Annotated in this window: 92 protein-coding genes, 6 tRNA genes, 6 rRNA genes and 1 pseudogene (1 of these 105 cut by a window edge); 61 read left to right on the top strand and 44 right to left on the bottom strand. The window is 62.1% G+C overall.

Going from position 1 to position 115,343, the window contains the following annotated elements:
- Nucleotides 1-235, top strand: the 3' portion of a protein-coding gene (gene rplQ, locus AC26AR_RS15975) for a 50S ribosomal protein L17 (RefSeq protein ID WP_065392559.1). It extends 152 nt beyond the left edge of the window; 235 of the gene's 387 nt are visible here — the last part of the coding sequence; the start codon falls outside the window, past its left edge; it ends in the stop codon at nucleotides 233-235.
- Nucleotides 236-423: 188 nt separating this feature from the next.
- Here the strand turns inward: rplQ and uvrA are convergent, their stop codons facing one another.
- Entirely contained in the window at nucleotides 424-3,354 is a 2,931-nt protein-coding gene (uvrA, locus tag AC26AR_RS15970; protein WP_136939721.1) for an excinuclease ABC subunit UvrA, read from the bottom strand.
- A gap of 205 nt (nucleotides 3,355-3,559) precedes the next feature.
- Here uvrA and AC26AR_RS15965 point away from each other — a divergent pair, with 205 nt between their 5' ends.
- The 5 genes from AC26AR_RS15965 (at nucleotide 3,560) to AC26AR_RS15945 (ending at nucleotide 10,298) form a co-directional block, all read left to right on the top strand.
- Complete coding sequence (locus tag AC26AR_RS15965; RefSeq protein ID WP_084207746.1) at nucleotides 3,560-4,975, top strand: MFS transporter; 1,416 nt, start codon at nucleotides 3,560-3,562, stop codon at nucleotides 4,973-4,975.
- 87 nt (nucleotides 4,976-5,062) lie between these two features.
- A complete protein-coding gene (locus AC26AR_RS15960; protein WP_077373360.1) occupies nucleotides 5,063-5,704 on the top strand; it encodes a single-stranded DNA-binding protein in 642 nt (213 codons plus the stop codon).
- Nucleotides 5,705-6,066: 362 nt separating this feature from the next.
- Nucleotides 6,067-8,571: an EAL domain-containing protein gene (locus AC26AR_RS15955; RefSeq protein ID WP_488107325.1), complete on the top strand. Its 2,505-nt coding sequence runs from the start codon at nucleotides 6,067-6,069 to the stop codon at nucleotides 8,569-8,571.
- Nucleotides 8,572-8,633: 62 nt separating this feature from the next.
- Nucleotides 8,634-9,518, top strand: coding sequence for a sugar nucleotide-binding protein (locus tag AC26AR_RS15950; protein ID WP_077373366.1), 885 nt, complete (start codon nucleotides 8,634-8,636; stop codon nucleotides 9,516-9,518).
- 18 nt (nucleotides 9,519-9,536) lie between these two features.
- A complete protein-coding gene (locus AC26AR_RS15945) occupies nucleotides 9,537-10,298 on the top strand; it encodes a lysophospholipid acyltransferase family protein (RefSeq protein WP_240499633.1) in 762 nt (253 codons plus the stop codon).
- 129 nt (nucleotides 10,299-10,427) lie between these two features.
- Here the strand turns inward: AC26AR_RS15945 and fabB are convergent, their stop codons facing one another.
- Together fabB and fabA are read right to left on the bottom strand one after the other, a co-directional pair.
- On the bottom strand, nucleotides 10,428-11,645 hold the full coding sequence (gene fabB / locus AC26AR_RS15940) for a beta-ketoacyl-ACP synthase I (protein WP_077373369.1): 1,218 nt from the start codon (nucleotides 11,643-11,645) through the stop codon (nucleotides 10,428-10,430).
- A gap of 13 nt (nucleotides 11,646-11,658) precedes the next feature.
- The gene (fabA, locus tag AC26AR_RS15935; protein ID WP_077373372.1) at nucleotides 11,659-12,174 is read right to left on the bottom strand and encodes a 3-hydroxyacyl-[acyl-carrier-protein] dehydratase FabA; all 516 of its coding nucleotides are present in this window, start codon (nucleotides 12,172-12,174) and stop codon (nucleotides 11,659-11,661) included.
- Nucleotides 12,175-12,479: 305 nt separating this feature from the next.
- Between fabA and AC26AR_RS15930 the strand changes: the two genes are divergently transcribed.
- Nucleotides 12,480-14,318, top strand: coding sequence for a putative bifunctional diguanylate cyclase/phosphodiesterase (locus AC26AR_RS15930; RefSeq protein ID WP_488107324.1), 1,839 nt, complete (start codon nucleotides 12,480-12,482; stop codon nucleotides 14,316-14,318).
- A gap of 21 nt (nucleotides 14,319-14,339) precedes the next feature.
- On the opposite strand, the gene AC26AR_RS15925 is transcribed toward AC26AR_RS15930, so the two are convergent.
- The 10 genes from AC26AR_RS15925 to AC26AR_RS15880 form a co-directional block, all read right to left on the bottom strand.
- Nucleotides 14,340-14,864 carry a DUF2878 domain-containing protein gene (locus AC26AR_RS15925; RefSeq protein ID WP_488107323.1) on the bottom strand — a complete coding sequence of 175 codons (525 nt, stop codon included), beginning with the start codon at nucleotides 14,862-14,864 and terminating at the stop codon, nucleotides 14,340-14,342.
- Between the two features lie 2 nt (nucleotides 14,865-14,866).
- Complete coding sequence (locus tag AC26AR_RS15920; protein ID WP_488107322.1) at nucleotides 14,867-16,150, bottom strand: class I SAM-dependent methyltransferase; 1,284 nt, start codon at nucleotides 16,148-16,150, stop codon at nucleotides 14,867-14,869.
- A 10-nt stretch (nucleotides 16,151-16,160) separates the two neighbouring features.
- Nucleotides 16,161-16,991: a DUF1365 domain-containing protein gene (locus AC26AR_RS15915; protein WP_077373383.1), complete on the bottom strand. Its 831-nt coding sequence runs from the start codon at nucleotides 16,989-16,991 to the stop codon at nucleotides 16,161-16,163.
- Nucleotides 16,988-18,334 (bottom strand): NAD(P)/FAD-dependent oxidoreductase, encoded by a 1,347-nt coding sequence (locus AC26AR_RS15910; protein WP_488107321.1) that lies wholly within the window; start codon nucleotides 18,332-18,334, stop codon nucleotides 16,988-16,990. Before AC26AR_RS15910 ends, AC26AR_RS15915 begins: the two co-directional genes overlap by 4 nt.
- Nucleotides 18,335-18,408: 74 nt before the next feature.
- The gene (locus AC26AR_RS15905) at nucleotides 18,409-19,209 is read right to left on the bottom strand and encodes an SDR family NAD(P)-dependent oxidoreductase (RefSeq protein ID WP_488107320.1); all 801 of its coding nucleotides are present in this window, start codon (nucleotides 19,207-19,209) and stop codon (nucleotides 18,409-18,411) included.
- A gap of 86 nt (nucleotides 19,210-19,295) precedes the next feature.
- Nucleotides 19,296-19,871, bottom strand: a complete 576-nt coding sequence (locus tag AC26AR_RS15900; protein WP_488107319.1) for a nuclear transport factor 2 family protein — start codon at nucleotides 19,869-19,871, stop codon at nucleotides 19,296-19,298.
- Nucleotides 19,868-21,418: a deoxyribodipyrimidine photo-lyase gene (gene phrB, locus AC26AR_RS15895; protein WP_488107318.1), complete on the bottom strand. Its 1,551-nt coding sequence runs from the start codon at nucleotides 21,416-21,418 to the stop codon at nucleotides 19,868-19,870. The genes AC26AR_RS15900 and phrB overlap by 4 nt, the downstream gene beginning before the upstream one ends.
- 51 nt (nucleotides 21,419-21,469) lie before the next feature.
- Nucleotides 21,470-22,381: a MerR family transcriptional regulator gene (locus tag AC26AR_RS15890; RefSeq protein WP_077373395.1), complete on the bottom strand. Its 912-nt coding sequence runs from the start codon at nucleotides 22,379-22,381 to the stop codon at nucleotides 21,470-21,472.
- 272 nt (nucleotides 22,382-22,653) lie between these two features.
- Complete coding sequence (locus AC26AR_RS15885) at nucleotides 22,654-23,040, bottom strand: sirohydrochlorin chelatase (protein WP_488107317.1); 387 nt, start codon at nucleotides 23,038-23,040, stop codon at nucleotides 22,654-22,656.
- A 52-nt stretch (nucleotides 23,041-23,092) separates the two neighbouring features.
- Nucleotides 23,093-24,244: an NAD(P)/FAD-dependent oxidoreductase gene (locus AC26AR_RS15880; protein WP_176503966.1), complete on the bottom strand. Its 1,152-nt coding sequence runs from the start codon at nucleotides 24,242-24,244 to the stop codon at nucleotides 23,093-23,095.
- A 159-nt stretch (nucleotides 24,245-24,403) separates the two neighbouring features.
- Here AC26AR_RS15880 and AC26AR_RS15875 point away from each other — a divergent pair, with 159 nt between their 5' ends.
- The gene (locus AC26AR_RS15875) at nucleotides 24,404-25,336 is read left to right on the top strand and encodes a TIGR01777 family oxidoreductase (protein ID WP_077373400.1); all 933 of its coding nucleotides are present in this window, start codon (nucleotides 24,404-24,406) and stop codon (nucleotides 25,334-25,336) included.
- Nucleotides 25,337-25,415: 79 nt separating this feature from the next.
- Here the strand turns inward: AC26AR_RS15875 and AC26AR_RS15870 are convergent, their stop codons facing one another.
- The 3 genes from AC26AR_RS15870 to AC26AR_RS15860 all read right to left on the bottom strand — a co-directional run bounded on the left by AC26AR_RS15870 (nucleotide 25,416) and on the right by AC26AR_RS15860 (nucleotide 30,330).
- Nucleotides 25,416-26,180, bottom strand: coding sequence for a pseudouridine synthase (locus AC26AR_RS15870; protein WP_488107316.1), 765 nt, complete (start codon nucleotides 26,178-26,180; stop codon nucleotides 25,416-25,418).
- A gap of 166 nt (nucleotides 26,181-26,346) precedes the next feature.
- On the bottom strand, nucleotides 26,347-29,289 hold the full coding sequence (rapA, locus tag AC26AR_RS15865; RefSeq protein WP_077373406.1) for an RNA polymerase-associated protein RapA: 2,943 nt from the start codon (nucleotides 29,287-29,289) through the stop codon (nucleotides 26,347-26,349).
- Between the two features lie 183 nt (nucleotides 29,290-29,472).
- Nucleotides 29,473-30,330: a prolipoprotein diacylglyceryl transferase family protein gene (locus AC26AR_RS15860; RefSeq protein ID WP_488107315.1), complete on the bottom strand. Its 858-nt coding sequence runs from the start codon at nucleotides 30,328-30,330 to the stop codon at nucleotides 29,473-29,475.
- Nucleotides 30,331-30,507: 177 nt separating this feature from the next.
- Here AC26AR_RS15860 and AC26AR_RS15855 point away from each other — a divergent pair, with 177 nt between their 5' ends.
- Entirely contained in the window at nucleotides 30,508-30,768 is a 261-nt protein-coding gene (locus tag AC26AR_RS15855) for a hypothetical protein (protein WP_077373412.1), read from the top strand.
- 14 nt (nucleotides 30,769-30,782) lie between these two features.
- Here the strand turns inward: AC26AR_RS15855 and AC26AR_RS15850 are convergent, their stop codons facing one another.
- The 3 genes from AC26AR_RS15850 to ispB form a co-directional block, all read right to left on the bottom strand.
- Nucleotides 30,783-31,013: a hypothetical protein gene (locus tag AC26AR_RS15850; protein ID WP_077373415.1), complete on the bottom strand. Its 231-nt coding sequence runs from the start codon at nucleotides 31,011-31,013 to the stop codon at nucleotides 30,783-30,785.
- A 122-nt stretch (nucleotides 31,014-31,135) separates the two neighbouring features.
- Nucleotides 31,136-31,212: transfer RNA gene (locus AC26AR_RS15845), tRNA-Pro, on the bottom strand.
- Nucleotides 31,213-31,413: 201 nt separating this feature from the next.
- Nucleotides 31,414-32,403 (bottom strand): octaprenyl diphosphate synthase, encoded by a 990-nt coding sequence (ispB, locus tag AC26AR_RS15840; RefSeq protein WP_084209569.1) that lies wholly within the window; start codon nucleotides 32,401-32,403, stop codon nucleotides 31,414-31,416.
- Nucleotides 32,404-32,686: 283 nt separating this feature from the next.
- On the opposite strand from ispB, the gene rplU reads away from it, so the two are divergent.
- The 26 genes from rplU to thiO all read left to right on the top strand — a co-directional run bounded on the left by rplU (nucleotide 32,687) and on the right by thiO (nucleotide 60,512).
- Nucleotides 32,687-32,998, top strand: coding sequence for a 50S ribosomal protein L21 (rplU, locus tag AC26AR_RS15835; RefSeq protein WP_065392479.1), 312 nt, complete (start codon nucleotides 32,687-32,689; stop codon nucleotides 32,996-32,998).
- Nucleotides 32,999-33,031: 33 nt separating this feature from the next.
- Nucleotides 33,032-33,289 carry a 50S ribosomal protein L27 gene (gene rpmA, locus AC26AR_RS15830; RefSeq protein WP_043335969.1) on the top strand — a complete coding sequence of 86 codons (258 nt, stop codon included), beginning with the start codon at nucleotides 33,032-33,034 and terminating at the stop codon, nucleotides 33,287-33,289.
- 125 nt (nucleotides 33,290-33,414) lie between these two features.
- A complete protein-coding gene (cgtA, locus tag AC26AR_RS15825; RefSeq protein WP_271303371.1) occupies nucleotides 33,415-34,611 on the top strand; it encodes an Obg family GTPase CgtA in 1,197 nt (398 codons plus the stop codon).
- Nucleotides 34,612-34,872: 261 nt separating this feature from the next.
- A complete protein-coding gene (gene proB / locus AC26AR_RS15820) occupies nucleotides 34,873-36,003 on the top strand; it encodes a glutamate 5-kinase (RefSeq protein ID WP_077373512.1) in 1,131 nt (376 codons plus the stop codon).
- Between the two features lie 264 nt (nucleotides 36,004-36,267).
- Nucleotides 36,268-36,534 (top strand): 30S ribosomal protein S20, encoded by a 267-nt coding sequence (rpsT, locus tag AC26AR_RS15815; RefSeq protein WP_077373420.1) that lies wholly within the window; start codon nucleotides 36,268-36,270, stop codon nucleotides 36,532-36,534.
- A 226-nt stretch (nucleotides 36,535-36,760) separates the two neighbouring features.
- Nucleotides 36,761-38,305 carry a murein biosynthesis integral membrane protein MurJ gene (gene murJ / locus AC26AR_RS15810; protein ID WP_371861107.1) on the top strand — a complete coding sequence of 515 codons (1,545 nt, stop codon included), beginning with the start codon at nucleotides 36,761-36,763 and terminating at the stop codon, nucleotides 38,303-38,305.
- A 123-nt stretch (nucleotides 38,306-38,428) separates the two neighbouring features.
- Nucleotides 38,429-39,559: a bifunctional riboflavin kinase/FAD synthetase gene (ribF, locus tag AC26AR_RS15805; protein ID WP_077373426.1), complete on the top strand. Its 1,131-nt coding sequence runs from the start codon at nucleotides 38,429-38,431 to the stop codon at nucleotides 39,557-39,559.
- A gap of 11 nt (nucleotides 39,560-39,570) precedes the next feature.
- Nucleotides 39,571-42,402 (top strand): isoleucine--tRNA ligase, encoded by a 2,832-nt coding sequence (gene ileS, locus AC26AR_RS15800; protein ID WP_488107314.1) that lies wholly within the window; start codon nucleotides 39,571-39,573, stop codon nucleotides 42,400-42,402.
- A gap of 141 nt (nucleotides 42,403-42,543) precedes the next feature.
- Entirely contained in the window at nucleotides 42,544-43,071 is a 528-nt protein-coding gene (lspA, locus tag AC26AR_RS15795) for a signal peptidase II (RefSeq protein WP_240499635.1), read from the top strand.
- Nucleotides 43,072-43,091: 20 nt separating this feature from the next.
- Nucleotides 43,092-43,535, top strand: coding sequence for an FKBP-type peptidyl-prolyl cis-trans isomerase (fkpB, locus tag AC26AR_RS15790; RefSeq protein ID WP_077373432.1), 444 nt, complete (start codon nucleotides 43,092-43,094; stop codon nucleotides 43,533-43,535).
- 58 nt (nucleotides 43,536-43,593) lie between these two features.
- Entirely contained in the window at nucleotides 43,594-44,562 is a 969-nt protein-coding gene (ispH, locus tag AC26AR_RS15785; protein WP_077373435.1) for a 4-hydroxy-3-methylbut-2-enyl diphosphate reductase, read from the top strand.
- 330 nt (nucleotides 44,563-44,892) lie between these two features.
- Nucleotides 44,893-45,264 carry a type IV pilin protein gene (locus AC26AR_RS15780; RefSeq protein WP_488107313.1) on the top strand — a complete coding sequence of 124 codons (372 nt, stop codon included), beginning with the start codon at nucleotides 44,893-44,895 and terminating at the stop codon, nucleotides 45,262-45,264.
- Between the two features lie 92 nt (nucleotides 45,265-45,356).
- Entirely contained in the window at nucleotides 45,357-45,857 is a 501-nt protein-coding gene (locus AC26AR_RS15775; RefSeq protein ID WP_077373519.1) for a GspH/FimT family pseudopilin, read from the top strand.
- A complete protein-coding gene (pilV, locus tag AC26AR_RS15770) occupies nucleotides 45,854-46,354 on the top strand; it encodes a type IV pilus modification protein PilV (RefSeq protein WP_077373441.1) in 501 nt (166 codons plus the stop codon). The genes AC26AR_RS15775 and pilV overlap by 4 nt, the downstream gene beginning before the upstream one ends.
- Nucleotides 46,351-47,328, top strand: a complete 978-nt coding sequence (locus tag AC26AR_RS15765; protein WP_167592954.1) for a PilW family protein — start codon at nucleotides 46,351-46,353, stop codon at nucleotides 47,326-47,328. The genes pilV and AC26AR_RS15765 overlap by 4 nt, the downstream gene beginning before the upstream one ends.
- Nucleotides 47,328-47,903: a pilus assembly PilX family protein gene (locus AC26AR_RS15760; RefSeq protein WP_488107312.1), complete on the top strand. Its 576-nt coding sequence runs from the start codon at nucleotides 47,328-47,330 to the stop codon at nucleotides 47,901-47,903. Before AC26AR_RS15765 ends, AC26AR_RS15760 begins: the two co-directional genes overlap by 1 nt.
- A gap of 13 nt (nucleotides 47,904-47,916) precedes the next feature.
- Nucleotides 47,917-51,555 (top strand): pilus assembly protein, encoded by a 3,639-nt coding sequence (locus tag AC26AR_RS15755; protein ID WP_488107311.1) that lies wholly within the window; start codon nucleotides 47,917-47,919, stop codon nucleotides 51,553-51,555.
- 10 nt (nucleotides 51,556-51,565) lie between these two features.
- Nucleotides 51,566-51,910 carry a hypothetical protein gene (locus tag AC26AR_RS15750; RefSeq protein WP_077373450.1) on the top strand — a complete coding sequence of 115 codons (345 nt, stop codon included), beginning with the start codon at nucleotides 51,566-51,568 and terminating at the stop codon, nucleotides 51,908-51,910.
- Nucleotides 51,910-52,395 carry a type IV pilin protein gene (locus tag AC26AR_RS15745; protein WP_084207762.1) on the top strand — a complete coding sequence of 162 codons (486 nt, stop codon included), beginning with the start codon at nucleotides 51,910-51,912 and terminating at the stop codon, nucleotides 52,393-52,395. The genes AC26AR_RS15750 and AC26AR_RS15745 overlap by 1 nt, the downstream gene beginning before the upstream one ends.
- A 242-nt stretch (nucleotides 52,396-52,637) precedes the next feature.
- Entirely contained in the window at nucleotides 52,638-53,183 is a 546-nt protein-coding gene (locus tag AC26AR_RS15740) for a GspH/FimT family pseudopilin (RefSeq protein WP_488107310.1), read from the top strand.
- Entirely contained in the window at nucleotides 53,167-53,673 is a 507-nt protein-coding gene (locus AC26AR_RS15735) for a hypothetical protein (RefSeq protein ID WP_166020087.1), read from the top strand. Before AC26AR_RS15740 ends, AC26AR_RS15735 begins: the two co-directional genes overlap by 17 nt.
- On the top strand, nucleotides 53,673-54,674 hold the full coding sequence (locus tag AC26AR_RS15730; RefSeq protein ID WP_488107309.1) for a PilW family protein: 1,002 nt from the start codon (nucleotides 53,673-53,675) through the stop codon (nucleotides 54,672-54,674). The genes AC26AR_RS15735 and AC26AR_RS15730 overlap by 1 nt, the downstream gene beginning before the upstream one ends.
- Entirely contained in the window at nucleotides 54,671-55,210 is a 540-nt protein-coding gene (locus AC26AR_RS15725; protein ID WP_488107308.1) for a pilus assembly PilX family protein, read from the top strand. The genes AC26AR_RS15730 and AC26AR_RS15725 overlap by 4 nt, the downstream gene beginning before the upstream one ends.
- A 1,240-nt stretch (nucleotides 55,211-56,450) precedes the next feature.
- Nucleotides 56,451-58,625: a pilus assembly protein gene (locus AC26AR_RS15720; protein ID WP_488107307.1), complete on the top strand. Its 2,175-nt coding sequence runs from the start codon at nucleotides 56,451-56,453 to the stop codon at nucleotides 58,623-58,625.
- A gap of 111 nt (nucleotides 58,626-58,736) precedes the next feature.
- Nucleotides 58,737-59,252, top strand: coding sequence for a type IV pilin protein (locus AC26AR_RS15715; protein ID WP_404627212.1), 516 nt, complete (start codon nucleotides 58,737-58,739; stop codon nucleotides 59,250-59,252).
- Between the two features lie 114 nt (nucleotides 59,253-59,366).
- Nucleotides 59,367-60,512 (top strand): glycine oxidase ThiO, encoded by a 1,146-nt coding sequence (gene thiO, locus AC26AR_RS15710; RefSeq protein ID WP_488107306.1) that lies wholly within the window; start codon nucleotides 59,367-59,369, stop codon nucleotides 60,510-60,512.
- Nucleotides 60,513-60,568: 56 nt separating this feature from the next.
- Here the strand turns inward: thiO and AC26AR_RS15705 are convergent, their stop codons facing one another.
- Entirely contained in the window at nucleotides 60,569-60,832 is a 264-nt protein-coding gene (locus AC26AR_RS15705; RefSeq protein ID WP_077373474.1) for a PP0621 family protein, read from the bottom strand.
- Nucleotides 60,833-61,012: 180 nt separating this feature from the next.
- Here AC26AR_RS15705 and AC26AR_RS15700 point away from each other — a divergent pair, with 180 nt between their 5' ends.
- Complete coding sequence (locus AC26AR_RS15700; RefSeq protein ID WP_084207770.1) at nucleotides 61,013-62,647, top strand: NAD+ synthase; 1,635 nt, start codon at nucleotides 61,013-61,015, stop codon at nucleotides 62,645-62,647.
- Between the two features lie 152 nt (nucleotides 62,648-62,799).
- Here AC26AR_RS15700 and AC26AR_RS15695 read toward each other — a convergent pair whose 3' ends face one another.
- Nucleotides 62,800-63,591, bottom strand: a complete 792-nt coding sequence (locus AC26AR_RS15695) for an outer membrane protein assembly factor BamD (RefSeq protein ID WP_103751389.1) — start codon at nucleotides 63,589-63,591, stop codon at nucleotides 62,800-62,802.
- Between the two features lie 106 nt (nucleotides 63,592-63,697).
- Here AC26AR_RS15695 and rluD point away from each other — a divergent pair, with 106 nt between their 5' ends.
- The 5 genes from rluD to ilvN all read left to right on the top strand — a co-directional run bounded on the left by rluD (nucleotide 63,698) and on the right by ilvN (nucleotide 71,227).
- Entirely contained in the window at nucleotides 63,698-64,651 is a 954-nt protein-coding gene (rluD, locus tag AC26AR_RS15690) for a 23S rRNA pseudouridine(1911/1915/1917) synthase RluD (RefSeq protein WP_077373483.1), read from the top strand.
- 39 nt (nucleotides 64,652-64,690) lie between these two features.
- Nucleotides 64,691-65,470, top strand: coding sequence for a peptidoglycan editing factor PgeF (gene pgeF / locus AC26AR_RS15685; protein ID WP_077373486.1), 780 nt, complete (start codon nucleotides 64,691-64,693; stop codon nucleotides 65,468-65,470).
- Nucleotides 65,471-65,797: 327 nt separating this feature from the next.
- Nucleotides 65,798-68,434 (top strand): ATP-dependent chaperone ClpB, encoded by a 2,637-nt coding sequence (gene clpB, locus AC26AR_RS15680; protein WP_077373488.1) that lies wholly within the window; start codon nucleotides 65,798-65,800, stop codon nucleotides 68,432-68,434.
- Nucleotides 68,435-69,011: 577 nt separating this feature from the next.
- A complete protein-coding gene (locus AC26AR_RS15675) occupies nucleotides 69,012-70,736 on the top strand; it encodes an acetolactate synthase 3 large subunit (RefSeq protein WP_136939691.1) in 1,725 nt (574 codons plus the stop codon).
- Nucleotides 70,736-71,227, top strand: a complete 492-nt coding sequence (ilvN, locus tag AC26AR_RS15670; RefSeq protein WP_043337227.1) for an acetolactate synthase small subunit — start codon at nucleotides 70,736-70,738, stop codon at nucleotides 71,225-71,227. The genes AC26AR_RS15675 and ilvN overlap by 1 nt, the downstream gene beginning before the upstream one ends.
- Before the next feature lie 114 nt (nucleotides 71,228-71,341).
- Here ilvN and ilvY read toward each other — a convergent pair whose 3' ends face one another.
- The gene (gene ilvY, locus AC26AR_RS15665) at nucleotides 71,342-72,271 is read right to left on the bottom strand and encodes an HTH-type transcriptional activator IlvY (RefSeq protein WP_192839432.1); all 930 of its coding nucleotides are present in this window, start codon (nucleotides 72,269-72,271) and stop codon (nucleotides 71,342-71,344) included.
- 320 nt (nucleotides 72,272-72,591) lie between these two features.
- Here ilvY and ilvC point away from each other — a divergent pair, with 320 nt between their 5' ends.
- From ilvC to rrf (AC26AR_RS15640), 5 genes are all read left to right on the top strand, one after another.
- A complete protein-coding gene (gene ilvC / locus AC26AR_RS15660) occupies nucleotides 72,592-73,608 on the top strand; it encodes a ketol-acid reductoisomerase (RefSeq protein WP_043337232.1) in 1,017 nt (338 codons plus the stop codon).
- 209 nt (nucleotides 73,609-73,817) lie between these two features.
- Complete coding sequence (pssA, locus tag AC26AR_RS15655; protein ID WP_077373497.1) at nucleotides 73,818-74,669, top strand: CDP-diacylglycerol--serine O-phosphatidyltransferase; 852 nt, start codon at nucleotides 73,818-73,820, stop codon at nucleotides 74,667-74,669.
- 631 nt (nucleotides 74,670-75,300) lie between these two features.
- Nucleotides 75,301-76,841: ribosomal RNA gene (locus AC26AR_RS15650) — 16S ribosomal RNA — on the top strand.
- Between the two features lie 241 nt (nucleotides 76,842-77,082).
- A 23S ribosomal RNA gene (locus AC26AR_RS15645) occupies nucleotides 77,083-79,971 on the top strand.
- 137 nt (nucleotides 79,972-80,108) lie between these two features.
- Nucleotides 80,109-80,224, top strand: a 5S ribosomal RNA gene (gene rrf / locus AC26AR_RS15640).
- A 274-nt stretch (nucleotides 80,225-80,498) separates the two neighbouring features.
- Here the strand turns inward: rrf (AC26AR_RS15640) and AC26AR_RS15635 are convergent.
- Entirely contained in the window at nucleotides 80,499-80,792 is a 294-nt protein-coding gene (locus AC26AR_RS15635) for a hypothetical protein (protein WP_479399728.1), read from the bottom strand.
- 304 nt (nucleotides 80,793-81,096) lie between these two features.
- Here AC26AR_RS15635 and AC26AR_RS15630 point away from each other — a divergent pair.
- The 5 genes from AC26AR_RS15630 to rrf (AC26AR_RS15610) all read left to right on the top strand — a co-directional run bounded on the left by AC26AR_RS15630 (nucleotide 81,097) and on the right by rrf (AC26AR_RS15610) (nucleotide 86,279).
- Nucleotides 81,097-82,637 (top strand): 16S ribosomal RNA (locus AC26AR_RS15630).
- A gap of 76 nt (nucleotides 82,638-82,713) precedes the next feature.
- Nucleotides 82,714-82,790: transfer RNA gene (locus AC26AR_RS15625), tRNA-Ile, on the top strand.
- Between the two features lie 39 nt (nucleotides 82,791-82,829).
- Nucleotides 82,830-82,905: transfer RNA gene (locus AC26AR_RS15620), tRNA-Ala, on the top strand.
- Nucleotides 82,906-83,136: 231 nt separating this feature from the next.
- Nucleotides 83,137-86,025: ribosomal RNA gene (locus tag AC26AR_RS15615) — 23S ribosomal RNA — on the top strand.
- Between the two features lie 138 nt (nucleotides 86,026-86,163).
- Nucleotides 86,164-86,279: ribosomal RNA gene (gene rrf / locus AC26AR_RS15610) — 5S ribosomal RNA — on the top strand.
- Together the 16S, 23S and 5S rRNA genes with 2 tRNA genes alongside form the textbook arrangement of a ribosomal RNA operon.
- A 668-nt stretch (nucleotides 86,280-86,947) precedes the next feature.
- On the opposite strand, the gene AC26AR_RS15605 is transcribed toward rrf (AC26AR_RS15610), so the two are convergent.
- Nucleotides 86,948-87,844 (bottom strand): Tim44 domain-containing protein, encoded by an 897-nt coding sequence (locus AC26AR_RS15605; RefSeq protein ID WP_077373522.1) that lies wholly within the window; start codon nucleotides 87,842-87,844, stop codon nucleotides 86,948-86,950.
- Between the two features lie 74 nt (nucleotides 87,845-87,918).
- Between AC26AR_RS15605 and AC26AR_RS15600 the strand changes: the two genes are divergently transcribed.
- Entirely contained in the window at nucleotides 87,919-88,524 is a 606-nt protein-coding gene (locus AC26AR_RS15600) for an isochorismatase family protein (protein WP_240704374.1), read from the top strand.
- Nucleotides 88,525-88,564: 40 nt separating this feature from the next.
- Here AC26AR_RS15600 and yaaA read toward each other — a convergent pair whose 3' ends face one another.
- The 3 genes from yaaA to AC26AR_RS15585 form a co-directional block, all read right to left on the bottom strand.
- Entirely contained in the window at nucleotides 88,565-89,353 is a 789-nt protein-coding gene (yaaA, locus tag AC26AR_RS15595) for a peroxide stress protein YaaA (protein WP_077373525.1), read from the bottom strand.
- A gap of 108 nt (nucleotides 89,354-89,461) precedes the next feature.
- Nucleotides 89,462-89,914, bottom strand: a complete 453-nt coding sequence (locus AC26AR_RS15590; protein ID WP_077373528.1) for a DMT family transporter — start codon at nucleotides 89,912-89,914, stop codon at nucleotides 89,462-89,464.
- A gap of 68 nt (nucleotides 89,915-89,982) precedes the next feature.
- A complete protein-coding gene (locus AC26AR_RS15585; protein WP_077373531.1) occupies nucleotides 89,983-91,014 on the bottom strand; it encodes an NADP(H)-dependent aldo-keto reductase in 1,032 nt (343 codons plus the stop codon).
- A 314-nt stretch (nucleotides 91,015-91,328) separates the two neighbouring features.
- On the opposite strand from AC26AR_RS15585, the gene AC26AR_RS15580 reads away from it, so the two are divergent.
- Both AC26AR_RS15580 and AC26AR_RS15575 read left to right on the top strand, forming a co-directional pair.
- On the top strand, nucleotides 91,329-91,814 hold the full coding sequence (locus tag AC26AR_RS15580) for a tetratricopeptide repeat protein (RefSeq protein WP_176504118.1): 486 nt from the start codon (nucleotides 91,329-91,331) through the stop codon (nucleotides 91,812-91,814).
- Between the two features lie 198 nt (nucleotides 91,815-92,012).
- Complete coding sequence (locus AC26AR_RS15575) at nucleotides 92,013-92,513, top strand: 3'-5' exonuclease (protein ID WP_077373537.1); 501 nt, start codon at nucleotides 92,013-92,015, stop codon at nucleotides 92,511-92,513.
- A 94-nt stretch (nucleotides 92,514-92,607) separates the two neighbouring features.
- Here the strand turns inward: AC26AR_RS15575 and AC26AR_RS15570 are convergent, their stop codons facing one another.
- Nucleotides 92,608-93,576, bottom strand: coding sequence for an NAD(P)H-quinone oxidoreductase (locus tag AC26AR_RS15570; RefSeq protein WP_488107305.1), 969 nt, complete (start codon nucleotides 93,574-93,576; stop codon nucleotides 92,608-92,610).
- 186 nt (nucleotides 93,577-93,762) lie between these two features.
- On the opposite strand from AC26AR_RS15570, the gene olsF reads away from it, so the two are divergent.
- Entirely contained in the window at nucleotides 93,763-95,529 is a 1,767-nt protein-coding gene (olsF, locus tag AC26AR_RS15565; RefSeq protein WP_488107304.1) for a bifunctional ornithine lipid synthase OlsF, read from the top strand.
- A 15-nt stretch (nucleotides 95,530-95,544) separates the two neighbouring features.
- On the opposite strand, the gene AC26AR_RS15560 is transcribed toward olsF, so the two are convergent.
- Nucleotides 95,545-96,099 carry an LOG family protein gene (locus AC26AR_RS15560; protein ID WP_488107303.1) on the bottom strand — a complete coding sequence of 185 codons (555 nt, stop codon included), beginning with the start codon at nucleotides 96,097-96,099 and terminating at the stop codon, nucleotides 95,545-95,547.
- A 300-nt stretch (nucleotides 96,100-96,399) separates the two neighbouring features.
- Between AC26AR_RS15560 and AC26AR_RS15555 the strand changes: the two genes are divergently transcribed.
- The gene (locus AC26AR_RS15555; protein WP_488107302.1) at nucleotides 96,400-97,740 is read left to right on the top strand and encodes a sodium-dependent transporter; all 1,341 of its coding nucleotides are present in this window, start codon (nucleotides 96,400-96,402) and stop codon (nucleotides 97,738-97,740) included.
- A gap of 120 nt (nucleotides 97,741-97,860) precedes the next feature.
- On the opposite strand, the gene AC26AR_RS15550 is transcribed toward AC26AR_RS15555, so the two are convergent.
- From AC26AR_RS15550 to AC26AR_RS15510, 9 genes and pseudogenes are all read right to left on the bottom strand, one after another.
- Entirely contained in the window at nucleotides 97,861-98,388 is a 528-nt protein-coding gene (locus AC26AR_RS15550; RefSeq protein WP_077373551.1) for a DUF501 domain-containing protein, read from the bottom strand.
- Nucleotides 98,366-98,695: a hypothetical protein gene (locus AC26AR_RS15545; RefSeq protein ID WP_488107301.1), complete on the bottom strand. Its 330-nt coding sequence runs from the start codon at nucleotides 98,693-98,695 to the stop codon at nucleotides 98,366-98,368. Before AC26AR_RS15545 ends, AC26AR_RS15550 begins: the two co-directional genes overlap by 23 nt.
- Nucleotides 98,696-98,752: 57 nt before the next feature.
- The gene (locus AC26AR_RS15540; RefSeq protein WP_488107300.1) at nucleotides 98,753-99,232 is read right to left on the bottom strand and encodes an aminoacyl-tRNA deacylase; all 480 of its coding nucleotides are present in this window, start codon (nucleotides 99,230-99,232) and stop codon (nucleotides 98,753-98,755) included.
- Nucleotides 99,233-99,327: 95 nt separating this feature from the next.
- Nucleotides 99,328-99,717: pseudogene (locus tag AC26AR_RS15535) on the bottom strand (acyl-CoA thioesterase); the annotation flags it as partial.
- Between the two features lie 48 nt (nucleotides 99,718-99,765).
- Complete coding sequence (locus tag AC26AR_RS15530) at nucleotides 99,766-100,587, bottom strand: hypothetical protein (protein ID WP_488107299.1); 822 nt, start codon at nucleotides 100,585-100,587, stop codon at nucleotides 99,766-99,768.
- Nucleotides 100,587-101,606, bottom strand: a complete 1,020-nt coding sequence (locus AC26AR_RS15525; protein WP_205700551.1) for a zinc-binding dehydrogenase — start codon at nucleotides 101,604-101,606, stop codon at nucleotides 100,587-100,589. The genes AC26AR_RS15530 and AC26AR_RS15525 overlap by 1 nt, the downstream gene beginning before the upstream one ends.
- Before the next feature lie 216 nt (nucleotides 101,607-101,822).
- Nucleotides 101,823-103,364, bottom strand: coding sequence for an alanine/glycine:cation symporter family protein (locus tag AC26AR_RS15520; RefSeq protein WP_077373566.1), 1,542 nt, complete (start codon nucleotides 103,362-103,364; stop codon nucleotides 101,823-101,825).
- Nucleotides 103,365-103,431: 67 nt separating this feature from the next.
- The gene (locus AC26AR_RS15515) at nucleotides 103,432-103,869 is read right to left on the bottom strand and encodes a universal stress protein (RefSeq protein ID WP_077373569.1); all 438 of its coding nucleotides are present in this window, start codon (nucleotides 103,867-103,869) and stop codon (nucleotides 103,432-103,434) included.
- Between the two features lie 399 nt (nucleotides 103,870-104,268).
- The gene (locus tag AC26AR_RS15510; protein WP_077373572.1) at nucleotides 104,269-104,694 is read right to left on the bottom strand and encodes a hypothetical protein; all 426 of its coding nucleotides are present in this window, start codon (nucleotides 104,692-104,694) and stop codon (nucleotides 104,269-104,271) included.
- Nucleotides 104,695-104,815: 121 nt separating this feature from the next.
- Here AC26AR_RS15510 and AC26AR_RS15505 point away from each other — a divergent pair, with 121 nt between their 5' ends.
- The gene (locus AC26AR_RS15505; protein ID WP_488107298.1) at nucleotides 104,816-105,979 is read left to right on the top strand and encodes a MalY/PatB family protein; all 1,164 of its coding nucleotides are present in this window, start codon (nucleotides 104,816-104,818) and stop codon (nucleotides 105,977-105,979) included.
- 517 nt (nucleotides 105,980-106,496) lie between these two features.
- Here AC26AR_RS15505 and AC26AR_RS15500 read toward each other — a convergent pair.
- The 5 genes from AC26AR_RS15500 to AC26AR_RS15480 form a co-directional block, all read right to left on the bottom strand.
- The gene (locus tag AC26AR_RS15500) at nucleotides 106,497-107,462 is read right to left on the bottom strand and encodes a tetratricopeptide repeat protein (protein WP_488107297.1); all 966 of its coding nucleotides are present in this window, start codon (nucleotides 107,460-107,462) and stop codon (nucleotides 106,497-106,499) included.
- 120 nt (nucleotides 107,463-107,582) lie between these two features.
- Nucleotides 107,583-108,062: an EVE domain-containing protein gene (locus AC26AR_RS15495; RefSeq protein WP_488107296.1), complete on the bottom strand. Its 480-nt coding sequence runs from the start codon at nucleotides 108,060-108,062 to the stop codon at nucleotides 107,583-107,585.
- Nucleotides 108,063-108,220: 158 nt separating this feature from the next.
- Nucleotides 108,221-108,297, bottom strand: a tRNA-Met gene (locus AC26AR_RS15490).
- Between the two features lie 43 nt (nucleotides 108,298-108,340).
- Nucleotides 108,341-108,417, bottom strand: a tRNA-Met gene (locus AC26AR_RS15485).
- Nucleotides 108,418-108,459: 42 nt separating this feature from the next.
- Nucleotides 108,460-108,536: transfer RNA gene (locus tag AC26AR_RS15480), tRNA-Met, on the bottom strand.
- A gap of 369 nt (nucleotides 108,537-108,905) precedes the next feature.
- On the opposite strand from AC26AR_RS15480, the gene phbB reads away from it, so the two are divergent.
- Nucleotides 108,906-109,652: an acetoacetyl-CoA reductase gene (phbB, locus tag AC26AR_RS15475; protein WP_077373584.1), complete on the top strand. Its 747-nt coding sequence runs from the start codon at nucleotides 108,906-108,908 to the stop codon at nucleotides 109,650-109,652.
- A 250-nt stretch (nucleotides 109,653-109,902) separates the two neighbouring features.
- On the opposite strand, the gene AC26AR_RS15470 is transcribed toward phbB, so the two are convergent.
- Nucleotides 109,903-112,725, bottom strand: coding sequence for a DUF349 domain-containing protein (locus tag AC26AR_RS15470; RefSeq protein ID WP_488107295.1), 2,823 nt, complete (start codon nucleotides 112,723-112,725; stop codon nucleotides 109,903-109,905).
- Nucleotides 112,726-113,330: 605 nt separating this feature from the next.
- Between AC26AR_RS15470 and minC the strand changes: the two genes are divergently transcribed.
- The 3 genes from minC (at nucleotide 113,331) to minE (ending at nucleotide 115,272) form a co-directional block, all read left to right on the top strand.
- Complete coding sequence (minC, locus tag AC26AR_RS15465; protein WP_191237736.1) at nucleotides 113,331-114,113, top strand: septum site-determining protein MinC; 783 nt, start codon at nucleotides 113,331-113,333, stop codon at nucleotides 114,111-114,113.
- 83 nt (nucleotides 114,114-114,196) lie between these two features.
- Nucleotides 114,197-115,015: a septum site-determining protein MinD gene (gene minD / locus AC26AR_RS15460; RefSeq protein WP_077373593.1), complete on the top strand. Its 819-nt coding sequence runs from the start codon at nucleotides 114,197-114,199 to the stop codon at nucleotides 115,013-115,015.
- Nucleotides 115,012-115,272 carry a cell division topological specificity factor MinE gene (gene minE / locus AC26AR_RS15455; RefSeq protein ID WP_043336475.1) on the top strand — a complete coding sequence of 87 codons (261 nt, stop codon included), beginning with the start codon at nucleotides 115,012-115,014 and terminating at the stop codon, nucleotides 115,270-115,272. The genes minD and minE overlap by 4 nt, the downstream gene beginning before the upstream one ends.
- Nucleotides 115,273-115,343: the final 71 nt, after the last annotated feature.

Below are 115,343 nucleotides of genomic sequence, written 5' to 3'. Positions count from 1 at the left end.
GATCACCCTGGCCAAGCAGGATTCCGTTGCGAACCGTCGTTTGGCGTTCTCTCGTACCGGTTCCAAGGAAGCGGTCGGCAAGCTCTTCAATGAGCTCGGCCCGCGCTACACCACCCGTCCGGGCGGTTACCTGCGTATCCTGAAGTGTGGCTATCGTGCCGGTGACAATGCCCCGATGGCATTCGTCGAGCTGGTCGATCGTCCGGCTGCCTCCGAGGCAGCGGGCGAAGAGTAAGCTTCGGCTTGCTTCGTCCACAAGAAAAGGCCAACCCTTCGGGGTTGGCCTTTTTTTATGCCTGTTAGACAGGCTTGTCGGTTGGGCAGCTCATGCGGCCAGGCGTCATGGGCAAGCCCTGACTCGTCACGTTCCGCAAGGAAACGGTACGAAGGAGTCAGGGGTGTCGCTGGGGCACCTGACGAAGGTCAGTTGCTGGTTTCTGCCTTCTTCTTGCTGCCGGGCTTCCCGCCATTGGACGGCTTGCTGTCCGCTGACGTGTCTTGAGCGCCTGTCTTGGCGTTGGAGGCTCTCTGGCGCTTCAGCAGCGGTGCCAAGAAGCGACCGGTATGCGAGACCTCCTGCGTTGCCAGTTGCTCCGGTGTCCCCTCGGCGATGATCTGGCCCCCGCCTGAGCCGCCTTCCGGCCCCAGATCGATCAACCAGTCAGCGGTCTTGATCACATCCAGGTTGTGCTCGATGACGACGACGGTGTTGCCGTGATCGCGCAGGCGGTGCAGGACCACCAGCAGTTGTCGGATATCCTCGAAGTGCAGGCCGGTGGTCGGCTCATCGAGAATGTAGAGCGTCTTGCCGGTATCGCGCTTGGCCAGCTCGCGCGCCAGCTTGACGCGCTGGGCTTCCCCGCCGGAGAGCGTGGTCGCGCTCTGGCCGAGGCGAACGTAGGACAGGCCGACATCCATCAGTGTCTGCAGTCGACGCGCGATGGCGGGCACCGGCGAGAAGAACTCCAGTGCCTCCTCGATGGTCATCTCCAGCACTTCATGGATGTTCTTGCCCTTGTACTGGACCTCGAGCGTCTCACGGTTGTAGCGCTTGCCCTTGCAGACATCGCAGGGCACGTACATGTCAGGCAGGAAGTGCATCTCGACCTTGATCAGGCCGTCGCCCTGACAGGCTTCGCAGCGCCCACCCTTGACGTTGAAGCTGAAGCGGCCCGGCTTGTAGCCGCGCGCGCGCGCTTCCTGGGTCCCGGAGAACAGCTCGCGGATCGGCGTGAAGATCCCGGTATAGGTGGCGGGGTTGGAGCGAGGTGTACGCCCGATGGGGCTCTGATCGATGTCCACCATCTTGTCGAACAGATCCAGCCCCTCGATCTTGCCGTAGGGCGCCGGGGTCAGCGTGGTCGCACGATTGAGCTCACGTGCGGCCAGCGGCATCAGCGTGGCGTTGATCAGTGTCGACTTGCCTGAGCCGGAGACGCCGGTGATGCAGGTCAGCAGGCCTGTCGGCAGCGTCAGCGTCACATTCTGCAGGTTGTTGCCGGTGGCACCTGTCAGGCGCAGCACCTTTTCGGGATTGGCAGGCAGGCGATAGGGCGGCACGGCGATCTCACGCTCGCCACTCAGGTACTGTCCGGTCAATGAGCCGGGCGTCGCCTCGATCTGCGCCGGGGTGCCCTGGGCGACGATCTCGCCGCCGTGCACGCCGGCGCCTGGGCCGATATCGAGTACGTGGTCCGCGGCACGGATGGCATCTTCATCATGCTCGACCACGATCACGGTGTTGCCCAGATCACGCAGGTGAATCAGTGTCTTGAGCAGGCGATCATTGTCACGCTGATGCAGGCCGATGGAGGGCTCATCGAGGATGTACATCACGCCGACCAGGCCGGCGCCGATCTGGCTGGCAAGACGGATGCGCTGTGCCTCACCCCCGGAAAGGGTGTCGGCGCTGCGCTCCAGCGTCAGATAGTCGAGGCCGACATTGACGAGGAACTCGAGGCGCGCCTGGATCTCGTTGACGATCTTGGCAGCGATCTCGCCCTTGCGTCCCGGCAGGCTCAGCTTGCCGAACTCTTCCCACGCTTCGCCGATCGGCTGGCGCACGACCTCGGCGAGGGTGCGATTGTCGACGTAGACATTGCGTGCCTCGCGGCGCAGACGCGAGCCATCGCAGCTCGGGCAGGGTTGAACGGCCAGATAGCGGGCGAGATCCTCGCGCACCATGTTGGATTCGGTCTCACGGTAGCGCCGCTCCATGTTGGGCAGTACGCCCTCGAAGGGATGCTCGCGCGTCACCTTGCGGCCGCGGTCATTGACGTAGCTGAACGCGATGTCCTCACGTCCGCTGCCATTGAGCACGGCATCACGCGCCTCATCACTGAGCGATTCCCAGGCGGCTTCCAGAGCGAAACCATAGTGCTCGGCGACGGCCTGCAGCTGGCTGAAGTAATAGACGCTGCGACGGTCCCAGCCCTTGATCACGCCCTCGGCCAGCGACAGCTCCGGATGGCTGATCAGCTTCTCCGGGTCGAAGTATTGCTTCACCCCGAGACCGTCACAGGTCGGGCAGGCGCCAGCCGGGTTGTTGAAGGAGAACAGGCGTGGCTCCAGCTCGGCCAGGGCATAGCCACACACCGGGCAGGCGAAGCGCGAGGAGAACACCAGGTCTTCCTGTTCGCCGTCCATGAAGTGCAGCCGGGCGCTGCCATCGGCCAGGTTCAGTGCGGTCTCGAAGGACTCGGCCAGACGCTGCTTGAGGTCCTCGCGCACCTTGAAGCGATCGACGACGACGTCGATATCATGCTTCTTGTTCTTCTCCAGCGGCTTGAGGTCATCCAGCTCGACGATGAGGCCATCGATACGCGCGCGGACGAAGCCCTGGGCGCGCAGCTCGGAAAGCAGTTGCAGGTGCTCGCCCTTGCGCCCGCTGACTACCGGTGCCAGCAGCATCAGTTTGCTGCCCTCGGGCAGGGCCAGCGCCTGATCGACCATCTGCGAGATGGTCTGGGCTTCCAGATCGATGTCGTGGTCCGGGCAACGCGGCGTACCGGCGCGAGCGTACAGAAGGCGCAGGTAGTCGTAGATCTCGGTAATGGTACCGACGGTGGAGCGGGGGTTGTGCGATGTCGATTTCTGTTCGATGGAAATCGCCGGTGACAGACCCTCGATGTGGTCGATGTCCGGTTTTTCCATCATCGACAGAAACTGGCGAGCATAGGTGGACAGTGATTCGACGTAGCGCCGCTGTCCCTCGGCATAGAGTGTGTCAAAGGCAAGTGACGACTTGCCGGAACCGGAGAGCCCGGTCACCACGATCAGCTTGTCACGCGGCAGTTCGACATCGATGTTCTTGAGGTTGTGGGTGCGCGCACCCCTGACCTGAATCCTGTCCATTGCCACCTCGGGCTGCGTCGATAAAAGCAACGATTATAAGGCGCGGGCGAAACGCCCGGCAAAGGCTGCATGCTTTCAAAGCCGACAGGCGAGCCTTAGAATGTGCAGTCCATCGGTGATCAGCACCCATGGAGTCTACTCTCTGGCGACCCGCGTGGTCGGCCTCCCTTTCTTGACTGTCCTGCTCCGGAGCCCGCCGCCATCCATGAAGACCTCTCGACTGCTAGCGCCGGAACGTCGCGCCATCGTCGGCCTTGCCAGCCTGTATGCCACCCGCATGCTCGGGCTGTTCATGGTGTTGCCGGTGCTGGCGCTCTACACCCGTGATCTGGCTGGCGCGACGCCGACGCTGGTCGGCGTCGCGTTGGGCGGGTATGGCCTGACCCAGGCACTGCTGCAGATCCCCTTCGGCTGGTTGTCCGATCGCCTCGGGCGCAAGGCCGTGATCGGCTTCGGACTCGGGCTATTCATCCTTGGCTCGTTGGTCGCGGCAAATGCCGACAGCATCGAGATGATCATCCTTGGTCGTTGCCTGCAGGGCAGCGGTGCCGTGGCAGGTGCGATCATGGCGCTGCTGGCCGATCAGACGCGAGAGGAGGTGCGCACCATGGCGATGGCCTCCATCGGCATGTCGATCGGCGTCGCCTTCGCGCTGGCGATGGTCGCGGGACCCCTGACCGCGGATGCGTTCGGACTTTCGGGCGTCTTCTGGCTGACGGCCATCATGGCCGTGGCGAGCGTGTTCGTACTCTGGAAACTGGTGCCTGCCGCACCCAGGCGTCAGCATCAAGATGTGGGGCTTGATCGTCGCCAGCTCAAGGGCATTCTTGCGAATTCCGCATTGTTGCGCATGGATGTGTCGATCTTTGCGCTGCACATGATCCTCACGGCCTGTTTCGTGGCCATTCCGCAGCAGCTGGTCAACTTCGGCATCGCGCCCGCCCATCATGGCTGGGTCTATCTGCCCTTGATGGGCCTGGCGTTTGTCGCCATGCTTCCGCTGGTCATCGTGGCCGAGAAGTACCGCCGCATGAAGCCGGTCTTCCTGGGCGCCGTGGCGACCATCGCGACAAGCCTGTTGCTGCTGGGGGTGGATGGCATCGAGCACGCAGGTCTCGTGCCCTTCCTTGGCCTGCTGTGGCTGTTCTTCGTGGCCTTCAATCTGCTGGAAGCCACCTTGCCGTCGATGATCTCCAAGCTGGCGCCGGCCGGTGCCAAGGGCACCGCGATGGGGGTGTATTCGACCAGCCAGTTCCTCGGTGCCTTCGTGGGGGGTGTCGGCGGCGGCTGGCTGACGGGCCATTTCGGGCTGAGTGGCGTCTTCTTCGGCATGGGGTTGCTGGCGCTGCTGTGGCTGGCTGTGGTCTGGAACATGCAGCCGCCGCGACATCTTGGCAGTGAAGTGGTCGGCCTGTCGCCAGAAGCCGCGAGGCTTCCGGCCGTCGAGTTGCAGACGCGCCTGCTGGCCATTGCCGGCGTGGAAGAAGCTCTGGTCGTGCGTGAGGAACAGGTCGCCTATCTGAAGGTCACACGCGATACACTGGATGACAAGGCGCTGGCGACTTTCACTCGTCAGCGTGATGGCGAAACTCCGGCAGGTGCCGAGGCACCTGCCAGCTGAACCTTGACACTGGCAGATCACTGTCAGTGCACTCGATACCTTCGCCGGTGCCTGATGTGCACCGGTCTATTTTCAGGAGTAATCTTCATGGCTCGCGGCGTAAACAAGGTCATTCTGATCGGTAATCTCGGTCAGGATCCGGAAGTCCGTTTCACTCCGTCCGGTAGTGCGGTGTGCAACCTCAACCTCGCCACCACGGATACCTGGAATGACCGTCAGAGCGGTCAGCGTCAGGAACGTACCGAATGGCACCGTGTGGTGATGTTCAACAAGCTGGCGGAAATCGCTCAGCAATACGTCAAGAAAGGCTCACGCCTCTATATCGAAGGTCGTCTGCAGACGCGCAAGTGGCAGGATCAGAACGGCAACGACCGCTACAGCACCGAAATCGTCGCCAATGACATGCAGATGCTGGATACCCGTGGTGAAGGCGGCGGCGGTGGCGGCTTCAGTGGCGGCGGTCGTCCCCAGCAGGCACCTCAGCAAGGTGGTCAGTATGGTGGTCAGCAGCAGGCCGCGGCAGCTCCGCAGCAGGGTGGCCAGTTCGGCGGCCAGCCGCCGGCACCGCAGCAGGGTGGCAACTTCGGTGGTCAGCCGCCGGCGCCGCACACTCCGCCTCCGGCTCAGCAGCCCGCTCACCAGCCTCCTCAGCAGAACTCGCAGAACAACAATTTCGGCGCGCCGCCGGCTGGCAGCTTTGACGATTTCGATGATGAGATTCCGTTCTGATCATCAGCTCCATGGTCATCCATATTGCCTCGAACCCCCGCTCTGCGGGGGTTTTTCGTTTCTGGAGGCAAAGGAAACCTCTCGAGGTATCGAGGGTACTGCGTGAGAGGGCGGGGAGGTTTTCAGGCATCCCCCTCCATCTGCCAGGATATCGGCCGATACATCCAAAGTCGCTCTGCGAGCGTAAGGGGGTATGCCCCGAGTCCGATGATCGGGCCATTACGCTGTCGTCTCACTTGAGGACACTGAGCGTGGAGGAAAAAATCAGGCAGTTCCGTACCTTGCAGGTAAACTATCGTTTCAAGTGTATGTCCACTTTCAGCTCGTTCCCCTTGGCAGGCCCCCGATGATTGAGGTCATTCATGCATGGTAGCTATTCCCCCTCACTGGTATTGCTTTCCATTCTGGTCGCGGTACTGGCATCTCATGCTGCCTTGCAGCTGATTCGGCAGGTCGCGCTGTCGGTGTCGCGTGCCAGTCGCCTGGGGTGGCTGCTGGGTGGGGCTCTGGCGATGGGCCTGGGCATCTGGTCAATGCATTTCATCGGCATGCTGGCCTATGACATCGGTACGTCGGTCACCTATGAGTGGGGCTTGACGCTACTCTCGATGATGGTGGCCGTGCTCTCTTCCGGACTGGCGCTGTGGGCCAACACGCTGTCGCGCTTGACGCTGTCATGGCTGTTTGGCAGCGGAGCGGTGATGGGGGGCGGGATCGCTTCGATGCACTATCTCGGCATGGCGGCGATGCAGATGCCGATGGCGTATCGCTACGATGCCCCGTTGTTGGGACTGTCGATTCTGGTGGCCGTCATCGCCTCGACGGCTGCGCTGTGGCTTGGAGGGCTCTTTCTGCATCAACGCCGCCCGCGTCGCAGTTATCAGGCCCTTGCTGCGTTACTGATGGGGGGAGCGATCGCAGGGATGCACTATCTGGGCATGGCGGCGATGGAAGTGGTGCCCGACTCGGTGATGCCGGCTCCCCCGCTTCGTTCGGGGGGAGGGCAGCATGTCTGGCTGGCAGTGATACTCGGGGTTGCCTCACTGGCCGTGCTGGGACTGACGTTGCTGGCGCTGAAGGCAGAAAGTCGTGTACGGCGCAGTCGACACTATCGGGCGCGGTTGAGCGGTCTGCTGGAGTACCGCACCCGGGAATTGCGTCACGAACGGGATCAGGTGACCGTGATGCTGGATTCCATCGATGAAGGGGTGATCAGCCTTGATCGGGAGGGAATGATCCGCCACATCAATCCCATCGCGGCAGAATTGTGTGGCTGGGATCCCGCGCTGGCCCGGGGCCGCCCCTGGGCGCGCATTCTGCAATTGCGCCATGAGGGCTCCCTCCACATGATGGATACCCACCTGGATGTCGTGCTCAGCCGCGGGGAGGTCGTGCACATGGCGAACCAGACCCTGCTGGTCGCCAGGGATGGCAGTGAGTGTGCGATAGAGCTCAAGGCGTCTCCGGTCCGCGCTCGCAATGATGAGGTGGAAGGTGCCGTGCTGGTCTTCCGTGACATCAGTTATCGCCAGGCGATGATTCGTCGGCTCGATTTCCAGGCCCATCATGACAGCCTGACGGGGCTGCAGAACCGCAGTGCCTTCGATGATGCTCTGGGGGCCTCGCTGGAAGACGGCGATCTGCATCAATTGCTGTATCTGGATCTCGACTTCTTCAAGGTCATCAACGACACCTGCGGTCATGCAGCGGGGGATACCGTGCTGCGCGAGATTGCGCATCTGATGCGCGAGCAGATCCGGGATTCTGATGTGCTCGCCCGTCTGGGAGGCGATGAATTCGCGGTCATCCTCTACCGATGCAATCGTGAACAGGCACTGGAGCGCGCCTCGAGACTCTGCTCGACCATCGCGGATTATCGTTATCTCGAGGATGGGCGTCAGTTCCAGCTGGGTGTCAGCATCGGCCTTGCGTCCATCACGGGGAGTGCACCGGCCACGGAAGTGCTGCGTCAGGCCGACGCGGCCTGTTACATGGCCAAGCAGAATGGTCGCAACCAGGTGCATGCCTATCACGAGGAAGATGCCGGGCTCGAGCGTGCCCAGCGCGAGCTCCAATGGTTGCCTCTGTTGCAGGAAGCGCTGGAGAAACGCTTCTTCACGCTCTATATCCAGCCGATTGAATCGTTGTGCCGCCCGTCCAGTGGGCCTTACTACGAAGTATTGCTGCGCTACGTCAATGCCGAGGGCGAGCATATGACCCCGGCCCACTTCATGGGCACTGCCGAGCGTTTCGGGCTGATGCCTGCCATTGATGTCTGGGTCGTCACTGAAGCGCTGCAGGTACTGAAATCCAATGATGGGCGCATTGAAGAAGACGCCATCCTGGCCATCAATCTCTCGGGGCAAAGCCTGAGTGACATGCCATTGCGCGATCAGCTGATCACCATGATCGAGGAGAGTGGCGTGGCGCCTGAGCGATTGTGCTTCGAGATCACCGAGACGGCCGCCATCAGCAATCTGGCGCAAGCACGCGAATTCATTCGTGGCATTCGTCGCCTTGGCTGCAGCTTCTCGCTGGACGATTTCGGCAGCGGAATGTCCTCTTTCGCCTATCTCAAGGAGTTGCCCGTCAATCAGCTCAAGATCGATGGCGCCTTCGTGCGCAATCTGACCCGTGACAGCCTGGACGCTGCCATCGTCTCGGCCATCTGCCGCATCTGTGCCCAGATGGGCATCGTCACCATCGCCGAATACGTGGAGCGACGTGACTTGCTGCCGGCACTTGAGCAGATCGGTGTCGATCTCGTTCAGGGCTATGGTATCGGTCGCCCCCAGCCGCTGGGAGGGGTGCTGCTCACTTCTGGTCCCCGGCGCGACAACGGGCCTGCAGCCAGCCTGCAAGGTTGATAGAATGTCGCCTTTGCATCGGCACGCTTCGTGCCGATGCGTCTGTTTGCCGGAGTGTGCCTGTGAAACTCTTGCTGCTGGATGCCGGGCATTGCCTGAGCCTCGGCCTGGCCCGAGTGGCCAACACCCGTACGGATCTCGAGCTTCAAGTGCTCGATGCCGTGCGTATCGACGCCAGTGATATTCGCTCGCATCGCGCGGATGTGGTGATCGTGCCTCCCTTCGTCAGTCCTGCGGACTCGGCACCGGCAGACGTCACGGCGCATGCCGAGCACGTGGAAGCCGTGCTGGCGGCCTGTGTCGAGACAGACACGCCGCTGGTATGGTGCGTGGCGGACCAGATGTTCGAGCAGGGCGGGGAAGGCTTGCTCGATGAGGAAGAGGTGCCGTCCCCCATCGATACGGCATTGCGTCGGGTCATCGCCACGGGCGACCGTATCCGCGCCGAATTGCCGAGCCATCTGATCGTGCGTCTCGGGCCGTTGTTCGGCCCCGATGGCCGTGATGCCTGGCTGCCGACGCTGATCGAGTCGTTGCTCGCGGGTCAGGAAGTCCGCGCTGCGGAAGACGTCATCCTGTGCCCGACCAGTGTCGACGCCGTGGCCATGGCGCTGGTCGGCATGCTGCAACAGCAACGTTGCGGTGCGGGTTCCTGGGGCGCCTATCATCTGGCGGGTACCGAGCCTGTCAGCAGTTACGCCTTCATCAGCGTGGTGCGGACTCAGCTGATCACTCGGCTCGAGGGGATCGGGGAGGAGGTATCACCCGGCCCGATCAAGGCGTTGACGCTCAACTCGGGAACTCCGCTGCGCCGAGTGCTCAACTGTCGACGAGTGCTGGAGACCTTCGGGGTGCATCAGAAACCCTGGCGGCTGGAGCTGTCCCGCCTGCTGGACGATTGGGTGGCACAGCGCACCCCGGTGACCTCACCTCAAGAGGATGTCTGACGTGCGGAGATCTTTACTGTGAATGCACTGCGTAGTGTGTTGTTTTACTTCGGTTATTTCATGGCGTTGCTGCTCAGTGCCCTGGTGCTGGTACCCGTGGCAGCCTGCTTGCCGCTCAAGGCACGTTATCGCGTTCTGCATAGTTACAACCACCTTGTGCTCTGGTGGTTCCGTCTCACCTGTGGCGTCAGGGTAGAGGTCAGCGGGCGTGAGCAGCTGCCCGAAGGGGCATGCGTTCTGCTCTCCAACCACCAGAGTGAGTGGGAAACCATCTATCTGCAGGTGGTCAAGCGGCCGCTGTGCACCGTGCTCAAGCAGGAGTTGCTCAAGATTCCCGTCTTCGGTTGGGGTCTCAAGCTGCTTGAGCCGATTCCGCTGGACCGCAAGCAGCCCGCCAAGGCGCTCAAGCAGGTGTTGAGCGTGGGAACGCAGCGGCTCAAGGATGGCTTCACGGTGCTGATCTTCCCGGAAGGGACGCGCCTGGCACCGGGGACGCGCAAGAAATTCAACAAGTCAGGTGCCGCGATTGCCTGTCGTGCTGGAGTGCCGGTCGTCCCGGTGGCCCACAATGCAGGCGAGATCTGGCCCAATGACAGCTGGATCAAGCGTTCTGGCACCCTGCATGTCGTCTTCGGGCCTGCGATCGAGACCACCGGCCGCAAGCCGGATGCGGTGATCGCGGATGTCGAGGGGTGGGTGGAAGACACCTTGCAGCGGATATCCCGCACTCCACGTCCGCCACTCGAGGAAAAGGCGCCGGCAGACAGCGTGGGCGTCTGAGCGCTCCGACTGGAGGAAGTCGGGCGGTGAAGTGATGTGAAAGCCAGCCGATAGCTCGGCATCAGCAAAAAGGCCGCCCCATGGGGCGGCCTTTTCGTGTCATGCATCACCGGTCAGAGATCCATGATCTCAGTCCTGGAAGCGCTCCAGGATCAGACAGGCGTTGGTGCCACCGAAGCCGAAGCTGTTGGAGAGCACACGCTCGATCTTCACGCCATCACGGCGAGTGGTGACGATATCGAGGCCGTCGGCGCGTTCATCCAGTTCGCTGACGTTGGCGGAGGCGGCAATGAAGTCGTTCTCCATCATCAGCAGCGAGTAGATGGCTTCCTGCACGCCAGTGGCGCCCAGAGAGTGGCCGGTCAGCGACTTGGTGGAGCTCATCGCCGGGCTGTCCGCACCGAAGACTTCCTGGATGGCCTTGAGTTCGGCGACATCACCCACTGGCGTCGAGGTGCCGTGAGTGTTGATGTAGTCGATCTTGCCATTCACGGTTGCCATCGCCTGACGCATGCAGCGTGCGGCGCCTTCACCGGACGGTGCCACCATGTCGTGGCCGTCTGACGTTGCGCCGTAGCCTGTCACTTCGGCGTAGATCTTGGCGCCACGTGCCTTGGCGTGCTCCAGCTCTTCCAGGACCAGCATGCCGCCACCGCCAGCGATGACGAAGCCGTCACGGGTGGTGTCGTACGGACGAGACGCGGTTTCCGGCGAGTCGTTGTAACTGGTGGAGAGCGCGCCCATGGCATCGAACAGGCAGGACAGTGTCCAGTGTTCTTCTTCACCGCCGCCAGCGAAGACCACGTCCTGCTTGTTCAGCTGGATCTGCTCGACAGCGCTACCGATGCAGTGAGCCGATGTCGCACAGGCCGAGGAGATCGAGTAGTTGATGCCCTTGATCTTGAACGGCGTGGCCAGACACGCGGAGACGGTGGAGCCCATGGTGCGGGTGACGCGGTACGGTCCGACGCGGCGCAGGCCCTTGGCGCGCATGATGTCAGCGGCCTCGACCTGGTTGGCGGAAGATGCGCCACCGGAACCGGCGATCAGGCCGGTACGCTCGTTGGAGACCTGCTCCGGGCTCAGGCCGGAATCAGCGATCGCCTGCTCCATGGAGATGTAGGCATACGCCGCGGCATCTCCCATGAAACGCAGTTGCTTGCGATCGATATGGTCTTCGAGGTTGATGTCGACTACGCCCGCGACCTGGCTGCGGAAGCCAAGCTCGGCGTATTCCTCTTTGCGGCGGATACCGGAACGTCCCTCTTGGAGGGATTCCAGGACCTGCTGGCGATCATTGCCCAGGCAGGAAACAATGCCCAGCCCGGTGACTACCACTCTACGCATGGGAGCCTCCCGTTCAGAAGTTCGCAGTGGAGGTGAACAGACCGACGCGCAGGTCGTTGGCCTGATAGATGTCGCGGCCATCAACGGTGACTGTGCCATCGGCGATGCCGAGGATCAGCTTGCGAGTGATGACCCGCTTGATGTTGATGGTGTAGGTCACCTTCTTGGCGGTCGGCAGGACCTGACCGGAGAATTTCACTTCTCCGCAGCCCAGCGCACGACCGCGGCCCGGGTTGCCAAGCCAGCCGAGGTGGAATCCGACCAGTTGCCACATGGCATCGAGGCCTAGGCAGCCCGGCATGACCGGATCGCCCGGGAAGTGGCAGTCGAAGAACCACAGGTCCGGAGTGATATCGAGCTCAGCGATCAACTGCCCCTTGCCGTGGCTACCGCCTTCCTCACTGATGTGAGTGATGCGATCCAGCATCAGCATGTTGGGAGCAGGCAGTTGCGCATTGCCCGGGCCGAAGAGTTCGCCCTGGCCGCAGGCCAGCAGCTCGTCGCGAGTAAAGGAGTGTTGCTTGGTCACTGAGTCATTCCGAGTAGCGGGATGGTTATGCCGTACGGGGCGTAACAACGCCCGAATGGGGCTAGTCTAATGGCTGGCCCCACTGAATGCACGTGGGGGGCAGACTAAAGGGCACCATGGGGCGGTGCAAATATCTGCTTCAGCTTTTGGCGTGCCAGTCGATAAGACGATGGGTGTCAGCGGGCTGGCATGACATTTCCGTGGAGAATGGGCAGCATTGGTGCGCGGGCCAGCCTGGCTGTGAAGTGGCCATTTGCATGATGAAACCGTGTAGTGGATATCGTCATCTCGACCGAGGGTCCGGTATGTGGCCGAATGCTTCCTTCAATCGCCCCCTCATCTGGGGGGGAGTCATTGCCCTGTGCCTGATGCCGTGGCTGCCAGACCTCGAACTGCGACTGTGCGCGCTGATACCGGTCATCCTGGCAGGCGCGGACATCCTGCGGTTGATGCGCCGACTGCATCTGCGGCGTGAGTTGCTGGAGGCGGCCGTGCACCTCAGCAGCGATGGACTCCTGATCAGTGATAGTCAGAACAAGGTATTGGCGGTGAATGCCGCCTTCAGTCGGATCACCGGCTACGCGCCGGAGGAGATCATCGGGCGCAACCCTTCCCTGCTGTCCTCGGGCCGCCATGACGAGGGCTTCTATCGCCGCTATTGGCAGGCCCTGGCGGTGCATGGCTATTGGGAGGGCGAGGTCTGGAACCGGCGCAAGCAGGGCGATGAGTACCCTGAGTGGCTAAGGGCGCGACGCATGGAGCGCGCGGGAGAGGTGTTCCACATCGCGCTGTTCTCGGATATCTCGCGCCATAAGGCGCGGGAGGAAGACCTGCAGCGCATCGGGCTGGAGGACACTCTGACCGGCCTGCCCAATCGACGTCGTCTGAGTGACCTGATGGTGAGTCGTCTGGGCAGCTTGCGGGCCGGGGAAGCCCTGGACCTGGCGCTGATCGACATCGATGCCCTCAAGAGCATCAACGACTCGCTGGGCACCGAGGGGGGAGACCGTCTGCTCAAGCTGTTCGCGCGGCGCCTCACGGAGCTGGCACGCGGCGGTGTCGCAGGACGCATCGGCGGTGACGAGTTCGTGATTCTGCGAACCACGGCGGGGGGAGACCACGGTGAGTGGATCGAAGAGCTGCGCTCGACGCTGACCCAGCCACTGGAAGTGGACGATCAGATTCTCCACCTGGCGCTCTCGATCGGCAGCTGTCGTGCACCGGAGGACGGGCGTGATCCCGAAGTGGTGATGCAGCGCCTGGAAAGCGCGCTCTACGCCGCCAAGCGCCACGGTCGCAATATCGACATGCGCTTCCAGCCGGCACTGGATTCCGGTGCCGATCTCCAGCTGGGATTGGCCAACGATCTACGGGCAGCGCTCGAGAGCCATGGCCAGTTGCAGCTGCACTACCAGTGTCAGCATCAGGCCAGTACCGGCAAGGTGAGCAGTGTCGAGGCGCTGCTGCGCTGGCAGCATCCATTGCGTGGGCCGGTGTCGCCTGCTGACTTCGTCCCGCTGGCCGAGCGCCATGGCCTGATGCTGCGACTGGGCAACTGGGTGCTGCGCGAGGCCGTGCAGCAGCAGGCGAACTGGCGACGTGCGGGACACCGCCTGTGCATCTGGGTGAATGTCTCGGCACTGCAGCTGATACAGGGCAATTTTGAGGCCTCGCTGGCCGCGCTGCTGCTGGAGTATGACGTGCCGGCGGACAGCATCGGCCTGGAGTTGACCGAGTCGGTGTTGCTGGATGAGCGCGCCGGTGACATCTCGCGCCGGCTGGCGACCCTGCGCAGCAGAGGCCACCAGATCGCGGTGGATGATTTCGGGACCGGTTATTCGTCGCTGTCCTATCTGAAGGATCTGCCAGTGGACAAGCTCAAGCTGGATCGGGCCTTCATTCGCAGCTTGCCGGGGGAGCGCTCCGATGCGGCCATCACCATGGCGGTATTGGCGATGGCCAAGGGGCTGGGCATGGAGATGATCGCGGAGGGTGTCGAGACGGCAGAGCAGCGTGAATACCTGGTATCGCACGGTTGTGGCTGGATTCAGGGCTTCTACTTCTCCCGTCCCGCGCCGGCGGCGGACGTCATCGAGCGTCTCAATGGCTATGAATCCGGCCAGTTGTCCATGGCCATGGCCTGAAGCCGCCTCGATGCACGGACATCATGTGCCTGGCTGGGCCAGCTTCCAGCGCGAGATGGCCAGGCATAGCCCGCCCCAGATGAGGGCCTGTGCCGGCAACAGCCAATCGACGAGCGTGACGTCAGCGAGCTGAGCGCCGCCGTAATAGGACAGGGGCGCGCTTGTCGCCCCGCCGATGGCGGCGAGCCATGGGCGCTGCCATAGCCAGTGCAATGCATGATGTACGGTACTGGCGAACAGCGGCCACAGGCACCACATCCACACGGGCAGCGGCAGCCAGTGTGTCCAGTCCGGCGCGGTGGCTGGCAGCGAGTAGCCACCGGCCAGGGTCAGACCGCCGTCCACCACCATGCCCAGTGCCAGAAAGCCCCCCAGCCATCGCAGCTCTCGTACGCGCCGGGCCTGTGGGACGACCCAGCCCAGATGCGCGGCCAGAATGAGCGGGGTGACCAGCAGTGCGACCCAGGCGCCCCCCAGCACGCAACTGAACCAGCCAAGCTGAAACAGCCCGGCATTCAGCAGTGGGGTGATGCGTGGAGAGAGCACGTTCAGGCGTTCCAGTCCTTGAGTCCCATCTGCACCGGGCGGGCGCCAGGGCCTCCCAGCAGCAGCTGACAGGTGCCGATGGTGCGCTCCCGGAAGCCCCCTTCACAGTAGGCCAGGTAGTAGCGCCACATCCGCACGAAGCGTTCGTCATACCCCTGTGCATAGACATCGTCGAGGCGTGCCTCGAAACGCTGCCCCCACGCCTTGAGCGTGGCCGCGTAATGCAGGCCGATATCCTCGAGTGTCAGCAGGTTCAGCTGGGTATCACGTTGCATGGCACCCAGTATGGCGCCATGTGAGGGCAGGAAGCCGCCCGGGAAGATGTAGCGCTTGATGAAATCCATCTCGCGGCTGGCGGCCGCGAAACGCTGATCACGGATCGTGATGGCCTGCAGGGCGATCAGGCCTTCGGGCTTGAGGAGTCGCTCGAGAGTCTTCAGGTAGGTCGGCAGATACTGATGCCCGACCGCCTCGATCATCTCCACCGAGACGATACGGTCGAAGCGGCCCTCGAGGGCACGATAATCCTGCTTGAGCAGCGTGATGCGGTCTTCCAGTCCTTCCTCGGCGATGCGTGCCGCCGTGTAGGCATGCTGCTCATCGGAGATGGTAGTGGTGGTCACGTGACAGCCGCGCGTTCGGACAGCATGGATGGCAAGGCCGCCCCAGCCGGTACCGATCTCCAGCAGATGATGCTGTGGCCCCAGCTCCAGCAGGTCGAACAGTCGCTCCAGCTTGTGCGTCGAGGCTTCCTCGAGGTCTGCCTCGGGATGCGGAAAGACCGCCGCGGAGTACATGCGGTGCTCGCGATCGAGGAACAGCGCGAAGAGGTCGTTGCCAAGATCGTAGTGCGCCGAGATATTGCGCTTCGAGCCCGCCAGGGTATTGCGCGCCAGCGCGTAGGCGACACTCAGCGCCCACTTGGAAAGGCGCGATGTCCCGCTGTCCACCGAGTCATTGACCTGTTCCAGATTGAAGGCGAACAGACGCACCAGCCCCACCAGATCATCCGTCTCCCACTGACCGTCCATGTAGGCTTCCGCCGCCGCGACGGTGCCCCCCAGTGCCATGCGCCGCCAGGCGCGCGAATCGTGGATGCGCAGCGTGATGTCACGTGGCCCCCCTTGCCCCAGCACATGGCGCTCACGACCTTCCAGCACGGTCAGGCTGCCGCCCTCGAGTCTGTCGAGCATGCGCAGCAGCCGAGGGCGCAGCAGGCGGGTCAGGCGGTCATCGTGACGGGGGATTGCCACCGGACTGGGGGGAACGGGTTCAAACTGGCTCATGGTGATGTCCTCATGACGGATGCCGAGTCTCTGGCTGAGGGCGCGGATGATCGAAGATCGGCACGCGCTTGAGCGCCAGACGCAGCGCCTCGTAATGGATGCCTGCCACGGTCTTGAGTGTCATCCACGGAAAGCGCAGCAGCAGGCGGGTCATGGCGCGTGGAGTCGCGGGTTCCAGATGCAGGCTCAGGCTGGCATCGAAGAGTGATTCCCCGGGCTTGCGTGTCACTTCCTCGCCCAGTGGATGATTTTCCATGTGCAACAGGAGCTCATCGTTGCTGGGGTCATTGAAGCGCCAGTGATAGCGCATGCCCATCGGCATGAAGGGAGAGACATGCAGGCGCTTGTCGAAATGCGCCGAATGCATGCGCCGTCGCGAATCGGTGCGCGAGGCATACAGCACACGCTCGCCCCAGGGAATGTTGGTCACCTCACCGAGCACGGCGCCCAGCTGGCCCGTCGCGTGGTAGAGGTAATAGAGTCGGATCGGATTGAAGCCCACCCCGAAATGCCGCAGCTGGGTCAGCAGGAAGATGCGGCCTTGCGGCAGGGGCGCATGATCGCCCGCCATGGCGAGCTCGCGTCGACAAGCCTCATGGACACGCTCGATCAATGGGCCATCCGTCAGACCGTGCAGGGCTGCCGGGAGATGGTCGCGCTCGCGAAAGGCCAGCGGTGCCGCCCGGCTGGCGCTTGCCAGACGCCGGCCTGCCATCAGGTCCGGCAGCTCATCCAGCGCCAGCCACGCCATCGCGACGCGATAGCGAAAGGCATGCTGGCGCGGCGCATGGCGACGATGGCGCAGCGTGCCGTAGCCGATACGGCTGGCGGGCGCCTTCAATCGTCTGCCTCGCGGGCACCCAGTGCCTCGGCGACGCGCAATGCACTCCACACGCCATCTTCATGGAAGCCGTTGCGCCACCAGGCACCACAGAAATGGGTGCGTCCCACCGGGCCACCAGGCCGTGGCGAGACACCGGAGATCTCCATGAAGCGCTGCTTGGCGGCCTCGGCCTCAAGCGTGAAGCGCGGGTGATCATAGGCGTAACGGCCCAGTACGAGGGCGGGGTCGATGGCATCGCTGTCGTTGAGCGTGATGCAGAAGGTCTCTCGAGGCGGATAGTCGCGCTCATCGAGGCGCTGCAGGATGTTCATGTCGTAGGTGACGCTGGCTCGCTGGGCGTCATCCCGGCCATCGAGACGGTAGTTCCAGCTCGCCCAGGCCTCACGACGCCTGGGCAGCAGGGAGGTGTCGGTGTGCATCACCACGTCATTGCGCTGGGTCGTGATCGCCGAGAGCACGTCCTGCTCACAGGCGCTGGCGTCTTTCAGCAGAGCCAGTGCCTGAGGCGCATGACAGGCCAGCACCACCTGATCGAAGCGTTCGCAGCGCCCATCGACGTGCTCCAGTGTCACGCCGTCGACATCGCGCCGTATCTGGCGGATCTCGCTGTTGAGGTGAATGCGCTCGGCATAGCCCTCGGTCAGCGGGGCGATGTAGCTGCGTGACCCACCGATCAGCGTGAACCACTGGGGACGATCGTTGATCGACAGCAGGCCGTGATGGCGGAAGAAGCGCACGAAGAACTGCAGCGGGAAGCGCTCGATGTCCGCGATGCTGGCGGACCAGATCGCCGCGCCCATCGGCAGCAGATAATGCTCACGAAACACCTGTGAGTAGCCGTTGGCGTCGAGATAGCTGCCCAGGGTCGCGTCCTCGGCGAGCCTGCCGCTGTCCAGGTCCGCCGCGGCCTGCTGATTGAAGCGCAGGATGTCACGCAGCAGTCGATAGAAGCGCGGGCGCAACAGGTTGCGTTTCTGGGCGAACAACGACATCAGCGTATGGCCGTTGTACTCGAAGTCCTCGGCGGTGGTGTGTACCGAGAAGCTCATCTCGGTGGGCTGATAGGCGACATCGAGACGCTCCAGCAGGCGCTGGAAGTGGGGATAGGTGCGGTCGTTGAAGACGATGAATCCGGTATCGATGGCCCATTCGCTGCCATCGGCGGTCTGCACGTCCATGGTCGCAGTGTGGCCGCCGAGACGCTCGGCCGACTCGAAGACATGCACCTCGTGGTGACGACTGAGGTAGTAGGCCGCTGCCATGCCGCTGATGCCGCTGCCGATGACGGCGATCCGCTGGCGGGGAAGAGGAGCTGTTGCCTGTGACGTCGTTGTATTCATGCCACTCCAGAGAAGGAAGACCTGCGATCAAGAAACATGCTGTTCGTGGCAGGCATCCGCCTGCCTGATGTCGGTCAATCTCGCGTCATGCGCAGTCCGATCTGGCGGCGCAATGTCGTCGGTAGAATGCCCAGCAGCTTCACCAGCAGCGTGAAGCGCCTGGGGAAGTGGATATCGAGCCGGTGACGCGCCAGCCCTGACACGATCGCCTCGACGGCCTGATCGACCGTGACCTGCATCGGCATCGGGAAGTCATTGCGCTCGGTCAGCGGTGTCTTGACGAAGCCCGGATGAATCACGCTGACATCGATCCCCTGGGCATCCAGGTCCAGCCGCAGCGACTCGAGGAAGTAGCTCACTGCAGCCTTGGAAGCTCCGTAGGCTTCGGCGCGTGGCAGCGGCAGGTAGGCCGAGGCACTCGACACCGCCGCCAGCTGTGGCCGCTCTCCCCCCTGCGCGGCAGCCGTGCGAAGCAGGGGCAGCGCGCTCTCGATCACATCCACGGCTGCCTGGAAATTGGTGGCGAAGACTCGGTGAACCAGGTCGGCCTCGAAATCACGTGCATCCAGATATTCGCAGGTACCTGCGTTGAGGAGCATCAGGTCGAGTCCACCGAAGTCTTCCTCGATCTGTCGTGCGGCCGTGCGGATGGCATCACGGTCGGTGAGATCCAGCGTGATCACCAGTGCATCACCGGGGCCTTGTTCGGCGTCGGCCGCGATGGCCTTCAGCTTGTCGGTGGAGCGTGCGCTCAGCACGACACGATGCCCATCGGCCAGCAGGCGACGCGCCAGCCCTTCACCGATCCCGGAGCTGGCACCGGTCAACCAGATGCGCTTGCGTGTCGTGGCTGGGGGCCTGGCTTGACTGGGCATTCTCTCTCCTTGGCGTGTTCGCCTGTCGCGATGAGCGCACCGCTTGACTGTCGGTGGGGGATGTCATCTGCGTGCCTGGGGGCACATCAGTCCATGCGTCGCTTGAGCAGCCTGATCACCTTGCCCAGCAACGGCACCTGCTCGTAGAGCAGCTCGCCGGCATCGAAGAAGTCACGGTGCCGACATACCTTGCCGTGTCGGAATTCGAGGCGTGAGGCACCTTCCACCACGATATCGCTGCCGCCGTTCAGGCGCGGATGGCGATAGGTCATCGTCCAGCTCAACCATGCCAGTCCCTGCTCCGCGCTCTCCCACGTGTCCGGTGCCTCATGCGACGTGGCCGCCGGCTCTGGCCGAGTCGGGCCCAGCGGATGATGAAACACGAAATCAATCGATGAGACATTCGTGTACAACCCTGAGAAATACTGGTTGAGCGCTTCGAGGCCCTGAACTTCGTGCAGAGGATCGCGAAAAACGACATCGTCACTATAGACTGATTTCAGCAGCTCTGTAGAGGTTTTGTCCAGCTTTTCGTAAAGGCGACAGACCCGAACCAGCGCCGGGCTCATCTCGGGGGGCAGCGATTGCATGGTTGTGCTCCTGACGTCGAGACAATGAAAAAGCGGCCCGCTGGAGATCAGCAGGCCGCCTGGCAGGGTCATTCGCTTCTGGTGAGCGCCTTGAAGGCATCGAGGGCTCGCTGGCGGGCGGCCTTGTGGTCGACGATCGGGCGCGGGTAGCCACAGGCATGGCAGTCGTCAGCCGTGGGCTGGTGACGACGCTTGGCGGGAAGTTCGGCCAGCTCAGGCACGAAGCTTGCGATGAAGTCGCCGTCCTTGTCGAAGCGTTGCCCCTGGGTGGTGGGGTTGAAGATGCGGAAATAGGGCGCGGCATCGGTGCCGGTCGAGGCGGCCCACTGCCAGCCGCCATTGTTGGCCCCCAATTCACCATCCACCAGGTGCGCCAGGAAGTAGGCCTCACCACGGCGCCAGTCGATCAACAGGTGCTTGGTGAGGAACATGGCCGTCACCATGCGCAGGCGATTGTGCATCCAGCCGGTCTCGACCAGCTGGCGCATGGCGGCATCGACGATGGGGTAGCCGGTACGGCCTTCGCACCAGGCGGCGAAGCCTGCGTCATCATCGCGCCATTGCAGGGCTTCGGTATGGCGCTGGAAGGGACGGTGGCGATTGACGCGCGGAAAGCCGACCAGGATGTGCTGGTAGAACTCGCGCCAGATCAGCTCGTTGACCCAGGTGGTCAGACCGACATCACCGTCGGCGAGACTGCCGTTTTCCGCCAATACCGCCGCGTAGCACTGTCGAGCCGAGATCATGCCGAGCGCCAGATAGGGGGACAGTTCGCTGGTGCCGCGCGTGGCGGGCAGGTCGCGCTGCTCGTGGTAGCGGCGCGCCCGGAAGGTCATGAAGCGCTCCAGGCGCTCCTGGGCGGCATCCTCGCCGGCAGGCCATCGCTCCGCCTCCAGCGGCTCGCTCGGCCCATGTTCCACGTCGACGCTATGCGTGTCGGGAAGCGCGGGAATGGCGTCTCCCGAAATCTCGCGTCCCTCGGCGTCTCGGGGCGCATTCTGCACCGCGGGAGCCTCGTTGAGCGCCAGACGCCGCGCGTCGATCTCCTTGTGCCAGCGCTTGGAGAAGGGTGTGAAGACGCCGTAATAATCGCCCTTGCCGGTCAGCAGTTCGCCGGGCGTGAAGGCGAGCATGTCAGTGTAGCGATGCAGGCGGATGTCGCTGTCGGCCAGGCGCGCGCGGACGAGTCTGTCGCGTTCGCGCTCATTGACGGCGTACTCGTCATTGAAGTGCAGCGCCTGGGCGCCAAGTTGCGTGCACAGCGTGGCCAGCGCTTCGGGTACTTCCGCGAAGGTGTCGCAGTCGAGGACCTTGAGCGGGATGTGATGGCCGGCGAGTGCCTGCTGCAGGACGTGCAGACCGCGACGCAGGAAGTCGAGCTTGTTGGCACCATGACCATGGGTCATCCACTGGGCGTAGCAGGGGATGACCACCGCCACCACCGGGCCGCGTGCGGCCGCTTGCGAGAGGGCGGTATTGTCATGCACGCGCAGGTCGCTTCGCAGCCACACGAGCTGCAGAGGCTGTCGGCTCGCATCGGAGTCAGCCCCGGATTCGGTGTCCGTACCGGGAGACCGTGAGGCGGTGGAAGTGCGGGATGTGGGAGAAGGGGCAGGCATGAAAGCTCCTTTGCGGTCGAAAATGTGCATCGCGCAGGAGCTTCGGGAGGATCAACGAGCCAGCAAGGACCTCAGGCGGACCACCGCTTGAACGGGGTCGGCCCCGAGACCTTCCAGGGGCCCGTCCACCAGCTCCTGCTGGCGAATCTGGGCGGCCGGGCCAGCGATGGCCAACGGCACGGAGAGTTGTTCTGCCACCCGCGGCAACTGGCGGCGCATGACATCGCTGCGCTCGGCCTGAGTGCCGACCAGGATCACGGCCTGCGCCTGGAATCGCTCAGCGGCCAGTGGCAGCTCGGCCAGGGGCAGCGGGCCATCCAGCAGGCTGACGTGATAACCGGCATCGCTGGCGACCAGCGCCAGCAGCAGCAGCCAGCTCAATCCCGGTTCATCCGGCAGGCGCGTCAGAGTGATGTGCGGGGCATGGCGCTCCTGATTCGCGAACATCAGGCGGGCGCCGATACGTGAGCGCAGGAAGCTCTCGAGGAAACATTGTGCCAATCGGGCCCCGAAGGTCGTGGTGCCACGCTCCTCCAGCTGCTCGACCACCGGCTTCCACAGGCGTTCGACCACACTGTTGACCGGATACAGCGCCAGACTCTGGTTGTAGAGCTCCGCCAGCCGAGACTCATCCTGGGCGTCGATGGCGGCCATGATCAGTTGCTGCTGGCCGCCCCAGCTGCCTTCATCCGGCATCGGCGCCGTCTCTGGCTGGGGCTGATCCAGCAGCTCCCGCACCTGACTGACGGGCACGCCCCTGTTGAGCCACTGCAGGATGTGCTCGATGCGCTCGATGTCCTCGCGGGCATACAGGCGATGTCCCTTGGGCGTACGGCGCGGTTCGATCAACCCGTAGCGGCGCTCCCAGGCTCTCAACGTGACCGAATTGACGCCGGTCAGGCGTGAGACTTCACGGATCGGAAACAGGGGCGAGCTGGCAGTTTCCGTGGCCTTGTCAGTCATGGATGGTGTTACCTCTGCGGTGACGAGGCATCCCGGATGAAGCACGAAGGGGAACGAAGCACAGAAGTGGGAACTGAAGCATTCGAAGCGCTGCGGGATGCCGGCAATGCATCTTGTGCATTAGCTGTACATGTGGGGCTCAGGATGGCGCAGCCGCCTCGGCCTGACAAGTGGCATCACGCGTCAATTCACGTCGCATATTCGACGCGCAGGCCTGAAGGTGGCATCGCAGAGCCTTTCCGGTTCGCAGTCTCTCTCGGGTCATCGGGTCATCATGCGTTGTCCTGTTGCTCCACAATCTCGATCAAGGCCTCGACAAACGCTGGATGGGCACCCACCGGGTCCAGCAACGTGATCGGACAATCCGGATGCTGCTGGCGGGATGTCTCGAGCATGGCGGGGACGTCTTCGCGCAGATGGCGGCCCGCCGCAAAGAACAGCGGCAGGATGTCGATACGCGCCGCACCGTCTGCCGCCAGGGCGGCGATGGTGTCGGTCAGCAGCGGGTCACACAGTTCCATGTAGGCCAGACGTGTCGGGCGCTTCAGGCGACTGGCGAGCGAGGTCTCGAGTGCCTCGAAGGGCTCGCGCCAGCGTGGATCACGCGAGCCATGCGCCAGCAGGATCAAGGCATCATCCTGGTGTTCCGTCTTGCTCATGAGGGCTTCCTGTCATGGGGGGATCGTGGGTCAGTTCTCTGAACTCGCGGGCTCATGAGTTCAGCGCGTCAGCCAGTCGCTCTGCCGCTTCGCGTCCTGACAGCCAGGCATCTTCGACTCGCGGTCCTTTCAGTGCATCGCCCGCCAGGCTCAGACCGTGCTGGCTCATCGGCGAGGCGGGCATTGCCTGAGGTGCGCAGCGGGTCGGATGAGCATAGCGCCAGCGATGGGCCGTGAGCGATACCTTGCCTTCACTCCAGTCCTCGCCAAGCGCCTGGATCTCGGGCAGTGCCGTGAAGGCTTGCCAGAGTGCCGCGCAGATGTCCTCAGGCGAGTCTTCCAGGTGAGTCTGGCTCCAGCCGGCGGTGGCCAGCAGGCTCAGGGTCTCGCGAGCCCCCGAGGGGGGCTGGCGGCCGGGGCGCGAATGCTGTCGCATCACGCAGCGCAGTGGGGCGTCATCTCCGCGACTGACCAGCAGCCCCTGCCAGTCCTCGATGCCTGCCAGGGCCGGCAGCGGTGTCTCCAATGCGGCCATCACGGTCCAGGTGGGTGCCATCTCGATCCGCGAGAGCAGGGCGCTCAGCTCGGGCGCCAGAGAGTGTGGAGTCTGTTGCGCCGAGGCCGGCACGTTGCCTTCAGCGTCGGTGCCGGCGTCATTCAGCAGAGCACGGGCCTGAGGGGCCGGGGCGGTGATCATCACATGATCAAAGGGACCATGCCGCTCGCCGTCCCGGTCCTCAAGCTGCCAGCGAACCTTGCCGCCCGCCGCTTCATCGCGGATCAGGCGTGTGATGCGCAGGCGAGTGTGCAGGGTGGCATTGACCGGCAGCTCCTCGCTCAGGTGGCGGCTCAGGGCGCTCATGCGCGGACTGGCCACATAGCGGGCAGAATCATCGCGAAGCCGCTGCCATTCCTGCGTGTCAGACGCTGTCTTGCCCAGACGCAGCAACCTGTCACCCCAGGGGGCGACGATACCGTCTGCCCGCCATGTCTCGAGTGCTGACTGGAAGCGCGGATCACGCGCGGTGAAATACTGAGCGCCGATGTCGAGGGGGCCGTGGGGAGTGCGCCGACTGGCCAGACGCCCGCCCGGGCCGCGTCCCTTCTCGAAGATCGTCACCGCGTGACCCTGCGCTGCCAGGTACGAAGCAGCAGAGAGACCGGCGATACCGGCACCGATGATGGCGATGGACGATACTGACATCAGGCAGGGCTCCTGCTGGGGAAGATGGACCGGGAGGATGCAGCATGAAATGACGCCGGCATCCCTTGAAGTTAACTTCTTGTGCAGGATTGTACAATAAAGGTATAGATTCATGGCAAGAGTTGGCACACTCGATGCTTCATCGCCGAGGAGGACAGCATGCGAATCTTGATCACGGGGGCAACGGGATTTGTCGGGCAGGCACTCTGCCGCTCACTGGCCGCGGCCGGGCATGAGCTGGCAGTGGTGTCACGTCGTCCGGAGCGGGCCGAGCGGCAGTTCGCCGAACTGGGCATCACCCTGAAGGCGGCGGATTCGGCGCTGATGTTCAAGGACTGGCAGCCACAGGGCATCGTCAATCTGGCGGGGGAATCGATTGCCGGGAGGCGCTGGAGCGAGGATCACAAGCAAGAGCTGCGTCGCTCGCGGCTGGAAACCACCGAGCATCTGGTGCTGCTGTGTCAGCAACTGGCGGCTGAGGGGCAGGCTCCCCAGGTGATGGTATCCGGTTCGGCGATGGGGTATTACGGCGCGCAGCCCAAGGCGGGCGAGCCGGGTGATGTCGAGATCGACGAGCAGGCAACGCCTCACGATGACTTCAATCATCGCCTGTGTCGCGACTGGGAAGCGGCCGCCATGCCAGTCTCGGACTGTGGTGTTCGCCTGGCGATCATCCGCATCGGTCTGGTGATGGAAGCGGATGGCGGAACGCTCGCCAAGTTGTTGACGCCCTTCAAGTTCGGCTTGGGTGGGCGTCTCGGCGATGGCCGTCACTACATGCCGTGGATCCACCGCCATGATCTGATCCGCATCATCGAGCGTCTGCTGGAGGATGAGGACTTGAGTGGGGCCTTCAATGCCAGTGCACCGCATCCGGTCACCAACATGGGCTTTACCCACGCCTTGGCGCGCGGTCTGGGGCGCCCAGCGATCCTGCCGCTGCCGGCCAAGGCCCTCAAGCTGGGGTTGGGAGAGATGAGCACGCTATTGCTGGAGGGCGCCCGCATGGTGCCGGCGCGCCTGCTGGCCGCAGGCTTCACCTTCGACTACCCGACCCTCGACGTGGCCTTCGCCGACATTCTGAGAAAGTGAAGGCCTGGTCTGATGCTGCAGGACTTGCCCCTGGTGGCTAGAGCTTGGTGGCTAGAGCCTCTTGGCCAGAACCTGGCGGCTAGAACGGCAGCGGAGCGTTCAGCACCAGCGATGGCGCGTCACTGCCTGTCGCTGACGGAATCACCAGCTGTGCGGCATGCAGCAGCAGGCGAGGGCTGGCATTCAGTGCCGCCCCGCGTGCATAGAAGCCATCACCGATGATGGGATGGCCGAGCGCCAGCATATGCAGGCGCAGCTGATGCGAGCGCCCGGTATGAGGTGTCAGCAGGACACGGCTGGCGGCGAGGGTCTGAGGCGAGCCATCCGGGCGCTGGCCATCGAGCATCAGGTGACGCTCGACTTGATAGTGCGTCAGTGCCGGTTTGCCATGGAGGAAGTCGACGATCTGCCGCGGTCTGCGCGGCCAGTCACAGCGCAGCGGCAGGGCGATGCTGCCCTCGTCGGGCGTGAGATGCCCTGCCACCACGGCCACGTAGCGTTTCTCGAGGGTGCGCGACTGGAAGAGGCGCGACAGCCGCCGCTGTCCCTCGACATTGCGCGCCACCAGCAGCACCCCGGAAGTTGCCACATCCAGCCGATGCACGGCACGGGAGTCCTCGCTCAACCGGCACAAGCGCGAATGGACGCTGTCGAAGCGTGAAGGGTCGCGGCCCGGTACCGAGGGCAGCTCGGCCGGCTTGTCGATCGCCCACCAGTCATCGCCTGCCGCCAGCAGCGTCAGCCCCACTCCCTCGACACGCGCGACCTCCTCGGCAAGGCGTTGTCCCTGCCAGCCATGCTCGGTCGTGGTGTCGGGTCGGCTTTCTGGATGTGATGTCGCCATGACGGTGCTCTAGGGTGGTAGGGATTGGACGGTCAGGCCCAAGAATAACGCTTTCGGCGACTCACAATGAAAAGCGCCCCACTTGCCGATGGCAGGTGGGGCGCTTTTCTTGCGTCATCGGCAAGCCGTGACGTCAGGGGCTACCTGACGTCACGTCGCGGGCAGATCAACGTTCGTGAGCATCCACGGTGACGATGACGCGCACGCTGTCCAGACGCAGACGCGTGGTCTCGATGGCGCCATCGAGAGCGGCACGCTCCTGGCGCAACGCTTCCAGCTCTTCCTCGCGCACCGACGGGTTGTGGCTGGCCAATGCTTCGAGGCGGGCGAGCTCAGCACTGAGCTGCTCACGCATCTGCTGCTGGGCCTGCTCGACGATGCTCGGCAGTTCGCGCTCGGCTTCCTGCTCGGCGTCGCTCATCAGCTTGCGCAGTGTCGCGTGGCTCTGCTTGATCAGATCACGTGCGACCGCCTTCTTGACCGGCTTGAGGTTCTTGGCCAGCCCGCCGAAGGAGACCTTGTCGGACAGGTTGCTGCCGTTTTCATCCAGCAGCACCCGGATGGCGGTCGGTGGCAGGAAGCGACCCAGGCGCAAGCCGCGCGGTGCGGTGGACTGGGTGCGGAACACCACTTCCGTCATCAGGCGACCGCCCGGGATCGCCGGGTGCTTGAGCAGTGCCAGCGCGGTGTTGCCCATGGAGCCATCGATGATGCGCACCAGCATCTCGCGGACCAGCGGGTGCTCCCACGACAGATGCTGGACATCTTCGCGTGACAGCGCCGTGGCGCGGTCGCTGGTGACGCTGAAGCCTTCCTCGCCCTTCACCAGCCCCGGCAGGCCGTCGAGCATGTGCGGGCCTGGTGCCAGGTAGGTGATGCCATCGCCGAGGTCCCGGCTCTCGATACCGAAGATGTCGAAGGCGCGCTCCAGGTAGCCCGGCAGCGCCTTGTCGTTGTCCAGTGTCTCGATGGCGGCGATGACTTCCGCGGCGCGCTCGTGACGACAGGCATTGAGTTCCAGCAGACGGTTGCGACCGGACTGGCGCTCGGCTTGCAGGGCGTCGAAGCGTTCGCGGGTCTGCTCGATGATGCTGTCGATCTCTTCGCTGTCGAGCAGGGCTTCTTCCAGCTCGTCACCGAACTGGGAATACAGCTCGCTGCCGATGCCGTGGGGCGCACTGAAGGCGTCCATGCCATCGCGGTACCAGCGCAGCAGCTGGGCGCCCGGTGAGCCTTCGAAGACCGGTACGTGGATCTCGATCGGGAACTGCTGGCCGATGCGGTCCAGACGCCCGATGCGCTGCTCGAGCTGGTCCGGATGCACCGGCAGGTCGAACATCACCAGGTGGTGGCAGAACTGGAAATTACGGCCTTCCGAGCCGATTTCCGAGCACACCAGCAGTTGCACGCCTTCTTCCTCGGAGGCAAAGGCGGCGGCGGCGCGATCACGCTCGACCAGGCTCATGCCCTCATGGAAGACCGGTGCATGCACGCCGCCCAGCACGCGCAGACCTTCGGACAGCTCACGCGCGGTATCGGCGGTGTGACAGATCACCAGCGCCTTCTCGTTGCCGAGGTCGGTCAGGGTTTCCAGCAGCCACATGACGCGCGGGTCGATCTGCCACCAGGGCTCGGCGTTCATGCGGTCATCGGGCAGGGCGCGGTACATCTCGTCGAGGAACAGCACCACCTCGGGGTGGTTCATGCCGGTCTCGATCAGCAGGTCATCGAGGTAGTCCTCGTCACGCTCCAGCTTGCGCACCACACGCCGGTAGGAGGAGGGCAACTCCAGCTCGTGGACGTGCAGACGACGCTCGGGGAAGCCTTCGACGTGGGTGCGCGAGTTGCGGAACATCACGCGGCCGGTGCCGTGGCGGTCGAGCAGCTGGTCACGCAGCTGACGACGGGCGCTGTCGCGCTGGGCGTCATCGCTGTCGCTGTCCATCAGGGTCTCGAGCAGGGCGCGGCTGTCGCCGTCATCCAGCACGGCGGTCAGGCTGTCCAGGCCGCTGGTGTCAGTCGGCAGGGCATCCAGGCTGTCGATGGCCGAGGCCACGGCGACGTAACCCTCTTCCTCGGCCTTGAAGCGCTCCAGGTCGTGGTAGCGCTCCGGGTCGAGCAGGCGCAGGCGCGCGAAGTGGCTCTCGAGCCCCATCTGCTCCGGTGTGGCGGTCAGCAGCAGCACACCGGCGGTCTGGCGGGCGAGTGATTCGACGCAGGCATAGCCCGGGCCGACCTTGTCTTCGCTCCAGTCGAGGTGGTGGGCTTCATCGACGATCAGCATGTCCCAGTCGCAGGCGGCAGCCTGGACCTGACGCGACGGGTTGGCGAACAGCCAGTCCTGGCTGGCCAGAATGATCTGGTTGCCTTCGAAGGGGTTGCGCGTGCCGTGGGCCTTGCATTGCTCTTCATCGAGCAGCGAGACATCCAGCGCAAAGCGGCGCAGCATCTCGACCAGCCACTGGTGGGTCAGGCTCGCCGGTACCAGGATCAGGGCGCGACGGGCACGACCGCTGAGCAGCAGGCGATGCAGGATCAGGCCGGCTTCGATGGTCTTGCCCAGGCCGACTTCATCGGCCAGCAGCACGCGCGGTGCGTGACGGCGCGAGACCTCATCGGCGATGTACAGCTGGTGCGGTACCAGGTCGACCTTGGGGCCGGAGAGGCCCAGCGCGGGGCTCTGCTCGACACGATGGAAGTGGCGCAGGGTGCGGTAACGCAGGTCGAACCAGTCATTGCGGTCGACCTGGCCGGTCAGCAGGCGGTCACGGGCCTGGTTGAACTGCATCTTGTCGTTGAGGCGTGCCTCGGGAAGCTCGAGCAGCTCGCCGGCGCTTTCGCCTTCACGTTCACAGATGTAGAGGATCTGGCCGCGCACTTCCTTGGAATCATCGACGATCAGCCATTCGCCATCGTCGGACTGGATGCGGTCGCCATTGCCGAAGGCGACTCGGGTCAGGGGCGCCTCGCGGAGGCTGTAGGTGCGGGTTTCTTCGCTGGCGGCAAAGAGGACGGTAACCGTGCGGAAATCGACATTGAGGATCGTGCCAAGGCCGAGATCGGCCTCACCATCACTGATCCAGCGCTGACCGGGAATGAAGTCGCTCATGATGCCTCGGGGTAGGACAAAGACGGGAATCGGGAATACAGGGGCGCGGTATCTTACCGGATCACGCGCCGTGGCTTAAGCGCCTTTTGTCCTTGTGAGGCGTCTTTGTCCTCTCGTGTCATCACTGGGCGTGGTGCACCCATGGCATGAGGCCTTCTCTCATGATTTGGGGGAGAGTGTCCGTCACGATCCAGACGGGGGCATCAGCGCCTGCAGCTGGGCGCGGCTCAGCTCGCCGATGTGGCGTTCGATCAGGCGGCCTTCGCCATCGAATATCAGGGTGGCAGGCAGGCCCTGTGCGTCGGCGAGCCCCATCAGCTGCATGGCGGGGTCCAGCAGGGCGTACTCCAGCGTGAGTCGCTCACTCTTGAGGAAACGAGTGACCGCGAGCGCCTGTTCGCCCTGATTGGCCAGCACCACGGTGACATCCGGCCGGGCGTCCACCTCGGCCAGCAGCGGCATCTCCCGGCGGCAGGGCGGGCACCAGGTAGCCCACAGATTGACGATCACGCGCTGATTGCGGACCTCATCCAGCGACACCGGGCGGCGATCCAGATGATGCAGGGTGATCGACGGCATGCGCTCGATGGAATGCGTGCTGCCCAGCGGGTCGAGCTGCTTGAGGCCGAGGAAAGCGGTCAGGCCCAGAGTCAGACTGCCCAGCGCGATGACCTGGCGAATCGCGCCATGCCGGCGCAACAGCCACAGGCTGGCCAGGGTCGCGGCCAGCATGCCGCCGAGCAGGTGGTAGCCCGGTTGCCACAGCTTGAGAATATCCAGCGGTGTCTGCTGATAACTTGCCCAGTGCAGGGCGACGTAAGTGAGGCGCGCACCGATCACCCAGCTGACCAGCATGCGATTGAACCAGCGCGAGGGGCTCAGCGATGGAGAGTCGTGAGCGGGCGCGGTCGCGCCCCTGGCGTGCATGCGCGCCAGTAGACGAATCAGCAGCGAGAACTCGATCAGCATCACCAGGGCTGCCACGAAGGCATAGAGGCGTTCGACGGAAATCAGGGCAGGGCCCAGAGCGATGGCATCCATGCGGTTATCCTTTGGCGGTGTCCGGGAAGGGGCATTCGAGTCAGCAATACCTGTCGAGCGGCGCTTGGCCGGCGCTGCAGTCGCGAGGCTCGAGTATGCGATAATCGACGGACTTCGACATCCACGCCTCGCGCGCTGAGCATTGCTCTGTCGCCGAGGACGCTTCAGGGATATCCCATGCTTTCACATCATTATGACCGTAGCCGTGCGATCGCCGTTGCCAGTCAGGCCGCCGGCCTTATCGCCATCGTCGCGCTGGAAACCTGGCTGGGGGATGCCGCCCGCCCGTGGCAGGGGCTGGTGTTCGCCCTGATGCTTGCCTGTGGACTGGGGCTGGCGCTGCGCAGTTACTACCTCAAGCAAAAGGCCCGCCGCGACCGAGAACGTGCTGGTCGCGAGCGGGCCCGCAAGGCGAGTGACACCTGGATGTCCGATTGACGCAGGTGAGCGACTCAGTAGCTCTGCAGTCGGTAGCCTTCACGCTCCATGCAGTACTTCAGCAGCGTCTGTTTCTCGTTGTCTGACTTGTCCGTCAGGCCAAGTTCGTACTGGCAGCCGGCCCAGGTGTTGTGAGCCTCCGTGCTGTTGGCACCGGGCTTCTCCCATTGGGTACGGGTGGAGGCGCAGGCGGAGAGCAGGGAGGTGAGCAGCAGGGACAGCATGGCAAGGCGCAGTGTGTGCATGTGGCATCCTGAGGGATGTAAGGCATTGGAGGGGAGTTCGTCACTGGGCAACATCAGCCGCAGGAAAACCTTCCAGCATCAAAAAAGCCGCTGATCAGTGATCAGCGGCTTTTTCAGATATCTGGTCGGAGTAGCAGGATTCGAACCTACGACCTCTGCCTCCCGAAGGCAGCGCTCTACCAAGCTGAGCTATACTCCGATGCGTCGTGAGCTTGTCTCGACGGAGGTGAATTATACGCAGACAGCTTTGCTTTGCAAGCCCTTGAGGTCAAAAAGTTTTATCGATGTCTCAAGGGGCAATTCGGCTGTCGAGAAGCGCGCTTCTCTTCACCTCATCCTGCCGGTACTTCTCGTCACGTTTTCCTGCTGGTGGTCTGTCTCCCCGTGGCTGAAAGGGGGGTCAGGCCTGACGGCCGACACTCAACAGCGCGATGCGTTCGAGGCTGTCGCGGAAGTCACTCTCCGGCAGCGCCTCGAGTTCCGCCAGGGCGTTGTCGGCCATTTCCTGCGCGCGACTGCGGGTATAGTCGAGGCCGCCGGTGAGGCGCACGACTTCCAGTACCTCGTCGAGTTGCTCCAGTCCGCCCTTCTCGATGGCGCCACGTACCAGGCTGGCCTGCGCCGGGCTTCCGACCTGCATGGCGCGAATCAACGGCAGGGTCGGCTTGCCCTCGGCCAGGTCATCACCGACATTCTTGCCCATGGTCTCGGCGTCGCCCTGATAGTCGAGCAGGTCATCGATGAGCTGGAAGGCGAGGCCCAGGTAGCGGCCATAGTTCTGCAGCGCGCTGACCTGTGCTGCCGTGACGGTGCCATCCGCTTCCTGGGCGAGTATCGCCCCGGCATGCGCGGCTGCCTCGAACAGCATGGCGGTCTTGCCGTGGATGGTCTCGAAGTAGGCGGCTTCATCGATGTCGGCATTGCCGATGTTGGTCAACTGCAGGACCTCGCCTTCGGCGATGGTGCAGGTGGCGGCGGAGAGAATCGCCATCACGTCCATCGAGCCGACTTCCACCATCATCTGGAAAGAGCGGGAATAGAGGAAGTCACCGACCAGCACTGAGGGCGCGTTGCCCCAGGTGTCATTGGCGGTGGAGCGACCGCGACGCAGACTGGACTCGTCGACGACATCATCGTGCAGCAGTGTCGAGGTGTGCATGAACTCGATCAGTGCGGCCAGGTTGATGTGGCGATCACCCTGATAGCCGAGTGCGCGGGCTGCCAGCAGCACCAGGACCGGGCGCAGGCGCTTGCCACCACTCTGGATGATGTACTGACCGATGGTCTGGACCAGCGGCACGCGCGACTCGAGCTGCGCGAGAATGGTGCGGTCTACGGCGGCGAAGTCATCTGCCACTGCCGCGTGAAGGGTCGATGCGTCGGCTTGCATGAGGTCGTCGTGCCCGTAGCGAGAGGTGAGGCCGCCGTGGCGTGCCATTTGCCGGTTATGCTATGGGGCACCCCTATGGCCGTCAAGGCGTGCACCCGCGCAGGGATGCAGGCTGGCGGCGGGTCGGGCGTGTGCATCTTGACATTGCTTGTCGATCGCGGCACGCGGCGCTATAATACGCGGCCGTGACTCATCCCGCTCCCTGTCAGATGGCTCCAGAAGGGGCGCCACTCGCAGCAGGCCACCCAAGAGCACACCCTTGATGAGTTCGATGGAGAGAATCATGTACGCAGTTATCAAGAGCGGTGGCAAGCAGTACCGCGTTCAGGAAGGCCAGACCCTGAAGCTCGAGAAGCTTGAAGTCGCCACTGGCGAAACTATCCAGTTCGACGAAGTCCTGATGGTCGCTGAAGGCGACGACATCAAGGTCGGCGCTCCGCTGGTTGAAGGTGCCAAGGTTGCTGCCGAGGTCGTGTCTCACGGCCGTGGCGACAAGGTCACCATCATCAAGTTCCGTCGCCGGAAGCACTCCATGCGTCGTGCGGGCCACCGTCAGTGGTTCACCGAAGTCAAGATCACTGGTATCTCTGCGTAATTGCAGCGCTACCCACCATAGGAGAATTATCCAATGGCACATAAGAAGGCGGCGGGCTCTACCCGCAACGGTCGCGATTCTGAATCCAAGCGCCTTGGTGTGAAGCTGTTCGGTGGCCAAGCGGCTATCGCCGGCAACATCATCGTGCGTCAGCGCGGCACCCGTTTCCACGCCGGTACTGGCGTTGGCATCGGCAAGGACCACACTCTCTTCGCTCTGGCCGACGGCCACGTGAAGTTCGAGACCAAGGGTCCGAAGAACCGCAAGTTCGTCAGCATCGTTTCTGCCTGAAACGTCTGACAGCTTACGCAGACTGGACGATGCCCCGGTATCGTATGACGGTCTGCAAGGAAGCCCCGCTCAGGCGGGGCTTTTTTGTCGCATGACGGCCCGGGTCGTCGTCAGGAGAGAGCAGCATGCAGTTCCTTGATGAAGCGTCGATCATTGTCGAGGCCGGACGTGGCGGCAATGGTTGCCTGAGTTTTCGCCGTGAGAAATACGTGCCGCGTGGTGGCCCCGATGGGGGTGACGGCGGGCACGGCGGCAGTGTGTACCTGATCGGGGATGATTCCCTCAATACCCTGATCGACTTCAAGTTCCAGCGCTATTACCAGGCCGAGAGCGGTGACGCCGGCCAGGGCCGTCAGATGGCGGGCAAGGCGGGTGAGGACCTGATCGTCAAGGTGCCGGTCGGCACTACCGTGATCGACGAGGAAACCCTCGAGATCATCGGTGACGTGACGGAAATCGGCCAGCTGGTGCTGGTTGCGCAGGGTGGGCGTCGTGGTCTGGGCAACATCCACTTCAAGTCCTCCACCAATCGCGCGCCGCGCCAGACCTCCAAGGGCACCTGGGGTGAGCGTCGCAACCTGCGTCTCGAGATGAAGGTGATGGCGGATGTCGGCCTGCTGGGCATGCCGAATGCCGGCAAGTCGACGCTGATTCGCGCCGTCTCCGCGGCCAAGCCCAAGGTCGCCAACTACCCCTTCACCACGCTGGTGCCGAACCTTGGCGTCGTGAAGATCGGTAGCCACCAGCACTTCGTGATGGCCGACATTCCCGGCCTGATCGAAGGGGCGGCGGATGGTGCCGGCCTGGGGCTGCGCTTCCTCAAGCACCTGACGCGTACGCGCCTGTTGCTGCATGTGGTGGATATCGCGCCCTTCGACGAGAGCGACCCGGTCCACGCGGTCGAGGCGATTCTCAATGAGCTCAAGAACTTCTCCTCGGCACTCACGGAGCTGCCGCGCTGGCTGGTGATCAACAAGATCGATCTGCTGGCGGAAGAGGATCGCGAGGCGATGGTCAAGGACCTCGTCGAGCGTCTGGGCTGGGAAGGTGAGCTGTTCGTCGTCTCCGCGGCCAGTGGTATCGGCACTCAGGAGCTGGTGCAGGCCGCACACCGCTGGCTGGGCGAGCAACGCCTGCAGCTGGCGGAAGATCCGGAAGCTGCCGAGGCGCATGCCGCCCTGCTGGCGCGGATGGAGAACGAGTCGCTGGAGCGCGCTGAAGAGCGCCTGACACGTCGCAAGCGCAAGAAGGGTGACGAAGAAGAGGACGATGACGACTTCAATGACGACGATTACGACGTCGAGGTCGAATACGCGCCCTGAGGTCGAGGTTCGTCCGGTGGCTGCCCTGCGAGGCAGTCACTGAGTGACGAGCGACCCGCTTCGCGATTCACGCCCCGCCCCGAGCCTTCAGGTCTCGCGGCGGGGCGTTTTCGTTGCAGGTGCCGCTCGAGGGTGATGACAGCAGCGGGGCGGGAGCGGACAATGACGCGACGGGGCAGTCACAGCCTGCCGAGCGGGGCGGGAGACCACATGACAGGAGATAGCGCGGTGGCGGAGCAGAAGGTGGCGGAAGTGGCGGAGATGGGCAGTCGGGTCGGACGTGAGGCATTGGCCCGGGCGCGGCGCGTGGTGGTCAAGATCGGCAGTGCGCTGCTGACCGACGACGGCCGCGGGCTGGACGATGCCGGTATCGGGCGTTGGGTCGACCAGATCGCGGCACTGCATGCGCGTGGCATCGAGGTGATCGTGGTGTCTTCCGGCGCGATCGCCGTCGGCATGTCCCGGCTTGGCTGGACGGCGCGACCCAGTGGCGTGCATGAGCTGCAGGCCGCGGCGGCGGTCGGCCAGAATGGCCTGACCCAGTGCTATGAAGAGCATTTCCATCGTCACGGCCTGACCACCGCCCAGATTCTGCTGACCCACGACGATCTCTCCAATCGCAAGCGTTACCTGAATGCACGCTCGGCGCTGCGCACCCTGGTGGAGCTGCGCGTGGTGCCGGTGATCAACGAGAATGACACTGTCGTCACCGACGAGATTCGCTTCGGTGACAACGATACGCTCGGCGCGCTGGTCGCCAATCTGCTGGAAGCCGATGCCCTGTTGCTGCTCACCGATCAGGAAGGGCTGTACGACGCCGACCCGCGCCATGATCCGGCGGCCAGGCTGATCGAGGAAGCGCAGGCCGATGACCCGATGCTGGTCAAGGTCGCCGGTGGCGGCGGGGTGCTGGGGCGTGGCGGCATGGCCACCAAGGTGCGGGCGGCGCGCCTGGCAGCCCGCAGCGGCGCGCTGACGGTGATTGCCTCCGGCCGCCAGCCTGACGTGATCACGCGCCTGGCCGCTGGCGAGCGCTTCGGTACCCTGCTGCTGCCCGAGCATGCGCCGATCGCGGCGCGCAAGCGCTGGATCGCCGGGCAACTGCAGGTGCGGGGCACCCTGACGCTGGATGCCGGTGCCGTCAGCGTGCTGACCACGCGTGGTTCCAGCCTGCTGCCGGTGGGCGTGAAGAAGATCGAGGGAGCCTTCAAGCGCGGTGACCTGGTGCAGTGTGTCGATGAATCCGGCGCGCGGATCGCCAAGGGGCTGGTCAACTATTCCGCGGTCGATGCCGAGCGCATCCTGGGGCTGCCGAGTCATCAGATCGAGGCTGCGCTGGGCTATATCGAGGCGCCGGAGCTGATCCATCGCGACAACCTCATCGTGCTGTAGGGCGCATGAGGCCTGCCGATGCGGGCCTCATACTGGCAGTCATCCGTCCGGCCATGCTAGACTCTGCCGTCCTGTCGGGAGCTGGTCCGCTCCGATGGCGAAGGCTTGGCGGGGCTTCCACGTCAAGTCGCTGATTTCTCTATGGTCTTCACGTCAAGTGTCGAAAGCGAGAGATGACCGGACCCGCTGTCGCCCCGCGACAACGTCTTCCAAATTCAAGTTCATGAGTACGCGCCTACGGGTGGACTCATAAGGAGCATCAAAGTGGCAAACTCCAAGCAAGCTCGCAAGCGCGCTCGTCAGGCTGAAGTCCGTCGTCAGCACAACTCCGCACAGCGTTCCGCCGTGCGTACCAGCGTCAAGAACGTGCTGAAGGCCGTCAAGACTGGTGACCACGCTGCTTCCATGGCCGCTTTCAATGTCGCGCAGAAGGTCCTCGACCGTTACGCCGACAAGGACATCCTGTCCAAGAAGAAGGCCGCTCGCGTCAAGAGCCGTCTGAACGCACGCGTCAAGGCACTGGCTGTCTGAGACGTGTTCGCGTGAAAAAACCGGCTTCGGCCGGTTTTTTTGTGTCTGTCTATCGTGTTGGATGGCATCGGTATCGGATCAGGGAAGTGAAAGGGGTGTCAGGGTGAGCAAGCCGCAGGATGAGTCGCCCAGAGGCGATCAGGATGTCGGGAAGGAGTCGGGTCGCCAGGCCGTGCAGACTGGCTCTCAGGCGACGGCTCAGGCAGAGACCAGCAGTGGAGACAGCCTGCCGGTGCGCGCGGGACTGCTGCGCTCCGGACTGATCGTCAGCGTGATGACGATGCTGTCGCGGGTGCTGGGGCTGGCGCGAGACGTGATCATCGCCAGTCTGCTGGGGGCAGGCAGCGGGGCGGATGCCTTCTTCGTGGCCTTCAAGATCCCCAACTTCATGCGTCGTCTGTTCGCCGAGGGGGCCTTCAATCAGGCCTTCATTCCGGTGCTGTCCGAGTATGCGACCCGGCGCACGCGGGAAGAGGTCCGCGAGTTGCTGGATGCCGTCAGTGGCAGTCTCGGCGTCATTCTGGCGCTGATCACGGCGCTGGCGATGCTGTGCGCGCCCTGGCTGGTGTGGGTCTTCGCGCCCGGGTTCGGTGACGATGCCGGCAAGCTGGCGCTGACCGGTGACATGCTGCGCCTGACCTTCCCCTATCTGTTGCTGATCTCGCTGACCGCCTTCGCCGGCAGCGTGCTCAATACCTGGAATCGCTTCGCGGTGCCGGCCATCACCCCGGTGCTGCTCAACCTGAGCCTGATCGGTGCGGCGCTGTTGCTGGCACCGCGTTTCGAGACACCCGCCATGGCGCTGGCCTGGGGCGTGTTGATCGCCGGTGGCGTGCAGCTGCTGTTCCAGGTGCCGTTCCTGCTGCGTCTTGGCCTGATGCCCAAGCCATGGCCGAACTTCGCCCACGAAGGCGTGCGGCGCATCCTCAAGTTGATGACACCGGCGCTGTTCGGGGTCTCGGTCTCGCAGATCAACCTGCTGCTGGATACCGTGCTGGCCTCGTTTCTGGTCACCGGCAGCGTGTCGTGGCTCTATTACTCCGACCGGCTGGTCGAACTGCCGCTGGGCATCATCGGCATCGCCATCGGCACCGTGATTCTGCCGGCGCTCTCCAAGCGTCACGCGGAGCAGTCGCTGGAGCACTTCCAGAAGATGCTCGACTGGGCGCTGCGTTCGGTATTGTTGATCGGCGTGCCGGCGGCGCTGGCGCTGGGCGTGCTCGCGGAGCCGCTGCTGATCACGTTGTTCCACTATGGGGCGATGACGGACAATGATGTGGTGATGTCGGCCCAGAGCCTGCGGGCCTACAGCTTCGGGCTGCTGGCCTTCATGCTGATCAAGGTGCTGGCACCGGGCTTCTATGCGCGTCAGGACACGAAGACGCCGGTCAAGATCGGCATCATCGCGATGGTCGCCAACATGGCCTTCAACCTCGCGCTGATCGTGCCGTTGGCCCATGCGGGCCTGGCATTGGCCACTGCGCTGTCGGCCTTCCTGAATGCCGGGCTGTTGGCGCGTGGCCTGTATCGCGAGGGTGTGCTGCGCTTCCAGCCGGGCTGGGGGCGCTATTCACTGACGCTGATTGGCGGTTGCGCCCTGATGGGCGGCGGCCTGCTGTGGCTGTCACCGGACTGGACCACCTGGCTCGGTTGGGGCCTGTGGGAGCGCTGTGCGATGATGGGGGCGCTGGTCGTCGGCGGTGTGCTGGTCTATGCGCTGTGGTTGGGGCTTTGCGGCATACGTCCGCGCCACTTCCGCATGCAGGGCTGAGCCCCGACTCCCGATTCACATCTCGCGTTCCAGCAGTTTTCTCTCTGGTGGGGCAACGGTGGCTGTCAGCGCCGTGCCCCTTCGCTATAATCGACCACTTTCGGCGGCTTGTGTGATGCACGCATGGACTTGATCAGAGGACTCCACAATCTCGCCCGCCTGCGCAAGCAGGATGGCAGTCGCGGCTGCGTGGCCACCATCGGCAATTTCGATGGGGTGCACCTCGGCCACCAGGCGATTCTGGAGCAACTGCGCGAGCGCGCGGCGGCCTATGGGCTGCCGGCCACGGTGGTGGTGTTCGAGCCGCAGCCGCGCGAGTTCTTCGCGGGTGACAAGGCGCCGCCACGCCTGACGCGACTGGCGGAAAAGGTCCGCCTGCTGGGTAGCCACGGCGCCGAGCGCGTGCTGTGCCTGCCCTTCAATGAGGCGCTGCGCTCATTGTCGGCCCGTGAATTCATCGAGCAGGTACTGATCGATGGTCTCGGCGTGCGCCACCTGGTGGTCGGCGACGACTTCCGCTTCGGCTGTGATCGTGCCGGTGACTTCGCGCTGCTGGAGCGCATCGGCGCCGCCGAGGGCTTCGCGGTGGAGCATACCCGCACCTTCGAGATCGCCGGTGAGCGTGTGTCCAGCACTCGCGTGCGCAAGGTACTGGCCGCGGGTGATATGGCATTGGCCGCCAGATTGCTGGGACGAGCCCATCACTGGCAGGGGCGCGTGGTCGCGGACCGTCAGCTGGGGCGTACCATCGGCGTGCCGACCGCCAATCTGCCGCTGCCGAATGCGCCGCTGGCGGTCTCCGGCGTCTACGCGGTGATGGCGCATCTGGCCGATGGCCGCGCCTGCCCGGCGGTGGCCAATATCGGCTGGCGCCCGACGGTCGGCACGCCGCGCCCGGTCCTTGAGGTTCACCTGCTGGACTTCGCGGAGGACCTCTATGGCCAGTCGATGCGTGTCAGCTTCTGTGCCTTCCTGCGTGGCGAGCAGCGCTTCGATGGCCTGGAAGCTCTCAAGGCCGCCATCTACGCCGATATCGCATTGGCACGCCGCTTCTTCGCGCTGGCCGCAGGCGAGACGCCCGCCAGTGATGAGCAGGCATTGCTCGATTGCATGACCTCGATGGCTGACCTGCCGCTGGCCAGCCGTCCGCTGAGCGCACTGATGAATGCGCCGACGGCACCCTTACACGGCACTGCTGAGGTGTCTGATTCCACAGCTCGGGAAGCTCAGGCTTCCCGCCCCCACGACGGCTGACCCGAAAGGCTATGAGCGACTACAAGCACACTTTGAATCTGCCCGATACCGACTTCCCGATGCGCGGCAATCTCCCCAAGCGTGAGCCGGACCAACTGGCCCGCTGGAACGAGATTGACCTCTACGCGCGTCTGCGTGAAGCAGGCAAGGGCCGTCCGAGCTTCGTGCTCCACGACGGCCCTCCCTATGCCAACGGCAATATTCACATCGGTCACGCCGTCAACAAGATTCTCAAGGACATCATCGTCAAGTCCAAGACGATGGCGGGCTTCGATGCGCCTTACGTGCCGGGCTGGGACTGTCATGGTCTGCCCATCGAGCATAAGGTCGAGACCACCCACGGCAAGCATCTCGAGTCCGAGAAAGCCCGTCACCTGTGCCGCGAATACGCGGGCGTGCAGGTGGAAGGTCAGAAGCACGAGTTCATCCGTCTCGGCATCGTCGGTGACTGGGGCAACCCGTATCGCTCCATGGACTTCGCCAACGAAGCCGGTGAGATCCGTGCGCTGGCCGAGATGGTCAAGGGCGGTTATGTCTTCAAGGGCCTGAAGCCGGTCAACTGGTGCTTCGACTGTGGCTCTGCGCTTGCGGAAGCGGAAGTCGAATACGCCGACAAGACCTCTGACGCCATCGATGTCGCCTTCGCGGCAGACGACAGCGCGGCGCTGGCCAAGGCCTTCGGCCTCGAGTCACTGAGCAAGCCGGCGGCGATCGTGATCTGGACCACCACCCCGTGGACCATCCCGGCCAACCAGGCGCTCAACGTTCACCCGGACTTCGTCTACTCGCTGGTCGATACCGGCGAGCGCCTGCTGGTGCTCGCCGAGGAGCTGGTCGAGGACAGCCTGGCGCGCTTCGGGCTGAGTGGCGAGACACTGGCGACCGTCAATGGCGCGGCACTGGAGAATCTCAACTTCCGTCATCCGATCTACGATCGTCTGTCGCCGGTCTATCTGGCTGACTATGTCGAGACAGGTGCCGGTACCGGTATCGTTCACTCCGCGCCGGCCTATGGTGAGGATGATTTCCATACCTGCCGTCGTTACGGCATGAGCTTCGACGAGATCGAAAGCCCGGTGCAGGGCAACGGCGTGTACGTGCCGGACCTGCCGGAATTCGGTGGCCAGTTCATCTGGAAGGCCAACCCGAACATCGTCGCGCGTCTGGAAGAACTCGGCGCGCTGATGGCGCACGAGAAGATCACCCATAGCTACATGCACTGCTGGCGCCACAAGACGCCGGTCATCTATCGCGCCACGGCCCAGTGGTTCGTCGGCATGGACATCGCCGGCACCGATGGCGTGACCCTGCGTGACAAGGCGCTGTCCGCCATCGAGGACACCACCTTCATCCCGGCCTGGGGCCAGGCGCGCCTGAAGAGCATGATCGCCAACCGCCCTGACTGGTGCATCTCGCGTCAGCGCAACTGGGGCGTGCCGATTCCGCTGTTCCTGCATCGCGCCACTGGCGAACTGCACCCTGACAGCGTCGCGCTGATGGAAGCGGTCGCGGATCGCGTCGCCGAGCACGGCATCGATGCCTGGTGGTCACTCGACAGCCAGGAGCTGCTGGGCGAAGAGGCCGAGAACTACGAGAAGGTCACCGACACGCTGGACGTGTGGTTCGATTCCGGCACGACCCACTGGCATGTGCTGCGTGGCTCGCACCCGCATGGTCACGAGGAAGGTCCGCGTGCCGACCTGTACCTGGAAGGCTCCGACCAGCACCGTGGCTGGTTCCACTCGTCACTGCTGACCGGCTGTGCCATCGACGGCCACGCACCGTACAAGGCACTGCTGACTCACGGTTTCACCGTCGATGCTCAGGGCCGCAAGATGTCCAAGTCGGTCGGCAACGTGGTTGCGCCGCAGCAGGTGATGGACAAGTTGGGTGCCGACATTCTGCGCCTGTGGGTGTCCTCCAATGACTATTCCGGTGAGATGGCCGTCTCGGACGAGATCCTCAAGCGGACTGCCGATGCCTATCGCCGCATTCGCAACACCTCGCGCTTCCTGCTGTCCAACCTGAACGGTTTCGAGCCCGAGCGTGATGCGCTGGCCTTCGACGACATGCTGGCGCTGGACCAGTGGGTGGTCGATCGTGCCGCCCAGCTGCAGGCACGTGTCGAGCTGGCCTACGAGGAATACCGCTTCCTCGATATCTATCAGCAGGTGCTGACCTTCTGCTCGCGTGAGCTGGGCGGCTTCTATCTGGATGTCATCAAGGACCGCCAGTACACCACGCAGCCGAACTCGCGTGCGCGTCGCAGCTGTCAGACGGCGCTGTATCACGTGATCGAGGCGCTGGCACGCTGGATGGCGCCGATCCTCTCCTTCACCGGAGAAGAGATCTACGCCAACATCCCGGGCCCGCGCAAGGACACCATCTTCCTGGAGACGGCCTACACCGGCCTGACCACGCTGGCGGATGATGCCCCCATGGGGCGTGAGTTCTGGGAGCAGGTGCTGCACGTCAAGCAGGCGGTCAACAAGACGCTGGAAGGTGCGCGCAACGCCGGTCTGGTCAAGAATGGCCTGGCGGCGGAAGTCACCCTCTACGTCAATGACGAGCTAAAAGCACTGCTGGCAAGTCTCGGCGACGAGCTGCGCTTCGTGATGCTGACCAGCGGCGTGACCCTGGCGCCTCTCGATGCTGCGGGTGACGCAGAAGAGACCGAAGTGTCCGGCCTCAAGGTGGCGGTCAAGGTCAGCGAGAATGCCAAGTGCGAGCGTTGCTGGCACCACCGTCCGGAAGTCGGCACCCTGCCGGAACATCCGACCCTGTGTGGCCGCTGCGTGACCAACCTGCCGGATGGCGAAGGCGAGACGCGTCACTTCGCGTGATCGCTGACGCGACCGCGGCATCGTTCAGCCTCCGCTGAGCGCTGATATCGAACGCCGGGCTCTGGCCCGGCGTTCGTGTCTTGCCGCCGACGGATTCATTTCATGCAGGGATGCCCATGGCATCCCCGACAGGAAGGTAACATGACGTCTTCTTCACAACCGCCTGCCAGTGAGGCCGGCTCGGCCGCCAGTGAGCCGATGCGTTCGCCGTTGCGCTGGCTGTGGCTGTCAGTGGTGATCGTGGTGCTGGATCTGACCACCAAGTGGTTGGCCAGCAGTTCTTTGATCTACGGTCAGGCCAACGAGGTGCTGCCGGTCTTCAATCTGACGCTGCTGCACAATACCGGCGCGGCCTTCAGTTTCCTGGCCGGTCATGACGGCTGGCAGCGCTGGCTGTTCGCCGGCATCGCCGTGGTGGCGGCCATCGGTCTGAGCATCTGGCTTGCGCGCCTCAAGCGTCACGAGACCTTCACGGCGCTGGGCATCGCGCTGGTACTGGGTGGCGCACTGGGCAATCTTTATGATCGTGTCGTGCATGGTTACGTGGTGGACTTCCTGTCCTTCCACTGGGGCAATGCCTTCTTCCCGGCCTTCAATGTGGCGGACGTCGCCATCAGCCTGGGAGCCGTGGCACTGATCATCGAATCCTTCCGTGGCCGCTCCGAGTGAGTGGCGCAAACGAGGTCAGCATGAGCGAATATCGTATCGCCGAAAACATGGAGGTCAGCCTCCATTTCCGTCTGCGTCTGGAAGACGGTACCGAAGTGGATTCCACCTTCGACAAGACGCCGGCCACCTTCCAGGTAGGCGATGGCAATCTGCCGCCGGGCTTCGAGCGGCCGATCATGGGCATGGCGGCAGGTGAGACCGGCAGCTTCACGGTCACGCCGGAGCATGCCTTCGGTCAGCACAATCCGCAGAATGTCCAGACCGTGGCGCGCAAGAGCTTCGATGACGAGATCGAGGTCGGCATGGTGATGTCCTTCGCCGAGCCGTCAGGCTCGGAGCTGCCGGGCATCATTCGCGAGATCGATGAGCGTGACGTCAAGGTCGACTTCAACCACCCGCTGGCCGGGCGTACCCTGACCTTCGAGGTCGAGGTGCTGTCCGTCTCCCCCGCGACCACGCACTGAGTCTTCTTTTCCAGGGGCGCCTCACACGTGTGCCCCTTGCCATCAAGCGGAGCCTGTCATGCAGATCAAGCTGGCCAACCCGCGCGGTTTCTGCGCCGGAGTGGATCGCGCCATCGATATCGTCAACGGGGCGCTCGACGTGTTCGGGCCGCCGATCTACGTGCGTCACGAGGTGGTGCACAATCGCTTCGTAGTCGACTCCCTCAAGGAGCGCGGCGCCATCTTCGTCGAGGAACTGCACGAAGTGCCGGATGACGTCATCGTCATCTTCTCGGCCCACGGTGTCTCGCGTGCGGTGCAGGAAGAGGCCGAGCGTCGCAACCTCAAGGTCTTCGATGCCACCTGTCCGCTGGTGACCAAGGTGCACATGGAAGTGCTGCGCTATGCGCGCAAGGGCCAGGATTGCGTGCTGATCGGCCATGAGGGTCACCCGGAAGTCGAGGGCACCATGGGTCGCTATGACACCTCCAAGGGTGGCACCATCCACCTGGTGGAGGACGAGTCCGATGTGGCGCGCCTGGAGGTCAAGGACCCGGATCAGCTGGCCTTCGTCACCCAGACCACACTGTCCATGGATGACACGGCGCGTGTGATCGATGCGCTGCGCGAACGCTTCCCGGCGATTCAGGGGCCGCGCAAGGACGATATCTGCTACGCGACCCAGAATCGTCAGGACGCCGTACGCATGCTGGCAGAAGCCTGCGATGTGGTGCTGGTGGTCGGCAGCCCCAACAGCTCCAACTCCAATCGCTTGCGCGAACTGGCCGAGCGCATGCAGACCCCAGCCTGGTTGATCGATGATGCCGAGCAGATCGAGGCCGCCTGGCTCGAGGGTATCGGCAGTATCGGGATCACGGCAGGCGCAAGTGCGCCCGAAGTGCTGGTGCAGGGCGTGATCGATCGCCTGATGGCACTGGGGGCTTCGGCGCCCGAGGAACTGGAAGGTCAGGAGGAGAATATCGTCTTCTCCATGCCCAAGGAGCTCAAGGAGCGCTTGATCGCCTCGGATCAGATTCGCGAGCTGTAACGCTCTGTAAGTCATTGGTCATCTGAAAGCCGCGACTCTGTCGCGGCTTTTTTCATGTCTGATCCGCAATATCTGGCTCTTTGTGAGTTATTGCGCATGTTCTAAATGCCCTGATCATTCCGGTGAGCGTTGATCTGGCCTGAGGATATATGAAAAAAAATGTAATGCTCAGTTACGAAAATGATACATAATGGAGGGTAAGCCACCTCTGGAGATATCGGCATGCCATGCCATCCCCTAGCCAAAAGCGTCATCGGTGCTCGTGCACGACGCGGGGCAGCGGGAGCGTGCGGGCCCAGAGGAGCACGAGGCTTCACGCTCATCGAAGTCATGATGGTGGTCGCGATCATCGGGATTCTGGCGGCGGTAGCAGTGCCATCCTATCTCGGGTACATGGAGCGCAGCTGGCGTTCTCATGCTCAGCAGGCGCTGGGCCAGCAGGCCAGGCAGTTGCATGGCTTCTATGGACACGATTTCTCCGAGGCGCCGGTGCTGGAGGGTGAGTTGCCAGCCGATGGCGTCAGCAGTATCGAGGATGCCGGCGGCAATCTGCGTTACCTGATCTCCTATCGCAGCCTCACGCCGAGCACCTTCGTGTTGCAAGCCACTCCGCAGGGAGCACAGCTCAACGATGACTGCGGCATTCTGTGGATGGATGAGGTCATGAATACCGGCGCGGAAGGAGGGGGGCGGTGTTGGTGAAGTCTGCGAGACCATCCTCTCGACATCGGGTCGGGAGAGAACTGCCTTTCGCGTTGCATGAGAGGCCACGAGAGGCCGGGGAGCCTGACATCATGCGTCATTCACGCGGTTTCACGCTGATCGAGCTGGTGGTGACGGTGGCGATCATCGCCATCATCGCTGCCTGGGCGGTGCCTGCCTGGCAAGGGATGGTACAGCGCTCTCAGGTGGAGTCCGACGTTCGCGCCCTGACGCATGCCCTGGCGATGGCACGCAGTGCCGCGACCAGTCGCGGCACCATGGTCAGCGTCTGTCCCTATGCTCCGAGCGTTGCCACGCCGAATCCCACTGTCTGCGATGCGGACTGGTCGAATGGCTGGGTGGTGTATGAAGGCAGTGGGGCCAATTTCACGGCAGGGGATCGCATGTGGGTTCATCAGGGCAGCAACTCGGTGGCGCAATCCGGCGGTGCCAGTCGTATCACCTTCAATGATCGCGGCACACTCAACAGCGGCAACAGCACGCTGGTGTTCTGCGCAGCCTCGGATTCCACTTCCGTGGTGGTGGCGCCTTCAGGGCGCGTGAGACTCGAGACGGGAGGTGATTGCTCATGACAAGGCGTAACCCTCCGAAGATCGCGACGGCGCATCGACAGCGTGGCGTCGGTCTGATCGAGGCGCTGGTGGCCGTGCTGCTGCTTGGTGTCTCCTTGCTGGGGTTGGGGCTGCTGCAGGTGCAGACGTTGCAGCACCAGCGCGTCAGTTACAGCAATACGGTGGCACAGCTGCTGTCATTGGACATGGCCGAGCGCATCCGGGCCAATCTCGAAGCCATTGCGCAATACGATGGTGCCGATACGCAGGACCCACCGGACAATGGATGCTCGTCAGACTGCACGCCTGCTCAGTTGGCCAATCAGGATGTGATCGACTGGCGAACGGCCATTCAGGGTTCCACTCTGACCAGCGGTGTCGGCAACGTGACGGTAGACGAGCGCCTGGTCGGCGGTGCCGGTATCGGGGTGCATGACGTCAGTGTCCAGGTGCAATGGAGCGATACGCTCAATGGTGGAATGGATATCCAGGCATATCGCTTCGAGGTGGAGCCATGAACCCGCGTGTCTCTATCGCTGGCAAGAAGTTCTCTCGCTCTCCAGCCTCTCGCGCGCATCAGGCGGGGGTTGGCCTAGTCGAACTGATGATCAGTCTGGTGCTGGGTCTGCTGATCACGGCGATGGCGGTGCAGATGTTCTCGACGTCACGCAGTACCGTGAGTACCCAGGAAGCCCTGTCCTATCTTCAGGAGTCGGCGCGTTATGTCTCGTTCCGGCTTCAGCCCCTCATGCGCAATGTGGGCTACGCGGGGTGTGCCAACAGTCGTGATATCACCAATGCCAGTTCAGTGGATGACTCCCACGATCTCACGGCGCCCTTCGGTGGGCAGCAGCGTACCCAGCGTAGCCTCAGCTATTTCAATCTGACGTTCGTCGCCGCCAGCAAGGATGGCGATGAGACCACGCTCATCAGCAGCATGACCTCACTGGGCGGACCGCTGAGCGTGCGCAATGGCAGTGAAGCGGCCTTCGTGACCGACGAGTTCGCGCTGGTCAGTGATTGCAACAGCACCGATGTCTTCAAGGTATCGGGGACGACCCAGGGCAGTATCGAGACCAACGATACCCTGTCGCGTTCCTATGGCAGTTCACAGTCATCGAACGCCTATCTGTATCCGGTGCAGGCCTGGGAGCTCCGGCTGGATGATCAGGCCAATGACAGCTCGGTGCGTGCGCTGTATCTCGATCGCATCGATGCCACCTTTGCGCGCGAAGAGCTGGCCTCTGGCGTCGAGGGCTTCGATGTCAGCTTCAGTCTGGACACCACCGGCAACGGCAGTGTCGATCGGGTCAAGGTGCCTGCCGCCACGGTTCGCAGCGAAGACCGTTGGGATGAGGTGCGTCGCATCGAGATCGCCCTGACGCTCGAGAGCCTGCCAGGCGTGGTGCCGGGCGGAGATAACGATGGCCGTCTGACACGCACCTTCAATCTCACGTTCACGCCGCGCAATCTGCAACTGAGGGGCAGCTGATGCATACATCGCCGTCAACATCCGGGCCCTGTGCGGCAACGAGGGGGCCCGCGCATCAGCAAGGCATCGCGCTGCTGATCGTGCTGGTCATGCTGGTGGTGATCGGTCTGCTGGCCGTCACCGGCGTGGAGGACAGTCAGTTGCAGACCCGGATGGCCGTCAACAGCCGTAACTTCGAGCAGTCCTATTACAACGCCGAGACCAGCCTCAGCATCGGTGAGCGGGCGTTGCAGGAGGGTCTGGAGAATGGCGCCTGGGAACTGGGCGATTTCGATGACTCGGCTGGGCTGATGCTGGCACTCCCTGAGGATGCGCCGCCGATCAACCCGCTCTCTGAAGCGGATTGGCAGGCCAATGGCATCGATACGCTGGATGATGACGGCGCGGTGATCGGGGCGTACGTGATCGAGTATCTGGGCAAGGTCGGTCAGCCCCCACTGAATACCAGCAACGAATTGAATGCGGTCGGTACGCGCCTGGATGCCTTCCGCGTCAGTGCAATGGGCCTGGGAGGCGGCAATGGTGCCTCCTGGACAGTGGTGCAAAGCGAGTTGGAACTGGGCCCTTACTTCTGAGAGGAGCATGAACATGCGTTATCTGCTGAGTGGTGCCCTATGCCTTTTCGCTCTGCCTTGCCTGGCGGCTCCCGGGGAAATCGCTCGTGCGCCAGTGACGGAAGCCACCGGTGTTCAGCCCAATATTCTGTTCATCCTTGATGATTCGGGCAGCATGGCCTGGGAGGATACTCTCAACAAGGGGGTGGAACACTGGAGTCTCCAGCCGGCTTCCTCGCTGATGGGTTACACAGGGGTGTATTCCAAGAGCGGGATCTGGATAGAGAACAACCATGATGCTGATGATCGTATCGTTTCCTATACGGATCTTGGCGGGGCGATCGGGGCCTGCATGGGCTTCAATGTCATGGCCTACAACCCTGCGCTGACCTACACCCCCTGGGCGGGAGCTGATCGAGCGGGAATCGCCTATCAGAACATGAGCCTGTCGAATGTCCGTGAAGATCCCTACGAGCCTACCAGCTTGGCCAGGATGAGCGATGACGCCTACTACGTCCGCTGGGACGACAATGGTGATGGGGACTATGACTACGGTGAATGCGGCGTCTATAGCAACAATTCGGGGCGCCTGTATCTGGACGACGATCATGTCGTTGAAGTAGAAGATCTGTCCGCGGCTCAGCAAGTCAATTTCGCCAACTGGTTCACCTACTATCGCGACCGCATGCTGGTGGCCAAATCCGCCATGGCCGGTGTGATCAACGCCAATGAGTCCCGGGTGGGGCTGCGCACCATCCAGGGCCGCAACAATCGCAACGTTGCGGATATGACGGATACTGATGAACGTGAAGCCCTGCTGGAGGAGCTGTTTACCGCCTATCCCTCCGGTGGCACCCCTCTGCGTACCGCGCTCAAGAATGCCGGGGAGTATTACTCCAGCACTGGTCGTTCGGCCCCCATTCTGAGTGCGGATGAGGGCGGCATGTGCCAGCAAAACTATTCCATCATGATGACCGATGGCTACTGGAATGGCTCCAGTCCCAGCGTCGGCAACGTCGACGGTGGCAGCGGCGACTTCATCAGTGCCAGTCACCGTGACAGCTATTCCAATACGCTTGGCGATGTCGCGATGAAATATTATCGCGAGGACCTGCGGACTGACTTGATCGACAGCGTGCCGACCATACCGGGAGTGGATGAAAATTCCGCTCAGCACATGGTGACCTACACCGTCGGTTTCGGTGTGGATGGCTCACTGTCCGAGAACCCTGCTGATCTCGAGTCTGCCTTTACCTGGCCGCAGCCGGTTGCCAACGCCAATACCACCATCGACGATCTGCGCCATGCGGCCTGGAACGGGCGTGGTGAATATCTCAGCGCCGCCAACCCGCAGGCATTGATTGATGCGTTGAACAATATCGCTCAGTCGATCGCAGGACGCGCGGCCAGTACCGGTAGCCTGGACATCAGCAGTGGTGGGCAGACCAGCGGCGCGTACGTGATTCAGACCATCTATGATCCCGCTGATTGGTCGGGCGATGTCGTTGCACGAAAGATCGGCACCAATGGCACCTTGAGCGCCACCTCGGATTGGTCCGTCGCGGAGTGGTTGCGTGATGATGATAGCCGTAGCTCCAGTCGCAAGGTAATTACCTATAACCCGGGAATCGCGGAAGTTGACGAGAAGGCCTTCTTCTTTGATATCGAGGAGGCCGGCTCATTGGAGGCGGAACAGATTCTCGACCTCGTCGGTTTCCTGGACGAGACGCTGTTGACCGATGCCGTGCTGATCTCCGTGCGTGAAGCTGCAAATGGAGTATCTGGCATCATCGGCAACGGGCTGGGTCTGGGGTTGGGCAATGGCAATGGCCTTGCCAATGCCGTGGGACTGACCGGTGGACAGAGCGGAGTGCTGGACCTGGTCGGCGATACCGTGACGCAGTTGACAGGGCAGATCCTGGATACCAGTGGCACCTTCCTGAAACTCAATGGCACCCCGCTTGCCGTGAGAACGTCGGAGCTCGAGAATCTCATCGGCTATCTCAAGGGCGATGATACCTATGAAGGTACCTTGTTCCGTGATCGTGACGACAACTATCTCGGTGATATCGTCCACGCCTCGCCGGCCATCGTCGGCCCGCCTTCCGCCAGCTACCGCAATGACATGGAAGTGTCTTCGTACCGCTCCTTCAAGACCTTGCATGAAGATCGCCAGTCGATGATCTACATCGGTGCCAATGATGGCATGTTGCACGCCATCGACATGGAAAGCGGGGAAGAGAAATTCGCCTACATGCCATATGCCGCTTTCAGCATCGAGGGAGGGCGTGGCATTCGTCAGCTCGCCGACCAGAATTATGTTCACCAGTATTACGTCGATGCCACGCCTGTCGCGCGCGATGTCCACGTACAACTGGGAGAGGAAGACGCTCCCAGCTGGCATTCGGTCCTGGTGGGGGGGCTTGGCGCGGGTGGCAAGGCGGTCTACATGCTGGATATCACGGATCCCGAAGCCTTCGACACGCTGGGGGAGTCCAATGGCACCTCGCCGGCGGATATCGTGCAGTGGGAATTCACCCACGAGGATCTCGGTTACACCTTCAGCGACATTCAGGTTGCTCGACTTGATGATGGCAAGTGGTACGCCATCTTCGGCAATGGCTACAACGCGGATAGTGACGGGCGTGCCAAACTGTTCATCGTGGACCTGGAGGACCCGGAAAACTTCGCGCTGCTGGATTCACAGCAGGGCAGCAATGCCGGGGGTTCCTGCACGTCAGCCAACAGCGACTGCAATGGCATGTCGAGCCCGGAGCTGGCGGACATCGATGCCGATGGCATTACCGATTGGGTCTACGCGGGTGATCTTCACGGCAACGTCTGGGTGTTCGACATGCGTGATTTCTCGTTGGATGACGTGGGGAGCGGCGAGACGTCGCGCCTGTTCCAGTCATGTGCGGTGGCTCTGAACAGCACGACATCGACCTGTCCGACGGCTTCGCGCCAGCCCATCACCTCGCGGGTGGCCGTGGCACGCAGCGGTGTCTTCAACAGTACCGTCGATACGCCGTACCTGAATGTCTATTGGGGGACGGGGCAACTGTTGACACTGCAGGATGCCATCGACACCTCGACGCAGTCTTTCTATAGCGTATTGCACACGGGCGACACGACGCGCCGTTATCACGGACAGCTGGAAAAGCAGAGCTTCACGAACATCACCGGGGTCAGTGATGCACGTACCGTCACCGGTGTGGGTGTCGATTATGCCAATCAGAACAACAATGGCATCCAGTACGGGTGGTATGTGGAGCTTTCCGATTCCGGGGAGCGTCTGGTGACGATTCCGGCAGTACGTGGCGATCTGATCGTCTTCAATACCACGATCCCGGGCAGCAATGGCCCCTGTACCGGTGGTGCCAGCGGCTGGTTGAATGCCCTCAGCCTGCGTAATGGTCTGCAACCGGTCCGCAGCAACAACAGTGTCCAGCAGGTCTTTGACTACAATGGCGACGGCAAGGTGGATGCCAGCGACAACGTCAACAATCAGGTCGTGCTGTCGATAAAGACGGACGGGGAGCCCACCTCGCCCAAGTTCCTGGGAGATACCCAGTACGTCGGTCAGGGCGGTACCAATCAGGTGGTCGAGATGGCCATGGACTTCGGGATCGATGGACTGGAAGGCCGTAGTGCCTGGTACCAGCTGCGCTAGGAGAGGGAACATGCAGATATCACGACACAAGTGGCAGCGGAGCGGCGGCGCATGGATGCTGGCAGCCTGTGCACTCCTCACGGGGTGGGGCGGGACGGCCATGGCGGCAGATACCTTGATTCAGCTGGACATGGAGCAGACCGTCACAGGCGTGATTGATCAGGTGGAGGGGGACCAGCTGCAGCTCAACGACATGGGGTTCGTGATCCTGCCCACCACGCGCGTCCTCAATCGCAATGGGCGAGAACTTCAGGCATTCCACCTCAATCCGGGGCAGGAGGTCGAGGTACGCTTCGATCCGCGCGGTGAGCCAAGACCGGTGATCGATATCACGCTGCTTCGCAGGGGGCGTTGATGATCAGACGAACTGGCGGTTCTCGATCACAAGGTGGTTTCGGCTTGATGGAGCTGATGATTGCCGTGGCCATCATCGGAATCCTGGCCGCTATCGCCTATCCCAGCTATCAGGATCAGGTGGAGCGCTCACGCCGCACGGATGCCATCACGTCCCTGCTGGCGCTTGCTCAGACCCAGGAGCGCATCATGGCCACCTGCGGAGAATATGCGACCGCCAGTGTGACTACCGCCACGGACTGTGATGATGCTCTGGGGCTCGGCGGAGACGGGATCGGGCTTGGACAGGCGGATACGGCCAGCGAGGAGGGCTTCTATACACTGGCCGTCGCGGGGGACGCCGACAGCTATACGCTGACGGCCACTGCCACGGGCAGTCAGGCCAATGATGAGGACTGTGCCACTTTCACGTTGACGGAGCTGGGTATCAAGGGAGCTGCGGTATTGGCAGATTCAGAAGGCACCGACAGTAGCAATTGCTGGTAACGCAGCACACCCTGCCATCCGTTTGCAGCAGACACGAGCCCCGATTCTTTTGGATCGGGGCTTTTCGTTGTCCAGAAACTCGCGCCACCAAAGATGAAACAATGATGAATATGAGTAATTTGTGGGATGTCAGGTAATTCTATGTAACATAATAATTCCATTATGTGGCTGGTTGACGTTACATTGCCCCATTTCACATCGCGAAGGGCACCTTCGCCTGCGTGTTTCTCAGGGATATGACGATGTCAGTTTTGCATGTGCTTCGACGCACACGTCAGCAGGAGGGGCAGCAAGGATTCACGTTGATCGAGCTGATGATCACGTTGGCGGTGCTGGTCATCACGATCACGATCGCCGTCCCCGCCTGGCAGGGAGTGGTCGCGCGCAATGCCGTGACCAGTACCGCCGAGACACTCATTGCCTCGGTCAACTACGCGCGCAGCGAGGCGGTGGCCAGTGGTGGCAGCATCACGCTCTGTCCGCTGAATGCCGCGGGTGATGCCTGCATGAATTCGACCCGCTGGAGCAATGGCTGGGCGGTCGTGCAGGGCACTCAGGCGGATGCACGAGTATCGCTGGGCGATGATCTGTTGCGCCTGTTCGATGCCGCCATCACCGTGCAGGCAGATGTCACCGGCGTGACCTTCGATGATCAGGGTGCGACCTCTGATTCCACCTGGTTGTTGATCTGCGACCAGTCGGGCGGGCAGGGTCATCGCCAGCTTGAATTGACGCCCATCGGACGAGTATTGACGGAGACTTATGGCAGCGATGACCAGAGTTGCTGAGCTTGGCGTGTCCCGCGCAAGCGACGGTCAGCAAGGTACCAGCCTGCTTGAGGCGTTGATCGCGCTGCTGTTGATGGGGCTGACATTGCTGGGTTTCGGGCTCATGCAGATGGAGAGCCTGCAGGCCAACAACGAGAGTTATGCGCGCACCGAAGCTCGTATTCTCCTGGTCAGCATGGCTGAGCGCATCCAGGCCAACCCCGATGGTGTGGATGACTATGATGGTCTTTCCACCGCGGGGGCAGGAAATCCGGGGGGGTGTCCCTGCAGTGTTGCCGAGCTTGCCGCCCGTGACGTGGCGGTGTGGGCGGACAGGCTCGAGGACAGCAGTCTGAACGCGCCGGTCGGCTCCATCGCCAGTAGCGGTAGTGATCTTCTCACTCTGACCCTTGGCTGGAGCGGCGCCGCGCAGCTCGGGCAGAACGAAGACAGCATGGACGCCGATGCCCAGGCATTGAGCGAGACCCTACAGATACGCGTGGTGCCTTGATGTCGTCGAAAGCCTTCCCCTCGCTGCGAGCCTTTGCATCGCGCTCGCCTCGGGCATCGCGCTCGATTCCCTCACGGCGTGCCCAGCAAGGCGTCGGCCTGGTCGAATTGATGCTGGCGCTGGTGCTGGGACTGTTCATTTCCGCCATGGCGCTGGAATACTTTCTGTCCTCGCGCTCTACCCTCAACACCACGTCTGCCGTGTCTTACCTGCAGGAGTCTGCGCGCCATGTCACACGCCGCCTGCAGCCATTGGTGCGCAATGCCGGCTTTTCCGGCTGTGCGTCGGTGAGCAGTGTCAGTGATGGTACCGGCAGCCATGCGCTGTCCGATTCTCCTCTGACGGCCGAGTCCGACACGGTGGCGGGGATCACCTACGACCGTCTGGCCTTGCAGGTACCGGCGCTGGGAGCGCAGCGCGGTTGGCAACTCGGGGCGAGCGTCGCCCAGGGCGATACCTCGCTGACCCTGGAAGACTACACCTCCGGCACACTGGAAACGGATAGCGTCGTGCTGATCAGCGACTGCGAGAGCGGCGACATTGCACGCCTCTCGGGCGATGGCAACAACTCGCTCGATCTGTCGAGCGCCGTCGAGCACGGCTATGGCGGCACCATACAGACCCAGGCGTATGTCTATCCACTGCAGCGTTGGTACCTGTTGCTGTCACAGGCCGATGACGATTCCCCCGTTCGGCTCTGTCTGAACGGCGAGGATCTCAATGGCGATCCGGCAGCAGGCTGTGGCGAAGAAGTGGCGCGATACGTCGAAGCGTTCAACCTGACCTTCGATACGGCCTCCGGCAGCGGTAGTGCGAGCCGCTTTGCCGTGGAGCGTAGCGTGGCGGAGGTGGAAGCCGCGAACGATTGGAGCAGTGTCAGACGGATCCACATCAGCCTGACCCTCAAGACGCCGCCGACGATCAACGTCGAGGGTGAGGGGAACGGTGAGTTGCAACGCACCTTCGATATCACTCTGAGTCCGAGGAATATCGGCCTATGAACCAGTCAAGTTCTCCCCGGCCGCCACGCCAGCAAGGCATGGCATTGCTGGTCGTGCTGATCATGCTGATCGTGGTGGGCGTGATGGCGGTGACAGGCAATGAAGATACCCAGTTGCAGACCCGCATGTTGATGAATACCCAGTTCTACGACAACGCCTATGCGGAGGCTGAGAGCCTTCAGCAACAGGCGGAGAGTCGTCTGCTCGAGGGGGAGCTGACCCTGGATGATTTCGATGGGGACGGCTTCTACGACGTGACGGCGGGGGAGGAGCTGGGCTTCGATCCTCTGCAGGCAGACGCCTGGGAGGGAGAGGGTGTCTTGAGCGGTGATGCGGCTGACAACGGCAACTATGTCATCGAGTACCTCGGGGAGACGACGGAAGGCGTTCTGAATGACGATAACCTGAGCAGCAGCAAGTTGTTGAATGCCTTCCGCATCACGGCCGCTGGCTGGAGTCTTGAGAGCGCAGGTGACCCTGATAGCAAGAAGCGTGCACTGGCAGTGGTGCAAAGCGAAATCATGATGGCCGATTGAAGGGAATCTATCGATGAAATCGAAGCACTCACCTCGCCGCAGCGACTTGCGTCGTCTTCACCTGCCAGCCTTGCTGTCAGGCGGACTGCTGATGGTCACCCTGCCCGTGCTGGCAGACAGCGACACGCTACTCCAGTTGCCCACTACCCAGAGCGTCGGCGTTACCCCCAACGTCCTGCTGGTACTGGATGATTCGGGCTCGATGTCATTCGAGGATACCTTCGAAGGTGGTGAATACGAACAGGGTTATAATCTGATTTATACTTGGTACTATAAGTCCTATTACTGCCAAGTTTCCGGGTGCTCGATTGTGTTCAGACCTCGCACCAATTTATCCAACAAGTTCTTTTGTTCATCGCAGAATACTCAGGCATATGACCCAGATCAAACCTATCTACCTTGGAAAAAAGGTGATGGTGATGAACGCTATGATAATATGGATCCTACTGCGGCATGGATAGATTTTAGTGCGGGGGATAGTAAAAACAATAAAGTCGATCTTACGGACTCTAGCCTGAATTATCGTTATTATACTGGAAGCGACTGTAGTATCAAGAGGTCTGTCTCTGACTTGACGACTGCGCAGAAGGTCAATTATGCCAACTGGTTTACTTACTACAGGAGTCGTTTGAGTGTCGGTAAGGCTGCTGGTTTGGAGCTACTTTCCGGTATTGAATATCGCACAGGCTTTATTACGATAAATCCTGGGGCTAGTACTTCGAAAAAAGTTGAAGTTGATAATATTTTTGACTCGATCATTCAGTATGTAACCAATGTCCTGGGGGTTGTGGTTGAGCTGGTGACAAATAGTGATAGCGGCAACAATCATCTTGAAGAGGTCAGGGATGCTATTGTCGAATCGGAAATAATCCCAAGTTCGATCAGTGGTTATAATACCTATCGTGGTACGCCTCTCCGTGAGGCACTGTATCGTGCTGGTGAATATTACAGTGATAATTATTCCAGTCTGGGCTCTACACCGATTCTTTCCGAAGATGAAGGTGGCATGTGTCAGCAGAACTTCACTGTTCTGATTACTGATGGTTTCTGGAATTCCGAAGACTCCTCAGACTCCAATGCAATTGAAAGAGATATTCGTGATGCCAATGGTGATGGTCGCACTTGGCAACAAAGTAATGGCCGATCTGGCGGCGATGCTACCTTGGCGGATGTCGCTTATTATTATGCCCATAATGATCTCTTGCCGAAGCTTGGAAGCGGGACCTATGAAAAGCAGGTAATGACGACCTATACGGTGGCATTCGGGGTCGAGTCGACCAGTAACGACTGGGATGACAAGGGTCGCGTCACCGAGAGCAGCTCCAGCACCATCGATGATCTGGAACAGGCGGCCATCGATGGCGGCGGCTCCTACTTCAATGCCTCCAGCCCGACGGACCTCGTCTCGGCGCTGGCGGCGATCGCCTCCGAGATCGTCGCGGTAGGCAACAGTGTCAGCGGCCTCTCCACCAACCTGACGACGGCCAGTGTCGAGACGGACAGCCGACTGGTCGAGAGCCGCTATTCCGCCTCGACCTGGACGGGAGATGTGGTGGCTTCGTCGGTTCAGGAGGGCAAGGATGTCGAGGACGACGACCAGGTCTGGAGTGCTGCCACCCAGCTGAGTGAGGCATTGGAGGATGAGGATGGCCTTGAATCGCGTACGGTCTTTACCATGTCCGGCGGCAACGGAGTCGAGTTCACGCCCGACAACGCGGGCCGCCTGAGCTCGAGCCAGCGCAACGATCTCGCGCGCATGGAGGTTGGTGGCAACTCCACCGATGACCATGTGAAGGCCGCGATCGAGTGGTTACGGGGCAGCGATGAATACGAAGGTGATGGCCTGCGCAATCGCACAGGCGTTCAGCTGGGCGACATCATCGGCTCGTCGCCTGTCGTCGTGACACGTGATGACTCGACGACGCAGGGTAGTGTCTTCGTCGGAGCCAACGACGGCATGCTGCATGCCTTCGACCTCGAGACCGGTAACGAGCAGTTCGCCTACATTCCGGAGCTGCTCTACAGCGAAGAGGACGACGCAGGGCTGGGGTATCTGACCGACCCGGGCTATCAGCATCGCTACTATGTCGATGGCGAGGTACGGCTGGCCAGCCTGGATGGAGAGGAATGGCTGGTATCCGGTCTTGCCGGCGGTGGGCGCGGCCTGTTCGCGCTCAATGTCACCAAGGCCGTGGCCGGTGACGACTTCGATGAAGATGATGTGGTGCGCTGGGAATTCGGTGCCAGCGACGACGATGACATGGGGCATGTCTACGGCAGCGCGCATATCGTCACATTGAACAACGGCGACAGCGCGGTGCTGGTCGGCAATGGTCTGGAAACGGCCGATGAGAAAGCCGCGCCGACGTTGTTCGCGCTGGAGCTTGATGGCGTCAATGCCGGCGGCGTGATCGCCAAGCTGTCTCCCAGCGGGGTGACCGGTGGACTGGCAAACCTGCAGGTCGCGGACCTCGACAGCAATGGTACCGTCGATTTCGCCTATGGTGGGGATCTGCAGGGACGGCTGTGGAAGTTCGATCTCAGTGATGATGACAGCAGCAAGTGGAGTGTCACGCGGCTGTTCACGGCCTGTGCTACCAGCCTGACCGGTGGGGAGTGCCAGACGGATGCGCTGCAGCCGATTACCGTCAAGCCGACGTTGAGCCGCTACTCCGGAGGCACGCAGACCATGTCTTCGCCCAACCTGCTGGTGTCCTTCGGAACAGGGCAGGACATGTACGCTGATGCCGAGGACGAGGCCTGGATCACCCAGAGCCTCTACACCGTGCTGGATGCTGGTGGCAGTCATACCAGCTTGATGCGCAGCAACCTCGAGGAGCGGACTTTCGTCAGTGGCAGCTACACCAACGGCGAGCTGACAGGCCGGACCCTTGGCGGCGACAGCTTCAGCTATTACCCCAGCCAGCTGGAAGATCAGGACAGCGATCGCTTCGGCTGGTATCTGGATCTGGATGCCTCCGAGCAGGAAGAGCTGGTCGAGCCGGCCAACCTGCTCTCCAACCTGGTGGTCTTCTCTACCAGCACCTCCAGCACGGGGACCAACTTCTGTGAAAGCACCGGGGGCGGCTGGCTGGTCGCGCTGGATACCGAGACAGGGTTGCCGACCTACGATGACAGTGAAGGCAGCTATGTGACCATCTTCGATTTCAATCAGGATGAGGCCTTCAGCGCCGATGATCTGGTCGGCACCATCATCGACAACACCGTCGCCGTCGGCAATGTGGTCGTCAGCGTGAAACTGAGCGGTACGCCGACGTCCAGCGTCAGTGTCGGCAATACGGTCTATGTGGGTAGCAGCTCATTGGGAACGGTAGAAGGCACCGTCTCATCCTACGACCTGAACGTGTCCAGCTCGACGGATACCGGTCGTGTTTCCTGGTATCAACTGCGCTGATCGCATTGCATCTGTGATGCATGCCCCCGACGCCGTCACGCTCTCTCAGAGTGTGGCGGCGCCTTCACTTCCCAGCAGTACCTTCAAGCCCCCCTTTCAAGGAAGATCTTCATGGCCAGCTTTCTCTCTCTAGGCGCTAGCCTGCCCCGCAGCGCCCTGTCTCGCAGTGCTCTGTCCCGCAGTGCTCTGTCTCGCAATGCGCTGTCTCACCGCAGATACGCCCGCGGTTTCACGTTGACGGAAATCATGATCGTGGTCGTCATCGTCGGCATCCTCGCGGCGATCGCCTACCCGAGCTATCAGGATCAGGTAATCCGCTCACGTCGTGCCGATGGGCAGGCGGCACTGATGTCATTGGCCCAGGCTCAGGAGCGCTACATGGCGCGTTGCGGTGGCTACGCGACCAGCATCGCCGGTGACAGCGATTGTGACGAGGAGGGGCTGGGGCGCGCCACCGAGTCGCCGGAAGGCTATTACGCCCTGAGTTTGGAGGATGGCGCCACGACGACCCGCTTCACGCTGATCGCGACTGCGGTGGCGCCTCAGAGCGCCGATACCGATTGCCCTGCGCTGACCCTCACCAATACCGGCATCCGCGACACGACCGGCGATGGCGATTGCTGGTAGCAGTGGCGAGAGCGGCCACGGCGCGATGCTGGATTGGGCGCGGCTCGCTTGCACCGCCTTGCGGGCGGCGTATTCTGGAAGCCTTTCCCGGTCTTGAGGCAGGAGCGAACAGGCGTGAATGACTTTGTGGTGGTAGGCGGTGGCGTGATCGGCATGCTGACTGCGCTGGAACTGGCGGATGGCGGTGCCGAGGTCACGCTGGTCGAGCGGGGCCAGTGTGGGCGCGAGGCATCCTGGGCGGGCGGCGGTATCGTCTCGCCGTTGTATCCGTGGCGTTATAGTGCGCCGATCTCACGCCTGTCTGCCTGGTCGGAAGGTTTCTACCCCACGTTGGCCGAGCGCCTGATCGAGACCACCGGCATCGACCCCGAATATCGCCAGCAGGGTCTGCTGTACCTGAATGTCGAGGATGCCGAGCAGGCACTGAGCTGGTCCGAGGAATACGCCAAGCCGCTGACGCGCGTGGAGGCTGACTTTCTTTACGACAAGGCACCGGCCGTCGCGCCCGGTTGCGAATCGGCGCTGTGGATGCCGACGCTGGGCAGCATCCGCAATCCGCGCCTGGGCAAGTCACTGCGCGCCGCTCTCGATGCCCACCCGCGCGTACGTCTGCTCGAGAATGTCGCGGTGCAGGGCATTCTGCTGCAGGACGACACCGCCATCGGCGTGCAGACCGCCAATTCAGTGCTGTCCGCCGGACAGGTCGTGGTCTGTGGGGGCGCCTGGAGTCGCGAGATTCTGAGTAAGGCGGGGCTGGCGCTGCCGGTGCGGCCGGTACGCGGCCAGATGGTGCTGTTCAAGGCACCCAAGGGGCTGGTGGAGCGCGTGGTACTCAAGAATGGACGCTACGTGATACCGCGGGGCGATGGGCGCATCGTGGCGGGTTCCACGCTGGAGGAGGTCGGCTTCGACAAGGCGACCACCCTTGAGGCGCGTGAGTCGCTGATCAAGAGCGCCTGCGAGATCATCCCGGCGCTGGCCGAGTGTGAGGTCGAGCATCACTGGGCGGGGCTGCGTCCCGGTTCGCCGACCGGCACGCCGTTCATTGGTGCCGTGCCCGAACGCCGCCACCTGCACGTCAATGCCGGTCACTATCGCAATGGCCTGGTACTGGCGCCGGCCTCGACCCGCCTGCTGGCGGACCAGTTGCTGGGGCGTACGCCGATCATCGACCCCACCCCCTACCAGCCCGAGACCTTGCTGGGCGAGATCGCCACGCTGGAAGCCTCGTCCCAGCCAGACGCGACGCGCTGGGCCTGAGCATCGTCATGGCGTCTTCCCCCTCGAGCCTTCGTCTCGAGGGGGAAGACAGTGCGTTACTTGCGTGGGCCCTCGTCGAGGAAATGCTGCTGGTGCTCCTGACAGCAGAAGTGCAGCGCTTCATGGCGGATGGCGTCATTTTCCGGCAGATGCAGATCGCAGTAGGCGCAGCGCACCATGTTCTGGGCCTCGCGCTCGGCAGGCTGGCCGTCATCGTGGTTGTCCTGGCTCAGCTTCCATTGGCGATACATGCGATAGAGGCGCAGGCCTGCCCAGAACAGGACGACGAATACCAGCAGACGGATGATCAACAGGCTCATTCCTATATGACTCCCAGATGAGGCGGCGCGCGTGGCTTTTTGCCAGCGGCGCGACCTTGCGGGACAATGGCGGCCATCATGAGACTGATGAGCCGGTGCACGGCTCAGCAGTCTGAGCCAGATGTCTGGCCACAGTGTACTGGCCCCTTATCGAACCGCCAATCGAGAGATCCTTACCGCATGCAAGATCTGACTCTGGTGATGGCCCAGCTCGACCCGCTGGTCGGTGATATCCCCGGCAATACCGAGCGTGCCATCGAAGCCGTCCGTGAAGCGAGTCTCGAGCACAAGGCCGACGTCGTCGTGCTGCCCGAGCTGTGTCTGACCGGCTACCCGCCGGAAGACCTGTTGCTGCGCGAATCCATGGAGGCACGACTCGACGAGGCGCGCGCGCGGATGGCCAGCAAGGTCGCGCGTGGCGTGATGGTCATCGTCGGCTACCCCGGCATGCGTGACGGCAAGCGCTACAACCTGGCCGGCGTGCTCAAGGATGGCGAGTGGATCGCCGAGTACGCAAAGCAGGCACTGCCCAACTATCAGGTCTTCGATGAGCAGCGTTACTTCACGCCGGGCTCCGAGGCCTGCGTGGTGGAATGCCGCGGCGCCCGTCTGGGTATCGTGATCTGTGAAGACCTGTGGGATGGCGCGCCCGTTCGTCAGGCACGGGATGCCGGCGCGGACATTCTCGTCAGCCTCAATGCCTCGCCCTATCATCTGGAGAAGCCGGCCGAGCGCAATCATCTGTTCGCTCAGCGGGCGGCCGAAGTGAAGTGTCCACTGGTCTACGTCAATCAGATCGGTGGCCAGGACGAGCTGGTCTTCGATGGTGGCTCCGCCGCCATCGATGCCGAGGGCAATACCTGCGTGCAGGCACCCTGGTGGGATGTCGGCCTGATGCCGGTGCAGTTCCTCAAGGAGGAAGGCGGTAGCTGGGCGCCGCAGAGCGGCGAGATCGCCGAGCTGCTGTCACCGGAAGAGTCGCTCTACTGTGCACTGGTCACCGGCCTGCGTGACTACGTCAACAAGAGCGGCTTCAAGGGCGTGGTGCTGGGTCTCTCTGGTGGCATCGACTCCGGCCTGTCGCTGGCGATTGCCGTCGATGCGCTGGGCGCGGACCGCGTGCATGCGGTGATGATGCCGTACCACTACACCGCGGACATCTCCAGGGAAGACGCTGCCGAGCAGGCGACACTGCTGGGCGTGAATTACGAGGTGATGCCCATCGCGCCGATGGTCGAAGCCTTCACCGAGACACTGGCGGAGAGCTTTGCCGGCAGTGAGCGCGACACCACCGAGGAGAACCTGCAGTCACGCTGTCGTGGCGTGCTGCTGATGGCCATCTCCAACAAGAAGGGCCTGATGGTGCTGACCACTGGCAACAAGAGCGAGATGGCGGTGGGTTACGCCACGCTCTATGGCGACATGGTCGGTGGCTACAATGCGCTCAAGGACGTCTACAAGACCTGGGTATTCCGTCTCGCCAACTGGCGCAACACCATGGGCCCGGCGATTCCGGAGCGTGTCATCACGCGTCCGCCGTCCGCGGAGCTCGCCGAAGACCAGCTCGACAGCGACTCGCTGCCGGACTACGACACCCTGGATGCGATTCTCACCCATTACATCGAGGGTGACATGAGTGCCGAGGCGATCATCCGTGCCGGTTTCGAGGAAGAGGATGTCTATCGTGTGGTGCGTCTCGTCGACCGCTGTGAGTACAAGCGCCGTCAGGCACCGGTGGGCGTGCGTGTCACGCCGCGTGGCTTCGGGCGTGACCGTCGCTACCCGATCGTCAATGGCTGGGCGGCCGGCGACTGAGGCAACTCATGTCCGGTGTCAGGGATTGCGGATTCTTTGCGCAAGCCGCTGAAAGCGCCTGAGTCCGACGATTCTGGCCATGCTGACAGCACGAAAAAAGCCCGTGATCGGTGATCACGGGCTTTTCGATGGTGAGGCGGGAAGCCTGATCGTCAGACGGTCAGGTCATCCGCCTTCACGTAGCGCGGCTCGAAGGTACGGCCATCCAGACGCTTGTTGTCCGGATCATTCTGGATCAGCACCTTGAGCGTCTCGCTGGCGCGGTCGCGCAGACCGAGGCCCAGATAGCCTTCGACCATCACGGCCAGCGCATCGCGAGTGGCAGGAGTGTTAGGGTAGTGCTCGATCACCCACTCGCCACGCTTCACGGCGGCCAGATAGGCCTGCTTGCGCAGATAGAAATCCGCTGTCTGCAGCTCGCCACGCGCGAGTACGTTGCGCAGATAGATGATGCGCTGACGCGAATCTGCGGCGTAGGTGCTGTTGGGGAAGCGGCGCACCAGTTCGCCGAAGTCGACGTAGGCGTCCCGCGTCGCACCGAGATCCCGCTTGGAGATGTCGATCAGGTCCAGCGATTCCAGGCTGAAGCGCCCTGCACTATAGGCTGCCAGTCCACGCATGTAGTAGGCATAATCGACCTGCGGGTGGTCCGGGTGCAGCCGAATGAAGCGGCTGGCCGCCGCGCGTGCGGCTTCCCAGTTGTCCACCTGGTAGTAGGCGTAGATCAGCTCCAGCTGCGACTGTTCGGCATAGCTGCCGAACGGGAAGCGAGTATCCAGTGCTTCAAGTTGCTGCACGGCGGAGTTGAAGCGGCTGGTATCCAGGGAAACCTGAGCCTGACGGTACAGCTCCTGCTCCTGAAGATCCGGTGCCGGCTCGTTGGACGCACAGCCGACCAGCAAGGTGCTGGCCAGGGCGAAGGCAGTCAAGGGAAGGGCGCGCATCGGTTTCCTCATCTCGGGCAATCCATGGCGGGCATGCTAGAATCCGCCGATCCGCACTCACTATAAAGCAAAGGCCCTTTCCTGCGAAACGGCCTCAGAGAGCAATATGGCAGACACCATCAACCGCGAAGAGCGGATCCCGGAGGCGATGATTGGCATGCGCCTTGATCAGGCCTGCGCCGAGATCTTCTCCGACTATTCCCGCGAGCGCCTCAAGCACTGGATCAAGACCGGTGCCTTGACCCTCGACGGTGCCGCTGTCAAACCCCGCGAGAAGGTCTATGGCGGTGAACGTCTGGCCCTGACCGCCGAGCTTGAAGAAGAAGTCAGTCATGGCCCCGAGGACATCGAGCTCGAGATCGTCTTCGAGGATGACGACGTGCTGGTCATCAACAAGGAGCACGGCATGGTCGTGCACCCGGGGGCCGGCAATCCGGATGGCACGCTGCTCAATGCCATCCTGCACCATTGTCCGGGCAATGCCATGCTGCCGCGTGCCGGTATCGTGCATCGTCTCGACAAGGACACCAGTGGCCTGATGGTGGTCGCCAAGTCGCTGACCGCCCAGGCGGACCTGGTCGAGCAGCTGCAGGCGCGTACCGTGTCTCGCGAGTACGATGCCGTCGTGACCGGTGTGCTGACGGCGGGCGGTACCGTGGATGCGCCCATCGGGCGTCACCCCAAGGATCGCAAGCGTCAGGCCGTGACCCATAGCGGCAAGATGGCGATCACGCATTTTCGCGTGGTGGAGCGCTTCCGGGGTCATACCCATATCCGCTGCAAGCTGGAAACCGGGCGTACCCACCAGATCCGTGTGCACATGGCGCACCAGCGCTATCCGCTGATCGGGGACCCGGTCTACGGAGGCCGTCTGAAGCTTCCGCCGGGGGCCAGTGACCCGCTCAAGGAGCTGCTGCGTCAGTTCCCGCGTCAGGCGCTGCATGCCCGTCGCCTCGCCTTCATCCACCCGATCACGGGCAAGGAAGTCGAATTCCGCGCCGAGATGCCGGGTGACATGCTGGTCTTGATCGACTATCTCAAGGAAGACATCGCCCGCTGAGGGGCTCGGTTCGCGTATCCCATCGCGCCAGGAGAGGTTATGCACGACGACAGTCTACGCCCGACCCTGATTCTGCCGGACTGGCCAGCACCCAGTCCGGTGCAGGCCTTCGTGACCACGCGTGAGAGTGGCCCGAGTCAGGGGCCATACGCTGGCTTCAATCCGGCGCGGCATGTCGGGGATGATCCGGCGATGGTCGCGCGGGTGCGTGATCTGCTCGCGGCGGAGGTCGATGATGGTCGTCCACTGGCGTGGCTGGATCAGGTGCATGGGACTCAGGTGGTGGATGCCTTTGACGTCTGTCACGCCGATGAGCGCCATGAGGCGGTGCCACCACGTGCTGACGCCTGCATCAGTACCGGTACGGGGCAGGCCTGCGTGGTGATGACGGCGGACTGCCTGCCGGTGCTGTTCTGTGATCGTCAGGGGACGCGGGTCGGGGTGGCGCATGCGGGCTGGCGTGGCCTGGTGGAAGGTGTGCTGGAAGCCACTGTCGCTCGTCTTGGAGATGACCCGGGCGAGCTGATGGCCTGGCTGGGCCCGGCGATCTCCAATGCCCAGTTCGAGGTCGGCCCCGAGGTGCGTGACGCCTTTATCGCGGATCTCCCCGAGGCCGACGACGCCTTCGAATCCAGCCCCTATCGGCTGGGCCACTACATGGGCGACCTCTACAAGCTGGCTCGCCTGCGGCTGGAGCGTGCGGGGGTCGGTCATGTCAGTGGCGGTCACTTCTGCACTGCCTCGGAATCGCGCTTCTACTCCCATCGCCGTGATGATGGCGTGACGGGGCGAATGGCCACGGTGATCTGGTTACGCTGATAGCGTGAAATGGAGACCTGGCCGCCGCGATGCACCGACGCTCGGCAAGCCGAAAGACGAAAGCGCCCCGTTGACCTGATCGCTCAGGTTGGCGGGGCGCTTTTCCGTGTCGAGCGGAAGCCCCTGGCGACATCTTCAGGCGCTGAAGGCCAACCTGCTGCAGGGGAACCTGATCTGGATCATGCTTCGCGGACAACATGCTGCGTTGCCGCAAATCACGCCTTGAAAGCGACCCCCCAGCCCCCCATCTCTAGGGTTAGATACGAAATGTTACAGGCGAAGCTCCTGAGAAGAGGAGTACCGCCATGACTCTCAGGAGAAGGCACCATGCGCATCGACAAACTCACCAGCAAGCTGCAGAACGCGCTTGCGGATGCCCAGTCGCTCGCCGTCGGGCGAGGCCACAATGAAATCCATCCCCAGCACCTGCTGCTGGCCCTGCTGGAGGACCGCGATGGCGGTCTCAAGGCGTTGGTCAACAAGGCGGGCGGTGATGCCACCAGCTTGATGAGCGGGCTCAAGCGTCAACTGGATGACCTGCCCACCGTGTCCCAGTTCGACGGCAATGTCGCGCCTTCCCAGGCGCTCGGCAAGCTTCTGAATCTGGCCGACCGCGAAGCCCAGAAACGCGGCGATCAATACATCGCTTCCGAGCTCGCGCTGCTGGCCGCGCTGGAGCTGGGCGGTGATCTCGGCAAGTTGTTCACCTCCTCGGGCATCAAGAAGCCCGCCCTGACCTCCGCCATCGATGCACTGCGCGGTGGCGAGGCGGTGGGAGATGCCGACGCCGAGAACAATCGCGAGGCACTCAACAAGTACACGATGGACCTCACCCAGCGTGCGCGCGACGGCAAGCTCGACCCGGTGATCGGGCGTGACGAGGAGATTCGTCGCACGATTCAGGTCCTTCAGCGTCGCACCAAGAACAACCCGGTGTTGATCGGTGAGCCCGGTGTCGGCAAGACCGCCATCGTCGAGGGGCTGGCCAGCCGTATCGTCAATGGCGAGGTGCCGGAAGGCCTCAAGAACAAGCGTGTGCTGTCTCTCGACATGGGCTCGCTGCTGGCGGGGGCCAAGTTCCGCGGTGAGTTCGAGGAGCGCCTCAAGTCCGTCCTCAAGGAGCTGTCGCAGGAAGAAGGCCAGGTCATCCTGTTCATCGATGAGCTGCACACCATGGTCGGCGCGGGCAAGGCCGAGGGCGCGATGGATGCCGGCAACATGCTCAAGCCGGCGCTGGCGCGTGGCGAGCTGCACTGTGTCGGTGCCACCACGCTTGACGAGTATCGCCAGTACATCGAGAAGGATGCCGCGCTGGAGCGTCGTTTCCAGAAGGTGCAGGTGGATCAGCCCAGCGAGGAGGACACCATCGCCATCCTGCGTGGCTTGAAGGAACGCTACGAGGTGCACCATGGGGTGGATATCACTGACAGTGCGATCATTGCGGCCGCGCGCCTCTCATCGCGCTACATCACGGACCGTCAGCTGCCGGACAAGGCGATCGACCTGATCGATGAAGCCGCGTCACGCATCCGCATGGAGCTGGACTCCAAGCCGGAAGAGATGGACCGTCTCGACCGCCGTCTGATCCAGCTCAAGATGGAGCGTGAAGCGCTCAAGAAGGAGACCGACGAAGCGGCACTCAAGCGTCTCGGCGCGCTTGAGGACCAGATCGCGGAGCTGGAACGCGAATATGCCGATCTCGATGAGGTCTGGAAGGCCGAGAAGGCCAGTATCCAGGGGGCAGCGCAGTTCAAGGCCGAACTGGAACAGGCGCGCATCGATCTGGAACAGGCGCGGCGTGCCGGCGACCTCAGCCGCATGTCGGAACTGCAGTACGGCGTGATTCCGGGGCTCGAGAAGCAGATCAGCGAAGCCGGCGAAGGCGAGGCGGATACCTCCGCCCACGTGCTGCTGCGCTCCAATGTCACCGAGGAGGAGATTGCCGAGGTCGTCTCGCGCTGGACCGGCATTCCGGTCTCCAAGATGCTCGAAGGCGAGCGCGACAAGCTGCTGCGCATGGAAGAGGCGCTGCACGAGAAGGTGATCGGTCAGGACGAGGCGGTGATCGCGGTGGCCAATGCGGTGCGTCGCTCACGCGCCGGGCTGTCGGACCCGAATCGCCCCAATGGCTCCTTCCTGTTCCTCGGCCCGACCGGGGTCGGCAAGACGGAGCTTTGCAAGTCGCTGGCCAGCTTCCTGTTCGATACCGAAGAGGCGATGGTGCGCATCGACATGTCCGAGTTCATGGAGAAGCACTCCGTGGCCCGCCTGATCGGCGCACCTCCCGGTTACGTCGGTTATGAAGAGGGTGGCTATCTGACCGAGGCCGTGCGTCGCAAGCCGTACTCCGTGCTGCTGCTCGACGAGGTCGAGAAGGCGCATCCGGATGTCTTCAACATCCTGCTGCAGGTATTGGAAGATGGCCGCCTGACCGATGGGCAGGGGCGTACCGTCGACTTCCGCAATACCGTGATCGTGATGACCTCGAATCTGGGGTCCGAGATGATCCAGCGCATGAGCGGTCTCAATGGCGAGCTGGCGGACGAGGAAGACACGCAAGAGAGTGTCGATCGCAAGGCGGCCTTCCAGTACGACGACATGAAGACGGCGGTGATGGAAGTCGTGGGCAATCACTTCCGGCCGGAGCTGATCAACCGCATCGATGAAGTGGTGGTCTTCCACGCGTTGGGGCAGGCGCAGATCGCCTCCATCGCCGGCATTCAGCTCGAGCGGCTCAAGGCGCGGCTGGCCGAACGTGATCTCGGCTTCGAGATCACCGATGCCGCGATGGCGCTGCTGGCCAAGGCAGGCTTCGATCCGGTCTACGGTGCGCGTCCGCTCAAGCGCGCCATCCAGAGCCGTATCGAGAACCCGCTGGCCCAGGCGCTGCTGGGCGGTGAATTCGTGCCCGGTGACGTGATCCAGGTCGGCGAAGAGGGCGGAGAGCTGACCTTCACGCGCTGAATCGCGCGCCCGTGAGTGACGCCCCACCGTGACGGAAGTCTGTCTTCCGCTTGCGGTGGGGCGTTTTCGTGTCTGTCGTCTGGGCGCAAAATGACAACCCGGTGGCAGGGATGCTGAAAATCACGAGGCAGAAAATTGCGAATTAAATGCCATCTGTGAGGTTTTACGCACGCATATGGCCGTATTTCCCGTTATCGGTGTGGCATTTGGCGTAGGCGGCGCACACTGGCGTAAGGTTGAGTTGACAGCCCCTTGCGGCTGTTGGACTCTTGACCATTCCTGATTGCGGGCGTGGCCATTCGGGCGACCCTCGAAGCGCCACGTGAAGGACAGACGCTGAGTCGCTGTCCGCCTGTCGAAGGATATGCCGATCAGGGTACGCCAACCGTACCGATCGGCCATCAGCCCCGACCGCATCCAACCGATGCGACAAGAGTGCAGGCCCTAACCGGGCCGCAGACGCCAGGGTTTGGCATCAGGTGCCGCAACTGTTGCGGTAGCGACATTCAGGTCGCACTCGATCCGGCTTGCGTATTGCTGCCGGACGCACTCGAGACCTCCAGGGGAGAACAACCAAGTGGAATTGCTTTCCGGCGCTGACATGATCGCCCGCGCGCTGCATGACGAGGGCGTGGAGTATATATACGGCTATCCCGGTGGAGCGGCGCTGCACATCTATGACGCCCTGTTCCGTCAGGACAAGGTCCAGCACATTCTGGTCCGCCACGAACAGGCTGCTACCCACGCAGCCGATGGCTACGCACGCGCTTCCGGCAAGCCCGGAGTCGTGCTGGTCACCTCAGGCCCCGGCGCGACCAATGCCGTGACCGGTATCGCCACGGCCTACATGGACTCGATTCCCATGGTCGTGCTGTGTGGCCAGGTCGCCAGTCACCTGATCGGTGAAGACGCCTTCCAGGAAACCGACATCGTCGGTGTGACTCGCCCGATCGTGAAGCACAGCTTCTCGATCAAGCACCCGAGCGAGATTCCGGAAGTCATCAAGAAGGCCTTCTATCTGGCCTCCAGCGGACGCCCGGGGCCGGTCGTCATCGATATCCCGAAGGACATGACCGCCCCGACCGAGCGTTACGAGTACAGCTACCCCAAGAAGGTACGCATGCGCTCCTACAGCCCGGTCACCCGTGGCCACAGCGGCCAGATCAAGAAGGCCGTCGAGCTGATGCTCAAGGCCCGCCGCCCGCTGTTCTTCACCGGCGGTGGCGTGGTCTCCGGTCGTGCCAGCGAAGCGCTGACCGACCTGGTGCGCCGTCTGAACTTCCCGATCACCACCTCGTTGATGGGCATCGGTGCCTATCCGCAGGGCGATCGCCAGTGTCTGGGCTGGCCCGGCATGCACGGCTCCTATGAGTCGAACAATGCCATGCACCACACCGATCTGATCATCTGCATCGGTGCGCGCTTCGATGATCGCGTGACCAACAACACCTCGAAGTTCTGCCCGACGGCCAAGATCATCCACGTCGACATCGACCCGAGTTCAGTCTCCAAGACCGTGCGCGCCGATGTACCGATCGTCGGTCCGGCCGATGCCGTGATCAACGAGATGATCAGCCTCGTGCAGGGGCGTGAGCTGGCCAACCCTGATGCACTGGAGGCCTGGTGGTCCCAGATCGATGGCTGGCGTGCCGAGCGTGAAGGCAAGCTGTATGAGCCGTCCGCCCCGGGCGAGCCGCTCAAGCCGCAGCAGGTGGTGGAAGCCGTGCACCGTGCGACGCGTGGCGAAGCCTTCGTCGCCACCGATGTCGGTCAGCACCAGATGTTCGCCGCCCAGTACTACAAGTTCCAGCGCCCCAACCGCTGGATCACCTCCGGTGGTCTGGGCACCATGGGCTTCGGCTTCCCGGCGGCCATGGGCATCAAGATGTCCTACCCGGATGACGATGTGGTGCTGTTCACCGGGGAAGGCAGCTTCCAGATGATGATGCAGGAGTTCTCGACCTGTAAGCAGTACGGGATCGGGGTCAAGATCATCAACCTCAACAACCAGTCGCTGGGCATGGTGCGTCAGTGGCAGGACCTGAACTACAAGTCCCGTCACTCGCATTCCTATATGGAGTCGCTGCCTGACTTCGTGCAGCTGGCGGGCGCCTATGGCTTCCGTGCCATCAAGGTGCACACGGTGGAGGAGCTCGAACCTGCGCTGGAAGAAGCCTTCCGCAACAAGGACGAGCTGGTGTTCCTCGACATCTATGTCGACCCGCGTGAACACGTCTATCCGATGCAGGTGCCTCTCGGCTCCATGCGTGACATGCTGCTTACGAAGACGGAGCGGACCTGATGCGCCATATCATCTCCATTCTGATGGAAAACGAACCGGGCGCGCTGTCACGGGTCGTCGGCCTGTTTTCACAGCGCAATTTCAACATCGAGACCCTCAACGTGGCCCCGACCGAGGACGCGACCCTGTCACGTCTGACCGTCACCACGGTCGGCGAAGATCGCGTCATCGAGCAGATCACCAAGCACCTCAACAAGCTGGTGGATGTGGTCAAGCTGGTGGATCTCACCGAGGGCAGCCACATCGAGCGCGAGCTGATGCTGGTCAAGGTCAAGGCGTTGGGCGCCCAGCGTGACGAGATCAAGCGCACGGCGGACATCTTCCGTGCCCAGATCGTCGACATCACGCCGAGCCTCTACACCATCCAGATCACCGGTGACGGTGGCAAGCTGGATGCCTTCCTGGCGGCGATGCAGCCGGTAGGGGTGCTGGAAGTGGCTCGTACCGGTGTCTCCGGCATCGCCCGCGGTGAGAAGGTGTTGAGCCTGTAAGACGGTGATTGTGGAAACGCGATACAAGAACGGCGCCCCTCGGGGCGCCGTTTTCGTTGTGGCGTGGGGCGGGCCATGTAGCGCAATGTTCCGTGGCGCAGGGTCACTGCGTCATCACTCCTCTGGCCGTCGCGGGGTACCGGGCAGCTGTTCCCAGAGTGCGCGTACCAGTGGATGTCGAAGACGTTTCTCCTGTACGCACAGCCCGACCTTGTAGGGGGTCAGCGGCGGATCGACATCGAGGATGCGCACCTGATCGGCCAGCGGGGAGTTGTCGAGCACGATCTGCGGCACCACGCCGATCCCGAAGCCCAATCCGACCATGCTGACGATGGCCTCGTTGCCGGCGACCTGGGCATACAGGCGCGGCTTGATGCCACGAGTGTGGCACCAGGCATCGAAGCGCTCGCGCGCCAGGCCGGTCTCGGAGAGGATCATCGGGACGCGCGCCCAGTCGATGTGGTCGTCGCCCGCCGCCGAATCGTCTGCCCCGCCGATGCCTTCCAGCTGATGGCCGGGGCCATCACGACGCGGGGCAATGAAGCGCAGCGGCGACTCGGCGAAGTCGGTGAAGGCCAGGCGCGAGGGCAGCACGTCCGGGCGTGCGGCGATCGCCAGATCCTCGTGGCCCATCAGCACGCGCTCCAATGCCACGGCGGGGTCACCGGTATGCAGTTTGAGCTCCACATGCGGATGGCGGGCCCGGAAGGAGGCGAGAATCTCATACAGGAAGCTGTAGCTGGCGGTCACCGAGCAGTACAGGGATAGCTCGCCACGCAGTTCGTCGCTGTCTTCCAGCAATGACTGACGAATGTCATCCCACTGACTCAGGAGTTCGCGAGCATGACGACGGAAGCGCTCTCCCGCCGGTGTCAGTGCGACGCTGCGGTTGTCGCGCTCGAACAGGCTGACGCCCAGTTCCTCTTCCATGGCGCGAATGGCACGTGACAGGGCAGAGGCGCTCAGGTGCAGGGCAGTGCTGGCGCGTCCGAAATGCAGCGTTTCGGCGAGGGTCAGGAATTGCTTGAGTTGACGATTGTCCATGCCGGAGTCCGCTGTCGATGAGTGCTGAAGGGGGAAATGCCTTGTGTTGCGTTATATGGCATATGATGGTGCAAATATAGCATTTTACGCAATGCCGAGGTGCAGGTAAGGTGGACTCATCGCCGCGCAGGAGGAGGACGGCAGACCTTGATCCAAGGCGCACGACCTCCCAGGGACGCAGAGCGGTCAGGATAGATGGCCGTCGGCGCTGGACACTGACATACGCCCTTCCCTCGCGGGAAGGGTCGCAAGAACAACAGACACTCTTTCAAGATCTCACGCCATCCCGCTGACGGGGTGAGCCGCCAGGAGCAATGACGATGAAACTCTATTACGACAAGGATTGTGACCTCTCCCTCATCCAGGGCAAGAAAGTGGTCATCCTCGGTTACGGTTCCCAGGGCCACGCCCACGCGAACAACCTGAAGGAATCTGGCGTCGACGTCACCGTAGCCCTGCGTCGCTCTTCCTCCAGCTGGGCCAAGGCCGAAGCGGCTGGCCTGAAGGTTGCTGAAGTCGAGGAAGCGGTCAAGGCGGCCGACCTGGTCATGATCCTGGCGCCGGACGAGAACCAGAAGGCCATCTACGAGAACCAGGTGGAACCGAACCTGAAGCAGGGCGCGACACTGGCCTTCGCTCACGGCTTCAACGTCCACTACAACCAGGTCGTGCCGCGTGCTGACCTCGACGTCATCATGATCGCGCCGAAGGCACCGGGTCACACCGTGCGTTCCGAGTTCGTGAAGGGCGGCGGTATCCCGGACCTGATCGCCATCCACCAGGATGCGACTGGCCAGGCCAAGGACATCGCACTGTCCTACGCGGCAGGCGTCGGCGGCGGTCGTACCGGCATCATCGAGACCACCTTCAAGGACGAGACCGAAACCGATCTGTTCGGTGAGCAGGCTGTCCTGTGTGGTGGCGCGGTCGAGCTGGTCAAGATGGGCTTCGAGACCCTGACCGAAGCCGGCTACGCACCGGAAATGGCCTACTTCGAGTGTCTGCACGAGCTCAAGCTGATCGTCGACCTGATGTACGAAGGTGGCATCGCCAACATGAACTACTCCATCTCCAACAATGCGGAGTATGGCGAGTACGTGACCGGCACCGAAGTCATCAACGAGCAGTCCCGTGTCGCCATGCGCAATGCACTCAAGCGCATCCAGAGCGGTGAATACGCCAAGATGTTCATCCAGGAAGGCAACACCAACTACCCGTCCATGACGGCCCGTCGTCGTCAGAACGCCGAGCACCCGATCGAACAGACTGGTGAGAAGCTGCGCGGCATGATGCCGTGGATCACTGCCAACCAGCTGGTCGACAAGTCACGCAACTGATCCTGCCTATTGGATCCGGCGTGAAATGAGCGGGGCGCTCTCCATCAGGAGGGCGCCCCGCTTGCGTTGTTGCTCTATAAGCGCTATCGAATGGGGGAGGGAAGTGACAGTCGACGGTGAGGCCGCTAGGGTGTCACTACTATTCGCGCTCACTGGCAGGTGTAGAATGTGGTTACCCTGCCACGACGAGGCATGATGCAAGGAATCCCATGACTGACGAAAATCGACATCCCGGCGCAGAAGATGCCCCCGAAGAACCGACCCGCCGTAGCAGTTCCGTGCTGGACAAGGTGGTGGAAGAATTCACCGACGACAGCGAAGTCGTGGAAGAGGCCATCGAGGATGGCAAGCCCGTTCGTCGGCGTGGCATCTACCTGCTGCCCAACCTGTTCACCACGTCGGCATTGTTCTCTGGCTTCTTCGCTGTGGTATGTGCGCTGAACGGCGAGTTTGCCAATGCCTCCATCGCCATCTTCGTCTCGATGGTGCTGGATGGTCTCGATGGACGTGTGGCTCGCCTGACCAATACGCAAAGCGCCTTTGGTGCGGAGTACGACAGCCTGGCGGACATGTTGTCCTTCGGCGTGGCACCGGCACTGGTCACCTTCAGCTGGATTCTGCAGGATGTCGGCAAGATCGGCTGGATCGCCGCCTTCGTCTATGTCGCGGGTGCGGCGCTGCGCCTGGCGCGCTTCAATGTCCAGATAGGCTCCACCGACAAGAAGTGGTTCATCGGCCTGCCCAGTCCGGCAGCGGCGGCACTCGTGGCTGGCTGTGTGTGGACCATGCACAACTTTGACGCCGAGACCTTCGCCTTCAAGTCGCTGATGGTCTTCGTGGTCGCGGCTGCCGGTATCCTGATGGTGTCGAACATCAGGTACTACAGCTTCAAGGAGATCGACCTCAAGGGGCCGGTGCCCTTCGTCGCGCTGCTTGCCATCGTGCTGGCCTTCGTGGTCATCTCGCTGGAGCCGTCCGTGATGCTGCTGGGTCTGTTCGGTTGCTATGTCGCCAGTGGTCCGATCATGGCACTGGGCCGCAAGCTGCGCGGCAACAAGTAAGCGCCAGCTGCCATTGGTGTGATGATCGATATTCGGCCCCGCCATTTCTGGCGGGGCCGAATGCGTTTCTGGCCAGGGAAGAGATGTGTCAGCAAGCGACGGCGAGACGAGGCCAAAGGAGCAAGAAGAGGTGATGAGGGAAAAGGTGTCGCCCGCATGTCCTCGAAATGACAATCGATGGAAAAACCCCTTGCCCTCAGCCCGGTTCGTGCGTAAAGTACGCATCCGCTGCCGGGGACGCATGGCGTTACCAGCGGTGAAAGAGGTTTGCAGGTGATTGTTTTGTTTGATGTTTTTGAAGTCCGCTTCCAAATCATCGATTGACAATCCCGGGCGATTCGCTAGAATACGCCGCACTCCTTACGGGACAGGTGATCGAGCAACGCTCCTCACCGCTGGATGATGCTTAGAGGCAGTCGATTGACTCATCATCAAGTGCTTGACTTCTCAAGCGTTCCGGATAGAATATGCCTCCTCGCTTAACAGCGACGCTCTTTAAAAATTTGATCAGGTAATTCGTGTGAGCGCTTGCCGATGAGTGGTGACAAGGTCACCAAATATCGGAGCAAGCCTCTCACGAGAAGTTTGACTCTGAACCAAGTTTGGTCTGCTTAACAGACTATCAAGCTTTCAACTGAAGAGTTTGATCATGGCTCAGATTGAACGCTGGCGGCAGGCTTAACACATGCAAGTCGAGCGGAAACGATTCTAGCTTGCTAGAAGGCGTCGAGCGGCGGACGGGTGAGTAATGCATGGGAATCTGCCCGATAGTGGGGGACAACCTGGGGAAACTCAGGCTAATACCGCATACGTCCTACGGGAGAAAGCAGGGGATCTTCGGACCTTGCGCTATCGGATGAGCCCATGTCGGATTAGCTTGTTGGTGAGGTAACGGCTCACCAAGGCGACGATCCGTAGCTGGTCTGAGAGGATGATCAGCCACACTGGGACTGAGACACGGCCCAGACTCCTACGGGAGGCAGCAGTGGGGAATATTGGACAATGGGCGAAAGCCTGATCCAGCCATGCCGCGTGTGTGAAGAAGGCCTTCGGGTTGTAAAGCACTTTCAGCGAGGAAGAACGCTTCGGGATTAATACTCCCGAGGAAAGACATCACTCGCAGAAGAAGCACCGGCTAACTCCGTGCCAGCAGCCGCGGTAATACGGAGGGTGCAAGCGTTAATCGGAATTACTGGGCGTAAAGCGCGCGTAGGTGGCTAAGTCAGCCAGGTGTGAAAGCCCCGGGCTCAACCTGGGAACGGCATCTGGAACTGCTTGGCTAGAGTGCAGGAGAGGAAGGTAGAATTCCCGGTGTAGCGGTGAAATGCGTAGAGATCGGGAGGAATACCAGTGGCGAAGGCGGCCTTCTGGACTGACACTGACACTGAGGTGCGAAAGCGTGGGTAGCAAACAGGATTAGATACCCTGGTAGTCCACGCCGTAAACGATGTCAACTAGCCGTTGGGTCCCTTGAGGACTTAGTGGCGCAGCTAACGCAATAAGTTGACCGCCTGGGGAGTACGGCCGCAAGGTTAAAACTCAAATGAATTGACGGGGGCCCGCACAAGCGGTGGAGCATGTGGTTTAATTCGATGCAACGCGAAGAACCTTACCTACCCTTGACATCCAGAGGACTTTCCAGAGATGGATTGGTGCCTTCGGGAACTCTGAGACAGGTGCTGCATGGCTGTCGTCAGCTCGTGTTGTGAAATGTTGGGTTAAGTCCCGTAACGAGCGCAACCCCTATCCTTATTTGCCAGCGAGTAATGTCGGGAACTCTAAGGAGACTGCCGGTGACAAACCGGAGGAAGGTGGGGACGACGTCAAGTCATCATGGCCCTTACGGGTAGGGCTACACACGTGCTACAATGGCAAGTACAAAGGGTTGCAATACGGCGACGTGGAGCCAATCCCATAAAGCTTGCCTCAGTCCGGATTGGAGTCTGCAACTCGACTCCATGAAGTCGGAATCGCTAGTAATCGTGGATCAGAATGCCACGGTGAATACGTTCCCGGGCCTTGTACACACCGCCCGTCACACCATGGGAGTGGACTGCACCAGAAGTGGTTAGCCTAACCTTCGGGAGGGCGATCACCACGGTGTGGTTCATGACTGGGGTGAAGTCGTAACAAGGTAGCCCTAGGGGAACCTGGGGCTGGATCACCTCCTTATCGACACTGTCTATCGCTCGCGGCAAGTGCTCACAACGAATTACCTGATCTTATTGCTGGCTTAGCCGGCAGTGGCAAGCGTGCTCGACAGAGCGCGCTTCTCACTGTTCTCTGAACAGCCGCTCTTTAACAATGTGAATCATGCTGACGATGGAATGTGCGCCAAGCACATCTCCATCAAACGATATGTCGGAGAGGTCCGACAGATTCGTAATCCTTGACAGACCCCTTGGGGTTATATGGTCAAGCGATTAAGCGCATACGGTGGATGCCTTGGCAGCCAGAGGCGATGAAGGACGTGATAGCCTGCGATAAGCGTTGGCGAGGTGGCAAATACCCTGCGACCCAACGATTTCCGAATGGGGAAACCCACTCACCATCAGGTGAGTATCTATAGGCCAATACATAACCTATAGAGGCAAACCCGGGGAACTGAAACATCTAAGTACCCGGAGGAAAAGAAATCAACCGAGATTCCCCAAGTAGCGGCGAGCGAACGGGGACCAGCCCTTAAGCGATACAACTGACAGACGAACAAGCTGGGAAGCTTGACGATACAGGGTGATAGTCCCGTAGTCGAAGTCTGAGTATCGTGAAATCGAGTAGGTCGGGGCACGAGAAACCTTGACTGAACATGGGGGGACCATCCTCCAAGGCTAAATACTCCTGGCTGACCGATAGTGAACCAGTACCGTGAGGGAAAGGCGAAAAGAACCCCGGCGAGGGGAGTGAAATAGATCCTGAAACCGTATGCGTACAAGCAGTGGGAGCACCTTCGTGGTGTGACCGCGTACCTTTTGTATAATGGGTCAGCGACTTATATTCTGTGGCGAGCTTAACCGTATAGGGGAGGCGTAGCGAAAGCGAGTCTTAACTGGGCGACCAGTCGCAGGGTATAGACCCGAAACCGGGCGATCTATCCATGGCCAGGGTGAAGATTGAGTAACATCAATTGGAGGCCCGAACCCAAGTATGTTGAAAAATGCTGGGATGAGCTGTGGATCGGAGTGAAAGGCTAATCAAGCCCGGAGATAGCTGGTTCTCCTCGAAAGCTATTTAGGTAGCGCCTCACGTATCACCGCTGGGGGTAGAGCACTGTTTCGGCTAGGGGGTCATCCCGACTTACCAACCCGAGGCAAACTCCGAATACCAGTGAGTGCAGCGTGGGAGACACACAGCGGGTGCTAACGTCCGTTGTGAAAAGGGAAACAACCCAGACCGTCAGCTAAGGTCCCAAAATCCTGATTAAGTGGGAAACGATGTGGGAAGGCTCAGACAGCTAGGAGGTTGGCTTAGAAGCAGCCATCCTTTAAAGAAAGCGTAATAGCTCACTAGTCGAGTCGGCCTGCGCGGAAGATATAACGGGGCTAAATCAGGTACCGAAGCTACGGGTTCATCCTTATGGATGAGCGGTAGAGGAGCGTCGTGTAAGCCAATGAAGGTGGATTGAGAAGTCTGCTGGAGGTATCACGAGTGCGAATGCTGACATGAGTAACGATAAGGGGAGTGAAAAACTCCCCCGCCGGAAGACCAAGGTTTTCTGTTCTACGTTAATCGGAGCAGAGTGAGTCGGCCCCTAAGGCGAGGCGGAAACGCGTAGTCGATGGGAAACGGGTTAATATTCCCGTACCGGATGTGGTTGCGATGGGGGGACGAAGAAGGCTAGGTGAGCCAGGCGTTGGTTGTCCTGGTGAAAGCATGTAGGCCGAGGAATCAGGCAAATCCGGTTCCTCTGAGGTCGAGATGCGAGACGAACTGACTACGGTCAGGAAGTCATCGATGCCACGCTTCCAGGAAAAGCCTCTAAGCTTCAGATCACATGCGACCGTACCCCAAACCGACACAGGTGGTCAGGTAGAGAATACCAAGGCGCTTGAGAGAACTCGGGTGAAGGAACTAGGCAAAATGGCACCGTAACTTCGGGAGAAGGTGCACCGGTTCGAGTGAAGGACTTGCTCCGTAAGCTCTTACCGGTCGAAGATACCAGGTGGCTGCAACTGTTTATTAAAAACACAGCACTCTGCAAACGCGCAAGCGGACGTATAGGGTGTGACGCCTGCCCGGTGCCGGAAGGTTAATTGATGGGGTTAGGATTCGTCCGAAGCTCTTGATCGAAGCCCCGGTAAACGGCGGCCGTAACTATAACGGTCCTAAGGTAGCGAAATTCCTTGTCGGGTAAGTTCCGACCTGCACGAATGGCGTAATGATGGCCACGCTGTCTCCACCCGAGACTCAGTGAAATTGAAATCGCAGTGAAGATGCTGTGTACCCGCGGCTAGACGGAAAGACCCCGTGAACCTTTACTATAGCTTTACACTGGATGCTGATGTTGTCTGTGTAGGATAGCTGGGAGGCTTTGAAACCACGTCGCCAGATGCGGTGGAGCCAACCTTGAAATACCAGCCTGACATCATTGGCGTTCTAACTCAGGTCCGTCATCCGGATCGAGGACAGTGTATGGTGGGTAGTTTGACTGGGGCGGTCTCCTCCTAAAGAGTAACGGAGGAGCACGAAGGTACCCTCAGCACGGTTGGAAATCGTGCATTGAGTGCAAGAGCATAAGGGTGCTTGACTGCGAGACAGACACGTCGAGCAGGTACGAAAGTAGGTTCTAGTGATCCGGTGGTTCTGTATGGAAGGGCCATCGCTCAACGGATAAAAGGTACTCCGGGGATAACAGGCTGATACCGCCCAAGAGTTCACATCGACGGCGGTGTTTGGCACCTCGATGTCGGCTCATCACATCCTGGGGCTGAAGTCGGTCCCAAGGGTATGGCTGTTCGCCATTTAAAGTGGTACGCGAGCTGGGTTTAGAACGTCGTGAGACAGTTCGGTCCCTATCTGCCGTGGGCGTCGGAAGTTTGAGAAGAGCTGCTCCTAGTACGAGAGGACCGGAGTGGACGAACCTCTGGTGTTCGGGTTGTCATGCCAATGGCATTGCCCGGTAGCTACGTTCGGACGGGATAACCGCTGAAAGCATCTAAGCGGGAAGCCCCCTTCAAGATGAGACTTCCCTGAGGCCTTGCGCCTCCTGAAGGGCCCTTGAAGACTACAAGGTTGATAGGCTGGGTGTGGAAGCACAGCAATGTGTTGAGCTAACCAGTACTAATTGCCCGTGAGGCTTGACCATATAACACCCAAGGGGTTTGCTTTGGCAAACGCCGGGATTGCGACAGGATCGACAACATATCGGTCAGCATGATTCATATTGCGAGTCGCGAGGCCACAAGCCTCGAGACTCAGGCACCGCAAGGTGCCACCGTTTCGCCTGACGACCATAGCGAGCGTGAACCACCCGATCCCATGCCGAACTCGGAAGTGAAACCGCTTAGCGCCGATGGTAGTGTGGAGTTTCTCCATGTGAGAGTAGGTCATCGTCAGGCACTTATACTGAACCGCCCCTGCAGCCCAGCTGCAGGGGCGGTTCTCTTTGTGCGCGGAAAAAGTGGTGCTTGGAGAGGTGGTGCACAGAAAAATGGCGCACTGGAATGTGATACCAGAATCTTGGTGATCTTCGACGTGCCAGGTGAACGTACAAGTCTTCATACGCTTCGAGTGGGGAGGGCGCACGGTCCTGGTGGTGCTCACACCGCATGGGTAAAGATATTGTCTCGTTCCAGGTCGGTAATGGGGTGTGGAAAACTTTCATTGAGCGGCTCATGTCAGGTTATCCACACCCCTTTTTTCCAGGTGTGACTCTCGGGAATCATCAGAGCGATCGATCAGGCCCGCTTCTTTACCATGATGTCGTCCTGAATCGTGACGGCCGAAAGCGCCGAACACTGCATGGCTGGATGCTTTTTGAAGAAAGCGCTTGCACTTGCAGAGGTGAATGCGTAAAGTACGCATCCGCTGCCGGGGACGCATGGCGTTACCAGCGGTAAAAGAGGTTTGCAGGTGATTGTTTTGTTTGATGTTTTTGAAGTCCGCTTCCAAATCATCGATTGACAATTCCGGGCGATTCGCTAGAATACGCCGCACTCCTTACGGAACAGGTGATCGGGCAACGCTCCTCACCGCTGGATGATGCTTAGAGGCAGTCGATTGACTCATCATCAAGTGCTTGACTTCTCAAGCGTTCCGGATAGAATATGCCTCCTCGCTTAACAGCGACGCTCTTTAAAAATTTGATCAGGTAATTCGTGTGAGCGCTTGCCGATGAGTGGTGACAAGGTCACCAAATATCGGAGCAAGCCTCTCACGAGAAGTTTGACTCTGAACCAAGTTTGGTCTGCTTAACAGACTATCAAGCTTTCAACTGAAGAGTTTGATCATGGCTCAGATTGAACGCTGGCGGCAGGCTTAACACATGCAAGTCGAGCGGAAACGATTCTAGCTTGCTAGAAGGCGTCGAGCGGCGGACGGGTGAGTAATGCATGGGAATCTGCCCGATAGTGGGGGACAACCTGGGGAAACTCAGGCTAATACCGCATACGTCCTACGGGAGAAAGCAGGGGATCTTCGGACCTTGCGCTATCGGATGAGCCCATGTCGGATTAGCTTGTTGGTGAGGTAACGGCTCACCAAGGCGACGATCCGTAGCTGGTCTGAGAGGATGATCAGCCACACTGGGACTGAGACACGGCCCAGACTCCTACGGGAGGCAGCAGTGGGGAATATTGGACAATGGGCGAAAGCCTGATCCAGCCATGCCGCGTGTGTGAAGAAGGCCTTCGGGTTGTAAAGCACTTTCAGCGAGGAAGAACGCTTCGGGATTAATACTCCCGAGGAAAGACATCACTCGCAGAAGAAGCACCGGCTAACTCCGTGCCAGCAGCCGCGGTAATACGGAGGGTGCAAGCGTTAATCGGAATTACTGGGCGTAAAGCGCGCGTAGGTGGCTAAGTCAGCCAGGTGTGAAAGCCCCGGGCTCAACCTGGGAACGGCATCTGGAACTGCTTGGCTAGAGTGCAGGAGAGGAAGGTAGAATTCCCGGTGTAGCGGTGAAATGCGTAGAGATCGGGAGGAATACCAGTGGCGAAGGCGGCCTTCTGGACTGACACTGACACTGAGGTGCGAAAGCGTGGGTAGCAAACAGGATTAGATACCCTGGTAGTCCACGCCGTAAACGATGTCAACTAGCCGTTGGGTCCCTTGAGGACTTAGTGGCGCAGCTAACGCAATAAGTTGACCGCCTGGGGAGTACGGCCGCAAGGTTAAAACTCAAATGAATTGACGGGGGCCCGCACAAGCGGTGGAGCATGTGGTTTAATTCGATGCAACGCGAAGAACCTTACCTACCCTTGACATCCAGAGGACTTTCCAGAGATGGATTGGTGCCTTCGGGAACTCTGAGACAGGTGCTGCATGGCTGTCGTCAGCTCGTGTTGTGAAATGTTGGGTTAAGTCCCGTAACGAGCGCAACCCCTATCCTTATTTGCCAGCGAGTAATGTCGGGAACTCTAAGGAGACTGCCGGTGACAAACCGGAGGAAGGTGGGGACGACGTCAAGTCATCATGGCCCTTACGGGTAGGGCTACACACGTGCTACAATGGCAAGTACAAAGGGTTGCAATACGGCGACGTGGAGCCAATCCCATAAAGCTTGCCTCAGTCCGGATTGGAGTCTGCAACTCGACTCCATGAAGTCGGAATCGCTAGTAATCGTGGATCAGAATGCCACGGTGAATACGTTCCCGGGCCTTGTACACACCGCCCGTCACACCATGGGAGTGGACTGCACCAGAAGTGGTTAGCCTAACCTTCGGGAGGGCGATCACCACGGTGTGGTTCATGACTGGGGTGAAGTCGTAACAAGGTAGCCCTAGGGGAACCTGGGGCTGGATCACCTCCTTATCGACACTGTCTACTGCTCGCGGCAAGTGCTCACAACGAATTACCTGATCAAGTTAGTTTATCGAGTAGTAGTGTCGGGTCTGTAGCTCAGTTGGTTAGAGCGCACCCCTGATAAGGGTGAGGTCGGCAGTTCAAATCTGCCCAGACCCACCAAAAGCTTCGTGCTTTTGTCGACACGGTTTGCCGACTTTTGGGGCCATAGCTCAGCTGGGAGAGCGCCTGCCTTGCACGCAGGAGGTCAGCGGTTCGATCCCGCTTGGCTCCACCATCAAGTTCCGGTTCAAGCTTCTACTACCTGATAATGCTGACAGTTCACAGTGACAAGCATATCGCCTTCCTCGAGAAGGTTGTGTGACTTCTCACTGTTCTCTGAACAGCCGCTCTTTAACAATGTGAATCATGCTGACGATGGAATGTGCGCCAAGCACATCTCCATCAAACGATATGTCGGAGAGGTCCGACAGATTCGTAATCCTTGACAGACCCCTTGGGGTTATATGGTCAAGCGATTAAGCGCATACGGTGGATGCCTTGGCAGCCAGAGGCGATGAAGGACGTGATAGCCTGCGATAAGCGTTGGCGAGGTGGCAAATACCCTGCGACCCAACGATTTCCGAATGGGGAAACCCACTCACCATCAGGTGAGTATCTATAGGCCAATACATAACCTATAGAGGCAAACCCGGGGAACTGAAACATCTAAGTACCCGGAGGAAAAGAAATCAACCGAGATTCCCCAAGTAGCGGCGAGCGAACGGGGACCAGCCCTTAAGCGATACAACTGACAGACGAACAAGCTGGGAAGCTTGACGATACAGGGTGATAGTCCCGTAGTCGAAGTCTGAGTATCGTGAAATCGAGTAGGTCGGGGCACGAGAAACCTTGACTGAACATGGGGGGACCATCCTCCAAGGCTAAATACTCCTGGCTGACCGATAGTGAACCAGTACCGTGAGGGAAAGGCGAAAAGAACCCCGGCGAGGGGAGTGAAATAGATCCTGAAACCGTATGCGTACAAGCAGTGGGAGCACCTTCGTGGTGTGACCGCGTACCTTTTGTATAATGGGTCAGCGACTTATATTCTGTGGCGAGCTTAACCGTATAGGGGAGGCGTAGCGAAAGCGAGTCTTAACTGGGCGACCAGTCGCAGGGTATAGACCCGAAACCGGGCGATCTATCCATGGCCAGGGTGAAGATTGAGTAACATCAATTGGAGGCCCGAACCCAAGTATGTTGAAAAATGCTGGGATGAGCTGTGGATCGGAGTGAAAGGCTAATCAAGCCCGGAGATAGCTGGTTCTCCTCGAAAGCTATTTAGGTAGCGCCTCACGTATCACCGCTGGGGGTAGAGCACTGTTTCGGCTAGGGGGTCATCCCGACTTACCAACCCGAGGCAAACTCCGAATACCAGTGAGTGCAGCGTGGGAGACACACAGCGGGTGCTAACGTCCGTTGTGAAAAGGGAAACAACCCAGACCGTCAGCTAAGGTCCCAAAATCCTGATTAAGTGGGAAACGATGTGGGAAGGCTCAGACAGCTAGGAGGTTGGCTTAGAAGCAGCCATCCTTTAAAGAAAGCGTAATAGCTCACTAGTCGAGTCGGCCTGCGCGGAAGATATAACGGGGCTAAATCAGGTACCGAAGCTACGGGTTCATCCTTATGGATGAGCGGTAGAGGAGCGTCGTGTAAGCCAATGAAGGTGGATTGAGAAGTCTGCTGGAGGTATCACGAGTGCGAATGCTGACATGAGTAACGATAAGGGGAGTGAAAAACTCCCCCGCCGGAAGACCAAGGTTTTCTGTTCTACGTTAATCGGAGCAGAGTGAGTCGGCCCCTAAGGCGAGGCGGAAACGCGTAGTCGATGGGAAACGGGTTAATATTCCCGTACCGGATGTGGTTGCGATGGGGGGACGAAGAAGGCTAGGTGAGCCAGGCGTTGGTTGTCCTGGTGAAAGCATGTAGGCCGAGGAATCAGGCAAATCCGGTTCCTCTGAGGTCGAGATGCGAGACGAACTGACTACGGTCAGGAAGTCATCGATGCCACGCTTCCAGGAAAAGCCTCTAAGCTTCAGATCACATGCGACCGTACCCCAAACCGACACAGGTGGTCAGGTAGAGAATACCAAGGCGCTTGAGAGAACTCGGGTGAAGGAACTAGGCAAAATGGCACCGTAACTTCGGGAGAAGGTGCACCGGTTCGAGTGAAGGACTTGCTCCGTAAGCTCTTACCGGTCGAAGATACCAGGTGGCTGCAACTGTTTATTAAAAACACAGCACTCTGCAAACGCGCAAGCGGACGTATAGGGTGTGACGCCTGCCCGGTGCCGGAAGGTTAATTGATGGGGTTAGGATTCGTCCGAAGCTCTTGATCGAAGCCCCGGTAAACGGCGGCCGTAACTATAACGGTCCTAAGGTAGCGAAATTCCTTGTCGGGTAAGTTCCGACCTGCACGAATGGCGTAATGATGGCCACGCTGTCTCCACCCGAGACTCAGTGAAATTGAAATCGCAGTGAAGATGCTGTGTACCCGCGGCTAGACGGAAAGACCCCGTGAACCTTTACTATAGCTTTACACTGGATGCTGATGTTGTCTGTGTAGGATAGCTGGGAGGCTTTGAAACCACGTCGCCAGATGCGGTGGAGCCAACCTTGAAATACCAGCCTGACATCATTGGCGTTCTAACTCAGGTCCGTCATCCGGATCGAGGACAGTGTATGGTGGGTAGTTTGACTGGGGCGGTCTCCTCCTAAAGAGTAACGGAGGAGCACGAAGGTACCCTCAGCACGGTTGGAAATCGTGCATTGAGTGCAAGAGCATAAGGGTGCTTGACTGCGAGACAGACACGTCGAGCAGGTACGAAAGTAGGTTCTAGTGATCCGGTGGTTCTGTATGGAAGGGCCATCGCTCAACGGATAAAAGGTACTCCGGGGATAACAGGCTGATACCGCCCAAGAGTTCACATCGACGGCGGTGTTTGGCACCTCGATGTCGGCTCATCACATCCTGGGGCTGAAGTCGGTCCCAAGGGTATGGCTGTTCGCCATTTAAAGTGGTACGCGAGCTGGGTTTAGAACGTCGTGAGACAGTTCGGTCCCTATCTGCCGTGGGCGTCGGAAGTTTGAGAAGAGCTGCTCCTAGTACGAGAGGACCGGAGTGGACGAACCTCTGGTGTTCGGGTTGTCATGCCAATGGCATTGCCCGGTAGCTACGTTCGGACGGGATAACCGCTGAAAGCATCTAAGCGGGAAGCCCCCTTCAAGATGAGACTTCCCTGAGGCCTTGCGCCTCCTGAAGGGCCCTTGAAGACTACAAGGTTGATAGGCTGGGTGTGGAAGCACAGCAATGTGTTGAGCTAACCAGTACTAATTGCCCGTGAGGCTTGACCATATAACACCCAAGGGGTTTGCGCAGGCAAACCGCCGGGATTGCGACAGGATCGACGACATATCGGTCAGCATGATTCATATTGCGAGTCGCGAGGCCACAAGCCTCGAGACTCAGGCATCGCAAGATGCCACCGTTTCGCCTGACGACCATAGCGAGCGTGAACCACCCGATCCCATGCCGAACTCGGAAGTGAAACCGCTTAGCGCCGATGGTAGTGTGGAGTTTCTCCATGTGAGAGTAGGTCATCGTCAGGCACTTATCCCGAACCGCCCCTGCAGCCTTGCTGCAGGGGCGGTTCTATTTGTGCGCGGAAAAAGTGGCACGAAAGAGAAGAGAGACAAAGGAAGGACTGCGTCGTGCTTGCCAGGGGAAGCCGTAGACGGGGAGCAGAGTTCCAGGGAGTCGCAGGGGGCAAGAGAGCAAGAGAGCAAGAGGGTGTGGAAACCTCGCTGTACGATTCCTTGGGGTATTCACATCGTGTCGACTGTCGGGGTGATGCACGTGAGCGCCGTGAGGCTCGCATGAGTCCGTTGTTTCCGAGAGCGGAGGAAGTGCTATGGCGGCTTCTCTTTATCGAGCGTCAAGCGTCGCGGGTTGCGCACCTCGGAGTTGCTCGACTTTTTCTTCATCAGGGTGAACTAAAGCGTCATGCCAGACTCTGAGTAGGTGAGTTTCGACGTTCCCTTGCTTAGAAACTTGTCTGTGCTATCCCATCAGCAGACTTTTTGAGATATGGCACTCCTGCCTTGCAGTCGAGCAGCCAGTCCGCCGGCCACTTCCCCAGTGGCCGGTTTTTTTATGTCTGCCGTCTGGCTCCTTGCCTTGCAGGCATGAAAAAGCGGCCGGATGAGTGATCATCCGGCCGCTCTGGTATCTGATGGAGTCCTCAGTGTGAAGACCGCATCAGGGAGGGAGGAGCTGTTTAGCTGTTCTGCTCGATACCCTGAATGTACCAGTCTGCACCATCGCGTAGCTCACGGACCAGGTGCCAGGTCTCGTTGAACTCGTTCTGCTCGCCATTCTCGTCGAGCACGCCGTGGAACAGCACTGTCGCTTCCGCCTGCTTGCCGATTTCCTGCACGCTGCCCAGTTCAGCGAACAGACGCACGACTTCGGTACGGTTGTTGGCTGGCTGCTGAGCGCGTTCTTCGCGCAGCATGTTGTAGAGCTCCGGCGTCACGTATTCCTGGATGCGCGGCAGGTCATTGTTGTCCCAGGCGCGTTGCAGGGTCATGAAGTGCTCCTTGGCACCACCGAGGAACTGTTCCTTGTCGAACCAGGCAGGCTCACTGACGGGAGCTCCGCCGCCCAGCCCTGCACCGATACCGCCAGCAGGCGCCAGCGACTCGCCCTGCTCCTGGTGCGCTTCACGTGCCTGCACATTACGTGGCTGATCATCGTGACGGGGGGAGGCGCTACCGCTGCCTGCCGGCCCGCCGCTCGCCATGGCGGCCTTCTTGCGCGCGCTCAGGAACTTGAAGGCGATGAAGGCGATCACCGCGATGATCAGGAAGTCTGTCATGCGCAGACCATCGAAGGCGCCACCGAAGAACAGCGACGCCAGCAGACCACCTGCCAGCAGACCTGCCAGCGGACCGGCAAACTTGGACAGACCGCTGGAGGGCTTGGACTTCGCTGCAGTGCTGCTGTTGGTGGCCTTGTTGCTGCCAAACAGTGAGCTGGAGGATTTTCCGCTGTCAGCGGATCGTGAGTAGCTACCGAAACTCTTGCCGCCGCCGAGGCGCTTGGCCTCCGCGTGTTCGACGCTCAGACCGAAGCCGAGCAAGCCGACCATCAGCATGATGAACAGATGGCGCATGTGGGATCTCCTTGGATGCGCTAGCGTGTAAGTGGAAGCCCCATTCTAGCCCTAGAATCGACGTGGGAGGACCAATGGACGACGAAAAGTCTCAACACCTGATGGCGAGGCGGTCATTGTTGTTGCTGATCGACTTTCAGGCCCGCCTGATGCCGGTACTGAGTGGCGGAACCGAAGCCATCAACAGTGCCATCTGGCTGGGCGGCATCGCCCAGGCGCTGGAAATTCCCGTGTGGCTGACGGAGCACTGTCCGGACAAGCTGGGCGAAAGCGCTCCCATGACACACTTGCTGAGCGAGCGAACCCGCTGCTTCACCAAGCGCAGCTTCAGCGCGCTGGAGGCGCAGGATTTTCGAAAGGCGCTGGAGCAGAGCGGATGTGATCAACTGGTGGTATGTGGTGCCGAGGCGCATGTCTGCGTGATGCAGACCGTGCTGTCACTATGCGGTGCGGGGTATCGAGTGGCGCTGGTAGCTGATGGTGTCGCCAGTCGCCGCCCGCGTGAGGCAGCATTGGGAGTGACCCGCTGCGAGGCGGCGGGGGCCAGTATCGTCAGCGCCGAGATGGTGGCTTACGAATGGCTTGGAAGCGCGGATCACGTCCTTTTCGGCGATATTCATCGCCGTTATCTCAAACCCCGGGCAGGAGAGCACCTGGCGTTCCCCGGGTTGGGTGGGTGAGTCGCAGGGCGACCTGCAAGGGCGACCTGCAGGGCGCGCGTCAGGCGCGCGCCGCGTCGGCTTCACTGCGCGTGAAGACCAGCGTATCGCCCTCTGAGGCGGCATTGGAGAAGCGGTAACCGGCCACATCGAAGTCCTTGAGGTCCTCGGCCGTCTCGATATCGTGCTTGAGCATCCAGGCGCTCATCAGGCCGCGTGCACGCTTGGCGTAGAAGCTGATGATCTTGGACTGACCATTCTTCTCGTCCTTGAAGACCGGCGTCACGATACGGTGGCGGAATGCCTTGGCGTCGATGGCCTTGAAGTACTCGTTGGAGGCCAGATTGACCAGTATTGGCGTGCCACTGTCTTCGACGGCCTGCTCCAGTGCCGGCGTCAGCGTCTTGCGCCAGTAGGCGTAGAGGTCCTTGCCGGCCGGGTTGCTCAGGCGGGTGCCCATCTCCAGGCGATACGGCTGGATGAGATCCAGCGGGCGCAGTAGCCCGTAGAGGCCGGAGAGAATGCGCAGCCTGTGTTGCGCGCGCTCGAATTCTTCCTCGCTGAACGTTTCTGCCGCCATGCCCTGATAGACATCTCCCTGAAAGGCCAGTACCGCCTGCTTGGCGTTGTCTGGCGTGAAGGGGGGCTGCCATTCCTGAAAGCGAGCGGCATTGAGGCCGGCCAGCTTGTCGGAAAGCTTCATGAGGCTTGCGATGTCCTGCGGTGATTGCTCGCGCAGGATATCGATCAGTGGCTGAGCCTGATCAAGAAAGTCGGGTTGGGTATGACGGGAGGTCACGGGGGCGCTGTCGAAATCCAGCGACTTGGCGGGCGAAATCACACTCAGCATGAAGACCTCCTGACAGGGGAAAGGTCTCAGTATATCAGGCAGACAAGATGGCCCCGAGTCCGTCGGGACTATCGGGGCCATAGATTGCGATGCGTGACGCCAAAGGCATCAATAGCGTCGGATCAGGAAGACGCCAGCGAACAGCAACAGCACGCCCGCCACGCGCCCCAGCGAGAGATCATGCTGCGGGAAGGTTGCCCAACCGAAGTGATCCAGAACGACCGAAGCCGTCAGCTGGCCCGCCAGGAAGGTGGCCATCATGGTGGCCGCGCCCAGCTTGGGTACCAGGATCACGCTGGCTGCCACGAAGAAGGCCCCCAGCAGACCACCGGTCCAGCTCCACCAGGGAGCCGCTTTCAGGGCACCAATACCCGGCATGGGCAATCGCATGGCCAGCACGATACCGATCAGGGCGATCGAGCCGATCACGAAGCTGACCATGGCGGCCATGAGCGAACTGTGGGTCTGCAGGGCCAGCGTGGAATTGACGCCGGCCTGGATCGGCATCATGGCACCGGCGGCCACGGCCATGAGAATCATGCTCAGTTCAGCGGGATTCATGGGGTTTCCTTGGAGACGAACAGGCCGGTCATCACGACCGGCCTGTCGGGTTGCGCGTCAGGGACAGATCAGGGGCAGGGGTTCGGCGCGGTGTTGTGGATCATCTCGATCTCGGCCAGCACCTCGTCGCTCAGTTCCACCTCGAGGCTTTTGATGTTGCTCTCCAGCTGCAGCATGGTGGTGGCACCGATGATGTTGCTGGTCAGGAACGGACGCGTGTTGACGAAGGCGAGTGCCATCTGCGCCGGGTTCAGGCCATGACGGCGTGCGATATCCACGTAGCAGGCGATGACGTGCTGGGCCGGCTCCGCGTTGTAGCGCTGGAAGCGCTCGAACAGGGTCAGACGCGCGCCTTCCGGACGGGCGCCATCCAGATACTTGCCGGACAGGGTGCCGAAGGCCAGCGGCGAATAGGCGAGCAGGCCCACATCTTCGCGGTGCGCGAACTCGGCCAGCCCGACCTCAAAGCTGCGGTTGACCAGATTGTAGGGATTCTGGACGCTGGCGACGCGCGGCAGATTCAGGCGCTCGGCCAGATTCAGGCACTGCATCACGCCCCAGGGCGTCTCGTTGGACAGACCCACGGCGCGAATCTTGCCCGCGGTGACCAGTTCGCCAAGGGCGGAGAGGCTTTCTTCCAGCGGCGTCATGTCCTCGTCTTCCACCGGCTGGTAACCCAGCTTGCCGAAGAAGTTGGTCTTGCGATCCGGCCAATGCAGCTGATAGAGGTCGATGTAATCGGTGCCCAGACGGCGCAGGTTGTCGTCACAGGCGGCGATGATCTGCTCGCGGGTCAGGCGTGAACCACCGCGGAGGTAGTCCATGCCCGGGCCGGTGACCTTGGTGGCGATCTTGACCTGGTCACGGTTGCCGCGTGCGGCCAGCCAGCTGCCGATGTACTGCTCGGTGCGGCCCTGGGTCTCGCCATTGGGCGGGACAGGGTACATCTCGGCGGTATCGATGAAGTCGATGCCGGCATCGAGCGCACGATCCAGCTGCTGGTGGGCATCGGCTTCGCTGTTCTGCTCACCAAAGGTCATGGTGCCAAGGCACAGCAGACTCACGTCAATGCCGGTGCGGCCTAGAGCTCTACGTTGCATGCAGGATTCCCCTGTCGGGTGGTTGGCAAAAGCGGGTAAGGCGAGCGTGCGTCGCCTGCGTGTGTCAGGGCAGGTACGGCGGCGGTTTCACTCGTGGGACGGCGCACATATTAGCAGCGTAACAAAAACCCACAAGGCGGGCTTGAGTCCCCCTGATTGCGCGAGTATGCTTGGCGCCCCGTTGTCAGGGGAGCAGCCTCGCGAGGCCGCCCGCATGGGCAAACTGACAGCGTTGGCAAGGAGAACAGCGTCGCAGGCTCAGGAAAGGGCCAGATACGGCGTCATCCCTCTTATCTGTTTCAAGGTTACTCGTCATGCCGCAGGCCTCAACCCTGATGACCGGACTGAAATACCGCCTGGCGGAGCGTCTGTTCCACGCCTCCTGGCTTTCCGGCTCTCAGCAGAAGCATCGTCTGACCATGCGTCTGTTCAATCACTGCGCCAAGGCCGGTCATACCGGTGCGCTGTCATTGTACGGCCACATGCTGTTCCAGCGCGGCAGTTCGGCGCAGGAAAAGGCCAAGGGTGCCCGTTTCGTCGTCAAGGCGGCACAGGCGGGTGACATCCATGCCCAGTACCAGGCAGGGTGCATCTACGAGCATGGCTGCGCGCAATACCAGAGTGACCCGGCCAAGGCCGTGACCTGGTATGCACGTGCGGCAGAGCGTCATCATGCGCTTGCCGCGCAGCGCCTGGCACGTGCCTATCGTGAAGGCTCGCTGGGGCTGGCGGTCTGCCCGCACAAGGCGGAGCACTGGGAAGCGCATGCACGCAGCGGTGACGACGCCGCCCTCCACTGAGCCAATCCGACGGCTGCTGCCGTCGTCGATCGCCTCCTCTGACAGCGCCCTCCTCGTGAGGGCGCTGTCGTCTCCGTCTCTTCTGATGCCCACCGGATGAGCAGGACTCGCCAAACGGGGGGCAATTCCCGTAACCTGAAGACATTCAACCCCTTCTTGCCTGGTCCTTGGCTGCCTAAGATACCGTGGGAGACGCGTGTGACGCTGCCTATTCTGCTCGATATTGAAGCCTCCGGCTTTGGCCGCGGCAGCTACCCGATCGAGATCGGTCTGGCGCGTACCGATGGCAGCAGCTGTGCCTTCCTCATCCAGCCGCTGGAAGAGTGGGTGCACTGGGACCCCAAGGCTGAGTTGTTGCATGGTATTTCACGCGCCCGATTGGCACGTGAAGGTCGCCCGGTGCGGGAAGTGGCGCAGTGGATCAATGATGAGCTGAGCGAGACACGTATCGCGTACAGCGATAGCTGGGGCTACGACAATACCTGGTTGTCGTTGCTGTTCCATCATGCCGGCATGCTGCCGCATTTCCGGCTGGAAGCGCTGCGCCGGCTGCTGGATGAGGAGCAGCTGAATCGCTGGGCCGAGCTCAAGGAAGCCGTGATCGCCGAAGGCGGCATCCAGCGCCATCGCGCTGGAGATGATGCCCGTCTGCTGCAACTGACCTGGCAGAAGGCCCAGGCCATCGAGCGCAACGACTGAGCGTTCAGCCCGGCGAAAGATGACCGGCGTGAAAGCCCCTGCAGAAGGCAGCCCATCGGGCTGCCTTCTTGCGTTCTGCCAGTCGACGACGGACTCAGGCCCCGCTTACCGCCAGCAGCACCTTGCCAGTGCTGGCGTTGTCCTGCACATAGGCATGCGCAGCCTCGGCGTCCTGGATCGGCCAGCTCTTGTCGATATGCGGACGTATCTCGCCTCGCGCCAGGCGTGGCCAGACGTGGACATAGAGTGCATCCAGCACCATGCCCTTGCCCTTGGGCGAGCGGGAACGCAGGGTCGAGCCGATCAACCGCTGGCGCTTCATCAGCATGCGCCCCAGATCCAGCTCGTCCATGCGTCCGCCCATCAGGCCGATCAATACCATGCGGCCATCCTGATTCAGGACCTGCTGATTGCCTGACAGGTAGCCGCCGCCGACCGGGTCGAGAATCATGTCAGCGCCGCCCCATTCGTTCACGGCATCGACGAAACTGCCATCGTGGCGATTCCAGCCGGCATCGGCCCCCAGCCGCAGGCAGGTGTCCAGCTTCTCCTGACTGCCGACGATCACGAAGCAGGGATGGCCGAACAGGCCGCACAGCTGGATGGCAGTGGTGCCGATACCGCTGGCCCCGGCGTGCAGCAGGACGCGTTCCTTGTGCTTGAGGTTGCCCTCGATGAACAGGTTCAGCCAGGCGGTGGCGAACATCTCCGGCAGGGCAGCCGCCTCACGCAGGCCGTAGCCCTCCGGCACCGGCAGTACCTGCAGGGCATTGACCACCACCTCTTCGGCATAGCCTCCGCCTGCCAGCAGGGCGCAGACCGGGTCCCCCACCTGGAAGCGTTCCACGTGTCTGCCTACCTCGAGGATGGTGCCGCTGACCTCGAGACCGAGAATCTCGCTTTCCGCGGCCGGGGGCGGATACTGCCCGGCGCGCTGCATCAGATCCGCGCGGTTGACGCCGGCCCAGGCCACCTGGATACGCACCTCGTCCGAGGCGATACCTGAAGGGGCCTCGGTTTCCTGCCAGACCAGCGCCTCGTTCTCGACGGCTATCGCATACATTCGCTATCTCCTTGGCTTGGCAACCGTGGCTGCCTTGCTGTGATCGCTCCGTCCTCAGACGGATGTCTGTCATCTCACTGTACGGGGACTGTGACGCACCTGTCATGAAGTGGCGCGATTCTGACGTGATATCAAGCCTCTGTTTCAGACTGCGAGTGACGCACCGCGTTGCGCAAAGGAGTGAGCATGATCGATACCGCCCGTGTCATCGCCGCCAAGTATCCCGCCTTTGCCAGGCGCCACCCTCTGATTCGTCGCCCGGCGCTGGCGCTGCTGCGGCGTCTGGTTCACGAGAGCGAGATCAATGCCTTCCTCGCCGAGTATGCCGGTCTGCGCGGTTTCGACTTCATCGACCGTGTGCTCGATCACTTCTCCTTCGCCTACTCCGTCTCCTCGCGGGAGCGCGAGAACATCCCTGCCTACGGGCGAGTGGTGATCGTCGCCAACCACCCGCTGGGCTCGCTGGACGGCCTCGCGCTGCTCAAGCTGGTCGGCGAAGTGCGCCGTGACGTGAAGATCGTCGCCAACGACATCCTGATGAAGGTCGAGCCGCTGGCGCCCTTGCTGCTGCCGCTGGACAACCTCAGTCGCCGTGGGTATCGCAGGAGCAGCACCCAGATCTGCGAGGCACTGATGAATGAAGAGGCCGTCATCATCTTCCCGGCCGGAGAGGTCTCGCGCGCAGGGCCGACCGGGCCGCGTGACGGCAAGTGGCTGTCGGGCTTCCTGCATTTCGCGCGCAAGACCAACGCGCCGGTACTGCCGATTCACGTCAGTGGTCGCAACTCGACGCTCTTCTACACCCTGTCATCGATCAACCGTGGCCTCGGCACGCCGCTGCTGGCCCACGAGATGTTTCGCCAGCGCGAACGTCAGCTCAAGCTGCGCATCGGGGAACTGATTCCGCTGGCGCGTCTCGACAGTGATGCCCTGAGCACCAATGCCAAGACACGCCTGCTGCGCAAGCATCTCTATCGCATCGGACGCGGCAAGCGCGGGCTGTTCGTGACCGAGAAGGCCATCGGTCATCCGGAGGAGCGCCAGGCGCTGCGTGAGGAACTGACGCCGTGTGAGCTGCTGGGTGAGACCCGCGACGGCAAGAAGATCTACCTGTTCGATGCCTTTCCCGGTTCCAGCGTGATGCGCGAGATCGGTCGGCTGCGCGAGTTGAGCTTCCGCCGCGTCGGCGAAGGGACGGGAGAGCGTCGTGACATCGACCGTTACGACGCGCATTACCGTCATCTGGTGCTGTGGGATGACGCCGATCTCGAGATCGCCGGGGCCTATCGCATCGGTGAGGTGGGCAAGATCATGGCGGCGCATGGCGAGAAGGGGCTCTACAGTCCGACCCTGTTCCGCTTCACGCCGGAGATGTTCGCGCATATGCAGGAGGGCCTGGAGCTGGGGCGCAGCTTCGTGCAGCCACGCTATTGGGGGCGCCGCAGTCTTGATTACCTGTGGCAGGGGCTGGGTGCCTATCTGCGCCGTCACCCCGAGATTCGCTGGCTGTTCGGCCCGGTCACGCTCTCCAACAGCTACCCGGAGGCTGCTCGGGCGTTGATCGTCAGCTATTACCGCCACTACTACGGGGATGAGGAGGGGCTGGCACGTGCACGGGCACCGGTCGCGCAGAGTGCACCGGGCAGTGCCGCCCATGAGGCGGAGCGTCTGTTCGATGGTCAGGATGCCGAGGGTGATTTCCGTCGCCTGCGCGCCCAGCTGGACGCGATGGGCGTGACGGTGCCGACCCTCTACAAGCAGTACGCCGAGGTCACCGAGCCCGGCGGCACTCGCTTCCTCGACTTCAGTGTCGATGCCGATTTCGGCTACTGCATCGATGGGCTGGTGATGGTCGATATCCGGCGCATCACTGCCAGCAAGCGCAGTCGCTATCTCGGGGAGCCGGCCTGTCGCGATCAGGCCGGTGCACGACACCCCGTCATGGAGGCTTGACCCATGCTGCTTGCTTCAGGCCTGCTCGCCTGACGAGGGGGCCAGGCGGTCAAGCAGGGGAGTGATCTCGCGTTCGCTGATCAGACGGGCGCGAGTATCCGCGTCGAGGAAGCCCGCCTCGACGGTGCGATCCAGAAATTCCAGCAGCGGCGCGTAGAAGCCGTCACTGTCGAGGACGGCGATCGGCTTGGCGTGAAAGCGCAGGTATTGCCAGGTCCAGGTCTCGAACAGCTCCTCCAGCGTGCCGATCCCGCCCGGCAGGGTCACGAAACCATCCGCCAGCGCGGCCATCTGCGCCTTGCGCTCATGCATGTCCGCCACTTCGATCAGCCGAGTCAGCCCGGTGTGTGCCTTCTCGTTGCGCAACAGCGCCTGCGGGATCACGCCGACCACCTCACCGCCTGCGGCCAGCGCGGCATCTGCCAAAGCGCCCATCAGTCCGGCACGTGCTCCTCCATAGACCAGTCCCCAGCCACGTTCGGCGATCGCGGTCCCCAGTGCCTCGGCCTGCTGGCGGTGATGCGGGGAGGCCCCCTCGCGGGAACCCAGATAGATACAGATGCGATGCATGTTGCTCTCCTGAAAGTGTGTTGTGGCACGCAAGGTCGAGTGCCACGCCAGAATGTCGTGGTCTCCATCCTACCCGAGTTGTGCGGCGGGGCCATGACGCCTTGGCGCAACCTTGCCTTGCAGAGTGAGAGAGCATGCTCGGCGTGGTACCTGCATTCACGGGCCTGCTCTGCTACCCTTGCCGCCCCCGCAGGCGACGGCTGGCGGGCGCTGACGCCCATGAGCCTTTTCATCGGGGTGCACTCCAACATGACGCGACGTCCTGACGGCGGGCGCGGGACAACAAGGCAGGAGAGACAGATGGCGCAGGTGCGCGGACGCTTCGCCAGTCGGCTGGGCTTCTTGATGGCCGCCGCTGGTTCGGCAGTAGGGCTTGGCAACGTCTGGGGCTTTCCGTCCCAGACCGCCAACAACGGAGGCGGGGCCTTCGTGGTGATGTATCTGGTGCTGGCCTTCCTGCTGGCGTGGCCGGCGTTGATGGCCGAGCTGGTCATCGGGCGGCATGGTCAGGCCAATATCGTCACCAGCATGAGTCTGGGGCGCGGCATCACCAAGCGCTTCGGCGCGCTGGCGGGCTGGGCGGGCATGCTGACCGCCAGCCTGATCCTGGCCTTCTACGCCATCGTCGCGGGCTGGCTGCTGGGCTATACCGCCGCGCCGGTCAGCGCGGCGCTGGGCATGTCGTCCGCCGCCAGCTGGCTGACCACCTTCGACTTCACGCGCAATGTCTCGCTGACGGCGGTCTTCCTCGCCCTGACCATGGCGATCGTGGTCGGTGGCGTGCGCGGCGGGATCGAGAAGTGGTCCACACGTCTGATGCCGCTGCTGCTGGCCCTGCTGGTGGGGTTGATCGGCTACGTGCTGACCCTGCCGGGCGCCGATGAAGGCCTGAGTGTCTATCTCACCCCGCAGTGGGATCGCATCTTCGATGCTGACCTGATGCTGAGCGCGATGGGCCAGGCATTCTTCTCGCTGTCGCTCGGCGTGGGGGCAATGCTGATCTACGGCTCCTATCTGGGGCCGGAGCAGAACCTGCCGCGTCTCGGCGTGCTGGTGACGCTGATCGACGTCGGCATCGCCTTCCTGGCCGGCCTGCTGGTGATTCCGGCCATGTATGCCGCGCGTCATCTGGGCGTCGAGATCTTCGATGCCGACGGCCTGCTCAAGAGCTCCGACACGCTGCTGTTCGATACGTTGCCCGCGCTGTTCGGACAGATGGGTGGCGCGGGAGACGTCTTGATGGTGGCGTTCTTCGCGCTGATGAGCGTGGCGGGCATCACCTCCTCCATCTCGATGCTGGAAGTGCCGGTATCCTACGTGGTCGAGCGTGGCTGGCTGGGACGGCGTGCCGCCACCCTGGCCGTCGGGGCCGCCATCATGGCCATCAGTCTGACCATCGCCGCCAACTTCGGGGCGCTGTTCGGTCTGGTGATCATGTTGACCACCCAGTACAGCCAGCCACTGGTCGCGCTGGTGATGTGTCTGCTGGTCGGCTGGGCAATGTCGCGCCATGCGCTGCTCAAGGAGATCCAGAGCGGGGCGCCGGACATCGAGTCCAGCCTGTTCTGGAAGATCTGGCCGTGGTACGTGCGCCTGATCTGCCCGCTGTGCATCGCCTTGGTGTTCGCGCACTCGCTGTAAGCCGAAACGCCCCCTGCACGACGCAAGAAGCCCGCCAATTGGCGGGCTTCTTCGTCTTGTGCCTCCTGGCCGACGGCCTCTGCTCGAGGGACTGAGTGTCGGCTAGATCGCAGGCAGGGCTCAGGGCAGCTCGGATAGCACGTCGTAGTTGGCATCGACCCAGTGCCCGATGGCATTGCCCTCGGCATAGGCGAGATGCTGGGCGTACTGGGTGTGCAGGCAGCGCACCTGATTCCAGTCGCGGATGCCGCCGACGCCACGCTCACGCATCAGCTCAGCGAAGCCCTGGGACTCGATGGCGCTGCGCTCGGCCTCGCTCATGAAGCTCCAGCGCTCGGCGACATAGGCTTCATGACTGGCACGATAGCGCGCCAGCAGTTCCTCGTCGGTCTTGAGGCTCTCTTCCAGCTCCTTGATCACGCCTTCGGCCTCGATGCGTGACAGCGAGATCTTGAGGCGCTCGTCGCACAGCCAGTAGAGGGTCGGGAAGGGCTTGCCATCCACCAGCGAATGCATGCGCAGCACCAGCGGGGTGCCCTCGCCATCGGTGGCGGCCACGGCCTGGATGCCGCGCGGCTTGCGCCCGAGCTGGCGCTCGATGATCTCGAGCTCACGCGCGTCGGGACTATGATTGGTCAGGATCACCATGCTTGCAGTCAGGCTCCAGCACACACTTGTTGGACCGGGAGACGGCCCGGAAGAACGCCTGGTTGAGCTGCTGGGGGCTCGGCACATAGCCATGCCACTCGCGCTCGCAGTAGTCACTGCCGCGCGCCATCAGCTCCGGGGCCAGACGATTGAACCAGTCATCATAATCGTAGGGGTCAAGGCCCGGCAAGCTGATGTGCGGGTAGTCGGCGAAGCGCTCGCCGAACCACTGCTCCAGCGAGGCCTCGACCTGCGCATGCAGCTCGGTCATGTCCGGATAGATCCACTTGCTGTAGCGAATGCCCATCGGGCCTCCTCGCTGGCGTGGCGGCAGGGAGCGTCAGGGTGACAGGTGGCGAGAGCCTCAGTCCTCACGCGCCAGCGGCGCGAACTGCCCATTGCCCAGTTCACACAGTAGCGCGGGAGCGAGACCGATCTCCAGTCCTCGGCGTCCACCGCTGATGAACATCTCCTTCACCCCCTCGGCGCTGTCGTCCACCCACAGCGGCAGCCGCTTCTTCTGGCCCAGTGGACTGATGCCGCCGACCACATAGCCGGTGGCGCGCTCGGCGGCCTCGTGGGGGGCCAGGGCTGCCTTGCGGGCATGGCAGGCACGCGCCAGGGCCTTGAGGTTCAGCGTGCCGGTGACGGGCACCACGGCAACCACCAGCGACTGGCGAGCACTGCTGCCTTCCAGCTGACAGACGAGTGTCTTGAAGACCCGTGCCGGCTCAAGCCCCAGCGCCTGGGCAGCCTCTTCGCCATACGCAGGCGCCCGAGGGTCATGGGCATATTCCAGGGTACGGTGAGGCTTGCCCTTGAGCAGCTTGAGCGCGGGTGTCATGCCGGTACGCTCCCGGCGGGCGCCGTGCTGTGCGTGCCGAGCGCGCGGGCCTTCTCGCGCAGGGCAGCGAGATCCAGCTCGGCGCTGTCAGTGTGTTCGTGCAGGTGGGAGAGCAGGGTCGTGCGCAGCTCGCCTTCGATGCGCTGCGATTGCTTGGCGTGATGATCGAACTGCACCAGCACGCAGTGGCCACGCGCCCCGCAGATACCGCGCTGCCAGGCTTCCTGGGTCACGGTGAAGGAGCTGCCGCCAAGCCGCGACAGCCAGGTGCGAATCTCGACATCCTGGCCGTATTGCAGCTCGGCGAGAAAGTCGACCTCGATGCGCGCCATGATCAGCGGCCATTTGCGCGGGTCGAGATCCGGCACGAAGACGCGGAACAGGTCATTGCGCGCCCACTCGAACCAGGCCGGCAGGCGCGTGTTGTTGATATGTCCGAGGGCATCGGTATCGAAGAAGGCCGGCTCCAGCGTCTTGAAGTACATGTCATCGCTCCTGTGCGTCCTTGCGGGCTTTTCAGCCTATCAGGAAGCTCAGACGCTGGCTGTACGCCGTGCGGCTAGTCGTCGTTGCAGCGGTGTGAACACGCCCAGCCATGCCGTCGCGATCACGAACCCCAGCAGGGTGCCCGCCGCGACCCCCATGCTCGGGTAGCTGAGCGAGACCACCAGTGAATAGCACAGCAGCGAACCAAGGCCCGCCGGGTAGTGCTTGATCACGGTGGCGACAGCGGCCGTCCCCTGAGTCAGATGCAGAATGATCAACAGCGGATACATGGTGACAGGGAAGGCCGCCACCAGCCCGGCCCAGGACGGTGGCAACAGATGGGCCAGCGCGGTGATGCCGAACACGATGCCGGCCGCGAGGCCCGCACGCGCCAGCAGCGAAGGCCACGAGAACGGGGTCTTGCGACTGCGGGTTTCCGGTACGTCGCGGTACAGGCGCATGCACAGCATGATGGCGATCAGCGTCACGATCACGCCGCTGACGCGGGTGAACTCGAACTGCGCCAGGATCACGCTGGCCGCCAGCCAGCCCAGCAGGCCACCCAGAGTACCGTTGATGACACCGCGCAGCCCCTCTGCACGCCCGCATAGCCAGTAGCCGACCCCCAGGGCGAGGGTCGAGGAGAATCCGGCCAGCGTGTAGATGGCACTCTCACCGGCGAATTCGGGGGAAATCTCGACCCCGATGAAGCCCAGCGTGATGGCCGTGCCGAGCGGATAGCCGGACAGCAGCCCGGCCATGCGCGTCGAGAGACGCTCCGCGATCAACGACAGGCCGATCACCACCGCGACCGAAATCAGCAGCTTGAGCAGCTGCAGGCCAAGCTCCCCATGCAGTACCGCTGTCATCAAGTGGCGTCCCAGAACTGGCGGCGCAGCAGGGAGATCTTGCCCAGTGCCTTGCCGGAGGCCTGATGTCGGTGTGCCTCGGCGACTTCACGGAAGTCGAACTGGCGCTCGTCCAGGCGCACCTTGAACTCGCCTTCCTCGACCAGTTCCACCAGCTTGCCCAGTGCCTGACGCTGCTGCTCGTGACCGATGCCGGCGCTGAGCGGTAGCAGGATCGACAGCACTTCCAGGCTGCGACTACCGGCATGCAGCGGCGAGAGATCTACCGTGGTGCGCGCATTGATGGTCACGATGCGCCCGCCCAGCCTGCTGGCGGCGAAGCTGGCGGCCAGGTTGTCACCCCCGACGCAATCGAAGACCAGATCAAAGCCCTGGCCAGCCGTCAGGCGCTCCACGTAGTCGGCCACCGCTTCCTCGCGGTAGCGAATGACGTGGTCCGCGCCACAGGCACGTGCCAGCTGCGCCTTGTCATCCGTGGAGACGGTCGTGGCGACTTCCGCACCGATGCATCGGGCGATCTGCAGTGCGACATGACCGACACCGCCGGCGCCGCCGTGAATCAGTACGCGTTGCCCCGCCTCCAGCTGGCCACGTTCCACCAGCGCCTGCCAGGCGGTGATGAACACTGCAGGCAATGCCGCGGCTTCCATGAAGCTCAGGCGGCGGGGCTTGCGGGTGATCAGACGCTCATCGGCGATCATGTAATCCGCCAGCGCCCCGGGGTGAGACGCGACACCCCCGGCAAATCCGAGCACTTCATCGCCCGGTGAGAAGGTCAGCACATCGTCTCCGACGGCATCGACGATGCCGGCGACATCACCATGCAGGATGCAGGGTTCGGGGGGGAGAAGGGCGACCTGCCCGCTGGCCAGCTTGAGATCGAGCGGGTTGACGCTGGAAGCGGCGACGCGAATGCGCACCTGTCCGGGGCCGGGTTCCGGCAGTGGGCATTGCGTGCATTCGAAGTCGGCATCCGGGCCGGGGTTGCGCAGCACCATGGCGTGCATGGAAGCGAGCATGAGACGTCCTCGTTGAAACGAATTCCGGCCAGTTCGGCCAGTGAGCGCCACACCCTACCCATTGCGCTGCGCCGCGGCAATGCGACTTGGGTGGTTTCCGCCGTCCTGGTGACGGAATTGCATGATCGACAACGAAAAAGCCCCTGCCGAAGGGCAGAGGCTTTGGGTCATGCGGCGGGTGACGACTGCGTCAGACCCGCCTGAGAGGGAGAGGTGTCACGCGTTCTGGCGCTTGGTCTCCTTGTCGATCGGGGCGATCTCGCCGGACTTCAGCTTGGCGAGGTACTGGCTCAGCTCGCGCTTCACGACCGGCATCAGGTAGTAGAGACCGATGATGTTGGCGATGGACATGGCGAAGATCATGGCGTCGGAGAAGTCGATGACCGGACCGAGGCTCATGGAGGAGCCGATGACCACGAAGGCGAGGAAGATCAGCTTGTAGACGATCTCGGCACCCTTGCTCTCACCGAACAGGTAGGTCCAGGCTTTCAGGCCGTAGTAGGACCAGGACAGCATGGTGGAGAAGGCGAACATCAGCACCGCCAGCGCCAGCACATACGGGAACCACGGGAAGGCGGTCTCGAAGGCGTAGGACGTCAGCTGGACGCCGCCGAGGCCTTCGACCTGATAGGCGCCGGTGATGACGATGACCAGTGCGGTCATGGTGCAGATGACGACGGTATCGATGAACGGTTCGAGCAGCGCGACGATGCCTTCGGTGGCCGGCTGGGAAGTCTTCACGGCAGAGTGGGCGATGGCGGCGGAGCCGATACCGGCTTCATTGGAAAAGGCGGCGCGCTTGAAGCCCTGGATCAGTACGCCGACGATACCGCCGCCGACCGCGACCGGTGCGAAGGCACCTTCGATGATGGCGCCGAAGGCCGCCGGAATCGCGCTGAAGTTGAAGCCCAGAATGATGAGAGCCGCGATCACGTAGATGACCGCCATCATCGGCACCAGCTTCTCGGTGACGCGAGCGATGGACTTGATGCCGCCGATGATGACCATGCCGACGATGGCGGCCATCACGAGACCGAACAGCCAGCCGTAGCCGATCAGGAAGCTGGCATCACCGCCGGTGACGTTGACGGCCTGCTGATAGGACTGGTTGGCCTGGAACATGTTGCCGCCGCCGATGGAGCCGCCGATGGCGCAGATGGCGAAGAAGATCGCCAGGATCTTGCCAAGCCCGGCCTTGCCATTCTCCGCGAAGCCCTTGGACAGGTAGTACATCGGGCCGCCGGAGATGGAGCCATCGGCATTGACGTTGCGGTACTTCACGCCAAGGGTACATTCGCAGAACTTGGAGGCCATGCCGAGCAGGCCGGCCAGAATCATCCAGAAGGTCGCGCCCGGTCCCCCCAGCGAGACGGCGACCGCGACACCGGCGATGTTGCCCAGCCCGACCGTGCCGGAAAGCGCGGTGGCCAGTGCCTGGAAGTGGGACACCTCGCCTTCATCCTTCGGGTCGGTGTAGTCGCCCTTGACCAGACGCACGGCATGCCCGAACAGACGGAACTGCACGAAGCCGAAATAGAGCGTGAAGACGACGGCAGCGATGATCAGCCAGCCGACGATCAGCGGGAACTGGGTGCCTGCCACCGGCACGGAATAGAAGATGGTGGAGACGATCGGATTGACGATCGGCCCGACGATGTCACTGATGGCCTGATCCATGCCTTCGGCACGGGCAGAGCCTGCGGCCATGAGCGCTGCCATGGCAGCAGCCCAGGGGGCAAGGGAGCGGAATCGACTCATGAGAAGGGACCTCGGGAGCATGTTGTCATTGTTGTGGGATCAGTCTGCGGACGCCTGGCGTCATCCATCAGGGCACGACGGTGACGGGGACCGAGGCTTCCTGGATCAGATGCGCGGTCACGCTGCCGAAGATACGAGAGCGCATGCTCTCCCCCTTGCGACCGACGATGATCTGCTCGGCATTCACTTCCCGCGCCAGCAGGCTCAGGATCTCGGCGGCGTCACCGTGACGAACGCGGCCTTCCACCTGATACCCCTCCTTCTCGAGCTCCGTGATGGCAGGCGCGAGAACGCGCTCGCGTGCCAGCTTGATCTCGCTTTCACGGCGACTCGCACGCTGGGCGTTCTCTTCCGGCGTGTTGAAGCTGTAGGGCGACCATTCGACGACATAGCAGAGAATGATGCGGGTTTCGGGGCCGACCAGCGTCGCGACGCGCTTGGCGTGTGCGATGGCACTGTCGCCGCCCGGCGTTCCATCCAGTCCGACAATCAGGGAGGTGGTCATTGAGAGCTCTCCAGAAGCTTGCCGGTCACTGTGTCTCGGCGACTCGGCCAGCGGATTCTTGTTGAATTACCGTTCTTGGACGGTTGAAAGCACTTTACTCCTCGGCAGGTGCAGAAATCCCTGCGTTTATCATGCTTCATGAAACGGTGATTAAACGTAAAAGGGCGGCAGGAGGCGCCTGGGGAAGGAGTCAGGCAGACACGCAGGAGGAGGCATGTGGAGGAGAGTCGTGCCCACAGAGACGAGCCGTACCAGTCAGGCTGGCAACGAGGTTCGCCTGGAGTGCCCCACCACGCTTGTGGCCGGGTGGTGGGCGCCAGAGGTGGGGCGGGGGAAGGTGTCGTTGTCGTAGCGGGGAAGGGCATGCGCCCATGTGTCAAGGGACGACCGGGACAAGCGCTAGATCAGGCGCTGGTGGGTCAGATCCTTCCAGGCGCTTTCCATGGGCCAGGCCAGCGGCTTTCTGAGGTGGTCGGGCAGTGCCATGAGTGCGGCATCCGGACTTTCGTGCTCACGCATGCGTATCCAGCAGTACGCCCAGGCGCAGGCCTCGTCCTCATCCTGCGGCAGCGGGCGCACCGGCATCTGCATCAGCAGGAACAGGGCGGCCTTGGGAGCCCACAGTGGGGCGCCGCCGTCATGGGCCCAGCGTTCCAGCTGCTCGCCTTCCGGATTGCTCTCAGGCTGCCCCAGCTTCGCCACGCGGGCCGTATCGGCCAGCAATACCGCCAGGCGCTGGCTGTCGCCTCTTCCATGGGTCAGCCAGGCACGCAACAGGCCGGGGAGACCGCGTTGTGCTTGCGGGTAAAAGGTGTCTTCGGACATGCACAAAGCCTTATGCTGTAGTCATTCCACGGGGTTGTCCGCCTGTTGCCGGCGGTTCGAGCGGCAGGTGGTGCCTCATGTCTTCATGGCTCGCATGGGCCAGCACCGGGAGAGATTCTACATGGAGCACGATTTCATCACCCCCATTGACCGCAGTCAGTATCCCTCCCAGAAGTGGGAGCGCTACGGCGCGGATGTCCTGCCGCTGTGGATCGCCGACATGGACTTCAGCGCGCCGCCGGCCGTGACGCGTGCGCTGGCGGAGCGGGTTGCTCACCCGATCTACGGCTATGCCAAGCCCTCTCAGGGGCTCGACGACAGTCTGCGCGACTGGAGCCGTGAGCACTATGGCTGGGAGATACCACGTGAGGCCATCGTCTGGCTGCCCGGCGTGGTGCCGGCACTGCATCTCGCCAGCCTGGCATTGACGTCAGAAGGGGCGGGGGTCGTGACGACCACGCCGATCTACCCGCCCTTCCTGCAGGTCGCGCAGAAGACGGGGCGTATCGCGCAGATGGCGCCATTGGCGGAGCCTGCCGAGCCAGGTGGCCTGTGGCAGCTGGACCTCGAGGCACTGGAAGCCGCGATCACCCCCGAGACGGAGCTGCTGCTGTGGTGCCATCCACACAATCCTACCGGCCGTGTCTGGCGCGAGGAAGAGCTCGAGGCGCTGGCAGCACTGGTGGAGCGTCATGATCTGCTGGTGGTGTCCGACGAGCTGCATGCCGACCTAGTGGTGGACCCCGCATCGCGGCATATCCCGCTGGCCAGCCTCAATCCGCGCCTGGCGGCGCGCTGCGTGACACTGTGGGCGCCGTCCAAGACCTTCAACACGGCGGGGCTGACCTTTGCCTGTGCGGTGATCACCGATCCGGACCTGCGTCAGCGCTTCGTCGCCGCGACCCGTGGCCTGATGCCGGATATCAATGTATTGGGCATGGTGGCGACGGAAGCGGCGTGGCGTGAGGGAGAGCCGTGGCGTCAGGAGCTGCTGGAGGTGCTGCGCGGCAATCTCGATCTGCTCGAAGCGCATGTGGCCGGCTGGGAGCGCGTTCGCATGACGCGCCCTCAGGCGACCTATCTGGCCTGGCTGGACATGCGTGAGGCCGGCCTGGGCGATTCGCCTCAGCAGACATTGCTGGAGGAGTGCGGTGTCGCGCTTTCCGATGGGGCCGACTTCGGCTGGCCGGGGTTCGTGCGCCTGAACTACGCCACCACACGTCAGCAGCTTGAGCAGGCATTGCAGCGTCTCGATGAACGCCTGAAAGGTGCGCTGCAGGGGTAGTCAGATGTCTGATCTGGATCAAGCGCCGATGAGATGCTGGCAGGAAGTGGCGAGCGAAACCTTGAATTGAGAATCATTATCGATAACTCTGAGGGCAGGCCGTTCATCGTGAGCGGGCATCCTCAGGAGGGATGATGATGAGACATGAGCTGGCAGAGACATCTCGTTGGGCGCGAGCCGATGTTGAGTCGTCCGGCGTGATGGCATGTCGAGAATGGTGTTGCAGGGGCGGGAGTCTTCGGTTGGCCAGGGCGAAGGAGGCGGGGGTCATCACGCCCGCGCTGGAAGAGCTCCCGCCTGGCTGTCCGCTCAGCGCCCGCGAAGCGCGTGCGAGGCCATCACTGCTGAAAGGGTGGACGCGTCGGGGCGGCTGAATCCAGGGCTCATCCGCATCCTTTCCCACCCTGCTGCACGCACACGCTTCACGACATTCATCCGCTACCTGCGACAAGGGGCCCCGAGGACAGCTCACGTCCTCGGGGCCCCTTGTCGTGGGAAGGTGGTTGCCGTCTGCGACTCAGTACATCAGGGCGAACAGCTGGCGGCGGAAGCGCACGGTCAGCTCATGGGTCGCGCCGAGGGCATCGAACACGCGCAGCAGCGTCTTGCGGGCCAGATCATCCCCGTATTGGCGGTCGGTCTTCATCAGGCCGATCAGGGCATCGAGCGCCAGCTCGTAGTGGCCATCGGCAAGATCACGCATGGCGCGCTGGTAGCGGGCCTCGCTGTCATCCCGCTCGATCATGGCCTGGACCTCTTCCGGGCTCGGCGCCTCGGCGATGAAATCGATGCGTGCACGCACACCACGCGCCTTCGGGCCATCGCGGTCTTCCGGCTTGAGGGAGTCCAGCAGCTGGCGGGCCTCTTCGCCGTTGCCTTCGGCAACCAGGACCGAGGCGAGCTGGATGCGGTAGTCCGGTGTCTCGGGGGATTCCTGCGCCAGCTGCTGGTAAATCGCCTTGGCGGTCGCCAGATCGCCGGTTTCCAGTGCGCTGGCGGCCTGCTCGACGAGGCTGGGGCCGGCACCGGCAGCAGGCATCACCTTGTGCTGCTCGAGGAACTGGCGAATCTCGGCTTCCGGACGGGCGCCGGTGAAGTTGCCTGCCAGACCGCCCTGGATGACCAGCTTGACGTCGGGTACCGAGCGCACTCCCAGCTGGGCAGCGATGTCCTGCTGTTCCTCGGCGTTCAGCTTGGCGAGGATGAAGCCACCGGCATACTCACGGGCCAGCATCTCGAGAATCGGCGTCAGGACGCGACAATGCTCGCTCTGGGGAGACCAGCAGTCCAGCAGCACCGGTACCTGCTGCGAGGCCTCGAGGATCTGCTGCAGATTGCTCATGTCGACATCGATGATGTAGGTGTTGGCGTCTTCTGCCTGGCGGGGGGCGCTGGCAGCAGCTCCTCCTACCACGCCTTGCGGTTGGGCGGCGGTGGTGTCATTGCCGGTCAGTGGCTGGCCGGTATTGGGATCGATGATCATGATGCATGCCCCGGAAGTGTCTGCGATTCAAGGCTCGCACGCGAGCCGGCTGGCCTGATGATGCGGGCCGCGGCGGGCGAGTTCAAGATGTGCAGGGGTCATCTGGTGCGGGCGGGGGGCTCAAGGCTTGAGGTCGTCCCCGGCCAGGCGGGCGATGCATTGGATCTCGTCCTCGCTCAATGGCATGACGGAAAGGCGGGCACGGCGGACCAGGTGACTGTCGGCCAGCTCGGGCTTCTCCTTCAGGCGCGCGATGGGAAGTGCACTGCGCAGCGAACGCAGATAGCGCAGGTGCGGAGCGACCCAGCGCGGCGTCTTGCCGGCCTCGAGGTCCGCCATCTGGCGAGGGTCGAAGCCCTTGTGCTCGGGGTCGCTGGCTGTCGGGTCCGGCAGGGCGAGCTCGCTGACCACGGCCAGCCCGACCACTGCAGGTACCTTGCAGCTGGAGTGCTGGATGAGCACGACATCCCCGAGCTGCATCTCGCGCAGGAAGTTGCGCGCCTGATAGTTGCGCACGCCATCCCAGAGTGCCGGCGACTCGCGGCGCAGGTCTTCCAGCGAGAAGGCGTCGGGTTCGGTCTTGACCAGCCAGTGGCGCATGCAGGCACTCCTTCGAGACTGACGTGATGAGTGTGAAGGTGATGGGCGTGGAGAATGGGAGGAATGAGGTCCGGGCGCTGGCCTCGTCGATATCCTCGCACAGGAATGTCACGCATACGAAAAAGGCCTGATGCAGGGCATCAGGCCTTTCGAATTCTTGGTAGCGGGGACCGGATTTGAACCGATGACCTTCGGGTTATGAGCCCGACGAGCTACCAGACTGCTCCACCCCGCAACACTGGGTACTGCCTTTGCTCCAACTCTGACGCATCAGAGGTTGGTAGCGGGAACCGGATTTGAACCGATGACCTTCGGGTTATGAGCCCGACGAGCTACCAGACTGCTCCATCCCGCAACATCACGTTGTTTCCCAAGTGCCGAAACTGCTGGCGCTTGCTGGTAGCGGGGACCGGATTTGAACCGATGACCTTCGGGTTATGAGCCCGACGAGCTACCAGACTGCTCCACCCCGCATCAACGTGGGGCGTAGTATAAGGATATACAGTGCTGAGTCAACCGTTATCCCGTAATCAGCCGGAAGACTTTCCTGAGGCGGCCAGGCGATGGGGGGGAGCGAGGGTGATGGAATTGACCTCAATCAATGTGAGAGATCTGCTACATACTTTCCGTGGGAATCCTGTCCATACTGAGAGTGACACGCCTCGCGCAGGGCGGTGACAGTCTTCACCGAGCGCACGGTTGTCGCCATGCTGTCAGAGACGCCTGTCAGTGTTTGTCGTTACCGGAAGATCGCCAGCCAGTCGATGAGCGATCAACGGCGAAATGCCATGCTGTGCTCCCTTGCGGGCACAGGACGTTCCAGGAACAGGGAGAGACAATAACATGACGCAAACAGCACCCGTTGCATGGGTCACCGGTGGCACCGGTGGCATCGGTTCCGCCATCTGTCGTGAGCTGGCGAGCCAGGGGTACCAGGTGATTGCCGGTTACAGGAACAAGGAAAAGGCAGAAGGCTGGTTGCAGGAACAGCGTGCTGCCGGGTTCGAGAACATCGCGCTTTCCGGTATCGAGCTGGACAACTTCGAAGCCTGTCAGGCAGGCGTCAATGAAATTCGCGAGCGCTTCGGGCCGGTGGCCGTGCTCGTCAACTGCGCAGGGATCACGCGTGATACCTCCATGCGCAAGATGAGCTACGAGCAGTGGCGCGAAGTCATCAACTGCAACCTCGATAGCGTCTTCAATACCTGCCGTGCCGTCATCAATGACATGCTGGAGCACAAGTACGGCCGCATCGTGAACATTTCCTCCATCAACGGCCGCAAGGGCCAGTTCGGTCAGGTGAACTACTCGGCCGCCAAGGCGGGCATGCATGGTCTGACCATGGCGCTGGCACAGGAAACCGCGACCAAGGGCATCACCGTCAATACTCTGTCGCCGGGCTATATCGCCACCGACATGATCATGAAGATTCCGGAAGAGATTCGTGAATCCATCCGCGAGACGATTCCGGTCAAGCGTTATGGTCAGCCGGACGAGATCGCTCGCGCGGTGGCATTCCTCGCGGACGAGAAATCCGGTTTCATCACCGGTGCCAATCTGGACATCAATGGTGGCCAGTTCATGGGCTGATGTCCGTTCGTGCTCATGCGCCCCGGCGTCTCGCGACGTACCCGCAGGGTGGCAGAACCCGGCAGGGCGGAAGAGGCCATCAAGCGTACAAGAGGCCGCAGAGCGCACTCACAGGAACCAGGATCTGACAGGAGAGGGGCAAGCGCACTTTTCCTGTCGTGAAAACCACGAAGCCCCCGTCTCTCTCGAGACGGGGGCTTCGTCGTCGTAGGGTGCCGGTCAGCTGACTGTCTATGCCGACCCGACGCCGTCAGTGGTTGAACAGGGCATCGAAGCGCGGCAACTCGGCCTGCCAGGCTTCCCAGTCCAGCGGACCATTGGCCAGCAGCGCATCCAGCACCTCGTCGAGTTCCTCATCACGCTCAAGGCGCTCGCCCAGTTGCTGATTGATGCGGGCCACCTGAACGGTCAGGCGCCGCGATTCGTCTTCCGCACCCAGCGGCGCCTCGAACAGGATCGCCAGATGGACACGCAGCTCCGCGAGGCGCTCATTGGCGGCGTTGGCGCTGACCGGCTCGGCACGGCGCATCTGGTTGCGCGCGGCATTGGCCTGGCGGCTGGCATCGTCGAACGCCGATGACTCGGGGAGTTCGACATCCTCGATATTGCCCTGGCGTGCACTGGCATCGGCGACGGCATGTTGCTCCAGCAGGTCGCGCCACTGCTGCCATTCCTGGCGCAGCTGCTGGGCATGGAGTTCATCCAGGCGCTGTTCGCGACGCTTGAGAATGCCATTCCAGCGCCGACGCATGCCGTCACCGCGCTTGCCACGCGGCAGGGCACCCAGCGCGTCGGCTTCCTTGAGCGCGTCGTCCAGCTGGGCGGCGTCTTCCAGGGTCGTCGGTTCCCAGCTATCGAGGCGCTCGATCAGAGCCTGCCATTGTTCGAGGCGGACCTGCTCGCGCGTGTCACGCGCTTCACGGTCCTGATCACGTGCGGCGAAGATGCGGTCGCAGGCGGCGCGGAAGGCAGACCACAGGCGTTGCTCCTCGCCCTTGGGGGCACGGCCCAGTTCCCGCCAGCGAGTCTGCAGTGCCTTGGCCTGCTCGGCGCGCGCACGTGCCGGAGCGTCTTCATCGGCCAGCGCTTCGGCGGCGTCCACCAATGCCTGCTTGGCCGCGGCGATCTCGCCGGCGCGCTGGTCGATCAAGCCTTGCAGCGCGGTCAGCGCTTCACCGAAGCGATGCGACAGCTGGCGGCCCGGGCCTGCCGGTACCGGAGTGTGACGGCGCCACTCTTCGCGTGCGCGGTCGCGGATCTGGCGCAGGGCGTCCGGGTCCGCATCGCCCATGGCGTGTCCATTGAGCGATTCCAGCTGCTCACAGAGCGCCTCACGCATGGCAAGGTTGTGCTCGCGTGCCTGCTTGCGCGCTTCGCGGTAATCCTGCAGCTGTTGCTTGATGCTGTCCGAGGCGCTGCGGAAGGACTGGCTGGACTCACGGCTGGCAGCGGCATCGCCCAGGCTGCGCCACTGCTGAATCAGTTGCTGATGCTGGCGGTCGCGCTGCTCATCACTGAGGTCCTCGCGCTCGGCCAATGTGGTGATGGCTTCCAGCAGCTGTTCACGCTTGGGAGCGGCGACGAAGTTCTGCCAGTCACGCAGCTCCGCGACGCGAGCGCCCAATTGACGAAGGCGCGTCTGACGCTCGCTGTCGAGCTGGCCTTCGGTGCGGTCGCGCAGTGAACGATGCAGGCGACTGGCGGGCTTGAGCTTGCCGGCTTCCAGGTAGGTGTCCAGCTGATCCAGTTCGGCGCTGATGGCTTCCAGATCAAGCGTTCTGGGCTTGTCGCTGCTGTTCGTGGCGGGCTCATCGGTCGCGGCGGCCTCGTTGGCACTCTCTTCATCGGTCGTCGCCGGCGGTGCAGCTGCCTCCAGCGCCTGGCGCACGGCATGCAGCGTTCTGGTGAGCGGCAGCTCTGCTGGCCAGGCGATCTCGCGCTCGAGACGTGCCATCTGTTCCAGGTCATTGTCGACCAGCGCCGCGTCCATCTCGCCCTGGCACAGCTGATGGCGATACCAGGCATCGAGCGGGTCCTGCAGCTGTTGCTGCAGGCGCTGATGACGTTCGAGCAGTTCGGCCGGGGCCGAGAACTGGTCGGTCAGCTCGCGCCAGCGTTCGCCTTGCAGACGACGCTGAGCCTGAAGGCTGGCGAAGTCATGATCATTGACGCACTCGCGACTGAGGAGGTCCGCGCGCGCCTGGTGCAGGGCCGTGAGGATCTCTTCCAGGTGGGTGCTCAGGTTGGCACTCAGGCGTTCATGCTCACGGATGGCCTGTTCACGGGCTTCATGATCGCTGATGACCTTGTACGCCTGCAGACGCGCTTCCTCGAAACGCTGCTGGACGTCGTGGTCGGCGGCCGGCAGTCGCTCCCACTCGCGCAGCAGTGAGCGATAGCGTGATGGCACGCTGTCTTCCCAGGCCTGACGCGGCAGCTTCTCCATCTGGCGCAGCAGGTTGTCACGGCTGGCATTGAGAGCGTCTGCCTGCTGGGCATCCGCGCGGCGCTGGGCGAGCGTGTCGCGGGCCTGACGCTGGACGTGACGATCGCGTCTGGCGCCGCGCACCAGCTGCTCCAGCCCGTCCTGACTGGTGATGCGAGCGGCGGCGGCATGGCGCACCGCCGCGATGCTGTTGTGGCAGGCCTGATGGATCAGGGCGGCTTCATCGGTGAGACGTTCCAGCGCGACCAGACGCAACTGTTGATTGTCCCCGCGCGCCGCGATGGCGGCCAGCAGCTCATTGTCATCGAGGCGTGCGACCAGCTGTTCGCGATCCAGCAGGGAGGGGGCATCCTGACCACCGCTCAGCAGCTCGACGAGTCGCTCGCGTACCAGCCCGTCGGCCCGGTCCAGCAGCGGCAGCAGTCGCTCCGGTGTCGCCATGCGTGCCAGAGCGGCATGACGCACCTCAAGCGCAGGGTCCTCGAGAATCAGAGACTCGAGTATCTGGCGCTGATCCGGCGTTTCAGGGTCCAGCTGGGCCGCGGCAGCGGAGCGAATGGTCGGGTTGGCATGCTGCCAGCGAGGGGCGAACAGGCGGCCAGTGAGGCGGGAAAGCAGTCCGGTCATGAGAGAGCGGTTATCCAGGCAAAAAAATAGAGGGGCGCAACAGCGGCCAGTCACTCGGACAGGACCAGGACACTCGGGTCTGTCGGTGAACCGGGGTGACGGCGCATGAATTTCGTCACCCCGCTATCTTATCAGTCACGAGGCCATGTTGTGTGGTCTCACGCGCCCATCGGTGCAGGGAAACCGGGGGAGAGTGTCTGCCGAGCGCCTTCGCGCGGGATGAGTCAGGTCATCACGAGATGACTCTTTCGTGCGTCGTGGCCTCGCGACACCTGACAGTGTGGACTGCTGGCCGTATCATCAGTTGCAGCGCCGTGTCAGCTCACATAGCTTTGTTCAGCAGAGCGATGGTTCATGAAAGGCCATTCCTCGCTCGGGTGATACGTCATCACGAAGCTCGCTTCCTGCAGAAGTCGCACTGCGTCGCGGGGAGATGGGGCGTCCGGCCTCGGCGTTTCACCGCATGAGTCGTCGGGCAGGTACCTGCCTGCCGGGCAGATGGCCTTCTGCTTCGGGATGCCATCCCAGGGATGTCTCGAGCGTCACGAGCTTCTTTCACGAGTGTCGGAGGGTGTCACTTCCCTCACGCAACCCGGAGTCAGGTCATGAGTCTCAGTACGGACAGGGCCTCCCAGGCCTTCACCTTCAAAGGCGGCATGCTGCCGATGACGGTCATGGAACTGGTCAGTGGAGACCCGGAGCAGATCCGTGCCCAACTGGTCAGCAAACTCAGCCAGTCCCCCGCCTTCTTTCAGCACACGCCGGTGGTGTTGAGCGTCGAGAAGCTCGACGAGCCGCACCTGGCGCTGGAGCGTATCTGCGCCGTGTGTCGCGGCCACAAGCTGTTGCCGGTGGCGGTGCGCGGTGGTGGCGACCCGGTGCGCCAGTCTGCCTGGGCATTGGGTCTCGGGTGGTTCCCGCCCCAGGAAAATCGCGGCCGGACGCTGGAGTCCGTGCCGCCGGTCACGACTGTCGAGCCTGAGGCGAAAGCGACTCCCGCCGACGAGCCACAGGCGACTGTCGCGGACGAAAAAGCCGCGGTTGTTGAGGTGCCGGCCCATGCCAGCAAGGTTTACCGTGGTACCGTGCGCTCAGGGCAGCAGGTCAGCGCGCCAGAGGGTGATCTGGTGATCATCGGTGCCGTGAATGCTGGTGCCGAGATTCTGGCCGCCGGCAGCGTGCACATCTATGGCGCCCTTCGCGGCCGGGCGCTGGCCGGCATCCATGGCGATCGCAACGCCAGCATCTACTGCAAGGAACTGCATGCCGAGCTGCTTTCGGTAGCGGGAACCTACAAGCGCCTGGACGACATCGACAATCGTCTGCTGGGTGCCAGTGTCGAAGTCGTGCTCGAACACGACCAGCTTTGTATCGCACGCCTCGGTTGAGTGATGCCGGCGTGCCTCGAACGATATCCAATATTTACCGGTGATCCCCGTTTCACGGGGGACTCTCAGCAAGGAAGATACCTTTGGCCAAGATTATCGTAGTGACGTCAGGCAAGGGCGGAGTCGGCAAGACGACCAGCGCCGCCGCCATTGCCACCGGACTGGCTCTGCGCGGCAACAAGACCGTCGTGATCGATTTCGATGTGGGTCTGCGCAACCTGGATCTGATCATGGGTTGCGAGCGGCGCGTGGTCTACGACCTCGTCAACGTCATCCAGGGCGAGGCCAATCTCAAGCAGGCGCTGATCCGCGACAAGCGCATCGACAACCTGCATATCCTTCCGGCCTCCCAGACCCGTGACAAGGATGCGCTGACGCTGGAAGGCGTCGAGAAGGTGCTCGAAAGCCTGCGGGAAGAATTCGACTACGTCATCTGTGACTCCCCGGCCGGTATCGAGCGCGGTGCCCAGCTGGCGATGTACTTCGCGGATGAAGCGGTGGTGGTCACCAACCCGGAAGTCAGCTCGGTGCGCGATTCCGATCGCATCATCGGTCTGCTGTCTTCCAAGACACGCCGTGCCGAGAACGGCGATTCTCCGGTGCGCGAACACCTGCTGATCACCCGCTACCATCCGGCGCGCGTGACCGGGGGTGACATGCTGAATCTGACGGACATCCAGGAAATCCTGTCGATCCCGCTGATCGGCCTGATTCCCGAGTCGGAGGCCGTGCTGCGCGCCTCCAACCAGGGGGTGCCGGTGACCCACGACCAGAAGAGCGATGCTGGTCAGGCCTATGTGGACTGCGTTTCCCGCCTGTTGGGCGAGGAAGTCCAGCTGCGCTTCCATGAAGTCGAGAAGCGCGGTCTGCTGGCCAGAATGTTTGGAGGGGGGCGCAAGTGAAATTACTGGATTTTCTGAAGCGAGAGCGCAAGAAGACGGCCAATGTCGCCAAGGAGCGGCTGCAGATCATCGTGGCTCACCAGCGCAGTCAGCGTGACCAGCCGGATTACATGCCGATGCTGGAGCGTGAGCTGCTGGAGGTGATTCGCAAGTACGTTCAGGTCGATCAGGATGCCATCAACATCTCGCTGGACCGCGAGGATGATTGTTCGGTGCTCGAGCTGAACGTCACTCTGCCGCGCCCCGGCGAGGCATGAGCAGACTCGACAACCGCTGATTCGTACGACTTTCCTGCCAGAACATCGCCCCCCTCGGGCGCGGTGTTCTG

The sequence above is a fragment of the Cobetia sp. PS-4MA genome, assembly GCF_057670765.1.
The sequence above is the reverse complement of the archived record's forward strand: the minus strand, read 5'-3'. Positions and strand labels throughout refer to the sequence as shown.

Coding starts and splice junctions, on each gene's coding strand:
- yaaA (WP_077373525.1), bottom strand. CDS start 89,353: ATGCTGAGTGTGATTTCGCCCGCCAAGTCGCTGGATTTCGACAGCGCC.
- AC26AR_RS15760 (WP_488107312.1), top strand. CDS start 47,328: ATGCATACATCGCCGTCAACATCCGGGCCCTGTGCGGCAACGAGGGGG.
- AC26AR_RS15720 (WP_488107307.1), top strand. CDS start 56,451: ATGACGACCTATACGGTGGCATTCGGGGTCGAGTCGACCAGTAACGAC.
- AC26AR_RS15515 (WP_077373569.1), bottom strand. CDS start 103,869: ATGACCACCTCCCTGATTGTCGGACTGGATGGAACGCCGGGCGGCGAC.
- AC26AR_RS15755 (WP_488107311.1), top strand. CDS start 47,917: ATGCGTTATCTGCTGAGTGGTGCCCTATGCCTTTTCGCTCTGCCTTGC.
- AC26AR_RS15735 (WP_166020087.1), top strand. CDS start 53,167: ATGACCAGAGTTGCTGAGCTTGGCGTGTCCCGCGCAAGCGACGGTCAG.
- AC26AR_RS15580 (WP_176504118.1), top strand. CDS start 91,329: ATGCCGCAGGCCTCAACCCTGATGACCGGACTGAAATACCGCCTGGCG.
- AC26AR_RS15765 (WP_167592954.1), top strand. CDS start 46,351: ATGAACCCGCGTGTCTCTATCGCTGGCAAGAAGTTCTCTCGCTCTCCA.
- proB (WP_077373512.1), top strand. CDS start 34,873: ATGGGCAGTCGGGTCGGACGTGAGGCATTGGCCCGGGCGCGGCGCGTG.
- AC26AR_RS15855 (WP_077373412.1), top strand. CDS start 30,508: ATGCTTTCACATCATTATGACCGTAGCCGTGCGATCGCCGTTGCCAGT.
- AC26AR_RS15590 (WP_077373528.1), bottom strand. CDS start 89,914: ATGAATCCCGCTGAACTGAGCATGATTCTCATGGCCGTGGCCGCCGGT.
- AC26AR_RS15510 (WP_077373572.1), bottom strand. CDS start 104,694: ATGTCCGAAGACACCTTTTACCCGCAAGCACAACGCGGTCTCCCCGGC.
- fabB (WP_077373369.1), bottom strand. CDS start 11,645: ATGCGTAGAGTGGTAGTCACCGGGCTGGGCATTGTTTCCTGCCTGGGC.
- AC26AR_RS15930 (WP_488107324.1), top strand. CDS start 12,480: ATGTGGCCGAATGCTTCCTTCAATCGCCCCCTCATCTGGGGGGGAGTC.
- AC26AR_RS15730 (WP_488107309.1), top strand. CDS start 53,673: ATGTCGTCGAAAGCCTTCCCCTCGCTGCGAGCCTTTGCATCGCGCTCG.
- AC26AR_RS15955 (WP_488107325.1), top strand. CDS start 6,067: ATGCATGGTAGCTATTCCCCCTCACTGGTATTGCTTTCCATTCTGGTC.
- AC26AR_RS15875 (WP_077373400.1), top strand. CDS start 24,404: ATGCGAATCTTGATCACGGGGGCAACGGGATTTGTCGGGCAGGCACTC.
- AC26AR_RS15850 (WP_077373415.1), bottom strand. CDS start 31,013: ATGCACACACTGCGCCTTGCCATGCTGTCCCTGCTGCTCACCTCCCTG.
- AC26AR_RS15960 (WP_077373360.1), top strand. CDS start 5,063: ATGGCTCGCGGCGTAAACAAGGTCATTCTGATCGGTAATCTCGGTCAG.
- AC26AR_RS15860 (WP_488107315.1), bottom strand. CDS start 30,330: ATGGATGCCATCGCTCTGGGCCCTGCCCTGATTTCCGTCGAACGCCTC.
- AC26AR_RS15550 (WP_077373551.1), bottom strand. CDS start 98,388: ATGGTGATCCTGACCAATCATAGTCCCGACGCGCGTGAGCTCGAGATC.
- AC26AR_RS15905 (WP_488107320.1), bottom strand. CDS start 19,209: ATGCCCAGTCAAGCCAGGCCCCCAGCCACGACACGCAAGCGCATCTGG.
- AC26AR_RS15920 (WP_488107322.1), bottom strand. CDS start 16,150: ATGAGCCAGTTTGAACCCGTTCCCCCCAGTCCGGTGGCAATCCCCCGT.
- AC26AR_RS15605 (WP_077373522.1), bottom strand. CDS start 87,844: ATGCGCCATCTGTTCATCATGCTGATGGTCGGCTTGCTCGGCTTCGGT.
- AC26AR_RS15715 (WP_404627212.1), top strand. CDS start 58,737: ATGGCCAGCTTTCTCTCTCTAGGCGCTAGCCTGCCCCGCAGCGCCCTG.
- AC26AR_RS15505 (WP_488107298.1), top strand. CDS start 104,816: ATGGAGCACGATTTCATCACCCCCATTGACCGCAGTCAGTATCCCTCC.
- AC26AR_RS15525 (WP_205700551.1), bottom strand. CDS start 101,606: ATGCTCGCTTCCATGCACGCCATGGTGCTGCGCAACCCCGGCCCGGAT.
- olsF (WP_488107304.1), top strand. CDS start 93,763: ATGATCGATACCGCCCGTGTCATCGCCGCCAAGTATCCCGCCTTTGCC.
- lspA (WP_240499635.1), top strand. CDS start 42,544: ATGACGTCTTCTTCACAACCGCCTGCCAGTGAGGCCGGCTCGGCCGCC.
- ispH (WP_077373435.1), top strand. CDS start 43,594: ATGCAGATCAAGCTGGCCAACCCGCGCGGTTTCTGCGCCGGAGTGGAT.
- AC26AR_RS15775 (WP_077373519.1), top strand. CDS start 45,357: ATGCGTCATTCACGCGGTTTCACGCTGATCGAGCTGGTGGTGACGGTG.
- AC26AR_RS15725 (WP_488107308.1), top strand. CDS start 54,671: ATGAACCAGTCAAGTTCTCCCCGGCCGCCACGCCAGCAAGGCATGGCA.
- ispB (WP_084209569.1), bottom strand. CDS start 32,403: ATGCAAGCCGACGCATCGACCCTTCACGCGGCAGTGGCAGATGACTTC.
- pgeF (WP_077373486.1), top strand. CDS start 64,691: ATGCACGACGACAGTCTACGCCCGACCCTGATTCTGCCGGACTGGCCA.
- minC (WP_191237736.1), top strand. CDS start 113,331: ATGAGTCTCAGTACGGACAGGGCCTCCCAGGCCTTCACCTTCAAAGGC.
- AC26AR_RS15530 (WP_488107299.1), bottom strand. CDS start 100,587: ATGACAGCGGTACTGCATGGGGAGCTTGGCCTGCAGCTGCTCAAGCTG.
- fkpB (WP_077373432.1), top strand. CDS start 43,092: ATGAGCGAATATCGTATCGCCGAAAACATGGAGGTCAGCCTCCATTTC.
- ribF (WP_077373426.1), top strand. CDS start 38,429: ATGGACTTGATCAGAGGACTCCACAATCTCGCCCGCCTGCGCAAGCAG.
- AC26AR_RS15560 (WP_488107303.1), bottom strand. CDS start 96,099: ATGCATCGCATCTGTATCTATCTGGGTTCCCGCGAGGGGGCCTCCCCG.
- AC26AR_RS15555 (WP_488107302.1), top strand. CDS start 96,400: ATGGCGCAGGTGCGCGGACGCTTCGCCAGTCGGCTGGGCTTCTTGATG.
- rpmA (WP_043335969.1), top strand. CDS start 33,032: ATGGCACATAAGAAGGCGGCGGGCTCTACCCGCAACGGTCGCGATTCT.
- cgtA (WP_271303371.1), top strand. CDS start 33,415: ATGCAGTTCCTTGATGAAGCGTCGATCATTGTCGAGGCCGGACGTGGC.
- AC26AR_RS15520 (WP_077373566.1), bottom strand. CDS start 103,364: ATGAGTCGATTCCGCTCCCTTGCCCCCTGGGCTGCTGCCATGGCAGCG.
- phbB (WP_077373584.1), top strand. CDS start 108,906: ATGACGCAAACAGCACCCGTTGCATGGGTCACCGGTGGCACCGGTGGC.
- AC26AR_RS15750 (WP_077373450.1), top strand. CDS start 51,566: ATGCAGATATCACGACACAAGTGGCAGCGGAGCGGCGGCGCATGGATG.
- AC26AR_RS15695 (WP_103751389.1), bottom strand. CDS start 63,591: ATGCGCGCCCTTCCCTTGACTGCCTTCGCCCTGGCCAGCACCTTGCTG.
- AC26AR_RS15900 (WP_488107319.1), bottom strand. CDS start 19,871: ATGACCCTGCCAGGCGGCCTGCTGATCTCCAGCGGGCCGCTTTTTCAT.
- AC26AR_RS15495 (WP_488107296.1), bottom strand. CDS start 108,062: ATGCGCCACTGGCTGGTCAAGACCGAACCCGACGCCTTCTCGCTGGAA.
- AC26AR_RS15700 (WP_084207770.1), top strand. CDS start 61,013: ATGCAAGATCTGACTCTGGTGATGGCCCAGCTCGACCCGCTGGTCGGT.
- AC26AR_RS15545 (WP_488107301.1), bottom strand. CDS start 98,695: ATGGGCATTCGCTACAGCAAGTGGATCTATCCGGACATGACCGAGCTG.
- clpB (WP_077373488.1), top strand. CDS start 65,798: ATGCGCATCGACAAACTCACCAGCAAGCTGCAGAACGCGCTTGCGGAT.
- uvrA (WP_136939721.1), bottom strand. CDS start 3,354: ATGGACAGGATTCAGGTCAGGGGTGCGCGCACCCACAACCTCAAGAAC.
- AC26AR_RS15470 (WP_488107295.1), bottom strand. CDS start 112,725: ATGACCGGACTGCTTTCCCGCCTCACTGGCCGCCTGTTCGCCCCTCGC.
- ilvY (WP_192839432.1), bottom strand. CDS start 72,271: ATGGACAATCGTCAACTCAAGCAATTCCTGACCCTCGCCGAAACGCTG.
- phrB (WP_488107318.1), bottom strand. CDS start 21,418: ATGCCTGCCCCTTCTCCCACATCCCGCACTTCCACCGCCTCACGGTCT.
- pilV (WP_077373441.1), top strand. CDS start 45,854: ATGACAAGGCGTAACCCTCCGAAGATCGCGACGGCGCATCGACAGCGT.
- AC26AR_RS15910 (WP_488107321.1), bottom strand. CDS start 18,334: ATGAATACAACGACGTCACAGGCAACAGCTCCTCTTCCCCGCCAGCGG.
- AC26AR_RS15870 (WP_488107316.1), bottom strand. CDS start 26,180: ATGGCGACATCACATCCAGAAAGCCGACCCGACACCACGACCGAGCAT.
- pssA (WP_077373497.1), top strand. CDS start 73,818: ATGACTGACGAAAATCGACATCCCGGCGCAGAAGATGCCCCCGAAGAA.
- AC26AR_RS15585 (WP_077373531.1), bottom strand. CDS start 91,014: ATGCAACGTAGAGCTCTAGGCCGCACCGGCATTGACGTGAGTCTGCTG.
- AC26AR_RS15890 (WP_077373395.1), bottom strand. CDS start 22,381: ATGACTGACAAGGCCACGGAAACTGCCAGCTCGCCCCTGTTTCCGATC.
- AC26AR_RS15740 (WP_488107310.1), top strand. CDS start 52,638: ATGTCAGTTTTGCATGTGCTTCGACGCACACGTCAGCAGGAGGGGCAG.
- ileS (WP_488107314.1), top strand. CDS start 39,571: ATGAGCGACTACAAGCACACTTTGAATCTGCCCGATACCGACTTCCCG.
- ilvN (WP_043337227.1), top strand. CDS start 70,736: ATGCGCCATATCATCTCCATTCTGATGGAAAACGAACCGGGCGCGCTG.
- AC26AR_RS15705 (WP_077373474.1), bottom strand. CDS start 60,832: ATGAGCCTGTTGATCATCCGTCTGCTGGTATTCGTCGTCCTGTTCTGG.
- rapA (WP_077373406.1), bottom strand. CDS start 29,289: ATGAGCGACTTCATTCCCGGTCAGCGCTGGATCAGTGATGGTGAGGCC.
- rplU (WP_065392479.1), top strand. CDS start 32,687: ATGTACGCAGTTATCAAGAGCGGTGGCAAGCAGTACCGCGTTCAGGAA.
- AC26AR_RS15540 (WP_488107300.1), bottom strand. CDS start 99,232: ATGACACCCGCGCTCAAGCTGCTCAAGGGCAAGCCTCACCGTACCCTG.
- AC26AR_RS15880 (WP_176503966.1), bottom strand. CDS start 24,244: ATGTCAGTATCGTCCATCGCCATCATCGGTGCCGGTATCGCCGGTCTC.
- AC26AR_RS15500 (WP_488107297.1), bottom strand. CDS start 107,462: ATGATCATCGATCCCAATACCGGCCAGCCACTGACCGGCAATGACACC.
- AC26AR_RS15600 (WP_240704374.1), top strand. CDS start 87,919: ATGGACGACGAAAAGTCTCAACACCTGATGGCGAGGCGGTCATTGTTG.
- rluD (WP_077373483.1), top strand. CDS start 63,698: ATGGCAGACACCATCAACCGCGAAGAGCGGATCCCGGAGGCGATGATT.
- AC26AR_RS15745 (WP_084207762.1), top strand. CDS start 51,910: ATGATCAGACGAACTGGCGGTTCTCGATCACAAGGTGGTTTCGGCTTG.
- AC26AR_RS15780 (WP_488107313.1), top strand. CDS start 44,893: ATGATGGTGGTCGCGATCATCGGGATTCTGGCGGCGGTAGCAGTGCCA.
- AC26AR_RS15570 (WP_488107305.1), bottom strand. CDS start 93,576: ATGTATGCGATAGCCGTCGAGAACGAGGCGCTGGTCTGGCAGGAAACC.
- ilvC (WP_043337232.1), top strand. CDS start 72,592: ATGAAACTCTATTACGACAAGGATTGTGACCTCTCCCTCATCCAGGGC.
- AC26AR_RS15965 (WP_084207746.1), top strand. CDS start 3,560: ATGAAGACCTCTCGACTGCTAGCGCCGGAACGTCGCGCCATCGTCGGC.
- AC26AR_RS15885 (WP_488107317.1), bottom strand. CDS start 23,040: ATGAGCAAGACGGAACACCAGGATGATGCCTTGATCCTGCTGGCGCAT.